A 115343-nucleotide genomic window follows, 5' to 3' on the forward strand; every position below is an offset into this window, starting at 1 on the left:
GCATACGCATTAAAATTAGCGCCGCAAATGAAGACAGACGAAGGGCTCGTCATTTGTTTATCTGGCCGCGGGGATAAAGATGTAGAGAGTATAAAACGTTATATGGAAGAGGTGTAAAAAATGGGAGTAGAAAAAATTAAAGCAGCGTTTGAAAATGGTAAGAAAGCATTTATTCCGTACGTAATGGGCGGAGATGGTGGCTTTGAAAAATTAAAAGAAAGAATTCGTTTTTTAGATGAAGCAGGAGCGAGCATCGTTGAAATCGGCATTCCGTTTTCGGATCCAGTCGCAGACGGTCCAACGATTCAAAGAGCAGGGAAACGAGCGCTAGATAGCGGTGTAACAGTAAAAGGTATTTTTCAAGCATTAATAGAGGTAAGGAAAGAAGTGCAAATTCCGTTTGTACTCATGACATATTTAAATCCAGTACTCGCATTCGGAAAAGAACGATTTGTAGAGAAGTGCTTAGAGGCCGGTGTGGATGGTATTATCGTTCCAGACTTACCGTATGAAGAACAAAATATTATTGCGCCGTTACTTCGAGAGGCAAACATTGCGCTCATTCCACTCGTTACCGTAACGAGCCCTATTGAAAGAATTGAAAAAATCACGAGTGAATCAGAAGGGTTCGTTTATGCTGTTACAGTAGCGGGCGTAACGGGAGTACGTCAAAACTTTAAAGAGGAGATTCATAGTTACTTAGAAAAAGTAAAATTACACGTCAACTTACCAGTAGTCGCTGGATTCGGCATTTCAACAAAAGAACATGTAGAAGAAATGGTTACAATATGCGACGGTGTTGTCGTTGGAAGTAAAGTGATTGAGCTATTAGAAAATGAAAAACGAGAAGAAATATGTGAATTAATACAGGCAACAAAACAAAAAGAAGAGGCGTAGTCTCTTCTTTTTGTTTTGCGTAATAAATGTTAAAATATACAGAAAATACATATAATTTAGAGGGTGAGAAGACATGCTAAGACGGAAATTACTATATCTTCTTTTAACTGTACCACTATACGCTTGGCTCATTAGCATGACGAAAATAGAGTTGATGGCTCTATTTTTAGGATATGTATTTATCTTTTCCAACTTAAATCGCATTCAAGAACAGTCTATTTTAGAAATATGTCTATTTTCGATTAGTATAGAATTATTTAGTATCGTTTCGATTGTATTATTAAACGAATTATTTCTACGGATTCATTCATTTACATTAATGAAATTTTGGAATATTGTATTGCAAGCAATATGTACTTACATTGTGTTTGTTGTGTTAGATAAAATAGTCGGACAGCAGAGCGTTTTTCAGGATAAATAAAAAGGGTACTCTTAAGAAGTGAGTGAACGAATTATGTTTGAAACTTAGAGAGAGATAGCCTTTATATCTTGATTGTCACAAAGCTAAATATTGAAATAAAAAGAACATATACAAAATGAGTCTGATTTTAATATCAGACTCATTTTGTATATTAGGATTATGCAACAGGTTCATTAGCACATCCCCATGATATGATTTTTTTAGAAAGTTTTTCCCAGTCGGCTTTTAAATACCCGGGCAATTCGTCGAATAGTTTTTGTTTTTTTAATATATTTCCCTCCAATTCCTTGATTACATATTCTGGAATCGGGGTGTGTAGAGAGACTCCCTTTTTCTGTGCTAGTTTTTTTTCTAGACCATCGTCAAGTACATCAGTAGAAAATTTATCTAGATTTCCCCCTATTCCTTGCATTATGAGAAATTCATCATCTCTTGAATCTATTTCTTCAAAAGTGCAGGCAATTAGATCTGAAGCATCATAGAAAAAACCTTCAAGATAACTCTTGCGTTCAATATTTGTTTTCAAAGATTTCGCAGTTATTCCATCTTTTAAATCAATATATCTTAATTTTTCTTGATGAATATGAGAATTTTCAATTTTACAGAGCTTAAGTAAAAATTCTTTAGAGTACACATTGTGACAAAGTAAATAAAGGGAAGGAGGGATTAGGTTTTCTTTTTCGCGAACATCTAGCTCTAGTAGTTCAGTGATTTTATTATGCCTGTGTGAGTTATAAGTTCTCCGCAGCATTAATAAAGTGGAACCTATTTTATCAGTAGGATACGTTTTGTCACTATCTGAAATTGCTAGTACAAGGTGACCTTTATTGATTTCATATTGATATGTTTTATAGGAGCCACTCCCCCCGCCACTCCTAAGGTCAAATTTTAGATGAGCATTTACCTTATGATGATTTTCTGTAATGTATTTTTTTGCAATCTTTTCATAGAATTCGCAATCACTCATATCCTCAGATAATAGAATTGTTGGTAAAATTGATACTAAATGTGAAAAATAATCAATGGGAATTTCAAAAACTGTTTTGTTAGTAACTGTATTTGTACGATTGAATATACAGCTGCTGTCTTTTATAAGTATACAATCTTCACAAAATTGTTCATAAGAGGACAGATAAGTAAATTTCGAGAATACGCTAAAATACATGCGTTTCGAATCATGCTCTAATAAATCGAATTTATATAAAAATTCTAATGTATCAAGAGAAGCACTGATTATATGAAATCCTTCTTTTATAGCAGTAGCAATATTATTTAAAGCTTTAACTTCGGGACTTGTAATATTTATTGAATGAAGCTTACTTTTTATTTGCTGGATCACTGTGTCGTCTATTTTGATTAACATTAAAAATCCTCCGAACCAAAGAACCCTATCGGCCAATTTAAAAGTTGTCCATTTTCTGAATATCCAGTAGATTCTACCGTTGAATGATAAGCGTCTAGCTTGTTGAAAATCAATATATTAACTAAATCATGTTGGAAGTCAAATTTCTTTTTTGCAATCAAATACCCAATTCGGTTAAGCATCGTTTCACTATGTGTTTCGATTATTATTTTTAAATTTATATTGATTTCTTGTGCCTTGGTTATTAGTTGAACAAAGGTGTCTATTAATTTAGCTTGTAAGGCTGGATGTAAATGTAATTCAGGTTGCTCAATTACAATAGTGAACATGGATTTTTCGAATCCTTCTTTAAATTTAAAGAAGGTGCTTTTCCATACAGATTTTTGAGAAATGGTTTGGACTTTTGTAGCTTGCCACATAACAAGAATTATAGGAAGAATTTGAGAGTAACCAAATCCAGTATCTGCTAAATTTATTTCATCGGAATATTCGTCGTATTTGATTTTTAATGATGTGTGTCCACCTTCAAATGAAGTTGTTACACCAAATCCAAAATTATCTTTAACCCATTTATTAAAATGTGTTTTATCACGTGAATTCATGTTATGTATCATCATTGGAATATTAGTACCTTGTGAATCAATTTCGTCAACTGATAAGCCTTGTATTCTATAGTATCTTTCAGCGCTAGCTCTTAAAGGTGCTATATATTTAACTGATGAAAAACTTAATTCAAGATATCTGTTACATAAAGCAATTATTTGATTAAGATATAGTCCCAAGAGATTATCTATTAGCGTTTTTTGTAAATCAGGATCAATCATTGCAATTTTTGGGTTTTTTAGAAAGTAGTCCATAATTATATCTTGTGTCATTAAATTTTCAAAAATTTCTTTAGAACTTCCTAGAGGAATTGTCTCGATTACTTGTTTTATTTTGTTTCTAACAATTTCATCGTCATCATCATCGATATCAATATGACCAAATTCTACTATATTATTAAATAACTTTTGTATAAAATGTCTTTCTGTATAAAATGTACTATAATTACCGTCTTCTTTATAAGAAATTTGGGGAAGAATATTAGATGGTTCCAGAGAGTATGCTGCTTTAAAGAATTGTCCTCTGCTATATTCATTATCGTTAATGGTTAAACTTTTTAAGGTTTCTTTACTGCTCATTTCTATCTTAATTTGATGATCTTCAAAGTTTATTTGGATTTTATTAACAAACTTTTCGCTACATTCTATATGTATTTTAAAGTTAAATGGCTTATTTAAATCTGAATCCTCAATGTTGTTAAAAAAATTATTTCTACGAATGGAAAAAGTAGCGGATTCATACATAAAGTAACCTTTAGGTACAGTAAATTCAAATTCAAAGCAGATTTTTTCTTTTTTGTGTTTATAATTAATACTTTCTTCAAAACTCCCAAAATCTACAAATCTACTACTATACCAAAGAATAGGTTCATTGGTTCTAGTTTCTAGGGTTTGCTTCATTAATGGGAAAAATCTAAGGAATGTACTTTTACCAGAACTGTTTTTTCCAACTAACACTGTTAGTGGTTTTACATTTATTTCTCCAGTATCTTGTAGTGATCTTAAATTTTTAATTCTTATTTTATCCAATATAAATCCCTCCAGAATGGTCTAAATATATTATAAAACATTTTTCAAATATAAGGAGGAGAAATATTCCATAAAACTATATAATTTTAGGAGGAACATCGAGAATTTTAATTGAAATAAATATATTCAAATGTAACACGAAAAGCATGCTGAGATAAGGAAATCAACTTCAACAAAATACTGAAGTCGTTGTAAAATTTAGAACAAAAAATCCTTTTAAAACCAAGGTAAGAACGAGTCATGTGAAGAGAACTTTATAAATTTTTAAATCCTGAAATCCTGTTGGGAGTAAGCATTCACTTTTTATTGAATAAAAGCTTGTATAAACATGTATTTTCATTGTATGACATTTAAGATAGCATGACATAGGTATTTAGATTTTCTAGTCTGTTTTTGAAAGCAAAAAGAGATTCCTTATTTAAAGGGGACTCTTTTTTGTTTGACTTTAAAATAACTTCCTAATTTTAGAATGCGTTTATCTGTTTTTTAGATAAAATAAAAAACTGTTATAAATTAAATAAAAACAATGCAATCTGTTATATAATAGTTAAAAATTGTATTTTAAACGAAATGAGATGATAATATGGCCATATTGTTGGCACTTATCCCAATTATGATGATTTTCATTTGTTTATTTTTATTTAAACAAACGTCATTAAGGTCTTCGTTAATTTCTTATGCTGTGTCTGTTGGAATCGTTTTACTCTCGCCAACGTTTCAATTAGGGATAAGTGAAACTGTACACGCAACGATTAAAGGATGGTTAATTTGTTTTATTGTCGGGTACGTTTTATTTTTCGGTATTTTTTTATTTCACCTCATGAACAAAATGGGGTACATCGATCAAGTGGCACGTTTTCTAGAAGCAGTTACTCAGGATCGCTTATTACAAATGCTGCTTATGTGTTTTGGCATTTGCCCGCTTATTGAATCAGTAAGTGGATTCGGTATCGGCTTCATGGTTGCAGCACCTATTTTTCTTTCACTAGGATATAAACCATTTCAAGCTGTACTACTCTCATTCATCGGCTTACTAGCTAGTTCATGGGGCGCAATGGCAACTGGTACGATTATCGGTTCGCAGCTAATAAATATGCCTCTTACAACACTTGGCACAAATACAGCGCTATTAAGTATTCCGATGTTTGCTTACTTCGTTATTCTTTCTTTACACGTTGTTGGCGGCTGGCAAGCGGTTATAGAAAAGTGGAAAGAAGGAGTAGGATTCTTTCTATTATTTTCTCTCGGAATCTATCTTTCTAATGCATACGTAAGTGTTGAACTAGCCGGGATATTAAGTTCTATCGTTACGATTACCTTTGGCTTTCTTATCATTAAACTAAAAGGAAAAAGTGGGCAAAATCTTATAACAGAGCATGCGGCTGCAACGGAGAGAGAAGTATCCATTATAAAAATTATTAGCCCTTATATATTTCTAACAGTTTGTATTTTACTTTCTCGCCTCGTTCCAGCATTACATGATTTGTTCAGATCATATGCGGTTCTTGATTTGAAATCATACTCTTACAAACTAGAGTTACTATATTCACCAGGATTTTGGCTCGGTATGACTTGCTTATTTACTATTATTTTCTTCCGCATCCCGTCTAATATTATTAAACAATCACTCTCACAAACGATCAAACAATGGATTCCTTTTGCGATTACGACGACAATGTTTATCGCCATTTCAGAACTAATGGGTGCATCAGGCATGCATTCATTACTCGCAAAGACAGCTGGTGAAACATTTGGAACCTTTTTCGTTTTCGTTGCTCCGTTTATTGGTGCTATTGGTGGATTTTTAACAGGTAGTAACGCAGGATCAAATGCAATGTTTATAAAACTACAAATGCAAACCGCACAAAACGTAGCACTCCCGTGGCAATACGTCACAACACTGCAAAACACCGCATCATCAGTAGCGACAATCGCTTGCCCGTCACGGATTACACTAGGTGCTTACTTATGTAATATCCCTTACCGTGAAAATGAACTGTTAAAGAAGACGACGTTAATGATCTTTGGTGCGGTTTTGCTTGTAATGGTAGAAGTTATCGTTTGGTATATGTTGAGAAATTAAAAATCCTCCTAACATAGGAGGATTTTTTTTATGAATGGATAATGTTTTAAATATGAAAAGCTTCTACTAAGTCAACAACCCGCCACTTAACACCCTTACGGGTCGTTTGAAGTGGGGGCTTGCGTCTGTCGGAGTTCGACAGTGCTTCTACCCTCATAGAGAGCAACTACGCTTATTCCTACCCAGTAGTACGAACGAGCAATGCTCTCCTACCTTAGTATGGTGGAGCATAAGGACGGTTGACTTCGCCCCTACCACAAGAGCTATACTCCTGTGGTAACTACACTGATATGCTTAATTCCCTTACGGTGTAGATTCATCGCACCAATACGGTCATCATTTGATTGGTATTGGCAATTTTTACACTTAAAAGTGTGTAGCTTTTTATTACGATTCGCTTTTTCAATGTTTCCGCACTTAGGGCAAGTTTGGGAAGTATATTTGGGGTCTACCACAATTACCTTTTGTCCATTCAATTCAGCTTTATACTCAAGCATTTGACGGAACTGATAGAAAGCCCAAGATACAGAAACATAGCGGTTTTTCACTCGTACTTTCTCTGTCGCAGAACGAACCCCTGTTAAGTCTTCTAAAACAAACATAGTACCTCTAGGGTATGCCTCAACGAGTGCCTTTGTAATTTGATGGTTTACATCAGTTACATAACGGTTTTCTCTTGATCCAATTTGTTTTATTTTCTTACGAGAAGATGGTGTTTGTCGTGTTTGTAATTGCTTACGAGTAGCTTTAAATTTACCACGCTTATGTTTAACAATATTTCCGTTGTAGAAGGTTGTTTTGCCCTGACTATCATAAGTGGTTGCAAGGAAGTTGATTCCTAAATCAACACCAACGATGTTGTTTACATCTGCGAAATCTAATGTTTGGTACTCTTTTGTCATCGGGATATGTAAGAACCACTTTTTGTACTTATGCACTAATTTAGCAGTACCAAATTTCCAAGTGCTGTTGAAGTATTTCTTCATAGCCTTACGCTCATAATTTAGTTTTAGGCGACCTTCAAGCGTGTTTACACTAAATTGGTTTTTGGTTAGTGAATAATCTCGATTCCAGACTAAATCATATTCTGCAAGTTTGAAGTCAATCAAAGACCATTCATGTCCATTTGATTTAGCCGACTTGTAACGAGCAATTACAGTTTTCATCACAGATTGAGCCATTTGACTTTTTAACCTAAATTGATTTCGCAAATCAGAATAATATAAGTTATTGAGATTTACTTGATTAAGGTTCTTTGTTTCAAATATGTGTTTTGATAACCAATTACAAGCCTTGCGGTAAGCGTTCGTTGTTATCTTTAGACTTTCAGCTTGATTATCGGAAACATGGATTTGTATTTTTGCAGTAATTGTAGGCATTATTTTCACCGCCTTTCACTAATTAAATTGTAACAGATTTTTAGTGAAAGCAAACAACTTAAGTAGAGAAAGTAGGAGGCAAGGTGGAAGTTTCAGATACTTGATATGGTACAGAATCTTAGGATTTTTAACGTACCATACCGTATCTGCCGGCAATTCCTCCCCCACTTATCGTTGGGCTATCGCCCTTCACACGATTGAAGTAGGGGGTATCCTTGCCGATTTTAGATGAATAGGAGATGAAATGTATGCCCTTAAAAAATTACGGCGTGTTAAAAGGTACAGTTATACAATCAAAGATGGGAAAAGGGAAAACTCCTCATTATCAAGTTCATTTACAAGATGAAGCAGAAGTAGATTATCGTATTGCAATTAACGTAAAATCACAAAGTTATCCGTCAGAAGTTTTATATTTTGCGAGTAACAATATTAAGTCAGAGGCGATTCATATTTTACCGACATTACCATTCGGTTTTACAGAAATAAAAAACAATGAACCGAAAGTAGCTTTAGATTATGTAAGAGGAAATCTATTTGACTCAAAACAAATGATTCCTTTGCCTCCCGAAAAAGCAGGAGCAGATAATGATTTAAACGAAAAAATAGAACGTTATATAAAGCGAGCGATGGAAGAAAAAGCAATTATTTACGCGTTTGGCGAAAGATGGGGACCAGAAGAAAACACACCAGATTCTTATTTTCATTTCAAACCAGGAAACGGTATACATGATATTCACATGAATCAAGGGAATGTAGAAAAATGGCAAGGAGATAATGGTATATGGCAAGATGGAGGAATACTTATTCACTTTGAAAAGGAAGAAGAATGGATTGGTATCTTTCTTGCATTCCAATCACAGTCATGGTGTACCGATGAAGAGGGGCATGCTCGTGTTCCGGTTGAGCATTGTGATTATAAGAGAAGTAATTAAAGGGAAGAGCTAGTTCGTAATGAACTAGCTCTTCTCATTATGAACAAGATATATGTTGTTTAATGGTGAAATTGTGTTTGCAATATGAAAAACAGTGATAGGGTTATTGTTTTTCATTCGTATTAGAAAGTAGATACCAATTAGCAGTACAAGGAGGTCTACCTTTGAAGATAACGGAAGAAAATGTTGTAAAACAAATTAAAAAACGTAATGAGAAAAGCATTACGTTTATTATTCAAACATATGGAGGATTACTCAGCGCTATTATTAAAAAATATGTACAGAGCAATCAGCAAGATTATGAAGAATGCTTAGATGATGTATTATTAGCGATTTGGTTTCATATCGATTCATTTGATTCAAGTAAAAATACGTTTAAACAATGGATAGCAGCCATTGCAAAATATCGGGCAATTGATTATCAGCGAAAAAATGTGAGAAATCAGCAACAAACTGTCTGTACGGAGATTAATGATCGTCTGTATCAAGAACAAAGAAAACAAAATGACTTCTTAGACGTACAGGAACTGCTTAGTGAGTTGTCAGCAACAGATCGTAACATTTTTGAAAAGTATTATTTAGAAGGTGTACCGTCTCGTGAAATTGCATCCCATCTTAACGTGAAGGAGTCATGGATTCATAACAAACTGTCACGCGGACGAAAAAAGCTCAAACAGATTTTTATTTTTAAAAATGGAGTGTGAGGGCATGTCTATTTATAAAGAGTTAAATGATATTCAGTTGGATATCACAGAGTTTGAGGAGACTCCCTTAACCAAACTAGAGGAAAAGCAGTGGGAAAAACGTGTGAAAAATAAGCTCCGTAAAAACAAACATTCAAAAAAATGGTTCGGAGTCGCAGCAGCTTGCATGCTAATTGTCAGCATTACAGTGCCGCTTGGACAAACATCTTTAGCAAATATGCCATTTATAGCGGGATTAATTGAAAAATATATTGATAAACAGCAACCACTTGACTATTCTCCCTATAAAACGGCTATTGGGAAAACCGCTGAAAATAAATACGGTAAACTGACTTTAAATGAGGTACTAGTGGATGAAAATAAATTATTTATCAGTTCAACATTTGAGCCAGCGAAAGGTGTGAAATTTGATTACCAAACATATTTAATTCCACAGGTACGAATAAATGGGCGTGACTTTTCTAATGCAAAGGATGCACAATCAATTGGAGTAAATGATTCTATGTTTACAATTTACGGTGGTGTTGAGTTAAGTGAAATGCCACAAACTGATGAACTTCAAATCGAAATTACTTATGATACATTCAACAAGGATACTGTAATTGAGCAACCATGGATATTTGATATAGAAGTATCACAAGCTCAGTTGATGAAAGAGAAGCAGACGTTTGATTTAAATGAAACAATTGCTTTATACGATGGCAATAAAGTAATTGTTAAAAAAGTAGTTTCTACGCCGATTTCCACAACAATTTATTATGATGTGCCACAAAGTGCAAATGAAGATATTTATTTTAAAATCGAATCAGAATCTGGAAAAACATATATATTTAAAGAGGCATTTGTATCGAATAAAGGCGGAGACATTTCTTTTAGTAGATTTGATGGAATTAATGTAGCGGCGGGAAAATATTCACTTGTACCGTATTCGGGGAAAGAAAACGAAGTGATTGGACCATCTATTCCCATTCAATAACTTATTAAATCTGATAAATAATTATTTAAAGATAGAAGAGGGCGTTCAAAAAGAACGCCCTCTTCTTATTTTATAAAACGAAAAACTAACGAGTGTTGAAAGACAAGAGAACAGCAATGCCACACTAGAAAACGCAATGAGATACATATTATATTTCATAACCTGTCCAATTAGCTGATTACTGTCGTATTGAAACAGTCCTGCTATTATGTTGAATAAAAATAACACGATAAACATGACGACAACACCGTCTATTGATCCTTTAATGTCTGGTTTACTTAAAGCGATATGTGCGGAAATGCAAATGGCGATAAATAAAAATAACCAAAAGGAAGGATTCAATAAATTGCCGATTGTAAATAAGCTTTTCAATAATACAAACGTCGACAAGAGCATGTTTTGAATCATTTCTACATTAATAGAAGTAGAAGCAATCGTTTTTTCGAGAGTTGTATTAAATAAAAAATATGATTCTGGTACGAAATAGCGCATTAAAAGGATTAATGCAGTAATACCAGAAATAATAGGCCCAATGCCGATAAAGAAATTCCCAATTCGTTGATACACACTTTTTTGATTGTATTGATGTTGTATATAACCTAAAGCCCCTTGACTTGTATCTGTTGGGAAGAACTGAGTCGCCACAATTTTATGACGGAACAGTACGCACATAATGGCATGTCCAAGTTCGTGAATCGGAACACCGATCCAAGCCGTTAATAGGAATCCTTTTCTTCCAAAAGCTCTCGACCAATACATGCGTGTGAGAGATTCTAAATAGCCTAATAGAAATCCAATTACAATGATAACGCCAATTAAAGATAATAATTGGATTACGCTTGTAAGGAGTATTTGAAAAATTGAGTTTACCAATTCCATTTTCTTTCATCCAATCTGTTAAAAATATTATTTATTCTGTTTCATAATAGCATTTTTTTTCAAGATTGCTAGCACATATATTTTCTTTCGGAAGAAGGATTTCAGAATCTTTTTCTTGTAGTCATGTTTTATGTACAAATTCATATATTGAACTTGTAACACCCTATAAGGTATATGCTTAAGGAGGGATAAGAGAATGAAATGTCCGTCATGTCATACAGAAAATGCAGTAGAGGCAAAGTTTTGCGGGAATTGTGGACATTCGTTAACGGAAGAAGTAGTGGCAAGTAGTGGCCAAGAAGAAGGGCCGGAACAAGCACGTGCGGCACAAGCAAAGGAAGCTCGGCCAAATGAAACGGTAGAGCAAGCGAAGCGGTTTGCGAGCGGCTATTTTCAATTTTTTAAACATGCATTACAAGCACCGACAGCGATTATGAAAAGCGGCGCTATTGAAGTGCGAAATGGAATTGTAAGTCTTGTTCTTATTTGTTTTTTAGGAGCATGTATTTTTTATAGAATGATGAGTGCAGCATCAGCAGTTACGAGAACATTTGCACCAGATATATCTACTCCCACGTTTTTGGGAGAATCTATAACGGTCTTTTTCTTTTTATTAATTTTAACTTTATTTGTCGGATTTATTATTTTTGTAAGTGGTAAGATGATGAAATCATCTTTTTCATTTCTTGAAGTATTTGGTATATGGGGAACGATAGCGACGCCGGCTATTGTCATATTAGTCCTTTCTTTTCTTTTTAGTTTCTTATTAATCTTTTTCTTACCGATATTATTATCGGTAGTTGCAACTTATATAGGCATTAGTATAACTGTAGCCGTATTAAAGCTAGACAATGGCGGATTAGATCTCGTTTACACACTTATTATTGCAAATGTTTTAATTGGAATTGCAACATTCATTGTACTTTGGTCTTACATTAGCACGATAATTCAAGCCTTAACACAGGGAATAACTGGCTTCTAATGAAAAGGTGGTTGACTGAATGAATGTATGTACAAAGTGCGGAGTTCAGTTTGAAGATGGTGTGCAATTTTGTCAAAACTGCGGGATGAAGAGGGGAAGTCCTGTAGTAAAGAAGAACATGAGCAGTGGTACAAAAGTTGGCATTACACTGTTAGCACTATTTGTTATAGCGATTATTGGATTATATTTGTACGGATCATCGTATTATACGCAGGTGGCACAAGTAGACCGGATGATTACGATTTTACAAGAGCGGGACGGAGAGAAATTAGCTGAGATCGTTACGGCAGATGATCCATCGGTTATGATAACGAGAGAGAGTGTAACGCCTCTATTTTCATATATAAAAGAAAATCCATCTTACGTAAATGAATTAAAAGAATATTTGAGACAAGGTGAAAAACAACGGGACGGAATAGAAAGAGCTGATTTTTCATTAACGAAAGACGGGAAGTATTTCTTTATATTTGATCGGTATAAATTGAAAGCGAAGACGTACTATACAACTTTGCTTACAAATGAAAAAGGCGTAGCGTTAAAAATGAACGGAAAAGAAATTGATAAGACAGATGACAAAAAGTTTGAGAAGCAATATGGGCCGTTTCTTCCAGGGAATCAAGTGTTTCAATCAGAATATAAAAATGATTATGTAAAACTATCGCGTGAGGAAAAGGTTGTACTTATGAAACAAAGCCAAAATAACGTAACGATAGATTTAACGTTGCAAGGTCAATATATTACAGTTCAAACGAACGCGCCTGGTGCAACATTGTACGTAAATCAAAAACCGGTTACAGCGCTGATAGGAGAAGAAATTACATGGGGGCCAGTAGCGACTGATGGAAGTGCGACGATTTATTTAGAACGAAATGGAGAAAGCGGACGAGAAACGACACAAGTAGAGACGGTAACGGCACTTTCGTCTTATAATCTTCCATTCCAAACGAAAAGTGCAGAAAAAACAGTTGTTTATAATGTTACCCCGCCACCTACGACTGGGTATGTATATAATGGTTTCATCTTTCCTGATAGTGATATTCGAAAATTAATGAGCGCAGATTTAACATATTTATCGAAAGAGCAGTTAAAAATTGCTAGAAATGAAATATATGCAAGGCATGGACATATTTTTCAAACGAAAGATATGCAAGTGTATTTTGCAAAACAGTCTTGGTATAGAGAAAATCTTTATTTTAAAGGAACGTTAACAGATATTGAAACTTATAATATTGAACTAATCAAATCAAGAGAATAGAGCACTTGAAAAAGGTACAGTGTATATTGCTGTACCTTTTCTATCGTTATTTAGCTGGACCAGGATCCCTTGAGAAAAAGATATGAAAGAGAAATGTGACTTTACTTGATCCTCCTGATGTACTAGCTTGTATATGTGATAAAGGACCAGACGTTAGAGCAGCCTCGGAATGGGGTGGTACGACTATTTTGAGCGCATGATCTGATTCTGGTGAAGCAGTAACAGTAATTGTATCATCAGAGAAGTTTATAATTTTAACAGAACCGACTGGAAAGATGGACTTGCCAGCATGTGATGCTGAAGCGAATTGGGTAGCTTTCCAAATATCTTGCGCAAACGTATCATCGTTAGATAACCAAGCACGAGCGCTATATATTGTTGCATTAATGGAAAATTCTTGGTCAAGTGAGACGGCGGGTTTCGGTTCTTTTGGTTCTTGCGGTTCATCTGGAAGCTGGGCGAGAAGGCCGGCGCACATACATTTCACCTACTTTCAATAGTAACTGTTATAGCATATTAAACATGTTGTTTATAAGACACGACAGTTACCTATTCGCGTATAAGTTTGTGCAACAAATTTGAAGATAAAATTCTCTTTCTTTACAATGGAGTTAGGTGTTATTTCTATAAAATATGGAAAACGTAAAGAGTATGTAAAAAAGAAGGAGTGGTAAAGTGAACTATGTCATTATTGGCGGAGATGCAGCTGGTATGAGTGCAGCTATGCAAATTGTTAGAAACGATGAAAATGCAAATGTTGTAACTTTAGAAAAAGGTGAAATTTATTCATACGCTCAGTGTGGATTACCGTATGTCATTAGTGGTGTTATCGCTTCAACTGAAAAGTTAATCGCGCGCAATGTAAAGACGTTTCGTGAGAAATATGGAATTGATGCGAAAGTGCGTCATGAAGTAACGAAAGTAGATACGGAAAAGAAAATGGTGTACGCAGAGCATACGAAGACGAAGGATGTCTTTGAATTTCCATATGATCGATTATTAATTGCGACTGGAGTACGTCCTGTTATGCCAGAATGGGAAGGACGGGAATTACAAGGCGTTCATCTTTTAAAAACAATTCCGGATGCTGAGCGCATATTAAAAACGTTAGAAACGAATAAAGTTGAAGATGTAACCATTATTGGTGGTGGTGCAATCGGACTAGAGATGGCAGAAACATTCGTCGAACTTGGTAAGAAAGTAAGAATGATTGAGCGAAATGATCATATCGGTACGATTTATGATGCAGATATGGCAGAGTACATACATAAAGAAGCAGATAAGCATCATATTGAAATTTTAACGAATGAAAATGTAAAAGCATTTAAAGGAAATGAACGAGTAGAAGCAATCGAAACGGATAAAGGTACGTATAAAGCAGATCTTGTTTTAGTGTCGGTTGGAGTGAAGCCAAATACTGATTTTCTTGAAGGGACAAATATACGTAAGAATCATAAAGGAGCAATCGAAGTAAATGCATATATGCAAACAAATGTGCAAGACGTATATGCAGCCGGTGATTGCGCAACACATTACCACGTTATAAAGGAAATTCATGATCATATCCCGCTCGGAACGACTGCCAATAAGCAAGGGCGACTTGCTGGACTGAATATGCTGGATAAACGAAGAGCCTTTAAAGGTACGTTAGGTACAGGTATTATTAAATTTATGGATTTGACGCTTGCAAGAACAGGATTAAATGAAAAAGAAGCGAAAGGGCTACACATCCCGTATAAAACAGTCAAAGTAGATTCGACTAATATGGCGGGCTATTATCCAAATGCGAAACCACTTTACTTGAAATTACTATACCGTTCTGACACGAAACAATTATTAGGCGGACAAGTAATTGGAGAAGAAGGCGTAGATAAACGTATTGATGTAATCGCAATGGCACTCTTCAATAAAATGAGCATTCACGATTTAGAAGATGTCGACTTAAGTTATGCCCCACCATATAACAGCGTTTGGGATCCAATTCAGCAAGCGGCAAGGAGAGCGGAATAGCACTTTTTAAAGTGCTATTTTTTTCGTTAAAGGGGAATAATTATTTTTGGCGAATAAAAAAGGGGGAAATAGTTATAGATAGGGAAGGGGATTTTTTTAATGGTTGTAGCACTTCAAAAAGTTCAAGAATTAGAAAAAGAAATATTACGCAATTTGTACGCATTATATCTTCATGATCTTTCTAAGTTCACTATGAATATAACTATCGGAGCGAACGGATTTTTTGAATACGAAGATTTGCATATGTTTTGGAAAAATGACGGAATCACGCCGTATTTTATAAAAGTTGATCATAGTATTGTAGGATTCTTATTACTACTGGAACGTCCGTTTTTGAAGAAGGAAAATGATTTTGGTATTAATGATATTTTCATATTGAATCAATATAAAGGAAAAGGAATCGGTAAACAAGCTGTTGAGAATTTACTAGAAGAGAAAAGAGGACAATATTTCGTTATCGAACTTCTAAAAAATGTACCAGCAGTGTCGTTTTGGAAGAAAGTATATAAAGAACTAAACATTGAATTTGATGAGAGAGCGCAGCTAATTGATGATGAAGAATGTCTCGTTCAAACGTTTAAATTTTAATGGAATTGGTGTTCCTTTTATATTAATTTGAAATTTAACTTTATCCCGCTATTTGCGGGCAGTAAGACCCCCATCTCAAAATCCAGCGAAAGCAAAGAAGTTAGGTGGGTGATCAACTGCCCGTAAAAGCCCGATTGGTTCAACTAATAATCAGTGGGGATGAAGACCCCTATTGATTAAAGTTTCACTTTATTTTGAATATACCGTTCCCCCTTGAAAACATATTACTAATCGCTTATATTTTCATATAGTATTTATTTTTTTAACGAAGCAATGAACGAACCAGGGGGCGCAGTATGGCAATTAATATGAAAACAATCGAAGAATGGATTGTTGAATCAAATACAAGACATGAAGAAGACTTTGGACACGTTGTGGAAGAAATGAAAGAAGTATGTGTCGGACTTGATAACGCGACATTAATTTATACGAAAAATGTATTTTGTTTCGGTAAAAAAGTAGAAGTATTTTTCTTCTTCCAAGACCATGTCGTGATCGGACAAGAAAAAGACGAATATATTGAGATTGAAAAATTAAAGTATGATGCCATTACAAATAGTAATTTAAAAACAAATGACAAAAATACAACGTTAGAATTAAAGTTTGCTAACGGACAATCTATTAATTTAGATAGTTTAAATGATAACTACGGTACGAAAAATTGGTTATTTGCTAGACAAATTAAGAGTATTTTTAAGTTAATCTAGTAAAAAGCAGACCTCAAAGGGTCTGCTTTTTACTTAATTCCTATTACACAAAGGCAACCTCTTTCTTCATAGCATTTCACACTTGTAAATCCTGTTTTATAAAATAGGTTTATTAATTCTTCATTCGTTTTCCATTTCTCCATATGATATTGAATTTTGAAAGTTTCAGCTACTAATAAAAAAGATCCATTCGGTTGTAAGACGCGAAATATTTCTTTTATATCTTGTTCCACATCGGGCCAAAAGTAGTGTGTTTGAAAAGCGGTTATGAGATCGAAGAAGTTTGTATTGTAAGGAATAGAGGAGACACTTGCCTGATGAATGATTACTTTTCCTTTTTTTACGTCCTGTATATTGGCTTTCTTTGAGTTTTCAACAGCTTGATCTGAATAATCAATTCCATATATTTTCCCAAATGGAATTCGTTTTGAAAGAGTATGTATTGTTTTGCCGCCGCCACAACCAATATCTAAAGTAATTGCATCTTTACGTATATGTATTTTTTGTAATCCCCAATTTGTTAGTCTCATATGTGCAGCGTTCATAATACAAAGCATGGAAGAACCAATGGTCCCGCGAGGGTTTTTTGCTTGCTGAATTAATCGTTGTAAAATGTTCAAGTTACATTCTCCTTTTATGTAAGAATATATACTCATTTCGCTTTTTATAAATTAAGTCCTTTAAAAAAAGCACGCCGTCTACCGGCGTGCTTCTAATTATGCAAAGCCCCTTTTAACCAATTCCGCGCCCGATACGCCCCAACTGGAACTTGAATAAGAGACGTTTCATTCCCAGCATCAATTCCGTACAATTGATCACATGAATTTGTATCAAAACTTAGTAAAGGATGCCCGCCCATCCCCATAGCAGTTGCAGCAAAAACGAGTTTATGAACGAGGATACCAGCTTCCATTTGGTGAATACGGTATCCTCTATAGCCTAATGCATGTGTATAGTAACCTTTCTTTCCGACTACATGTAAGCAAAGCGGTACTTGAAAAAGGTTTACGTTATCCATCGTCATACTAGACTGAAGTGGGTAGCGAAGGTCTCCATACCGAATTGGTTGTATGGAATGTGTTTTACTGTTATAAGCGTAAGCCCCGTTTTTAATATTTTTCACGTTATAAAAACATCCATATAAGGAGACGCGCGCATTTTCATTTAAATACTTACCATCAAGGTCGCTGTAATAAGGGAAGGAGAGGCTCGCTTCTTGTAGTAAAGTAGCGAGCTCAGATGCATCCCATTTCCTTAAAATAAAGTCCGCATCAGGAGAATATCGTTTTTTACAAAGTTGTAGGAAATCATACGATAACCGTTCTACTTTCGGTAGCTGTACAGCGTACGTATTATGTTGATAGTGCTCTTCATGATGTAGTGTTTGGAAGTGTTCTGTCGATTCAATCATAGAAGCTTCATTTATTTTTGTTATCATCGGATGTTCATTTACATGTTTTGAGCGAACGAAATGTTCATGTGCTAACGGCGGAATTTGTTGCAACAACTCATGAGAAGTAACTGTTTTATTTTCACGGTAATCATTGTGAAACCAATTAGTTTCTGGCTCTGTACTTAAAGGAATAACGGCATACACACTTTCTTCACCTTCTGACAATCCGAGTAAATGGTTCAGTGCACGGTCTAGAAATTGAAAGTATACGCCGTTCGTATAACCGAACTGTTTTGCACATTCTAGTAATTGTCCAATGAGAACCCCGCTATCTAATCCTTGAAGGCGATATGAAAAGTTATTGTATTTAAAGAAGTTTTTCCAAAACATAGTGGATACGAATGCGGCACCGAAACAATCATGTATATTACAGCGATTACCGAGTGCGTCTGCTAAATAAGAATCGAAATTTCCTTCGCGAAGTAAAATAAGTCGGTGATGCGCGGCGTCATAATGGTAAATGCCATCTGGATAATCGTCAATCTTTAAATAGATATACAATTCATTCGGATATAAAGCACCGCCTGAAGGAATGGATCTGCGTAATACATTTCTCTCGCTATTTAGCTGACATAATTGTGTTACACCAAATGAATACCAAAGGTAGTGACCAATCTCATTTAGAGTAGGTGTAGTAGAAGAGTTCGATAAAGATAACGGGATTTCTAAGGAGAGCGGGATGGTAGGTACATTTCGATATAATTTATAAGGAAGCGGTGCGTCTTTCCAGTCCACCTCATGATTCGGCATAATTTCATCAATAGAGAAATGGAGATGATGTAAAAAAGTATCTAGCTGCATGAAATCCCTCCTTTACTATGGAAACGGGTGCGGATGTGGATTTAATTGTTCATTTGTTAACGGTTCAGTGCTATATCCAAGTGTCATCGGTACGGTATAGACTCTATCTAATCCTGTAACACGAGTAAGGTGATGGCCGAATGTCATCGGTAACATGCCTGGAATAATGACTTTTACACAGTGTAGTCCGTTCTTTTCTATAAGGGGAACGGTTTGATCTACAACGATTATTTCAAGATTAGATTGATGCAAACGATTTAAAAGTTGGTGGAGATCGGATGTTAAATCCATATCAAATGACTGTGATACATTCATTTCTTGGAACGTTTGCACTGGTGCATCTTCTCGTAAAAGGAAGTGAAGACGTTCTTCCGTTTCTTTCAATCCGTACAGCATACTGTGGTCTTCCATTTTATTAACGAAATAAGGATCTTGTAAGCATTTTTCATAGTATTCTCTTTTGTGCTCGAGTTCATCGTCTGTTATAAGTAACATGCCTGCGATTTCTTGAATGGCACTTTTTAAAGCTCGAATAGGATCTAAATGAGCGCCTCCCGCACAAACAACGTTCATTCCATTTTCACGTGTATTTTTTGCAATTACCCATAAGCTCGGGATGCCGTGTTCCATCGTCGCATTAAAAGCGTGTAATTCATATCCGGTAATCGTACGTAACCGCTGAATCATTAATTGTAATTCTGTATCATTTGCTGAACTCAGATCAAGGCGGGGAAGAGGTAATTCGGCATACCAAGTGAGTAAGAAGGCATCACGCTCTACAATTTCTAAAATGCCGTGAAAAATCGCTTCTTCTAAACTACCGCCAATTGCACATCCATTTGATGTTTCATACACGAAAGCATCTCGATGACCGAGGCTATAATAAGCAATTGATTCAGGAACTAAAAGCGGTCTGTTTTGTGATAAAGAATATCCCCATACCCAGTTTTGCTCATAATCAGGATCAAACGGCTTAAATGGAAATTTATCACGATTGTAATGTTCATTTGTATGTACACCGAGTGTGAGGGGATTTAGTGCATGTTCCTCTAAATCATGAAAACTACCATGCACATTTGTCTTTTTCCCGCGAGGTGACATACCGCAATATCGTTCTAAACCTTCTAAAATAGCAGTTGCTTCACTCACTGCAAATGAATGAGTTCGGCCTGCAACACCTTCATTTCCAAACATTAATGGCATGTTTATAATGACGTCAGCGAATGGCAATAAAGAATGCTGCATTTTGCCGTTCAACATACCGACCCGATAATCTAAATAGTCTCGCGTTAAAAATGTGTTTAATTCATGAATGGAACGGCAGCGATACGTTTCGGTGCTTACTTTTAAACTCGGTTGTAAAGAAAGTTCCGCCGCATCCGCAGTATCATCAGGTAAATTACTACATATAGGACAGAGAGGATCTGGAAGAAAAGAATGCCGCGTACATTGTAATGTTTGTAAGTTGAGTAAAATAAGTTCATTTTCTAAAGAAGAATGGTTATGAGTTAATATTTTCTCTGTTTCTACGCGAATAAGATGGCACATTTGTAACATTCCATTTTGGGTGGCGCGTACATCACGCCTCGTTACATTGTCGGCTTTAAAGGCGTATTTCCGCTGTAGTTCCCACATTTCTTGTTGATCGAAGCCAGCGATAAATCGGCGTCCATCAGAACAATGAGAACAGCCAGATGAAAGAGGATGAATGTAAGGACCGATAATACCTTCGCCAAATGAAGTGAAACCGCGAAGCCACGGAATATGATTTGAGCGAAAAATAAGTTCAGCATCATGATGAATAGTAGAAGGAGATCCGTCATGTAATACGAGAGCGAGGTGAATATTTTCAGGGAGTTCTTCTGTAATGGTATGTTGGCGAATGATGGAATATTGTTCGCATAATTGATCATGTACATAGTCTGCAAGTAGGCCATCTCCTATAAGCAATATATTTCGAGTCATAGACCATCCTCCTTTGCAATTAATACCCCATACACACCGTCTAAGTTTTCTTTCAAAAATGGTTCGATTGCTAAATCAAACACGAAAGGATAAAAATTATGTTCTTCTAAATGCTGTAAGGCAAGCTGTAAAGATTGCACATTTGGAATTTCTTCTTCTGGTTGTATTTCCACTCTAAAAGAATCAGTGTCATATAAAATAATAGATGAGTCATACAAAATATTAGCTCTGTAAGGAATCTCTTCATTTTGAATGTGAAAGAGTGCCAGTTGTAGTGCGTTTCGTAACGCTAACGTCATATTTATATTAGATGCACCGTACCATCTATCATTTATACCAATCCAAACGACAGGAAAACTAAGAATCTCTTCACTCATTGCTATTGTAGGTGTTTCATGGATTGTAGAGAGAGCATCGTAATAAAATCTACAATGCTTATCGTGAATGTCAGTTAAATCAATTGTTGTAAGTTCTTCTAGCGTATGTGACTGCCGTTCATACAGTTTATTGTTTAAATGTTGTTGTAGTGCGCGGTAAAAACCTTCTGTCATCGTTTCTCCAGCACCGATACCGATATCGTTATGTTCAGGAATAAGGCGGTGAATGATTTCTGCTACATATGTTTCAATTCCTGTTAAACCAGCTTCTCGGCGTGCCTCATTATGGGTCAATCCACTGCAAGTCATAAGAGGCAGGAGGGGAGCTGGGCCATCTGATAGTGGATTGGCTACTTGAATATAGCATTGTGATAACGGTAATTGATATGAATCTTGTTCATCCCATACATGGAATATACCGGCTTCTTTAGAAGTTAATGAATCGAAAAATTGGAATACATCAGTTGAAGTATGTTGGTTAGACCGATGCTCAAGTTTTTCAGAAAGATTCTCTATCGTATCAATTGTAAAACTTTCATCAGTTGCAAGAGGGTGTTTTATAAAAGGATGCCACGTTCCTTCGAGTGTTTCATAGTTTAATAAAAAGAATTGTGATCCTTTTTCCCGATGTGAATCATCCGCGACATGCTTAAATAATTCAAAAACGATTACATTTGCTAACATTGCAGATGTAATGGGTGAGAAGGAATCAGATGAATTTTCATTTTGCAAAGTCGTTTCATGTAGACGATGCCATGCAGATTCCCAGCATTCATCACGATTTTCCGTTACGACAGGTCCAGCTATACCGAGTGTTGATAAACAAATAGCTGGTATGAAATTCTTTTTCGCTTCTCTACAAATAGTGTGAACTGTCTTTAAACCGTCAATGTCTCCATTTTGAGAAACATATAAAATCCAATCAAAAGGTTCGAATACTTCATGCAAAGGACGGTCAATTGTAGTATCGATTTCTTGAAGGAGTACAGTGTTATCAACTTCATATGCACGTTCTATTAGCTCATGTATTCTGTCATAGTTTGTTTCATCCCGATCTGTAACGAGGTAATGAAATGTAGGTAAACCAGATTCTAATAAAGAAGAAACTAAGGAAGTAAGCATATCCCCAGAACCAAGTACAAGGACATTTGCCCCACGGTACGTTTCGAATTTTAAAGCACCCGAATGAGAATCAGCTTCTAAAAATTCAATTTGTGAAGCATATCTGTCGAGTAATGTACTGTTTAATTCATGAGGTTCATCTTGATTTGTATCGCGAACGAAACCATTTTCATATAAAATCTCTCCAATTTCAAATACGCGATTTTGATAGGGGAGAGGGAGACCATCGGTTATTTCTGCTAAAGAATAATTCCCGTTAAACATTGGCATTAGTTTTTCAATCCAGTCATAAATTCCAGCACCGTCCATGCGAAATGAACTGGCGTTATTTCGAAAATAGACACCCCCGTTTGAGTCGGGGAGGAAGAAAGTATCCTTATTTACTTTAAGTTTTGCATGAATTGGAAGGTTATTCATTTTAATCCTCCTTACGTTTAGGCATACATTATTACTTTATGTCATGAAATTTGTCCCGTATGAACAAAATAAAAAAAGGCTGTAGAATGATTCATTCTACAGCCTTTAATAGGTTAAAAATCTATCAACCTTCTAATAATAATGATTTTGGATCTTCAAGCATATCTTTAACAGCAACAAGGAAGCTAACTGCTTCTTTACCATCAACAATACGGTGATCGTAAGATAGTGCAAGGTACATCATCGGACGGTTTTCCATACGTTCTGCATCAATTGCAACTGGGCGTACTTGAATTTTATGCATTCCTAAAATACCTACTTGTGGGCTATTTAGGATTGGTGTTGACATTAGAGAACCGAATACACCACCGTTTGTAATTGTAAATGTACCACCTTGTAGTTCTTTTAATGAAAGTTTGTTATCGCGTGCTTTCATACCTAAATTACGAATTTCACTTTCGATTTCAGCGAAGTTTAATTGGTTAGCATCGCGTACAACTGGAACAACTAATCCATCTGGAGCTGCTACTGCAATACCGATATCATAGAATTTTTTGATGATAAGCTCGTCACCTTGAATTTCAGCATTTAATAATGGGAATTGTTTTAATGCTGCAACAACTGCTTTTGTGAAGAATGACATGAAGCCAAGACGTACATCATGTTTTTTCTCGAAAGCATCTTTGCGTTCTTTACGTAATTCCATGATCGCACTCATATCAACTTCGTTAAATGTTGTTAACATTGCAGATGTTTGTTGAACTTCTACAAGACGTTTTGCAATTGTTTGACGGCGGCGGGACATTTTCACACGCTCAACTGGTTTTTCGAATTCAGTTTTTGCAACTGGAGCAGGAGCTGGACTCTTTGGAGCAGCTGGTGCTTCTTTTGGTGCTGCAGCATGAGCTTGTACATCATGTGGTCTCACGCGTCCAAGTGGATCTGTGCTACGTACGTCGTTTAAGTCGATTCCTAATTCACGAGCCATTTTTCTAGCAGCTGGTGATGCAATAGGACGGTTCGTATTTGGTAAGCCTTGTAGACCCGTAGTTTGTTCAGCATTTGGAGCTGCAGCTTTCGGTGCTTCAGCTGTTTCTTGTTTTGGTTGCTCAGCAGCTGGAGCAGGTGTACTTACTGCAACTGGTGCTCCATTAGCATCTAAAATTGCGATAGTTGCGCCAACTTCAACTGTATCCCCAGGTTCGCCTAGTAACTTCGATACAATACCTGAATCTTCTGCAATGATTTCTACATTGACTTTATCAGTTTCAAGCTCAACAACGCTGCCACCTTTCTCAACTTTGTCGCCTACGTTGATAAGCCATTGTGAAATAGTTCCTTCGGTAATAGATTCTGCAAGCTCAGGTACTTTAATTTCGATCATTTTAAATGTCCTCCCCTTATTTGCCTAACGGTGTGTTTTTTCTTCTTTTGTCTTCGGTAATCTCCATTTGTTAGCCTGGCCTTGGGCAGATATTCTGCCCAAGGAACAAGCTAGAAATCTTCATTATTACTTTTTAGTTGCTGTAAACTTCAATTTCTAGTTTATCTTGACGGAAGTTATACTTCACATCTAAAGCGTGTGCAACAATTAGTTCTTGCTCAGCTTTGTGAGCGAATGGATCGCCGCCAGATGGGCTAGAGCGATCTGGGCGTCCAATGTAACCCGTTTTCACTTTATCTCCAGCTAGTTCGAACAGAATTGGAGCCATGTAATGCCATGCGCCCATATTACGAGGTTCTTCTTGAACCCAAATAATTTCTTCTAAGTTTTTAAAGCGTTTAATAATAGATTGAACTTTCTCAGCAGGGAATGGGTACAACTGCTCAATGCGAACGACATGAACCTCATCTAAGTTGTACTCATGTTTACCAGACTCAATTTCTGCTGCTAAGTCAATCGCCATTTTACCTGTACTTAAAACAAGACGTTTTACTTTGTTTGGTTTTGTGCCAAGGTTTTCTTGTTCTAAAGCAGGTTGGAAACGTCCTTCGCTTAACTGACTAGCAGTTGAAAGCGTAAGTGGGTGACGTAATAAACTCTTTGGCGTCATCAGTACTAATGGTCGAACAGCTTCGGTTCCTAAGATAGATGCTTGACGACGTAAAATATGGAAGTATTGTGCCGCGCTCGTTAAGTTTGCAACTGTCCAGTTGTTCTCAGCAGCTAACTGTAAGAAACGTTCAGGACGTGCACTAGAGTGCTCTGGTCCTTGACCTTCATAACCGTGTGGTAATAGAAGAACTAAACCAGATTTTTGACCCCATTTTGCTCTTCCAGCTGAAACATATTGATCAAATAATGCTTGCGCAGTATTTGAGAAGTCACCATATTGCGCTTCCCACATAACAAGAGTTTCTGGAGCGAATACGTTATAACCATACTCGTAACCAACAACAGCAGCCTCTGATAACGGACTGTTATGAACAGAGAATGAAGCATTAATGTTTGGTAAACGGTGTAACGGTGAATATGTTTCATTTGTTTCTGTATCGTGCAGTACGATATGACGGTGTGCGAATGTACCACGCTGTGAATCTTGACCAGTTAAACGAATTGGCGTACCTTCTTGTAAAATAGAAGCGAATGCTAACGATTCAGCAAGTGCCCATTCAATTTTACCGTTCTCTTCAAGAGCATCTTTACGGCGCTCAAGAATTTTCTTCACTTTCGGATATACGTTAAAGCCTTCTGGCCAAGATAATAGACCTTCATTAATTGCACGAAGTGAGTCAAGCTCAACACCAGTATCAATTGGCTGAATACCTTTTGCAACAACATCTGGCACTTTAACGTGAATTGTTGCATCGCTCGTATCAGCTAGTGGTACTTGTGCATAGTCGGATTTTAATTGCTCTTGTATAAACTGTGTAATTGTTTCAATTTCATCTGCATTTAGAACACCAGCAGCTTGTAATTGCTCTGCGTAAATTGCTCTTACAGTAGGGTGGTTTTTAATTTTTTTGTACACTTGTGGTTGCGTAACCGCTGGGTCATCCATTTCGTTATGACCGTAGCGACGGTAACCAATTAAATCGATTAAGAAGTCTTTTTTGAACAACATGCGATATTGAATCGCAAGGTTAGCAGCTGCAAGACAAGCTTCTGGATCATCAGCGTTCACGTGAACAATCGGAATATCGAAACCTTTTGCAAGGTCACTTGAATATTTCGTAGAACGAGAATCATAGCTATCAGTCGTAAAACCAACTGCATTGTTTGCGATAACATGAATCGTTCCGCCTGTTTGATACGCGTTCAATCTGCTTAAGTTGAGTGTCTCAGATACAATACCTTGACCAGGGAATGCAGCATCACCATGAACTAAAATTACGAATGATTTTGAAGTATCTTGATCTGGAAGACCAGATTTTTTACGATTCTCTTGAGCAGCACGTGCGAAACCTTCTACTACGGGATTCACGAACTCAAGATGACTCGGGTTATTTGCTAATGTCACGCGAGTGCTAACTTCTTCGTTACTCACGACTTGTTCTCTACCTAGGTGGTATTTTACGTCGCCAGTCCAGCCAGAATTGGCTACTGCGCCTTCTATTTTTGCATGTTTGAACTCAGCAAACATGTGACTATATGGTTTTTCTAATACGTGAGCAAGTACGCTTAGACGACCGCGGTGAGCCATACCAATCATGACATCCTCTACGCCGTTCTTAGCACCTTCTAGAACAATTTCATCTAAAACAGGTACAAGCATATCAACGCCCTCGATAGAGAAACGTTTTTGCCCAACGAATGTTTTATGCAAGAATTGCTCGAAACCTTCAACAGCTGTTAAACGTTTTAAAAGAGCAGTTCGTTTTTTATTTGATAGTGGTTGACGCAATGAATTTGATTCCACCATTTGATGCAACCACGCGCGTTCTTCACTATCTTGTATATGAGAAAATTCATAAGCTAAAGATTTTGTATAAACGTCTTTTAATCTATGAATTACATCAAGTGCAGTGTGAATACCTTCTGGTGCATCTTGCCATACTGTTTTCGCTGGAATCGCTTTCAAGTCAGCGTCGCTCAGTTCACTCATTGCTTTTTCAAGAAGTGATTGTCCATTTGCAGCATCTTCCATCGGGTTGATGTGAGCCAACGTGTGCCCGAAAGAACGAATCTGCTCAACAAGTTGAACGACTTTAAGAATTTTTTCAATGTTACCTGTGTTTTGAGGAGAAAAATGTGTTGCTGTGTTGTCCCCTGTTACGACATCATCTTGAAACGAAGGAGCTCCAAAAATTTCAAAAAGCTCTTGTAATTCCGGATCAACAGAACCTGCTCCAGTTACGTAAAGATCATACTGCTCAATAACATAACCAAGGTTCGGACCGTGGAACTTGGCCCAAGGGTTTGTCGTTGTATTCTTCCTCGTCATTTGTTTAAACCTCCCAATGCATATAATCCTTTTCCATACAAAGGTGCATTTTGCTCTTTTTCAATTAAGTAATGAATCAATAATCAATGTAAATGTTTTCTTTACTCTTATGTTATTACAATAATTTACATAATACCAAACACTATTACTTATCTGTTTTGTAAAAAAACATTCACAATAACTTATCACCCAAGTTAATCTTTCATGTTATAAAGTAATTTTACAGAAAAATGGGGTGGATATATTTGGTATACCTACATTAAAAACTAGAATTGTTACATGTAAATATAAGTATAATCGTTGGAATGTTTTGATAAAAGTTGATTAGAATTATGTATATTGAAATAATAAGCGCTTTCATAGATATTATACAACAATATAACGGAATATAGTATAAAAAATAAAAAATTATGAATTTAGCGTAAACTTTATTTCGATAGTGTTAACTATCGAAAGGAAAATGAAGGATTTCCACAAAAAAAGTGGCTAAACATAAAAATTGCTTCATAACCCGTTAGTTTCTATAAATATGCCAAAAAACACCGTAAAACCAATAACGCATTTCATCTAATAAAGAAGAGAATGAAATATTTTAAAAGGATAAAACAAATATGAAGATATTAAATTTTAAAAAAGGTGAGGAGGAAATATAGTAACGATTACATACAGTGTTCCAGGTTTTATTACAAAATAGACGTGTTGAAATCGAACAAGTTTCTTCTATATAAATAGAGTGAAAAATGATTAAAAGGAATGTAAAGGAAACTTGACGTAAAGTTTACTTTACATATATACTCGATATATGGGAGGAGGGAGAAATTTCCTTGGAAAATAAAATGGTCGAATACCGAAAAAAATTTGGACTATCTCAAGAAAAATTAGCTGAGAAACTTGGCGTTTCAAGACAAACCATTATCTCAATTGAAAAAGGAAAATACGATCCGTCACTTCCGTTAGCATTTGAAATAGCAAAAACATTTCAAACAACGATAGAACATGTATTTATTTATGAAGGAAAAGAAGAGGGGGAATAGGGATGAATTATTCACAAAAGTACTTTGTAATTATGGGTGTTATTTTTCTATTTATGAGTGGATTTATGATATTAACAGGTATAATGACGCATTCTGCACCACCAGCTATAACGTATCCATTGCTTGGGATGATGATTATGAGTTTCTGCCTAAGCTACTTGCATCCGCAATTTAAAGAAAAAGACGAGCGAATGAAACTTATTCGTTATAAAGGAATGTTTGTAACCTTTTTTGCATTAACAGCATATTATCTTCTTTTCTCTATCGGCTTAAACTTAAAAATACTTACACTATCTGCTACTGAATTATTGAATATACTTATGGCACTTACAATGAGTACCGTCTTTATCTCATTTGTTGTTTTGGCAAAAAGATATTAAGATGGAAGAGAGAAAGGAAGATTAATATATGCAAATGATGTATGCTTTTGGCATTGGGCTTGTATTATTTTTAGCTGTATTCTTATTTATTCGTAAAGACGTTCAAGGCGGGACGTTAACGAAACGAGGATTTTATAAAATGATCGGCTGTTTAGTTGTTATGTTTATTGCGATTATTGTAATGATTGTTTTAATAAGTCGGTCACTATAGAATGTAAAAAAGGAACCTTACTTCGGTAAGGTTTTTCTTTATTGTTCAACCTGAAAATTACCGCTAAATCCATTTATTATAAATAACTTATATTATATAATCCAATGAAATGATAGATAAGGAGTGTAGTATATGAATAAAAAACTATCTTCTATTTATTAACTTGTCTACTACTTGTAGCTAGTACTGCTTATTATAATATGTAACAAACGAGAACAAGTGCCACCTATATTAGTATGTGAGGATCAGGAGTACCACGTAACGAATGAACCTGCCAAAGTAGAAGAAGTTGGGCAAAAACTTGGTGAAGTAACAAAAAAAATTAAAACAAGTAAAAAACCTATTAAAAATAGAGAATCTAATACATTACAAGAGAAAACAGAAGTATTCACAATGATTGAGGAAGAAAAAGATCCTCAATCACCTTTAATCATAAAGGAAACTTATAGTGATGAATATAGGGTAGTGAGGCCGATGTTGAAGCAGGTATTGTGATGAAAAGGAGAATCTTTTGTAGACAGTAATTTCGTATCCGTGGGTGTTAAGAAAAACTTTTTTCCTTTGTTTTATTTTGTCCCCTATCGGTGCCGCTTGCATTTTGATGAATAGAGGAGCAATACAAAAGAGAGATTTCATTTTATATTTATTATTTGCTGCTATGAATATATCACTTTGGTTATTGCTTATGATTTTTGATTGGAGTATGTGGATGGTAGTAGGGCATTATTTGTTTGGAGCAGTTGTTATTGTTTTTTCGAATATGAATAAGAGCTAAGCCAGCAACCTTAAAGTTGCTGGTTTTTATTTTGCTATTTATAATGAAGAAACAAATAAATCAATATGTAAAGAAGGAATGGTATAGATAAAAGTAACGCCTGAACGGTTAGAACAGACTGCAAAGACAGTAAATAACATCAGGCACTTCTTAGAATACTTACATAATGACTTATACAATCAAATTAAGAATATCGCTATACAATGGAATGGAGCGAGTAGAGAACAATTTTAACAGAGATTTAACGAAGTAAAACCAAAAATGTTTAATGTTTTAATAGAAGTTAAAAACTACAATGTTTATTAATGAAATCTAGTGGTAGACTTTCATTAATAAACATTGTAGTAAAACAGTTGGAAGATAGATTGAAATATTTGCCCGAAGGTTCACATCAGACTGTCGTGATAGATGTGAGAGGACCAGATGGAACGAGAGAAACATTGAAGTAAATAAGAGAAGAAATAAATCAAAGAACATTTGGACAGGCAGAAATTATCATTAAAAAGATACAAAAAAGTAGGTTATATTACAGAGTTAGCACAAATGCATAAGTTATAATTTCAAGTGCCATAAGGATAACCCTGAGGAGAAAAAAGACTTCTGATTTTTAAGATTATATAAAATATTCATAGTTGCAAAAACTCTATTGTGGTAAAATATTCTATATAAATATTTAAAAGGGGAATGGCTATGGGGGATATAAAAGTTACTCCTGAACAGTTGCGAAAAGTGGCAGGGACTATTAGATCAACTATCACGAATGCAACTGCAACACAGGAGCGACTAAAACGAGATATTGATATGATTTCTAGTAATTGGTTGGGCTCAACCTATATGAAATTTAATACGGATTTCCGTGATTCATCCTTTAAGATGGCACAATTTATAATCATATTGGAGCCACTTGAGAAGTTTCTTCTTGATTCTGCTAATAAATTTGAACAAGTAGATAACATGGATGTTGCTATTGCGTTGGCTTCCAGTATTTTAACTGGGAAACCTTTTAAAGGGGATTACGAAACTTTAACAGGTGATTTTAAATTAGCAGAAGGAAATCGAGTGGGAATGAAAGCAGAAGGTTCATTGATAAAAGGTGAATATGAGATTTCGAAAGGAACAAAGCTTACTTTTAAAGGGGGAAATGGCTCCTTAGAGACCAGTGTTCCAATGGATGAAAAGACATTTATTAGTGATGTTGCAGGAGGGGGGTTAGTAGGCTTTAAAGTTGGTGCTTCTCTTTTTGAGGACTCAATAGAAAAAGAAATAAATAGCGGTTTTGCAGAAAAAGCAACAGTTACACAAAAGTTTGCAGATGCATCTGCTGTTGTTGGAATAGATGAGTATACTTTTCAGTTAGGAGCGGAAGTTACAGCACAGAAATATGAAGTTTTATTTGAAAAAATTGATATTCCAGACTTTATCCCATTTTTTAAGGATCATGATTTAACAGTTCGTTTAGAATATGGGTTTGGTACTGGAGGGGCTAAAATACACCTCGGTCAAGAGATGGGTGCATACTTTGGTAAAGCTCATGGCGGAGGTTTTTTTGCTAAATTTGAGAAGAATACAAAGGAGTAGTATGATGATAAAAATTGCGAGAATCGTAATGATGATAGCAATTGTAATTGTAATCATTGCAGGGCTAATAGCTCCATTTTCATTAAAAGAAAAGATGGTACATACATTCGGCATGCTTGTTTATGGTGCAATCGGGTTAGGTGGACTTACTTTAATAGACTACATTATTAAAAAGAAAAGAAAAGGAGAATAACTATGAAACTTTTACCAATCGGAACAGTAGTTAAGCTAGAAGATATAGAACAAATTGTAATGATTATTGGAAGAATGGTTGTATCAGCAGATAAACGTGATTTTGATTACGTAGGTGTTCCTTACCCAGTTGGCTATCTTGGGGATGAAAAAGTATTATGTTTTAATCACGATAAGATTGTAGAGGAAATGCATAGAGGGTATATGACTGAGAGTGAATTGATTCTACGTGAGAAATTAGTAGAATTATAGGTTAGTTGGAAAATACATATAGATTTTAAAAATACGATAGGGGAAACAAAATGGGAAAGATAATGAGAGCTATTGTAATCATTGGCATACTTGTTCCTCCAGTGCTGCTGTGGAGTGCACCTGATATTCCGCTAAATGATAAGTTGCTATTTACAAGCATACAACTAACTGTTGGATTCATCACAGTAGTAGCGTTAGAGATTATATTTAGAAATCGGAAAAAGAAGAGGGCGAAATAGATATAAATTGTATAGAATGGCAGATAAGAATATTGGTGGCTAATCTTCTCAATAAAAGCAATTAACAGAAGCAGGGAGAAATCCCTGCTTGATTTTTGTATAGAAGTACTAATTAGGGTATCATTAAATTAGGATGTTCGAGTCGGCCCGGCAGGTATTATCTATTAAACGTATCGTTGTTTACCTCCTCAGTTAATTCGTCTAGATTAAAACTAAGAGTTTCAGAGATTTTTCCAGCTCGTATGCTAACTACAATTGTACGAGGGGGACAGATTAGCGAACTCTTTTTCCTCCTTGAAATTCTTCATAGCAAACTTAAGTAGCATTTTCTTTTCAGTCCTTTCTCAGTTTTATGGAAACAAAAAGAGGACTACCCCTGAGTCAGCTGGTTTGCTGACTAGAAGTAGTCCTCTTTTAACTTGTGGTGTCTGATGGAGACCTCCACAGTTTTAGCTTTTGAGAATACTCTCTCAAGCCTTGATACTATTAGGTTTTATGACCCCGGAGAGGCTCGAACTCACGACCTCCACCCTGTCAAGGTGGCGCTCTCCCTGCTGAGCTACGGGATCCCAACTATAAATATTACGATCAGCAATGTGTTTTCATTTCATTCATGTAATCGAAGGATTTGTATAATTTATTGAATATTTTAACATTTAATGTATTCCTATAATAACAACAAACTTTAATGGTGTAAAGATGTAATTTTCTGAATATTATCATTCCAATTTTTATATAAAAAAATAAGCCCCGAAGAGCTTATTTTAATAATAATATCACCGCAATTATCAATGATATTATCAAAAATATAAGCATAAATAATGGAGTTTGTTTATGAACTATCTTCCTGTAACTGTCATTCCTGCTGTGTAAATTGTATCTACAGAACCGTCAGTACTTACAACTTCAACTTTATAGCGATATGTTCCATTGTCTGAAATGTTTTCGCCATATCCTGTGAAAGTAGAAATTTCATCATTACTTCCAGCTGGAACCCATTGATTTTGCCAATGGAAGAAAGTATCATATTCTCCCCAGTTATCGCCATATTTTTTCTCGATGCTGACATTGTAATGAATATCTTCAGCTCGTTCATTTGTAATTCTTGCAATTACGTTTTGACCAAAGCTATATTCTGTAGCGTGTACTTGAACTGTAACACCGTTCAACGTTTCGCTAGGACCACAAATATAACGACAGAACTCGCTTGCTCCGTCAGCATTTGCCTTTGGTGTATCAATGTTCATAGCTGTTAAACCGCCTAAAGCTAAAGCTCCTGTTAATAATACTTTACTAAATGCTTTCACTTAAAATTCCCCCTAAGTATATTCTCAATTCGTTCGATAGATATCACATCAAGTAGTTTTATAACATTAATCTAATCGACCGCTTTTTTCCTCGAGTGTATTCGCTATGAATCTTTCATCTTGTAGTAATCTAACCTCTACATAAAATTTCATAGTTTTGATTCCATATATGTATCATGATTTACATAGAACAAATCTGTTAATACGTTTTGGTTAATTGCTTATCCCACTATTTTTTATTACCTTTTATTGGTAAAACGTTGATTTTATTATATACCATTATTATCTATTTACAAGAGAAAATAATACTGTATGCAAAAATGCATAATAAAAAACACTGCTTGTATTCTGAATTACAGAATACAAGCAGTGTTGAGTTTCAATTAATATTTGATTGGAACCTAATGCTTATTTTTTATGTTTAACAGTATACATATATCATCGTTTATTAAAGTCATAATTGATAAACCTTGTCCAGGGGACGCCCTTCCTGCTGAGCTACGGGATCTTCAAAAGGGAAAGTATAAGCGATTATGAGAGTAATGTATAAAGGGATAATGATGAGAAGCGAATTTAGTAGAAAGTAGTCTTTGGATGTAGAGGTTATATTATTTCCGATACCAATCCAAAGGACCTTCATCACTCAAATCAACAAGAAAAGGGAACAAGAAGTGTAAAGGTAAGCTTATAAGTTCTGGCATAGCATTCACTGTTTTCTTTGATAGATATTGCCTCCCAAAACAATACGGACAATCTTTTTCAAATGCCAAGAGTATCGACCATACGTCTTTTACTTTCCATTTCGTTTTACAATACGTACAACGCGCCATTGAGTTCCTCCTCAGTTTAAGGTTTTTTCTAATATATTCTACTTTATTGTACGAAAGTCATTTGAATTTGATGTGGTAAAATGCAAAACAAGCCTAACCCCATTCTACATTCAGGAAGGGGCTAGGCTTGTTTTAATTTCGATCAAAGTCCCTTTGTATCAGGCTGTTTATACATTGCCTAGATAACTTCGCGTTAAATTCGGGAGGATAATTTTTCTATTTTTACTGTGTTTTTCAAATAGCTCTGATAGGAGAAAAATAAAATTTTTATACTGTTCATCATTTTCTTTCGGAGCATAAGATGCTGATAAATTCCTTCCCAAAAACCCTTCATAATCAAAAAGTAAATCATTTTGATATTCTTTAAACTCATACTTTCCATCCTTAAAAAAGCTATTAAATATTTCTGGAGTTTCATCTATTCCACCGCTAAATCCTTTAAAGTTTGGACAGGTTTTCTGGCAAATTTCTGCGTTCTCTTTAATAAGTGGACTAGTTAAATCTCTACTATTCCAAACAAGAGCAACGTTTGCTTTTTGTTTTAAAATTCGTTGGCATTCGATTTTGAAAGCCTCTTTATCAAACCAATGAAATGCTTGAGCAACCGTTACTAAATCCACACTATTTTCTTTTAAAGTGGTATTTTCGGCAGTTGCTTTTATGGATTGAAAACGAGAATATAGTTTTAACGATTGCTCAGCGATCTTCCTCATATCATCATTTGGTTCAACTCCAACAACATGTAAACCACTTTCAAGCAGCTGGCGACTAAATATCCCCGTACCTGAACCAATATCAGCCACAATCCGATTCCCTTTCAGTTGGTTAGCTGAAAGCAAGTAATCAATATATTCATTAGGATAACTAGGGCGATATTTTGCATATATATCGGCCCTGTCAGTAAAATTTTCTGTTGTTTTCACAGTACTACCTTCTTTCTTACGATATGATGTACAGAAATAGAAATTAAATATGAATTCCGGCATCAGTCTCTAAGTCTACAATTTAAGAGTCCAGCTAGATAGAAAGCCTCAGTTTCTTTATTCAAATATCCTTTATCCGTTTAGTATACTATTTTAGATAATATCTTCCAAAAGACTAGAATGGCTTACTCAATTATGTTTTAAAGTGTATATTTTTATGGATTTATTTAATAATTTATGAGCGATTGTATGTCGTATTACGTTTACGTAGGTAAGAGATTTTCATTTTTGCTATTTAAATTGGCCAATATATCCTTTTTACAATTTACTGAAAATCATGTATAACAGAGATACATGATTATTTTATCTCGCTATTTGCGGGCAGTAAGATCCCTTACCTCGAAATTTAGCAAAAGTAAAGAAGTTAGGTTGGGGTCGGGATGGCCGTAAAAGTCCGATTGGTGAGGGTTGATTAAAGTTTCACTTTATAAATATTCAGAAGTAGAGGGAGAAAAGTTGTAATGGTAAGAAAAACGTTCAAGATGCGCGTGTCTAAAAATAGAACGATTTCGATTAATGGCTCGATTCTTGATGTGGATGTTACACATGATGAATTTTTACAAGAGTTTGTTGAGTGGGTCGATTCTAAAGGTTGGTCGTTTATGGGGATAACGGATGAGATTACGCCCGAGGAAGCTAGTCAAAAGTTAATAGATTCGTTGATTGATGAGAAGGATAAGAAAGAGTAATTCCTTCTTATTTTTATTGTATATTTATGTTCTTTATCGTAAAAATATGATATAGTAAAAAATAGTGAAAATTCTTCCAGTTTAATACAAATTACATATGATTGGTAGATTTATTATTTTGTTAGAGGAGTAAATGGAAAAGGGAGAGTCATATGGTAAATTTTAAGAAAATTTTGGTTTTTATTACAGTTATTTGTTTGTTTTTGTTGACACCTATGACATTGCGTGCTGAGACGAATATTGGAGTAAATCCAGAACAAGTTGCACCACCACCTGCAGAAGGACCGAATGTTTTTAGTCAGTTTGCAACGACAATTGATGCGAAAACAGGAGATGTTTTGTATGACAAAAATGCATATCACCGTGCATATCCTGCTAGTACGACGAAGGTGTTAACAGCGATTTTACTCATGGAGCATACAAAGCCAGAGGATCAATTTACATTTTCACAATTAGCATTAGATCAAGAGAAGAGTAATTATCAAATTGAGTTTCAACCTGGAGAGACAATTAATAGAAATACTGCGCTTATGATTTTAATGGTGCTGAGTGCGAATGATGTGTCGTATGCGATTGCGGAGCGGATTGGCGGGAGTGTTGAGAATTTCGCTAATATGATGAATGAGAAAGCGAAGCAATTAGGGGCGAAAGATAGCCACTTTGTAACACCGAATGGACTGCATGATCCGAACCATTATACGACGCCGTATGATATGGCTATGATTACGAAGGGTGTGCAAAAGTATCCTGAAATTTTACAAGCGATGAATACGAAAAGAACGACAGTTACGACGTCTAGGCAGACGGTGTCTATTTTTAATAAATCTAATTTTTTTGAAAATCCATATAGCATTGGCGGTAAGACAGGGTTTACGAATGAAGCGCGTAATACACTTGTTTTATTAAATGAGAAAGATGGAAATCGTATTATAAGTGTAGTAATGGCTTCTCAAAGACCTGAAATTTATGAAGATTTGAAGCAGATGGCGGACTATTCTTTCGGTCAATTTACGAAGCAAACAGTGCTCGATAAACATAATTGGCATCAAAAAACAACATATTTAAATAAAGATGTTAGTTCTGAGTTGGAAAAAAGTGCAGAACTGATGCTTAAGAAAGATGAAGGGAAAAATGTGAAAACTATTTTCCGGGCAGCTTCATTAGATAAAGAATCTTTGTATCATAAAGGAATACATCGTGGTGAGGTAGTTGGTGCAGTTGATATTACGAAAAATAATCAAACAATTGCGACGGTAAATGTTCTTTCAACAGAAGATGTCACTTTTGCGATGCCTAAGAAAGATACAGTTGCATCTGAGGAAAAAGAGTCAAATGTGAAAGTAATAAGTGTTGGGATAGGCGCAATTGTATTATTTGGAGCCATTTTATATGTAGTGTTACGCCGTAATACAAAAGGGATGAAAACAGAAGAAAAATAACGTAGTAGTAAAAAGACTGTGGAGAGATTTTGTCACAGTCTTTTTTATATGCTAAAAAGATATTTAACTAATAATTGTAAATTTTCTTATTGCAATAACTTAAAGTTCGTTATATCATTTACTTGTGTTCTTGTTAAAGAACGTAATGGATATTGCATACTTCAAATAATATAAAACAACGGAGAGGGAGAGAGACGATGAAATTAATTTGGAAGGTAATTAGCAACGCGATCTCATTTGTTTTATTTGCATTGATGGTTTTTTTAGCTTTTGTAGTTATTTCTTCAAAAGCGAGCGGTGGTGATCCGACAGTGATGGGATATCAATTTAAGAGCGTTCTTTCAGGATCAATGGAGCCGACGTTTTTAACAGGATCAATCATTGCAATAGAACCAAACAAAGATGGTTCTAAATATCAAAAAGGTGATGTTATTACCTTTAAAGAGAAAGATCAAAAAATTATCACTCACCGTATTATCGGTGTGAAAGATACAAATGGAAAAGTAATGTATGAAACAAAAGGGGATAACAACAACGGACCAGATTTAGAGCCAGTACTTGCAGAAAATGTAGTTGGAAAGTATGCAGATATTACAGTTCCGTACGTTGGTTATTTACTGAATTATGCGAATTCAAAAGCGGGAGCAGCATTACTTCTTATTATTCCAGGAGTCTTTTTACTTGGTTATTCCGCGATTTCTATTTTTGGTGCTATTCGTAGCATTGACGGAGAAAAGAAAGATAAAAAAGTAGAACAATCCGTCTAGTTTGTTTGGTTATACTTTCCGTTTAGGAAGTTAACAAATATATATTAAGGGGATATGGACATGACTTTAAAGAAAAAATTAGGAATGGGTATTACATCAGCAGTATTAGGAGCAGCTTTAGTTGGTGGAGGAACATTTGCATTTTTCAGTGATAAAGAAGTGTCAAACAATACATTTGCGGCTGGAACACTGGATTTAGCATTAAATCCATCAACAGTTGTTAACGTATCGAATTTAAAACCTGGGGATACAATTGAAAAAGAATTTAAACTAGAAAATAAAGGCTCTTTAGATATTAAAAAGGTTCTACTGAAAACAGATTATAATGTAGAAGATGTAAAGAAAGATAATAAAGATGATTTTGGTAAACATATTAAAGTAACATTCTTAAAAAATGTAGATAAGCATGAGACAATTGTGAAACAAACTACTTTAGATAAATTAAAAGGTGACACACTTACAGCTGTAGATAATGATTTATCGGCTTGGTTCTGGGATGAAAAAGGTATTTCAGCAGGTAAATCTGATAAATTCAAAGTGAAATTTGAGTTCGTTGATAATGGAAAAGATCAAAATCAATTCCAAGGCGATAAGTTACAATTAAATTGGACGTTTGATGCACAACAAACAGCAGGTGAAGAAAAATAGAAAAAGGGCTATCACATGGATAGCCCTTTTTCTATTTTTCTAGTATTTGTCTATCAATTTTAATAGTTCTTTACTATAATATAGATAATGTTCTGTATAAAGAACGTAATGTTCGATGGGAGAGATTAAGATGCTGAAAAGACCGCGTAATTTTAAAAAGATGCTTATATTGCCGTGTATGTGTTCTATTACGTTTTATTTAGGATCTCAAATTATGACGCATACAGAAGCGGCGTTCATTCATGAAACGAAAGTAGAAGCGACGTTTTCTACAGCAATTATATTTCCGAAAACAGTTAATACGTTAAAAGAGCAATCTGAGAAACATAAACAGTTTATTGAGCGTGAGTATGGAACGATGAAGGGAAAATCGAAAGCAACTTCTATTGAAGAAATAAAACAGGCGATTTCTGTATGGCAACAAGGGCGTGAGAAAATTGTTGCTGAGAAGGAAGCTCTGCAAAATGTATATACTGAAATAGAAGTTCCTTACAATCAAATACAAGAAGAATTAAAGGTAAATAAAGATGAGTCGATGCAGCAAGTGTCCGTATATGTAAATGAAGGCTTTCGCAGTATCAAAGAGAAACGTGACTATATTGAGAAAGAAATTAGCTTGAAAGCTATTGATGAGCAAATTCAGGCTCTTCAGCAACAATTAAACGTTGCAATTGAAGCGGAAGGACAAAAGAAAGTAGAAGAACAGAAGAAAGCAGAAGAACAGAAGAAAGCAGAAGAACAAAAGAAAGTAGAAGAACAGAAGAAAGCAGAAGAACAGAAGAAAGCAGAAGAACAAAAGAAAGTAGAAGAGCAGAAGAAAGCGGAGTAACTGCTTTAGTGAAACAGCCGGAAAACAAGAATGTGGTGTAAGAGAGTGTGAACGAATAAGCAAGACTAGTAATATTTATACGAGTGTGAGGGAAAGTTAGCCCTCACCTCTTTGTTTTGCTTTTTCTTATAGTATTAAATGATTTGAGTGTGAAAAAAGATATAAATTATCATTCGTTTTTCTGAAAAGTCTAAATAATATTGAGAAATAAAAATAACTGAAAATATTAATAAATATGTGTTGTGTTTATATAGGTTTGTTCGTTATAATGAACATAAGGTTTTTAAAAAAGAACACATATTAGCTAAGCTAATATAGTTTTCTTTACATCTCTTATTGAAAAATAAGTGATAAAAATATAAAAAAAAGCTAGGGGGAATTGATTGTGAGTCTGAAAAAGAAATTAGGTATGGGAGTTGCATCAGCAGCATTGGGGTTAGCTTTAATTGGTGGAGGAACATTTGCATTCTTTAGCGATAAAGAAGTATCAAACAATACATTTGCAGCTGGGACGTTAGACCTTACATTAAACCCTAAGACGCTTGTAGATATTAAAGATTTAAAACCAGGGGATTCTGTTAAGAAAGAGTTCTTATTACAAAACAGCGGTTCGTTAACTATTAAAGACGTTAAATTAGCAACAAAGTATACTGTTAAAGATGCAAAAGGTGATAATGCTGGTGAAGACTTTGGTAAGCACGTTAAAGTAAAATTCCTTTGGAACTGGGATAAACAAAGTGAGCCTGTATACGAAACAACTTTAGCAGACTTACAAAATGTGGATCCAGATCTTTTAGCTAAAGACATCTTTGCTCCTGAGTGGGGAGAAAAGGGTGGATTAGCAGCTGGTACAGAGGATTATCTATGGGTGCAATTTGAATTTGTAGATGATGGAAAAGACCAAAATATCTTCCAAGGTGATACATTGAATTTAGAATGGACATTCAATGCTAACCAAGAAGCTGGGGAAGAAAAATAATAAAAAAGCGGGTATTCCCGCTTTTTTTTATAAAGAAAAAGAAGTGCTGGTTGTAAGCACTTCTTTCTATTATTATTTTTGATTTTGCTTCCACTTTGTAAATTCAAGAAATTCACGAAATTGTTCTTTGGAGACACCAGAGTTCATTGCATCTTTAACGAGTTGTGTCCATTCGGAGTCTAGGTTAGTTTCCTTTGTTGTTTCATCATGAAGTAAAGTATCAACTGGAATTTGTAGAACTGCTGCGATTTTTTCAAGAAACTGAATGGAAGGGTTTTTTTGTAAATTTCGTTCTATAGAACTAATGTAAGATTTAGCAACGCCAGCTTTTTCGGCAAGTTCAGTTAATGAAATCCCTTTTTGTAAACGAAGGCGTTTTATACGTTCTCCAATCATATTTGCGCACCTTTCTATCAATATGTAGTTGTCTTATGATGTCATTATTATAACATAAACTTCGTTAAAAAGAACAAACCTATTGAGCCTGACTGGATGGCTTCATACGTTGGAAAAATTGCTCAATGTCTTGCATGGCGATACCGGCATCTAGAGCTTCAAGTATTAAATCAATCCATTCTTGATCCAGTGCGTCTGTCTTATCTTTGTACAAATGTAATTCCTCCCTAATTATCGGTCATAATTGCTGCTACAGAATACATGATAATGCAATCGGATTTTGTGTTTTATATAGTGAATTATCAAATATTTTGTAGATGAAACAAAGATAAAATCCCCATTAAACTCCCTCTATGGAAATTATAAATTGTTCGATAAAAACTTTCAATATTTTCAGAAAACATTGTTGAATTGTGATATATTCGTATGCTAACTATGAAATTTTTACAAATATATTAAAAACATTACATAATATGACTAAATATTGAAAAAATATTGAATTTTTAATAAAATTCAATTTGTAATACATATTATTTATTAGGGGAGGAAATATGGGATGAACAAGAAACCGTTCAAAGTTTTGTCATCAATCGCTTTAACAGCTGTATTAGGCCTTTCATTCGGAGCTGGCACTCAATCTGCATATGCTGAAACACCTGTGAATAAGACAGCTACGAGCCCAGTCGATGATCATTTAATTCCAGAAGAACGTTTAGCAGATGCACTGAAAAAACGTGGGGTAATTGATTCTTCAGCTTCAGAGAAAGAAACAAAGAAAGCTGTTGAAAAGTATGTAGAGAACAAAAAGGGTGAAAATCCTGGGAAAGAAGCAACAAATGGGGATCAACTTACGAAAGAAGCATCTGACTTTTTAAAGAAAGTGAAAGATGCGAAAGCAGACACGAAAGAAAAACTAAATCAGCCAGCAACAGGGACACCTGCAGCGACAGGCCCAGTTAAGGGTGGTCTAAATGGTAAAGTACCAACTTCTCCAGCAAAGGGAAAAGAATATAACGGTGAAGTTCGTAAAGATAAAGTACTCGTTTTACTTGTAGAGTACGCTGACTTTAAACATAACAATATTGATAAAGAACCTGGTTATATGTATACTGACGATTTTAACAAAGAACATTATGAAAAAATGTTATTTGGTAATGAGCCATTCGCATTAGAGGATGGTAGCAAAATCGAAACGTTTAAACAATATTACGAAGAGCAATCCGGTGGTAGTTACACAGTGGATGGAACAGTTACAAAATGGTTAACAGTTCCTGGTAAAGCTGCTGATTACGGTGCAGATGCTGCTACAGGTCATGATAATAAAGGACCAAAAGGACCACGTGATCTAGTAAAAGATGCATTAAAGGCAGCTGTAGATAGCGGTCTTGATTTATCACAGTTTGATCAGTTCGATCAATACGATGTAAATGGTGATGGAAATCAAAATCAACCTGACGGTTTAATCGATCATTTAATGATTATTCATGCGGGTGTTGGACAAGAAGCTGGCGGTGGTAAATTAGGCGATGATGCAATTTGGTCACATCGCTGGACAGTTGGACCAAAACCATTCGCAATTGAAGGTACACAAGCGAAAGTTCCATATTGGGGCGGAAAGATGGCGGCATTCGACTACACAATTGAACCAGAAGATGGCGCAGTTGGTGTATTCGCGCATGAATATGGTCATGATTTAGGTCTTCCAGATGAGTATGATACAGACTATACGGGTCATGGTGAGCCAATTCAAGCTTGGTCTGTTATGAGTGGCGGCAGCTGGGCGGGTAAAATCGCTGGAACAACACCGACGAGTTTCTCACCACAAAATAAAGAGTTTTTCCAAAAAACAATCGGTGGTAACTGGGCAAATATCGTAGAAGTAGATTACGAGAAATTAAATAAAGGTATCGGTCTAGCAACATATTTAGACCAAAGTGTTACGAAATCTAACCGTCCAGGTATGATTCGTGTTAACTTACCAGATAAAGATGTAAAAACAATTGCACCAGCATTTGGTAAACAGTATTACTACAGTACAAAAGGTGACAATCTTCATACAACGTTAGAAACACCACTGTTCGATTTAACGAATGCAACGAATGCGAAATTTGATTTCAAATCGTTATATGAAATCGAAGCAGAGTATGATTTCCTTGAAGTACATGCTGTAACAGAAGATGGTCAAAAAACGTTAATTGAAAGACTTGGCGAGAAAGCAAATAATGGAAATGCAGATTCGACAAATGGAAAATGGATTGACAAATCATATGATTTAAGTCAATTCAAAGGTAAAAAAGTAAAATTAACGTTTGAGTACATTACGGATGGTGGTTTAGCATTAAATGGTTTCTTACTTGATAATGCTTCATTAACAGTGGATGGTAAAGTAGTATTCTCTGATGATGCAGAAGGTACACCACAATTAAAATTAGATGGTTTCGTTGTATCTAGCGGAACAGAGAAGAAAAAACATAATTACTACGTAGAGTGGAGAAACCATACTGGATCAGATAGCGCATTGAAATTTGCTCGCGGTCCAGAATATAACTCAGGTATGGTTGTATGGTATGCAGACTCAGCTTACGCAGATAACTGGGTTGGTTTACATCCAGGACATGGTTTCCTTGGTGTAGTTGATTCTCATCCAGAAGCAATTGTAGGAACTTTAAATGGTAAACCGACAATTGATAGTAGTACACGATTCCAAATCGCTGATGCGGCATTCTCATTCGATAAAACGCCAGCTTGGAAAGTTGTATCTCCAACGCGTGGAACGTATACGTATGATGGCTTAGCTGGTGTACCAAAATTTGATGATTCGAAAACGTATATTAATCAACAGATTCCAGATGCAGGACGTATTTTACCGAAGCTTGGTCTGAAGTTTGAAGTAGTAGGACAAGCTGATGATAATTCTGCAGGTGCTGTTCGTTTATATCGTTAATACAGTAAAACTACCGAGAGATTTTCTTTCGGTAGTTTTTTTTGTGAGCAATGAATTTTATATAGCTGAAAAAGTCATATATAATGTAACTTTAAGAATAGAAATTTGTTATATATGAAGTCTATATAAATAATGAAAGAATTGGATAAAAATAGTGGGAGAAGGTGAGTGAATGAGTATTTCCTCTATTGTAAGTAGGCAAAAGGAATATTTTTTAAAAGGGCATACGAGAAGCATCGAAATGAGAAAGAATAATTTGAAGAAGCTTTATGAAGGCATTCAGCGTTTTGAAGAAGAAATATTTCAGGCATTGAAATTAGATTTAAATAAGTCAGTTCACGAGTCGTTTACAACGGAAGTTGGATATGTATTAAAAGAAATTTCCTTTCAATTGAAACATATGTCATCGTGGAGTAAACCGAAGCGAGTTCGAACAGCACTCACTCATTTTGGATCAAAAGGAAAAGTAGTGCCAGAGCCGTATGGTGTGACGCTTATTATTGCACCGTGGAACTATCCTTTTCAATTAGCAATTGCACCACTTGTAGGAGCACTTGCAGCTGGAAATACAATCGTTTTAAAGCCGTCAGAGTTAACGCCAAGCGTTTCAAAAGTGCTTAAGAGAATGTTAGGTGAATTATTCCCAGAAGAGCTTGTAGCGGTAGTAGAAGGTGGCGTTGAAGAGAGTACATCTTTGCTGAGGGAACCAATTGATTATATTTTCTTTACTGGTAGTGTTGGCGTTGGAAAAGTTGTAATGGAAGCAGCAGCGAAACAGTTGACGCCGCTTACGTTAGAACTTGGCGGAAAAAGTCCTTGTATTGTACATAAAGATGCAAAGATAGAGATGACAGCAAGAAGAATTGTTTGGGGTAAGTTTTTAAATGCAGGGCAGACATGTGTAGCGCCTGATTATATGTACGTGCATTCTTCCGTGAAAGAACAGCTAGTTGAGGCACTGCGACATGAAATCACAGAGCAGTATAGTAAAGAACCTTTGCAAAATGAAAATTACGTGCGTATTGTAAGTGAGCGTCATTTTGAACGATTATGTGGATTTTTACAAGATGGTCAAGTCGTAATTGGTGGAAACTATAAGAAAGATACATTACATATTGAACCGACAGTGCTAACGGATATTACATGGCAAGATGCTGTTATGGAAGATGAAATTTTTGGTCCGATTTTACCAATCATAGAGTACGACAATATAGAAGATGTAATTGGCACAATCCAGCAACATCCGAAGCCGTTAGCGTTATATGTATTTTCGGAAGATAAAGAAGTACAAAAGAAAGTGACGAGTAATATTTCATATGGTGGAGGCTGTATTAATGATGTTGTCTACCATCTTGCCACGCCATATTTACCTTTTGGGGGTGTTGGAAGTAGTGGATTAGGGGGTTATCATGGGGAAGAAAGTTTTCGGACTTTTTCACATTATAAAAGCATTTTAGCCCAATCTACAGCATTCGACATGAAAATTCGTTACTCTTCTACAAAAAGTGCTTTAAAATTCATACGAAAGTTGTTAAAATGATGATGGTGTTTATCAGTAGGCGTAGCCGTATGATAATAGCCCCTTCGCAATGGAAGGGGTTTTTCTGTTCGACGTTATGTATCATGCGAAAATGAATCAAACATACTACATAAAGGATAGAAACGAACGCTTGCTAAATAACCATTTTTGTTTGGATCGAAACAAAAAAATAGTCTATAGAACATAAATATTTATTCATGAATATAAAAATTTAAAATTTAAGGTAGATAGGACGGGAAAATGAAAAAGATTATTAAAGTTGAAGCAGTTGAAAAACATTTTGGAAATCAAGTGATTATCCCACCTCTTTCTTTAGATATTAAAGAGGGAGAGTTTTTAACAATTTTAGGGCCGAGTGGCTGCGGGAAAACGACTTTACTTCGTATGATCGCAGGATTTGAAACTCCAACTAAAGGGAATCTTTTATTAGATGATGAAAGAATTAACGATTTGCCGCCATATAAGCGTCATATGAACCTAGTGTTCCAACATTACGCACTATTCCCACATATGACAGTAGAGAAGAATATTTGTTTTGGTATGAAAATGCAGAAAGTATCAGTAGCAGAGCAGAAAGAGCGTGCTGAAGAGGCAATGCGTTTAACGCAGTTACTTGAGTTCCGTAATCGTAAACCTGCTAAGCTTTCTGGTGGACAACAGCAGCGTGTTGCAATTGCAAGAGCGATTGTAAATAATCCGCGTGTATTACTATTAGATGAGCCACTTGGAGCGCTTGACTTTAAGTTACGAAAAGACTTGCAACGTGAATTGAAAAACTTACAACGTAATTTAGGAATTACGTTTATATACGTAACGCACGATCAAGAAGAAGCAATGAGCATGAGCGATCGTATCGTCGTTATGAATAAAGGACATATCGAACAAATTGGAACGCCGAAAGAAATTTATAATAAGCCGAAAACATTGTTCGTTGCGACATTCATCGGTGAAAATAATATTGTGAAAAATGGGGAAGGCTATGTAGCAATTCGCCCTGAAAATGTGAAAGTACGTTCGGTTGAAGAACCAATTTTAAAAGAATACCATCTTGGACATATTGAAGATATCGAGTTTGTCGGAAATATGGAGAAGCTTTATGTACGTGATGAGAAAACATCAGAATTACTAATGGCATATCAAACTGCTGAAGAGGCAGTGCAGTGGAGCATTGGAGATAATGTATATGTAGGCTGGGAGCAAGAGGACGAGGTGACCTTAAATTGAAAAAAGGGAAATTACTCGCACTACCTACAGTCGCGTGGCTGTTAATTTTCTTCCTAATCCCGCTCGTATTCGTATTAGGATTCGCCTTCATGCAGCGCGGAGCTTACGGGACAGTAGAAATGCAATTTACGCTGGAGAATATATCCCGTGTGTTTGATCCATTGTACTTAGGAACGTTATGGGAAACTGTTAAGATTGCAGTTATTACTACAGTAATATGTTTATTAATTGGTTATCCATTTGCGTATACAATTACAATTGTTGACCGCAAATATCGTTCTATTCTTTTATTATTGGCAACGATCCCGTTTTGGATTAACTTTCTTGTTCGTTCATACGCATGGATTGTTATTTTACGTTCACAAGGTCTTGTGAATACGTTGTTATTAAAACTCGGCATTATTAGTGAACCGTTAAATTTATTATATAATACGCCTTCTGTAATACTCGGAATGGTCTATTCTTTATTACCATTTATGATTTTACCAGTGTATGCAGCAATTGAGCAGCTGGATAAGCGTAAGCTAGAAGCGGCTTATGATTTAGGAGCAACACCAATAAAGGCATTTTGGAATATAACAGTGCCGATGACAATGTCAGGAATTGCGACTGGTTCTATTTTAGTATTCGTTTCTTCTATCGGAATGTTTGTTGTATCAGACGTGATGGGCGGATCGAAAGTAGCATTAATCGGAAACGTTATTCAAAACCAATTCTTAGGTGCACGTGACTGGCCGTTTGGATCTGCGTTATCGATTATCGTTGTTCTATTCTCTGTTCTGTTAATTTACTTATATTATCGTGCAACGAAAGTATATAAATATAATGAGAACGGAGGGGAATAGGCAAAGATGAAGAAGTTTTTAGTTTCTTATTCTTGGTTAATTTTGTTATTCTTGTATTTTCCAATGATGGTTTTAATGGTCTATTCTTTCAACGACTCTCGCATTAATGCGGAGTGGGAAGGTTTTACATTCCATTGGTATACAGATTTATTTCAAAAACAAGATGTTATTGATGCATTTGTAAATAGTATTACGATTGCAGTTATAACAACGATTGTGACAACGGTACTTGGTGTATTCTTTGCGATTGCTTTACATCGTTATAAATATCGTTTCGAAGGGGCTATTAATGGCCTTGTATATTTACCAATTTTAATTCCTGATATTTTAATGGGATTATCTTTACTAATTCTTTTCAGTCAGCTAGGAATGGAACTTGGACAAACAACGATTATTATTGCACATATTACATTTAGTATTTCGTTTGTTGTTGTTATTTTAGCTGCGCGTCTTTCAAGTATGGGACGTGACTTAGAAGAAGCTGCAAATGATTTAGGAGCAACGCCTTGGCAAACGTTTCGTTTTGTAACGTTCCCAGCAATTGCACCGGGAGTTATTTCAGCAGCATTATTAACATTCACATTATCAATTGATGATTTTGTAATTAGTTTCTTCGTATCAGGACCAGGATCAACAACATTGCCATTATACATTTACAGTATGGTTAAGCGCGGAGTATCACCAGAAATTAATGCTCTTTCTACAATTTTAATTGTTGCTATCGTAGGATTAATGGTTCTATCTGAAATCTTCCGTAACAAAGGTGCAGATGGTGAAGAAAACTCTGGAGGACACCTTCCTTTATAATACGAACGATATAGAAAGTACGAGGGGGTAATAAACCGATGAAATTAATGAAAAGAATAGCTGGCGCAGCAATTAGCTTTAGCCTTGTTGCTGGTGTGCTTGCTGGTTGTGGTGAAAAGAAAGAAGAATTAAATATTTATAGCTGGGCTGACAATTTTGATGAGCAAGTGCTAAGAGATTTTGAAAAGAAGTATAATGTGAAAATTAACTATGATAAGTACGCAAGTAACGAAGAAATGCTTGCGAAATTACAAGCTGGTGGCGCAAAGTATGATTTAATTCAACCATCTGATTACATGGTTAAAACAATGGCAAAAATGGATTTATTAGCGCCGTTAGATAAAAAGAATATCCCAAATATCGAAAACATGGTTTCTAATTTCAAAACACCTGCGTTTGATCCAGAGAATAAATATTCTTTAGTGTACACTTGGGGTGTAACAGGGATTGCATACAATAAAAAGTATGTGAAAGAAGCACCTACAAGCTGGGCTGACTTATGGAATGAGAAATATAAAGGACATGTAACGTTATTAAACGATTCTCGTGAAGTATTAGGAGTGGGTCTTAAGAAGCACGGGTTCTCAAACAGTACAAAAGAAGATGCAGAGTTAAAGACAGCAGCAGATGATTTAAAGAAGCTGCTTCCAAACTTATTAGCATTTGATACAGATAACATTAAACAAAAATTCATTACAGAAGATGCTTGGATCGGAACAGTTTGGTCTGGAGATGCAGCATTTATCGCAAAAGATAATAAAGATGTAGAATACGTTGTACCAAAAGAAGGCGGCACAATTTGGGCTGATACGTTAGCAATTCCAAAGGGTGCAAAACATAAAGAGCTTGCTGAGAAGTTTATGAACTACTTACTTGATGAAAAAGTAAGTGTGAAAAACTACGAGTCAATTGGTTACAGTAATCCAAATGAAAAAGCTCATCCTCTTCATAGTAAAGAATACCGTGATAATCACAAGATTTTCTTAACGAAAGAAGAGTTAGATCGTACAGAATGGCTTGTTGATGTAGACGATAAGTTAAAAGACTATGATCGTTACTGGACAGAGCTAAAAACAAAAGGTAAATAAGTAAGAAAATGCGGTTTCTAAAGTAGAAATCGCATTTTTTCATAGTAGGAGGAAATCGTTTGAAGAAGAAGTTACATCAGTATGAGGTAATATGTATCGGTTTATTATTTGCTGTATTTAGTATTGTTGCTTGGCGCGTACATGCAGGTGGCGTTACAGTAATGGATACATATGTCCGCGGATTAGTAAAAGGGCTACAAACGGAAAGTTCCCTTACATTTTTCTCGTACTTTACAAAATTGGGGTCAGCAATTGGGATAGCTGCTACGCTCGTTATAAGTTTGCTTGTTTTTTGGAAGAAGCGTTATTATGCTGCGATGATTGTGTATCCAATGGGAATTTTAATAACACATCTTGTGAATAAAGGGATAAAAGAGATTGTAAAGAGAGAACGTCCGTCATTAAATGAAGCGTTAGATGCACTTGGATATAGTTTTCCTAGTGGACATGCAATGCTATCGATTATGACATTTGGATTTCTTGCTTATATCATTGCTGCTAATTTGAAAAGCATAGCTGGGAAATGTGTCATAACGATTTTGATGGGTACAGTAATCCTATCGATTGGATTAAGTAGAGTCATTTTAGATGTACATTACCCAACTGATATTTTAGCTGGTTACTGCGTAGGTGGTATTTTGTTAGTTATCGCTATTTACTATCATCGTTTACTTACTGAGAGATTGGGGCTTAATAAAGAGAGATAGAAAAAACGCCTGGAAAAACTATCATTATAGTGTTCCTAGGCGTTTTTTGTTTGTATAAAGATATGATACAGTATAAGTGACAATTGAATTATTTAAAGTAGGTGAAAATGTGTGAAGACAAATGTTCATAAAGTTGATAAGTGGGGGAAGTTAGGAGCTTTTTTGTATCAATTTCGTTATACAGTAATTGTAGCGTTACTGTTGCTTGCAATCGCACTTGGGATTTTTGCTCCAAAGCTACCGGGAGTATTAGGTGGTGACGGTTTCCAAACGGAAGGCGACTATCAAAAAACAAAAGAAATTTTAGATAAAGATTTTAAGAAGTCTCAAGATACGCTTCTGCTCGTTTTTGAGAAAAATAAAGATGCTTCGCATGAGGATTTTAAAAAGCGAATAGATGAAATTGTAAAGAATGTTCAAGAGAAAGAGAACTATGAATCTTTCCATCACCCAATCCAAAATAAAGAAATGCTACAAGATGACATCGGTTATGCGACAATTTTATTTTCCGGGAAAACAAATAAAGAAAGAATGGAAAAGACATTACAATTTGCTAATGAGATTGAGAAAGAAAGTAATGTAGCATTAAAAGTAACACCTACAGGATTTCCGAAAATTAATCAAGAGATTAATGAAAGAACGCAAAATGATTTAAAAGTAGCAGAAATGATTGGATTACCAATTGCGTTTCTTGTATTACTATTTTCGTTTGGTAGCCTTTTGGCATCAATTTTACCGATTTTGAATGGAGCGCTTAGTGTTATTAGCACGATGGGTATATTGTATTTCATCGGTGTGGATAAAGAACTATCTATTTTCGTGTTAAACGTTGCACCGATGATTGGACTTGCACTATCTATTGATTTTGCGCTATTATTTGTGAACCGTTTTCGAGAGGAAGTTGCTAAACGAACGGTAAAAGAAGCGATAGCAATTACATATCAGACGGCAGGACGTGCAATTGTATTTTCAGGATTATGCGTATTTGTTGGGTTATCCGGTTTGTTTTTCTTTAAGATAGATTATATTCAATCTGTCGCAATTAGCGGAATGATTGTTGTGATTATGAGCATTTTATTCTCACTCACACTTCTTCCAGCGTTATTATCGTTAATCGGTAAAAAAATATTAAAAAAGAATCAAGTAGCACATACGCCGGCAAAAGCATGGCGTAAATTTGCGCAATTTGTGATGAAACATCCAATTGCAATGATTGTTGTTGTTACAACATTTATTGTTATTTGTTTATTACCGTTACGTACAGCTAATTTGCAGTTCCCTAGTGTTGAAGCTTTACCTGAAAAGAGTGATACAAGGATTGCATATGAAAAGTATGAAGAAGCATTTAATAAAACTGTCAAAACACACGCTGATGTTACGTTAGTTGTAGAGACGAAAAAAGATATGAAAGAAAAAGAAAGTCTACAAAAGATAGAAGAAGTCGTTCAAACGTTAAAAGATGATAAAAAAGTACATGAAGTAAGAAGTTTATACGACGGGTTAACTGGAATGAAAGCAGATCAAGTTGCTGGAATATTGCAGTCGCCAGAAGCAGCAAAACTAACTCCTGTATTTGAAGCATACACAAAAGGGAATAAGACGACGATAGAAGTTTTTTTGAAAACAAAACCACGTACAGAGACTGCAAAACAGTGGGTGCGTGACTTTAAAAAGAACTATAAAGAAACGAATGTTACGTATTATCTAGGCGGAATGACGACGTTTCAACAAGAATTAGAAGATGAAATTAAAGATAAAGTTGTAATTGGTATGTCTGTTATATTTGGATCGACCTTTGTTATATTATTATTTGCATTCCGATCTATACTCATTCCAATTAAGGCAATTATTATGAATATACTTAGTTTGAGTGCAACCATTGGAATTGTTGTTTGGTTATTTGAAGGTGGTCATTTCGGTTTAGAAGCGAGTCCGGTTCTGTTTGTCTTACCAATCTTCATTTTTGGCCTCGTATTTGGGCTTAGTATGGATTATGAAGTATTTCTTATTTCACGTATTCACGAGCTCTATGAAGAAACAGGAGATAACGATCAAGCAACGTTAGAAGGGCTCGTTTCAACAAGTAGAATCATTACATCAGCTGCATTAATTATGATTGTTGTAACGGGTGCATTCGCATTTACTGATATTTTACCAGTAAAGCAGATGGGGCTTGGCGTGGCATTAGCAATATTTCTTGATGCAACAATTATTCGTCTTATGCTCGTTCCAAGCTTAATGAAGTTATTTGGAGACTGGAATTGGTGGTTACCATTTCGAAAAAAACGAGAAAAATCATCGTAAAAAAATGCTCATCATATTGATGAGCATTTTTTTATGAATAGCAAGACCTACATTTTGCAAATAGTATGTGATAAGAACATTACATACAAGTAGGTGAAGGCAATGTTTCGTTATTTTAAGTTTAAGTTAAATGATACAGTACAGTTTGCAGAAAACGATGGGCATATGTATCGCATTGTCGGTTATCGGTTAGAAAAGGGATTTTATCCAAAAGATGAATGGACTCATATCATTTATGAACTACTTAGAGAATTTGACGGGTATACGATGGATGCAGAGGAGGAAGAACTTGTAAAGGTCGTTCAAGTAGAGGATGAGTATTACAAAATACAAGAAGTATCAGGTTATCGTTATCCAGTAAAAATGAAACAAAAACAACAAGTGATGAAAATAGAAAGGATGGACGATTTATTAGATGCTTACAATGACTATAAAAGGTTGGCGGATTTCTTTAAAGATTTATCGTATGAACAAAAAGCTGAAGAAGTATTGTTAGAAATGAAAAGACTTAGAGCTTGAGGGGCAGTCTATTATAAGACTGTCCTCTATTTTTGACGGTGCACCAAAGTGTGTTTTCCGTTACAATGAGAGAATCAATAGAAATAAGGTGATAAACAGTATGGAAACAAAGAAAAAGGGCGAATGGTGTGAAATTACCGTTCCAGCTAAATGGAATGGTATAAGTATTGAATCGGTATTAAAAGTAGAATGGGAAATACCGAAAAAGCTATTACATCAGCTTCGTATGGAAAAAGGTGTTACGGTTAACGGAGAACAAAGAAGATGGAATGAGCTTTTAAAAGAGAACGATAAGTTACAAGTTCATATGTTTGCGGAGGAAGAGTACGGTGTGGATCCAGAATATGGTGAATTGCATGTAGTATACGAAGATGATCACGTACTCATCGTAAATAAACCAGAGAAAATGGACACACATCCTGCTGAAAAAGGTGGAACCGGGACGCTTGCAAATCTTGTTGCTTTTCATTTTCAAATGCAAGGTTTAGAGGCGAAGGTGCGTCATATTCATCGTTTAGATAAAGATACGACAGGTGGTGTCGTATTTGCTAAGCATAGAATTGCTGGTGCAATTATGGATCGTTTATTAATGGAACGAAAAATTAAAAGGACGTACGCAGCGCTCGTTGAAGGGAAAGTAAAGGGGAAACAAGGAACGATTGATGCTGCTATTGGAAGGGATCGCCATCATGCTACAAGGCGTCGTATTTCTCCAAAAGGTGACCAAGCTATCACATATTATAAAGTAGAAAAGTATTTTGAGAAGCAAAACACGACTTTCGTAACGTTACAATTAGAAACGGGTAGAACGCATCAAATTCGTGTTCATATGAGCCATAATGGTAATCCACTAGTTGGGGATGTATTATATGGTGGACAAACAAAATATATGTCCAGTCAAGCATTGCATGCGATGAAGATAAATTTCTTGCATCCAATTACGAAAGAAGCGATTGAAGTTGATGTGCCGTTTCCTACAAAGTTAGATAATAAAATAAGAGAATTTCAAAAAGAAAATGCGTAAAGTATAAGTTTTAATTTGAAAAAAGTAGATTTTTGCAGGGATTTCTCTAAAAGGAGCGAAGCCGTTAAGAGAAAAGAGAGGTGAGAATCACTTGATCAAATATAAGTATGTACTTGGAATATTTTTCGCTTGTCTTTTAGTTACTCTATGTCTCTATCCCTATTTACCAACTCGTATGGCAGTACATTGGAATGTAAATGGTGAGCCAAACGAGTTTATGAGTAAACAAGTTGTTGTAGCATTTATTCCTTGTTTTATTATTTTTTCATATGGATTTTTGTATATTATTTCACATAATATATTTAAGTTTAATGAAAGAGAGCATGGTATTATAGACGGATTTATAAAGAAAATTACGTTATTTATGTTGTTTATTCATATGCTTATCCTCTTTATTAATTTTGAGGATTTGATATCCTTTCAAACAGGATTAACGATTGGGATTAGTATGTTTCTTTTTATGCTGAGTAAAGAATTTAAGAAAATAAAAGGCAAAGAAAAAGACCCAATTAAATTACAAAAAATTCGTTTAGTAAGTAGACGGATTTTTCAAGTGATGGCATGTGGCATATTGTTTTCATTGTTTTTGAACTTAGAGTGGGGATTTTATGTATTGCTTAGTGTAATAAGCTGTGGATCTATGCTATTTATGTTATATATTTTCTATTCATACATAATAGAAAGTTATGAAACTTAAAAAAGAGTCTTCTCATTATGAGAAGACTCTTTTAATCTATTTACTTTGTAATAAATTGTTGTGTCCAGTAGTTGCCGCTTTCTACATAACCAACACCGATGTGAGTGAAGCCGTTATTTAAGATGTTTGCACGGTGTCCAGCGCTGTTCATCCAAGCTTGTACCACTTCTTCAGGTGTACGTTGGCCTTGAGCGATGTTTTCACCTGCAGATGTATAAGAAATACCAAATTTCTTCATCATGTCAAACGGAGACCCGTATGTAGGGCTGTTATGATCAAAGTAGTTGTTTTTTTGCATGTCTTCAGACTTAATACGTGCTACTTTGCTTAATTCAGTATCGATTTTTAGTGCTGGTAAACCTTGTTTTGCACGCTCAGCGTTTGTTAATTCAACAACACGTTGTTCGAACTCGCTTAAAGATTTTGCTTCTTCAGCAGGCTTTTGCTCAGCTGGTTTTTGTTCAGCAGGTTTTTGCGTATTGTTGTTTTCAGCAGGCTTTTGAGCTTCTGGTTTTTGAACTTCTTCAGCAGGCTTTTGCTCGGCAGGTTTTTGCTCAGCAGGCTTTTGAGTTTCTGGCTTAGCTGTTGGTTGCTCAGTTACAACATTTTCAGTAGGTTGTTGACCAGGAATGAAGCAGTTTGGTTGGAAGTTTCCTTGTTGCCATTGTGCTAATGATTCAACTCCCATAGATTGTAAGAATGCTTGTAGTTCTTGTTGGCTCATTTGCTTCATCATCACTTTTGAATGCTGAATATTTTGAACCTTTATGTTAGATGGTTGTACTGTTGCAGCTTGTGCATCTAGAGAAGATACTCCTAAAGTAAGAGCTGTTGCAGCAGCTACAGATAATAAAACACGCTTTTTCATGATGTGTGTCCCCCTATATAAAGTTTTAATTTGTTTTCACACGATTTGTTTTTGACAGCCTGTCTGACTGACAAATTCATCGTAGCATATAATTTGCGAGAAAAAAGATGGAAAAAAATTCATAGACTTTAAAATTACCTAATTTATCCTAAGAGAAGAAGGGAGCAAAAATAAGAGAAATATAGAGTATAAAAGGAATTTATAGTGTTTTTATACTTGGTTTTAAGAGGGGGTTTTTGGATAAAGTTACCTAAATAGAAAATGAAGAATCCTATTGTATCAATGGTTTGAGCGATTTTTTGAGGAATATAATGGATTGATTTTTACAAAACTGTAATGTTTCTGTTGTTCTTTTTTATAATAAAGTAACATATTTTTAATGTTGTAGCAGACAAAAAAGCGGCTATCTCTTTACATAGACGAAGGAGATAGCCGTTTTCCTATTATTACGTATGTTACGAGTTATTACGAGTTAGTTTCAATTGCTTCTAATAATAAATCCACAATGTGAATTCCTCTCATTTTATGAGAAAGCCCTTCTCGCTCAATGCCCAATTTCATTTGTAATAAACAACCTGGATTTGCAGTAACAATGGTTGCTGCGTCTGTTTCATGCACACGGTCCATTTTGTAATCTAGAAATTCCATTGATAACTCTGAATGAACAATATTGTAAATACCAGCAGAGCCACAGCAGCGGTCCGCATCTTTCATTTCTCGATATGTTGCACCTTGGATAGCCTCTAGTAACATACGAGGTTCAGAAGATGTGCGCATAACATTGCGTAAATGACAAGAGTCTTGATACGTAATAACCTGCGGCGTGAGTCGTAAGTCAGTTCGCTTATGGAAGTCTAGTTCTACTAGTATAGCAGTAATATCTTTAATCTTAGAAACAAACTGCTTAGCACGTTCAGCCCAATCCGGATCATCCTTTAAAAGATAATCATAGTCTACTAGGTAAGCTCCGCAACCTCCTGCATTCGTAATAATATAGTCGATGTTTAAATCTTCGAATGCTTTTATATTTCGCTTTGCTAATTCTTTTGCTCCACTCTTTTCACCAGCATGTCCATGCAATGCACCGCAACAACTTTGTGTTTTCGGAATAACAATATCACAACCAGCTAATTGAAGAAGTTTCATCGTTGCGTTATTTGTTTCTAAAAACATCGTATCCATTAAACAGCCTGCGAAGAATGCAACTTGTTTTTTCTTTGTACTTTCTGCAGGTAAAAATGAAGGACGATCTTTCATTGCTTTCATTTTAGGGACTTTTGGTAAAACGAGATCCATCGTTGCAAGTGTTTCAGGGAATAACTTTATAATACCTGTTTTATGTGTTAGCGTTTGTAAACCAGAACGTTGATAAAATCCGATTAGTCCGGTTAATGTTCGCATTCGATTTTGATGGGGGAATAATCCTTCAAAAACGACTTTTCGAACAGCTTTCACTGGCATTGAGAATTTTTTATTTTGATTAATAATATCTCGAGCCTCTTCTAATAAATGTCCATAATTTACACCAGATGGACAAACGGGCTCACAAGCACGGCAACCAAGACAAACGTTTAATGTATTTTCAACATCTTCATCTGGTTCGATTAAACCATCAACGACTGCTTTCATTAATGCGATACGTCCGCGTGGTGAATGTGACTCTTTATATCCGGATTGAATGTAGGTAGGACAAGTAGGTAAACAAAAACCGCATCGCATACAGTTTAGTAATTCATCTTCATTTAATCGTTCTTTAAATTCTTTTTGAATATTTTCTTTATTTAATGTGGTCATCGCTCAACCACCACTCTTTTTCGAGTGTCTTTCGCGAACATTTTTCCAGGATTCATAATGTTATTTGGATCGAAAGCTTGCTTTATTCCTTGCATAGCTGCAATACCTTCTTTACCTAATTTCATTTCTAAATATGGAGCTTTCATTGCACCAACACCATGTTCACCAGTAATTGTGCCACCAAGTTCAATTGCTTTCGCAAATATTTCAGCAAAAGCTTGTTCAGCTCGGTGCATTTCTTCTGCATTACGAGCATCTGTCATACAAGTTGGATGTAAGTTACCATCACCAGCGTGTCCAAACGTACAAATAGGAATATTATATTTTTTTGCAATGGCATTAATAGCTTCAACCATTGGAGCGATTTGTGAACGTGGTACAGTCGCATCTTCTAATATTGTAGTAGGTTTTAATCGTGCGAGCGCTGATAGAGCACTACGGCGAGCAGTACGAAGCGCATCTGCTTCTGTTTCATCTTTTGCAATGCGAACATCAACTGCATTCATAGAGCGGCAAACGTTAGCCATGTTTTCAATATCTCGATTGACTACTTCGGGCGGGCCGTCTTGTTCGATTAATAAAATTGCTTTTACGTCAGTTGGTAAACCGATTTGTGCAAACTCTTCTACAACTTCAATTGTCGGTTGGTCTAAAAACTCAAGGGTTGCTGGAATAATTTTATTTGCAATAATAGAAGAAACAGCACGTGCAGCTTCATTAATATCTTCATATAATGCAAGCATTGTTTTCTTTGTTTCAGGCATAGGAACAAGTTTTAATATAGCTTCTGTTACCACGCCAAGTGTTCCTTCAGAACCGATAAATAAACGAGTTAAATCGTAACCAGCTACATCTTTTGCTAATTTACCACCAGTGCGAATAATATCGCCATTTGGTAAGACAAGTTCAAGCCCCATTACATAATCACGTGTTACGCCGTATTTCAAACCGCGTAATCCACCTGAGTTTTCATTAATATTACCGCCGATTGTAGAAATTTTCATCGAGCTTGGATCTGGTGGATAAAATAAACCTTTTTCTTCTACCGCTTTAATAATATCAAGTGTAATGACACCAGCTTGTACAGTAATTGTTAAGTTTTCTTCATCAATTTCTAAAATATTGTTCATATGGCGGAAAATAAGGACGATACCGCCTTCAAGTGGACATGTTCCTGCGCAAAGATTTGTTCCAGACCCGCGCACATACACAGGAATTTTGTGAGTGTTACATACTTTTAACACTTCAGCTACTTCATTTGTATTACGAGGAGCAATGACTGCATCAGGCATTGCTTGGAAGTTTGGAGTGGCATCATAACTATAAGTTAAACGCCCCATATTGGATGTATCTACATTATCTTCGCCAACAATAGATACGAATGAATGAATAATTTGTTTTTCTAACATTGGAAATCCCCCTCAAACTGTTAACGTGTTTAGTTATAATAAACAACGTGGTAACAGTGCTTTCATTATAATGATAAAAAAGTCGAGGGATTCTTTCTATGTGTAATCATCTGAAGATTAATCTGTTTTATCGTTCTTTTTTGTATGATCATCTAATAGGAGGAGTGCGAAGTATAAAACGTTTAAGTCTTTGAATTGTTTTGGATCAAGTCCTGTATGTTCTTCAATCTTTTTTAGCCTGTAATGTAATGTGTTAATGTGTATATGTAATTGTTTAGCCGTCTGTTTATAAGATTGGTTATAATCGATAAATAAGCGCAAAGTATGCATAAGCTCAGGAAATGATAATAAGTTTTCGATGGTACGCTCTAGAAATTGTTCACGCGTTTCGGCAGAAATATCTTGTAAACACATTTCTAAACGTAAATCTTCATTAAATACAATTTTTTTCGTTTCCAATGATACAGAAAGAGCGCGTAATGCTTGTTCGTAACATATGTTCATATTGTTTGAGGTAACTGTTTGTCCAATCCCGATATATAAAGGAATAGAAAATAAAGTTTCGCAGTCTTGTTTTAACCGTTTTAAAAATTGATAAGTTTGCTCTTTGGAGCTCGTTGCTGTAAATAAAATAAAACGATCATTTCCCCAACGAACAAATAGATGCTCTTTTGTTAAAATATTACGTATGTGTTGCCATATTTTACGCTGGAGCATCGTGTCATTTTTGCCAATAGAAAACAAAATAAGTTGTTTTTTCTTATATAAATCAATGCCAAGTGTTTTGGCGCGATCAAGAAAACTCGGGGACCACTCTGTATTTTGAAGCCAATCAAAGACAAAAGCTTCATAAGAACGGTGCTCAAGTTCTAGTTGCTCTAAAAAGTAGTTTTCATGAATTAATAATTCGGTCATCTTACGCAATATTTCGCCGTAGCGTGAAATATTTTCAGGTTCTCCTGTAATTCCAATGACACCAATTACTTCATCATGAAATAATAAAGGAAGATTCATCCCAGCCTTTACACCTTGCAATCGCCTTTCATCTTCTTTTGTAATGATGACGGTTTTCTTTTGTTTGGCGCAGCGGAGTGCACCTTCATGAAATTGACCAATTCTTTCTGTATCTGTACTTGCGATAATAACGCCTTCTATATTAATGATAATAATATTTTCTGTAATTAGTCTGCGTACTTCTCGTACAATTTTATTCGCTAAATCAGGAAATAGCATAATTGACACACCTCAAATTCTATTTGTTGTACATTATATATGTAAATTGAGTAAGAAAGGAAAATTTCACACTTTCCACACATTTATTTGTTATTTTACAATTATAACGAAATCATCCGAAGATGGAGGGAATCTTTTGAGAAAGTATGTTTTTCTTCTCTGTTTTTTATTTCTATTAGTAGGGTGTCAAGGAAGTTCGTATACACCAATTGCTAAAGATAAAAATGTTATTATAACAACGAATATAAAAGAAGGCAGTATTAGTTTTATTGATAAAAAAGATAAAAAGTTAATCACGACATGGGAACTAAATGAGCCAATGGCCGGAATCACACTGCTTCCAAATGGTGAGGAAATACTTGTATACGGTAAGCAATTAGAATATATGTATGTATATTCACTAACGGAAGGAAGGCAAGTGGGAAAATATAAAACTGGAAAGGGCATTGTAAATGTGGTCGTATCAGAAGATAAAAAACAATTATTTGCTGCCGATCAAAATGTTCAAAAGGTAAGGTTCTTTACGATAAATGGGAAAGAGACAGGAAATGTTTCAACAGGCAAAGGACCTATAACGATGGTAGAGTATCATAATCGGTTATCTGTATTAAACTTTTATGATACGAAACTAACGACAATTGATACGAAGAAAAAAGAAGTTGTTCAATCCTTTATGATTCCACCAGCATCAACAGGAGCAACGATTAGTCCTGATGGGAAAGAAATATGGATTGGCGGACATGGTGATGGAAATCAAGTAAATGAGAAAGTGTTAGTATATTCTTTGCAGGATGGAGAAATGGTACGTTCTTTACATGCTCCATTTATGCCTGTGAATATAACGAAGGATAGTAAGTACGTATATGCATTAAGTCATGGGTCGAATACACTTAGAAAGTTTGATATTAGCACATATAAAGAAATAGCTTCTGTAGAAGTAGGATCAAATCCATTTGCATTTTTGGAGAGCGGAGCAGAAGGATATGTAGCCAGTTATGATAGTGATGAAGTGTGCGTTATGGATATGAAGAATTTGAAAATAAAACAAACAATTAAAGTCGGAAAAGGACCGTTTCAACTCATAGAGAGGGAAGGGAAGGACAATGAATAAATATAGAGTACTAGTTGTAGATGATGAAAGTGATATGAGGCAGCTTGTTGGAATGTATTTGGATAACTTTGGATATGAGTGGGGAGAAGCTGAGAATGGAAAAGAGGCTCTTAAAAAACTAGAAACGGATCATTATGATTTCGTTGTATTAGATATTATGATGCCAGAAATGGATGGACTTTCAGTTTGTAAAGAAATTAGAAAAACGTCAGATGTACCGATTATATTTTTAACCGCAAAAGGTGAAGAGTGGAATAGGGTGAACGGTTTACGTATGGGAGCAGATGACTATATTGTAAAACCGTTTAGTCCTGGTGAATTAGTTGCCCGTATGGAAGCTGTGTTAAGAAGATATACAAAACAAGAACAGCAAGAAGAGATTCAATTTGGACCAATTCTTATCAATGAAAAAAGTAGAAGAATCGAGGCGGATGGTGAGTCGATTTCTCTTACTGTAAAAGAGTTTGATTTACTATATTTTCTTTGCCAGCATACAGGACAAGTATTTAGCCGGGAGCAATTACTTGAAAAGGTATGGGGATATGATTATGCCGGAAGTACAAGAACAGTAGATACGCACGTGAAAACGATGCGCTTGAAGCTTGGAGAAAGTGGAAACTACATTCAAACTGTTTGGGGTGTAGGCTATAAATTCGAGGTGTAACGTATGTTTACAATGGTACAAAAACTTTGGCTTACAGTAGTATGTGCAGTATGTGTAACAGTGTCCTTTCTTTATTTCGTATCTTTATACTCGTATGAAAAACTATACGTTGATAATTTAAAAGGTTCATTAGTAATGGAAGGAAAAAATCTTGCTGCCCAATATGATAAGCACGAAGGAATATCAACTTTTGAAGAGAAAGTAAGATCGTTTGATCAAATATCTAGTTCAGACGTTATTTTCGTGTCTAATCCGCGTGATTTAAGTGCATGTTTGCCTTTTGATGTGCATCATCATTCCCTTATAAGTGAAGGAGATAGGCAAACGCTATTAGATGGGAAAACTGTGACAAAAATAGGATATGAAGAACATTTTGACCGTAATATTATGGGGGTTGTCATCCCTGTATTGGAAAATAAAAAATTAGTCGGAATTGTCTATTCGTATATTCCTTTAAAAAGTATAAAAGATTTAATCTATGATATGGGTCTTATTTTAGCACCGTTAGCAATTGCTATGATTTTAATTACTATATGGGTTGGAAGAAAAATTATAATTGCAATTACGAAGCCACTTTCGCAAATGGAACGGGTTGCAAATCATTTGGCTACGGGAGATTTCTCGGAGCGGATTACAGTTTCTTCAGAGGATGAGATTGGACGACTAGGAAAAGCATTTAATAAAATGGCCAATTCATTAGAAACAGAAGATGTAAAGCGTAAGGAATTTTTAGCAAATGTTTCGCATGAACTTAGAACACCACTTAGTTATATAAAAGGGTATAGCGAGGCTATTTTAGATGGCGTTGCCAAGGGACCGCAGCAGGAAAAAGTAACGCAGCTAATTCATAAAGAAGCAGGTCGTATGCAGCGTCTCGTTCATGACTTGTTAGACTTAGCACAATTAGAAGGTGAGCACTTTCCGTTAAAGAAGCAACCTATCGTTTTTTCACAGCTGATTGAAGACGTATTAGATACGTATGAGATTAAGTTTATAGAAAAGGAACTTCATATTTCAACCAATTTAAATCCAGAGATCATTGTCATGATTGATGAGGATCGTATGCAACAAGTGCTTCATAATGTGTTAGATAATGCGATACGGTATACAAATCAAAACGGAAATATCGTTATAACTTTAGAGCAAATCGATGATTACTGTGAATTGAAAATAAAAGATACAGGAATTGGCATTGATATAGAGCATTTGGAGAATCTTGGGGAACGCTTTTACCGAGTTGATAAAGCGAGAAGTCGTCAACACGGTGGAACAGGTTTAGGCCTTGCTATTGTGAAACAAATTGTTCATATACATGGTGGACATTGGAAAATTGAAAGTGAAAAAGATAAGGGAACAACGGTTATTATTAAACTGAATGTACAGGATGAGGGGGGCATGTTCTAATTTTTAGGACATGTTCTTTATATTGAAGAAAATATTTATCCCGCTATTTGCCGGACAGTAAGACCCTCACCTCAAAATTCAACGGAAGCAAAGAAGTTAGGTGGAGGCCCTGCTGTCCGTAAAAGCCCGATTGGTGAGGGCTAATAATCAGTGGGGGATGAACAAAACCCCTACTGATTAAAGTTTCACTTTATACGTAAAAATATAAATTAATATGTAATAAATATCGAAAATTTGACTATTTTATGAACAAAACATTTGTACTTCTTATCAATTCGGTCTAAAATAGTTATGATGCAAAGTTCTTATAAATCGTTTCAATTGTTGTTTGGAAGATACTGAGGTGATTTAACTGGAGTACAAATCTATTAAACCGAAAAAAATTTACGAAGAAGTATCTGAAGCTATTTTAACAATGATTAAAAATGGTACGTTAAAACCTGGTGACAAACTACTCCCTGTGCATCAATTAGCTGAGCAGTTTCAAGTTGGTAGATCTGCTGTTCGTGAAGCGCTAAGTGCGCTAAGAGCGATGGGCTTAATTGAGATGAAACAAGGAGAAGGTACATATGTGAAGAACTTCGATTCTTCTTCATTAACGAAATCATTAAACAATAGATTATTAATGAAGAAAGAAGATATTTTGAATTTATTAGAAGTACGAAAGGTGCTTGAAGTGGGGGCAGTTCGAGTAGCGGCGGCAAAACGTACGGAAGATAATTTACAAAATATGAAACATTGGTTAGATGAAATGGCAAAGAGCATTGGAGATGAAAAGGCTGGCGAAAAAGCCGATTTTCAATTCCATATGGGAATTGCAGAGTCTTCGCATAATAACATTTTGCTTGAACTCATGAATCATGTTTCAGAGATGATTGCTGAAACGATTGGTGAATCAAGACGCATTATTTTATATGGTGAACAAACGACATCAGAACGACTTATAGAAGAGCATCAAGTTATATATGATGCGGTGTTAAAACAAGATGTAGAATTAGCGCAGCAAGCAATGCTAGATCATTTAACAAATGTAGAACATATTGTCACAGGTAAAAACGATATAAATTCGTAATTTAATCTTTTAAAAATTTAATTTTCTGATAAAATAGAGAAATATTAAGTAAGCGTTTTCTTTAGAAGAGGGAGAGGATAGGCCATGGTTGAGCCTATTTCTTCTCTACTCAGTCATCTGATGACCATATGTTTGTTGGCGAAGTTGTAAAAAGGGGGAGTAATAGTTATGAAAGTTACTTTATTTGTTACTTGTTTAGTCGATATGTTCGAAACAAATGTCGGCAAAGCAACAGTTGAAGTGTTGGAGCGTTTAGGTTGTGAAATTGAATTTCCAGAAGCACAAGTTTGTTGTGGCCAGCCTGCTTATAATAGTGGCCATGTAGAAGCAGCAAAAGAAGCGATGAAACATATGATTGAAACTTTCGAAGATGCAGAATATATCGTTACGCCATCTGGTTCGTGTGCGACAATGTTTCATGAGTATCCGCATGTTTTCAAAGATGATCCAAAGTGGGCTAAACGTGCACAAAAAGTTGCTGATAAAACCTATGAATTTACACAGTTTATTGTAGATGTTTTAAAAGTTACAGATGTTGGTGCAAGTTTACCAGGGATAGCTACTATTCATAAATCATGTCATATGACACGTATGCTCGGAATAAAAGAAGCACCAGGAATTTTATTATCAAATGTAAAAGGATTAACTGTGAGAGATTTACCAAACGTGCAAAATTGTTGCGGGTTTGGGGGAACGTTTTCAGTTAAGATGACTCCAATTTCTGAGCAAATGGTAGACGAAAAAGTAGATAGTGTAATGGAAACAGGTGCAGATTATTTAATCGGTGCAGATTGTGGGTGTTTGTTAAACATTGGCGGACGTATTGAGCGTTTAGGAAAAGAAGTAAAAGTAATGCATATTGCTGAGGTACTGAATAGTCGCTCATGAAGGGGGAACATAAGCTATGTCTATGAAAATCAGTGAGAAAAAATTTAATGATCGCGTTGGTGATGGAATTCAAGATTCGTTTATGCGCGGAGCAGTTTCTTCTGCACAAACGCGTTTATATACGAATCGCTTAAAAGCCGCAGATGAATTAGGAAACTGGGAAGAGTGGCGAGAACTAGGTGAACAAATTCGTCAACATACGTTAGAAAATCTTGATTATTATTTAATGCAGTTAAGTGAAAATGTATCAAAAAGAGGCGGACACGTGTACTTTGCGAAGACGAAAGAGGAAGCAGCAAAGTATATTCAAGACGTTGCCAAAAAGAAACAAGCGAAAAAAGTAGTAAAATCAAAGTCGATGGTAACAGAAGAAATCAGTATGAATCATGCGCTTGAAGAGATTGGCTGTGAAGTGTTAGAGAGTGACTTAGGAGAGTATATCTTGCAAGTAGATAACGATCCACCTTCACATATTATTGCACCTGCACTTCATAAAAATAGAACGCAAATTCGCGATGTATTTAAAGAAAAGCTAGGCTATGAAAATTCTGATGACCCGTATGAAATGACAAAGTTTGTTCGTAAACAACTTCGTGAGAAATTTATGGATGCAGAAATTGGTGTAACTGGTTGTAATTTTGCTGTTGCAAATACTGGCTCTCTTTGTTTAGTAACGAATGAAGGTAATGCAGATCTTGTTATGTCAATTCCGAAAACACAAATTGCGGTAATGGGTATGGAACGTATGGTTCCGACAATGGAAGAATTAGATGTTTTAGTTGGTTTACTATGTCGTAGTGCAGTAGGTCAAAAATTAACAAGTTATGTAACAGTAGCAGGACCAATTCAAGAAGAGGAAGTTGATGGACCTGAAGAATTCCATTTAGTTGTTGTTGATAATGGTCGCTCTCAAATTCTGGGATCTGAATTCCGTTCAGTATTACAATGTATTCGTTGCGCTGCTTGTGTTAATGTATGTCCTGTATATCGTCACGTTGGTGGACATTCATATGGATCGATTTACTCAGGACCAATCGGTGCGGTATTAACACCGCTTCTAGGTGGATATGATGATTACAAAGAGCTTCCTTATGCATCTAGTTTATGCGGAGCATGTACAGAAGCTTGTCCAGTAAAAATTCCATTGCATGATTTATTATTAAAACATCGTCAAGTTATTGTTGAGCAAGAAGGTCGTGCACCACTTGCAGAAAAACTAGCGATGAAAATGTTTAGTATGGGTGCTTCTTCAGCTGCTTTATATAAAATGGGATCAAAAATGGCACCAGCGGCAATGAGTCCATTTACATCTGGTAATCGTGTATCAAAAGGTGTTGGACCACTTAAAAACTGGACGGATATTCGGGAATTCCCAGCTCCAAGTAAAGAGCGATTCCGTGATTGGTATAAAGATCATAAGAAAGGCGGGGATAAATAATGACAGGATTAATTCAAAACCGTGATGCCTTTCTAGATAACATTGCAAAAGAACTTGGGCGCGCGCGTAAAACAGAAGGTGTAGAGCGACCAGTATGGAAAAGTAATGTGAATATAGAAACGTTAAAAGATTGTTCACAAGAAGAATTACTAGAAGTGTTTAAAAAGCAATGTACAAACATTCATACAACTGTAGTAGAAACGACAAATGACCGATTAGGTGAAGACCTTCAAAAAGTAATCATGGAAAACGGCGGTGGACCTATTTTATTATCAGCAGATGAGCGTTTTGATGCATATGGTTTAACATCTTTATTTAAAGAAGAACTTCCAAAGCGAGACGTTGAAGTAAACGTATGGGATCCAGAGAGAAAAGACGAAAATATGCGTTTAGCTGAAAAAGCGAATATTGGTATTGCATTTAGTGATTATACATTAGCTGAATCTGGTACAATTGTTGTACAAAGTCATAAAGGGCAAGGACGTTCTTTACACTTTTTACCGACTGTATATTTTGCTATTATTCCACGTGAAACACTTGTGCCTCGTATTACACAAGCAGTTCAGGATATGAACTTACGCGTAGAAAATGGGGAGACAGCGGCATCTTGTATTAACTTTATTACAGGGCCAAGTAACTCGGCTGACATTGAGATGAATCTTGTTGTCGGAGTACATGGACCATTAAAAGCAGTATATTTTATCGTATAAAAGAGGGGAAAGCAGGCCAGAAAATGGCCTGCTTTTTAGTAGAATAAAGGATAATATGAAGTAGAAGTTCTCTCCTTTTTTTGCTATGTTTTTTGGGAAAGGAGAGGAAGGGATGTTCACTTATTTATATGCACTGTTAGCAGGGATGGTGTTTGGTTCTTTTTTTATGCTAGTTGCGATGAGGGTTCCATTAGGTGCGTCTATTATTACCCCGCGTTCACATTGTTATTATTGCAAATATGTGCTAAGGCCAAAAGAACTAATCCCCATCATTTCATTTTATATACAAAGAGGCTGTTGTACGAATTGTAAGAGGAAAATTCCAATTATGTATGTAGCATTTGAATGTATAACAGGAAGTATATTTCTTCTTACCGTGTATATGATTGGAATAGAACGAGAGCTTATTATCATTTTATCCCTTTTTTCGCTACTTCTTATTATTTCAGTTACAGATTACTTATATATGTTAATTCCTGATTGTATTTTAATTTCGTTTGCCGTTTTACTCATTCTTGAAAGTGTTTTTGTACAATTAGTTACTTGGACAGATAGTATAGTTGGTAGTGGTGTTATATTCATTTTGTTATATTGCATGCAAAAGATATATCCAGAAGGGCTTGGCGGAGGTGATATAAAACTACTTTCATTACTTGGGTTTATAGTAGGAGTGAAAGGCGTTTTTATCATTTTATTTTTAGCATCTTGTTTCAGTCTTTGTTTCTTTGGGGTGGGTATCGTATTAAAACGTATAGAAGTACGAAAACCAATTCCATTTGGTCCTTTTATTAGTCTTGGGGCAATATGTTATGTATTGGCCGCATATTCAAATTAGAGAGGGAATAGAAAATGAACGTATATATGGATGATCAAAGAAGTTGCCCGTTCGGGTATGTGCCCGCAACTACAGTAGAATGTGCTTTGCAAATGGTTCGGGATTATGATGTGAATATTCTTTCCCTTGATTTTAATATGGGGTGGGGAGCAAAAAATGGACTGGATTTTGTAGAAGCTTTTTGTACAGATGGGTTATATGTAAATGAAATTCACCTTCATACGAATGATGTCATCGGTATGCACAAGATGAAACAGAGAATGGATAAGGGAAAGGAAGAAGGAGAAATTAATCCTCACCTTGTTGTTAAATACGTGGGAAGCTAAAAACTCCAAAGTAAAACTTTGGAGTTTTTAATGTTTCATATGTGCTTGTAAAGGAATAATCTCTTCTTGTTGAGCTGCTGCGATTTCAGTTTCTTCCTGTTGAACTTCAGGTGTTTTTTTTGTTAAGTAGTGGTATACCATACCGACAAATACTGATCCGCCAATAATGTTACCGATTGTAACAGGAATTAAGTTATGAATAGCACCTGAAAAAGAAATTGTCTCAGGATGTGGTGAAACTAAAGATAAAGCAAAGAGTGACAAGTTTGCAATACTATGTTCGTAACCAGATAAGAAGAATGTGAAAACAAGTAGCATCATGACCATTATTTTTGCCGTGTCGCCTTTAACCTGAGATGGTAAGAAGCAAGCAAGACATACGAGCCAGTTACATAAAATGGCTTTAAAGAATAACTGCATTGTAGGTGTGTTCATCTTTCCTTCAACGACTTTATTCATTAGGTGACCGTGATCAATTGCTTCAAAAATTCCAGTTGCGTAAAATAGTAAGGCAAAGAATAACGCGCCGGCTAAGTTACCTGCATAACAAGCAACCCAGTTACGAAGTGTATCAGAAATCGTTGTTTCTTTTCTTAAAGTTGCTACAGTAAAGTACATTGTGTTTCCAGTAAACAATTCAGCACCGCCATATATAATAAGTACGAGAGCAATCCCGAAAAACATAGAAGCAGCTAAATAAGTTGCTGGTGAATCTGCAATGTGAAAAAAGTTACCTAATTTAAAACATAGTACAATAATAAAACCGATATAAATACCCGCAAGTGCAGCACGAATGAAATATTGCATTGGGTTTGTATCTAGCATTTTCTTTTTGCTTTTAGCCAGTTTGACAACATAATCTAGTCCTTGTTCTAGCATGAGTAATACGCTCCTTTAGTAAATCTTCTATAAATACTCCTTATATGAATAAAGTACATGGAATTGTTCTCACTTTCAATAAGTTTGTGCAATGTTTCACAAAAAGGACATACATACGTTAAGAAAACGTTTACAAAAGGTAGTATAATGGAATTTTTTCTGGACATTGAGAGGAAGAAAGGAAAAAGAAAAAGCGCTGTAATTACAGCGCTTTTTCGTCTAAATTCTTTTCTACTTTTACTTCTACTTCTTTTGAGAAGAACCAACCACCAACTGCGATTCCGACTAATACAATCCAGAATGTAAGCTTCCACAGAGTGGATTCTGGGAATGAATGTGGAATTACATTTAATGCAGGGTGTGCTAATGTATAAACTGCTAGCTTCACACCAACCCAACCTACAATTAAGAATGCTGCAGTTTCAAGTCCTGGTTTACGTTTTAAGATTTGCACGAATGCAGTTGCTGCAAATCGCATAATGATTAATCCGATAAGTCCACCTACAAAGATAACAACGAATTGCCCAGTATCTAGACTACCAATTGTACCTAATCCTGTTTTTGGTAAAGTCATTGCTAGTGCAACCGCAGCTAAAATTGAATCAACTGCGAAGGCGATATCAGCAACTTCAACTTTAAATACAGTCCACCAGAAGTTCTCTTGTTTTTTCTTTGCTTCTTTTTCTTCTGTTTCTTCATCTGTATTCTTTTTAACATATGTTTTAAATAAGTGATTACCAGCGATAAACATAAGGTAGATGGCACCGATTGCTTGCACTTGCCATACATCGACTAAGAACGAAATCATAAATAACGATCCAAATCGGAAAACAAATGCCCCCGCTAATCCGTAAAATAGTGCTTTCTTTCGTTTTTCTTCTGGTAAATGTTTTACCATAATTGCAAGAACAAGAGCGTTATCAGCCGCTAAAATCCCTTCAAGTGCAATTAGGATGAGTAATACCCAACCATACTCCAATAATAATGATACATCCATGTACATTCTCCTCTCATCTCTATAAGTTCTAAATAAGTGAAGAATTTCCCCACTATTTAGTTTCCCCATACTCCTGCCTATTAACTTTGGGAGAATTTGGAAATGAATACAAAAAAGACCTCTGCCGTTAATAGGCAAAGGTCTTGCTAGACATATGTAATAAAAATGCCAACAAAGCCGGAAGAACTAAGTTCTACGTAATGACGACTTTGTTTCCAAGAAATATTCTTGGACGCTACTCCCCTTTGGAGATATGTTATTGTATTCTCATTATATGGATAATTGATACGGTTGTCAACCTGTTAAAATATCTTCATTAGGATATTTTATTTTCCGGTTCTTTTTACGAGCAAATGAAAAAGCCAATGTTAAAGGCCCCATTTTCCCAAAAAACATCATAAAGATAATAATAGCTTTTCCGATTATAGTTAAGTGGGGCGTTAAGTTCATACTGAGGCCAACAGTCCCGAATGCTGAAAATACTTCGAAAGCACTCATCAATAGAGGAACTCGCTCAGTAATACTCAAAATTAAAATAGCAAAAAAGATAAATGAAATGGAAATAATAGTAATGGTTAATGATTTGACAATGAGAGTATCTTTAATGGATTTTTTAAATACGACAATATCCTCTTGTTCTTGTAAAAATTTAAATACGCCAAAAAATATGATTAAAAATGTTGTTAACTTAATCCCACCACCCGTTGAAGCACTACCAGCACCAATAAACATAAGGAGCATCATTAATAGGAGGGAAGGTTTTGACAATGTAGAAATATCAACAGTATTAAACCCGGCAGTTCGTGTTGAAATTGCTTGAAAATAAGAGGCCATTCCTTCTTCAAATGGGGTAAAACCTCTCATAGAAAGGGAGTTATGGAACTCGAATATAAAAATAAAAAGGGTAGCAATAATGTTGACGATTAGAGTAGAAGTGAGCATAAGTTTTGAATGTAGTGTAAGGTTTTTAAAGTTTTTCTTTCTTTTTATGTCTACAATTACTGTAAAACCAATTCCACCTAAAATGATGAGAGAGGAAATGACGAAATTGACAAGAATGCTATGAGAATGGGACATTAAATTATCGCTCCACACAGAAAAACCAGCATTGTTAAAGGCTGAGATTGAATGGAAAAAACTATAATAGATCCCTTTGGCAACCCCATATTTGGGTACCCATTCAAAAGAAAGAATTAAAGTAGCGATACATTCGACTGTAAAAGAGAATAAAAATAATGCTTTGGCAAGACGGATAACGCCGCCGATATTCGTTTGATTTAATGCTTGTTGTAATAAAATACGGTTTTGAAGACCGATTTTTCTTCCGAGCATAATAGCAATTAAGACCGCAAAGCTCATAATGCCAAGCCCGCCAACTTGTATAAGCGTTAAAATGACACATTGTCCAAATAAAGTAAACACTTTTCCAGTATCCACAACACCAAGCCCAGTAACAGTACAAGCGGAAACGGTTGTAAATAAGGCATCGAGCCATGAAATGGACGTTGTCGTAGCAATTGGCAGTTTTAATAAGCATGTGCCGACAACTGATAATACAATAAAAGATAAAGTAAGAACGCGGGGAGGGCTCATGCTAATATTAATCCGTTTCATGTCACATATTGCTCCTTTCGTTTTGCTTTGATTAGTATGTGAAAAAGCACTATTATGTATGTTGAAAATAGAAAGAGGCAGATAATATCTGCCTCTAAGCCATATGTTATATAATTATCCACGTAATTGTTGTTGAGCTAAAGCAACAAGACGTTTTGTTACTTCACCGCCAACTGAACCGTTAGAACGAGATGCTGTATTAGAACCTAAGCTTACACCAAATTCTTGTGCAATTTCATATTTAAATTGTTCAAGCGCTTGTTCTGCACCTGGAACTAATAATTTGTTTGTTTTTACCATGTTGATACACATCCTTATGAGTAGTCCAGTTCAGCTAAGTTCTTATCTAAACTGGTAACGTTATTTTATGTGGAAATGACATACTCATACGCGGAAGTAATCGGTGCGATTAGAAGTTCTTGGATAGAAAAAAAGAGTAGCAACTTTGCTACTCTTTTTTTAGTATTGTCGCTGTTCCTTCCACGACAATATCATCTGATTGATTATATATGTTTGTTTGCAACGTAATGATTTTTTTATCGTCACGCTTCTTAATAACCTCTGCCACAACGCGAAGTGTATCACCGATTTTGACAGGGGCACGGAATGAAACATTTTGGGATAAATAAATCGTATTTTTGCCTGGGAGTTTCGTTCCAAGGATAGTAGAAATAAAACTCGAAACGAGCATACCGTGAGCAATACGTTCTTTAAACATTGTCGTTTTTGCAAAAGAATCTAAAATGTGAATAGGATTCACATCTCCAGTCAATTTTGCAAAATTAATAACATCTTCATCTGTAATTGTTTTTGTAAGGGATGCTTGATCACCGACTTGAATCTCATCATAACGAAGCTCCGGAACAGTTTGTGCTTCTTGAAATGGATTCATTTTGTCCTCCTTCTTTTCCATATCGAAAAATGTTAGCCATCTTGATGTAGTAGGAGGAAGAAAGAGTTTTGTTTGTGCTGCAGTTAGCTCCCACATTTTTCTTACTTGATGGAAGTAAATAGATTTTTTGAGTTTTCCTCGAACTTTTTTGCGAGTTCCAACTGTTTTGACTTGAACTCTTCCAAAAAACCCTCTAACTGTTTTTGAGCCTCTTCACGTTGTAATTGTTGTTGCTCAATAAATTGTTTTGTTGTTTCTTCAAATTGACCGCTTGTTTGTGTAAGAATTGACAAAGATGTTTTTGTAGGAGAAACAGTCAGCTGCTGCATATGAGCAGAAAGTTCTTTCCACTTGTCTTGCCACTCGTTAATTTGATCATTTAAGGAGTTACCAGTTAATTGTTTCACGTAATCTGTATATTGGTTATTGAACTGAGCAGTGATTTGTTGTAGTTCTTTTTCTAGTTCATCTACTCCTGATGTTAATTTATGCAAAGCGTCTTGTTGTTGTTTTAATGTTTCTAAAGTAAGTTGCTCTAATTGTTTCCCAGCTGAAGAAAAAAGGGAAAGTGATTGAGACCAGTTTTTCCAAAATGCATCGACTAATTCGTATGGTTTAGTTTCCATTGTTTGACCCCCAAATGTTTTTTTGCATATTGTGAACGCAGATTACTCTGCTGTACCACCAGGTGAAGATGAAGAATCCTTTTCATCCTTTTCTGGAGAAGTAGAAAATGGAAAGAATGCATTGGTGTATAACGTGAAAAACGTCCGCAACATATTTTGATAATGTTCAAAAGAAGTCGCACATGTTGTTAAATATTGCTCTCCATATTCAGTTAAAGAATAAATTCTTTTTGCCGGCCCTCCATCGCTTGTATCCCAAGTAGAAGAAATAAGGTTTTCTTTTTCTAATTTGCGTAGTGTTCTATAAACATTACCTTGGTCAACAGAAGAAAAGCCGATATCCATTAGCATTTGAATAAGTTTGTAACCATGAAGACTCCAGTCTTTTAGACAGAGAAGTAAGAAGGGAACTAAGAAGTTTTTTGGCATGGAGTTTGGTTGTTTCGCTTGGTTGTTCTCCAAACTTTCGCGTTGTTCTGGTTCATTTTGTAGCATGATTGTGCATCACCTCATGAATCAGTTAGATGGAATTTTTTGCTTATAAGTGCAATTTACACCTATCTGTTTTTAAAGTCAACACATTTGTTAGAAAATAGAAAAAAATAAAATATAGACTTGAAGTTTTATTCAGAATATTAGAAAATAGTGAATAGGTTGAATTGTTTCAAAAAAGAAAAAGGGAGTGTAGGTAAAGTGATTGATCAAAAATTCGATCCACTACAAGCATGGAAAAATGCTTATGAACAAACCGAAACATTTTGGGGAAAAGCGCTCAATGAAACAATTAAAACAGAAGAATATTCTGCTTGGATGGGCAGCGTTCTAGATTTGAATTTGTTTTATCAAAAAGCATTAAATGATACGACAAAAAACTATTTAGAACAAGTAAATGTGCCGACGAAAGAGGATATCGCAAGAGTGGCTACGCTTGTTATTAACTTAGAAAATAAAGTAGATAACATTGAGGAGTTTCTAGAGGAGAAAGTAGATTCTTTAGGACAAGCTCCTACATTAAAGCGTGATGTGACAAAAGTGAAACAAGATATTCGTACGCTTGAAACAAAAGTAGATCAAATTTTAGAATTGCTAGAAAAGCAAAATGCAGTACTAGCTAAACTACAAGTACCTGTAAAAGAAGAGATAAAGCCTGCGAATAAGCCGGAAAATAAAAAATGATAAAAGCGCTTGTTTATAACAGGAAAAAGAGAGAGGGAGAATCTCTTTTCACATGTAAACGGCGAAACATAATTATATAGGGACTCTACAGTATGAGTACCAAAATGATTCATAACAATCGTTCACAAATTCATTTAAGGGGGAAAAGAAATGGTTCAATTAAATGGCAAAGTAGCAATCGTAACAGGTGGAGCAAAAGGGATTGGAAAAGCAATTACAGTAGCTTTAGCACAAGAGGGCGCTAAAGTTGTTATTAACTATAATAGCAGTAAAGAAGCAGCTGAAAACTTAGTAAATGAACTAGGAAAAGACGGACATGACGTTTATGCAGTGCAAGCGGATGTTTCAAAAGTAGAAGATGCAAACCGACTTGTAGAAGAAGCTGTGAATCATTTTGGTAAAGTTGATATTCTTGTTAATAATGCTGGTATTACAAGAGATCGTACATTCAAAAAGTTAAATCGTGAAGATTGGGAGCGCGTAATTGACGTGAATTTAAGTAGCGTATTTAATACGACAAGCGCGGTTCTTCCATACATAACGGAAGCGGAAGAAGGAAGAATTATTAGCATTTCTTCTATTATTGGTCAAGCAGGTGGATTTGGCCAAACAAACTACTCAGCAGCAAAAGCGGGTATGTTAGGATTTACAAAATCATTAGCGTTAGAACTTGCAAAAACAAATGTCACTGTAAATGCAATTTGCCCAGGATTTATTGATACTGAAATGGTAGCAGAAGTGCCAGAAGAAGTACGTCAAAAAATCGTTGCAAAAATCCCGAAAAAACGTTTTGGTCAAGCTGATGAAATTGCAAAAGGTGTAGTATACCTATGCCGTGACGGTGCGTATATCACAGGTCAGCAATTAAACATTAACGGCGGATTATATATGTAATGAAGTAAGAAAAAAGTGCATATCCATAGCAGGAATGCACTTCTTTTTTTTAGAAGGAAATCGACCAAAAAGGAGATAAAAAAATGACTACATTCGCAACAGAATGGGAAAAGCAATTAGAGCTATACCCAGAAGAGTACCGAAAAGCATACCGCCGAGTGAAAAGGGCGAGTGAAATTTTATTACGTGAACCAGAGCCGCAAGTAGGATTAACGCCGAAAGAGGTTATTTGGACGAAGAATAAGACGAAGCTTTATCGCTACATTCCAAAACAAGAAAAAACACAAAGAGTTCCAATTCTGTTAATATATGCTCTTATTAATAAACCATATATTATGGATTTAACTCCTGGAAATAGTTTAGTGGAATATCTAGTGGATCGTGGTTTTGATGTGTATATGCTTGATTGGGGCACATTTGGTTTAGAAGATAGTCATTTGAAATTTGATGATTTCGTGTTTGATTATATTGCAAAAGCAGTAAAAAAAGTAATGCGAACTGCAAAATCGGACGAGATTTCTTTACTTGGTTATTGCATGGGTGGAACGCTAACTTCTATTTATGCAGCACTTCATCCGCACATGCCAATTCGTAATTTAATTTTCATGACAAGTCCTTTTGATTTCTCTGAAACAGGATTGTATGGTCCTTTGTTAGATGAGAAATACTTCAATTTAGATAAAGCGGTTGATACATTTGGAAATATTCCGCCAGAAATGATTGATTTCGGAAACAAAATGTTAAAACCAATTACGAACTTTGTCGGTCCATATGTTGCTTTAGTAGATCGTTCAGAGAATGAGCGCTTCGTCGAAAGCTGGAGATTGGTTCAAAAGTGGGTTGGTGATGGTATTCCGTTCCCAGGTGAATCATACAGACAGTGGATTCGTGATTTTTATCAAAATAATAAACTGGTTAAGGGTGAACTCGTTATTCGCGGACAAAAGGTAGACCTTGCAAATATTAAGGCGAATGTCTTAAATATTTCCGGGAAACGTGATCATATCGCTTTGCCATGTCAAGTAGAAGCATTACTAGACCATATTTCTAGCACAGATAAACAATATGTATGTTTACCGACAGGGCATATGTCTATCGTTTACGGTGGAACAGCTGTAAAACAAACATATCCGACGATTGGAAATTGGCTTGAAGAGCGTTCTAATTAAAAATAAAAAATCCAACTAGCCTATGTTAGTTGGATTTTTTTATGGAAAATAACAAAACATAGAAAGGAGAAACTTATATTTTAGGAGTATAATTATGAAACTTATGAACGGTAAGTTGTTTTGGAATACAGGAGTTTCTGTACCTTGTTATCCACTGTTAGAAAATGATATGATATGTGATGTGCTCGTAGTCGGAAGCGGCGAAGCTGGTGCTCATATAGCGCATTCGTTAGCGAAAATTGGCATGAGTGTTACGCTTATTGAAAAAAGAGCAATTGGGTGTGGTAGCACAGCTGCTAATACAGGTTTACTACAATTCCTTCATGATAAATCGTTAACCTCCCTTATCCATACATTTGGTAAAGAAAAAGGGGTACGAGCATATAAGCTTTGTTATGAAGCGCTAAGAACAATGGAAGAGGTTATACCGACTCTTGATATTGATCCCCATTTTATTCCGCGAAATAGTTTATATTATGCAAGTAAAAGTGAGGATGTCTCATTTTTACAAGAGGAATATAATACGTTACAGAATTATGGATTTCCAGTTGAATATTTTACAGAAGCTGATATTAAGAAACGTTATTCTTTTGCAAAACAAGCAGCGTTATATACGCAAGGTGATGCTGAGGTGAATCCGTATTTATTAGCGCATAGTTTTTTGCATAAAGCAAACCAAATAGGAGCTAATATATATGAACATACAGAGGCAATACATATAAAAAAACGCCAAAATGATTTAATTTGTTACACGAAAACAGGAAATCAAATTGTAGCAAAGAATATTATTATGGCGACAGGTTATGAAGCGCTTTTTGGAAAGAAAGAAAAAAATACAACAGTAGAAACTTCTTATGCAATTGTAACAAATGAAATAGATCAGTTTGAAGGCTGGCATGAGCGATCGTTAATTTGGGAAACGGAACGGCCTTACTTATATTTTCGAACGTATCGAAACCGCATTATTGTAGGCGGATTAGATGAAGCGATGCAAATTCAAACAATCGGTGATACGAAATTATTGCATAAGCGTGATATCCTTATTAATATTGTAAAAGAGATGTTCCCGCAGTATAAAAATATACAGGCAGACTACTATTGGGCAGCCGCATTTGGTGGTACTCATGATGGTCTCCCCATTTTAAAAGAAGACGAAAAGATACATAATTTATTTTACGCATTGCCGTATGGAGGTAATGGAACTGTATATGGAATGGTCTTTGCCAAATTATTTGAACAGTTATTTACAAATAAAGAAAGGGAAGATTTTTCTTTATTTAATCGATAGAAAAAAGGTAGCGAAGTGATGGAATGAGAGATATAAAAAAGTTTTTACAAAAATTACGTCCAGTACAACTCATTGTTTTATTTTATTTATTAGCAGTAGTTGTATCGGTAATCTTGCTTAGTTTACCGTTTGTTACGAAACCTGGTGTGAAATGGACATTTATAGATGCCCTTTTTACATCGGTTAGTGCGGTAAGTGTTACGGGGCTGTCTGTTATTACGATTTCAGATACGTTTACTACAGCAGGAATTATTGTTTTAGCCCTTATTTTACAATTAGGCGGCTTAGGAATTATGGCGCTTGGTACATTTGTTTGGATCATTACGGGGAAAAAGATTGGTTTGCAAAGAAGAAGATTAATTATGGCAGACCATAATCAAGGAAATTTATCGGGTCTTGTAGAATTGATGCGTTCTATTTTAATTGTAATTATTTCGATAGAACTTATTGGAGCAATCCTATTAGGTACAAGATTTTTACTTTACTTTCCGACTTGGCAAGAAGCTTATTTTCACGGTTTCTTTGCAGCAGTTAGTGCGACTACGAACGGTGGATTTGATTTAACAGGACAATCGTTAATTCCGTATAAAAAAGATTATATTGTTCAAATGATTCATATGTTACTAATTATTTTAGGAGCGATTGGTTTCCCTGTGCTAATGGAAGTGAAACAATTCCTTAGTAAAAGAGGACAACAATTATTTCGTTTTTCATTATTTACAAAATTGACGACAACAACATTTTTTGCACTCGTTGTTGTTGGTACAATTATGATTTTTTTACTGGAGAGAAATCACTTTTTAGTAGGAAAGTCATGGCATGAAACGGTATTTTATACATTATTCCAATCTGTGACGACGCGAAGTGGTGGACTTGCTACGATGGATATACGTGAATTGTCACAACCGACGCTTTTATTTATGAGTATATTAATGTTTATAGGGGCATCTCCCAGTTCGGTTGGGGGCGGAATACGTACAACTACATTTGCTGTTAGTATATTGTCACTATACACCTTTGCAAGGGGCGGTAGAACAGTTAGAGTCTTCAAACGTCAGCTACATGAAGAGGATGTACTAAAAGCATCTGTCGTTATGACGATGGGGATTTTGTTATGTGCTACTGCGCTATTCATTTTATCTATTACGGAAAATGTACCGCTTATGAGCTTAATTGTTGAAGTTTGTTCTGCTTTCGGAACGACGGGACTATCAACAGGTGTTACGCCTGATTTAACAACTGTTGGGAAACTTGTACTCATTGTGCTTATGTTTATCGGACGCGTTGGTATTTTAACATTTATTTTAGCTAGTGGTGGAAGGGAACAACCACCTCGCTATAAATACCCGAAAGAGCGGATTATTATTGGATAGTATGAAACCATTCTACCTACGTTAGGTAGAATGGTTTTTTAGTCGTTAATGCCAAATTGTGGATGCATAAAAGCTTCATTTTTATTATCCACTTCGTTTTTTAGTAACTCTTGATTTTCTTCTGAAATCCACCCAATATCATTTGTCGGATGGATCCACTCATCGCCAGCCATAATGGCAGGATCTACTTCATCACTCCAATTGTTAAGCGGACTGTTCTCGGAATTATATTTACTGTCTCCAATTACAACATTATATTGATTCACAAAAGGTTGTTGCATCGTTTTTCCTGTTCCTTTAAAAGATGGAAAATTCATTTGATGCGGGAGCGTTTCGTCTAAAATTGGTGATTGAATCTTTTCTTTTTTCTTCAAAATTATCGCTCCTTTTTATAATGATTTCTTCATATGTAGTATTTCCATCTAACGCCCCTTATGTACTTGTTAACACTTGCCAGTAATAATTATTTTAAGTTGTTTCAAACTAGAGTAGAAAGTGATTTCTTGAGAGCAGGTGAATGTATTGGTAAAAAGAAAAGTGAAACAAAATGCGGCAATCAATAATAATAAAACTCCGAAAGAAAGCTTACCAGATGCAGAATTTGCATTAGAGTATGAAGGAGAAAATAGCGCAAAGTATGCTAATCGTAATTCAAAAAAAGGGAAACAAAAATGAGGCGTTTTTTACAAACGCCTCATTTTTTTGTGGGATTATAAAGGTTTTTTTAATTATTTGTAAATTTAGTGTTTTCTATTAGCAGAAAAATGCGAAAAAACATAGAAGTAGCAACGTATTACACAAAAACAAACAACAAACAAAAGATTAATGTTGGTTTAATACTGCTTTTACACTAGTTGTTTATATTTGAGTTGTACATAAGATTTGTAAAAGGAGAGAGAAACAGTGAAAAAAACAATCTTTAAAGCTGTAGCGACTGGAATGGTATTTTCGTTATTAATGGGGTGTGGTGCAAAGAAGGAAGAAAGTGCTGGAGCGAAAGTGAAAGATGACAAATTATCTGGATCATTAACTGTTTACACAGCAATTGAAGAAGAGCTTGTACCAATTTATCTTGATTCCTTTAAAAAGAAATATCCTGATGTGAAATTGAACATTGTACGTGATTCAACAGGAGTTATTACTGCGAAATTGCTAGCTGAAGGGAAAAATACACAAGCAGATGTTGTATGGGGAACTGCGGCATCAAGTCTATTAGCTTTAGATAAAAAAGATATGTTAAAAGGATACTCTCCAAAAGGAGCAGATCGTGTTCTTCCACAATTTAAAGATGATAAGCAACCTGAAAAATGGGTAGGAAATACTGCATTTATGACGGGGATTGCTGTAAATAAAGAAGAGTTAAAGAAGAAAAATTTACCGATGCCAGAATCATATGAAGATTTAACGAAACCAGAGTATAAAGGAACACTTGTTATGCCACATCCAGCATCATCTGGAACAGGATTTTTAACAGTTTCTGCATGGCTACAAATCATGGGTGAAGATAAAGGCTGGGATTACATGAAGAAACTTCATGATAATATGGCAAGTTATACGCATTCAGGATCAAAACCAGCGAAATTAGCAGGAGCAGGTGAATATCCAGTCGGTGTATCAATGGTTTATAGTGCTTTAAAAGAGAAACAAAAAGGTGCACCAGTTGAAGTTGTACTGCCGAAAGAAGGATTAGGGTGGGAAGTAGAAGCGAACGCACTTATTAAGAAAGATAATGCGAAAAATGATAAATTAGCACAAGCATTTTTAGATTGGGCAATTACTGATGATGTAATGAAGTTATACTTTGAGAAAAATGGATTTGCGACAATTAAAAATGATTATAAACTTCCAGAGGGATTCCCGAAAGATGTTACTGAAAAATTATATAAAAAGAATGACTTTAAATGGGCAGCAGAAAATCGTGACAAAATTTTAGAAAAATGGGAAAAAGAGTTTGGCCAAAAAGCAGAACCGAAAAAGTAAGTGAGTGGGAGAGAGAAAAATGAGCGAATATTTATCAATTCAACACATTCAAAAACAGTTTGATGCATTTACAGCGTTAAAAGATATTTCTTTTACTGTGAACAAAAATGAGTTTGTTTGTTTATTAGGCCCGAGTGGCTGTGGGAAAACGACGTTGCTTCGCATTTTAGCGGGACTAGAGGAACCAACGACTGGCAGTATAGCTGTGAATGGAAAAGATATTACAGCATTGCCTCCTGGGAAGAGAAACTTCGGAATGGTTTTCCAATCGTATGCTTTATTTCCGAATTTAACAGCACTTGAAAATATTGAATACGGCTTAAAGACAAAAAAATATGGGAAAGCAGAAGTGAAAGAGAAAGCGCTAGATGCGTTAAAACTTGTAGATTTGCTGAATGTAAAAGATAAATATCCTGCTCAAATGTCTGGTGGACAACAGCAGCGAGTAGCACTTGCACGTGCGCTCGCTCTGTCTCCAGATATTTTGTTACTCGATGAGCCGTTATCAGCTTTAGATGCAAAAGTGCGTGAAAAATTACGTAGGGAAATGCGTGATTTGCAAGAGAAAATAGGAATAACGACGATTATGGTAACGCATGATCAAGAAGAGGCATTAACGATGGCTGATAAAATTGTTGTAATGAATCATGCGGAAATTATGCAGATTGGAACACCAGAGGAGATTTATCAAAGACCAGCCAATCCGTTTGTGGCAGATTTTATTGGTTCTATTAATTTCTTTTCGAAAAATAACGAAGAACATGCAATTCGTCCTGAACATGTAACAATTGTACAAAAGGACGGTATTAAAACAGTTGTGGAAAGTATGGAATTTCGCGGATCTGTATATCGGACGGAAGTGCGAGTCGTAGAAGAAAACACACACCTTTATAATGAGAAAATTGTAGTGGATATATTAGCATCAGAAGTAGAAGCAACGGCTATTAGAAAAGGAAAGCCGATTCAAATCTCTTTCTCAGAAAATCATATGTTGTCATATGGAAAGAAGGTCATTGTATAGATGGAGATGTTAGAAAACTATAAGGTAGAAAGTACGAAAAAAAAGATTAAGAGAAGTATAGGGAAAGAGGAATGGATCCAAAGGCTCGTAATTATCGGTATGATTCTTTCCTTCCTTATCATACTTGTATTACCGCTATTACAACTATTTACACAAGCTTTTTATAATAAAGATGGAGTTTTCATTGGTTTAGCGAATTTCAGTAAATATTTCACAACACCAACTTTAGTGCAGTCTTTACAAAATACAGTATGGATTTCGGGCGCAACAACAATTATTTCAGTTGCAATCGCATTCGTTTACGCATATGCAATTGCCCGTACGAATGTTTTTGGAAAGCGCGTATTTCAGTATGTAGCGTTATTACCATTGTTTGCACCAACGATGATGCACGGTATAGCACTTACATATTTATTTGGTAATCAAGGGCTAGTAACGAAAGGAATGTTTGGTTTATTTGAAGGTATACAAATCCCTTTATATGGACCAGTAGGAATTGTAATAGCTGAAGTTATGTATACATTTCCGCAAGCCTTTCTCATATTGCTAATTGCCTTTCAAGGATCTGATTATCGTTTATATGAAGCTTCTAATATGTTAGGAGCCAGTAAAACAAAGCAATTTTTCACGGTTACTTTACCTAGTGTAAAGTACGGATTAATTAGTGCAATGTTTGTTGTGTTTACACTTAGTTTTACTGATTTTGGGGCACCAAAAATTGTTGGTGGGCAATATAATGTGCTTGCTACTGACGTATACAAACAAGTAATTGGACAGCAAAATATGCCGATGGGTGCAACTGTCGGAATGATTTTATTAATCCCAGCTATATTCGCATTTGTAGTTGATCGTATTACGCAAAGAAAGCAGGCGAATTTCTTATCTTCAAAAGCAGTACCATACAGAATAATAGCTAATAAGAAAAGAGATGTAATCTCATTCATATATTGTAGTGTGATTACCCTTATGATCATTCTATTATTTGTTGCAGTTGGTATTGCTGCAAGTGTGAAAGTATGGCCATATAATATGAGTTTTACATTTGAGCATTTTAATTTTTCAAGTTTAACAGGAGATGGACTTGAAGCATTTAAAAATAGCGTAATTGTTTCAGCAGTTACAGCAGTTATTGGGGCGATCTTAACATTTGTATTCGCATATGCAATTGAGAAAATAGACCAGCTACAATTTTTTAGAAAAACAGGTTACTTTTTCTCTATAGTGCCGTTAGCGATACCAGGTTTAGTACTCGGATTAGGATATGTCTTTTTCTTTAGTCAACCAACGATTCAAATTCTTGGACTATCAGTAACGAATCCGTTTCATTCTTTATACGGAACAATCGCTGTATTAGTACTAGTAAATATCATTCATTTTTATTCTGTAACATTTGTCACGGCAACGACTGCCTTAAAGAAATTAGACCGAGAGTTTGAGCTTGTTTCGCAGTCGATGGGTATTCCGTTTTATAAAACATTCTTCCGAGTAACAGTACCAATGTGTTTACCAGCAATTTTAGAAATGGTAATGTACTACTTCGTAAATTCAATGGTAACTGTATCGGCAGTTGTGTTCCTATATGCAGCTGATTTTAAACTAGCTGCCGTATCAATCGTAAATATGGATGATGCAGGAAATGTAGCGCCAGCAGCTGCAATGAGTGTACTTATTGTTGTTACAAATATTGTAGTGAGAGTTGTATATGAATGGGGAACGAAAGCACTTCGTAACCGAACTTCACAATGGCAAAAAAGATAAGTAAGAAGGGTGATGGACAGAATGAAAATTGAAGCAGTTATTTTTGATTGGGCAGGCACGACGGTTGATTACGGATGTTTTGCACCACTAGAAGTATTCATGAAGATTTTTCATAAACGCGGCGTTGAAATTACAGCAGAAGAAGCACGTAAGCCAATGGGATTATTAAAAATAGATCATGTAAGGGCACTAACAGAAATGCCTCGTATTGCGGATGAGTGGAAGCGTGTCTTTGGTCACTTACCAACAGAAGCAGACATTCATGAGATGTATGAAGAGTTTGAAGAAATTCTCTTTTCTATTTTGCCAAGTTATGCTAAGCCGATTGATGGGGTAAAAGAAGTAATCGCTTCTTTACGTGAGAGAGGCATTAAAATCGGTTCAACAACTGGTTATACGAGAGAAATGATGGATATTGTAGCAAAGGAAGCAGCGTTACAAGGATATAAACCTGATTTTCTTGTTACGCCAGATGATGTTCCAGCAGGCCGCCCATACCCATGGATGTGCTATAAAAATGCTATGGAACTTGGTGTGTATCCGATGAACCATATGATAAAAGTAGGGGACACAGTATCAGATATGAAAGAAGGTAGAAATGCTGGAATGTGGACAGTTGGTGTAATTCTTGGAAGTAGTGAGCTCGGTTTAACGGAAGAGGAAGTGGAGAGTATGGATTCGGTAGAGCTTCGTGAAAAAATAGAAATAGTTCGTAATCGGTTTGTTGAAAATGGGGCTCATTTTACGATTGAAACGATGCAGGAGCTCGAAAACGTAATGGAACATATCGAGAAACAAGAACTTATTATTTCATAAAAGGGGTACGGGATCATGAATGAAAATCACTACTTATTATTAACACCAGGACCATTAACGACAACAAAATCAGTAAAAGAAGTTATGCTATACGATTGGTGTACGTGGGATGTTGAATATAATACGATGGTGCAAGAAGTAAGAGCTAAACTTGTATCGTTAGCGACGAAGGAAGAAGAGAAATATACAACAGTGTTAATGCAAGGAAGCGGTACGTTTTCAGTTGAAGCAGTAATTGGCTCTGTTATTCCGGGAAATGGGAAGCTTCTCGTTTGTACAAATGGTGCGTACGGTAAGCGCATTGTACAAATGGCAGAGATGTTACAGATTGATGTAGTGGTCAGCCAAACAGAAGAGTGGGAACCTACTAATATTGTAGAAGTAGAAAAGTTATTGGAAGAAGATAAAGAGATTACGCATATTGCAGTTGTTCATTGTGAAACAACGACAGGCATTATAAATCCAATTGTAGATGTATGTAGATTAGGAAAGCAGTATGGAAAGGTTACAATTGTTGATGCGATGAGTAGTTTCGGCGGGATTGAAATAGACATTGCTGATTTACAAATTGATTTTTTAATTAGTAGTGCGAATAAGTGTATTCAAGGGGTTCCTGGATTCGGATTTGTAATCGCAAAACGTGATGAATTATTGAAGTGTAAAGGGCAAGGACGCTCTTTATCTCTTGATTTATATGATCAATGGGAAACGATGGAAAAACAAAATGGGAAATGGCGTTTTACTTCACCTACACATGTTGTACATGCTTTTTATCAAGCACTACTTGAACTAGAAAAAGAGGGTGGAGTAAGAGCGCGTTACAATCGATATTACAACAATCAAAAACTACTAGTGAATAGAATGGGAGAAATCGGATTTAAGCCACTAGTAGATGAGAAATATCAATCTCCTATTATTACATCTTTCATTTATCCAAAAGGGGAGTTCGAGTTTCAACAGTTATATAACGAATTAAAATGCTATGGATTTGTTATTTACCCTGGGAAAATTTCGAAAGTAGATACGTTCCGGATTGGAAATATAGGTGATGTACATGAAGAAGATATTAATCGCTTAGTTGATAGTATTGCTAAAGGAGCTGTTATTGGGTGAAAGTATTTTGTTTAGGGGGAGCAGGTAAAATTTGTCGTGAAGCTATTTTGGATTTAGTTCAATTTTCATCTTTTGAGACGATTACTGTAGCCGATTTTAACGAGGAAGAAGGCCGTAAAGTAGTAGAATGGCTCAACGATTCTCGTGTTGATTTTGTAAAAGTAGATGTAACGAATCACGAGGATACGGTTGCAAAAATGAAAGGTTATGACATTGTATTGGACGGTACGACGATAAAGCTAAACGGATTGTCGACTCGCTGTATTGCAGAAGCAGGCTGCCACGGTGTGAACTTAAATGGATTTGGTGAAGAAAATGAATCGCATGCTATATTTGTTCAAAATGAAAAAACATGTTTGCCTGGGTTTGGCATGACGCCAGGTGTAACGCAAATGATGGCAATGCATGCAGCAAATCAACTGGATACTGTAGAGTCTGTCCGCGTAAGTCACGGTTCGTATCGTCCGATTGCTTTTTCTGCTTCAATTACAGAGACAACGACATATGAATATGATCCACATTTACCATCGCGTACAGTGTATGAAGATGGTGAATTTAAACAAGTACTTCCGTTTGCGCGTCCGAGAGAAATAGAATTGCCAGCGCCTTATGGTAAGGAAACGCAGTATATCATTCCGCATTCTGAAACGATTACGTTAGCAAAGGCACTAGAAAATAAAGGTGTCAAACTGATAGAGACGAGAGGAACTTGGCCAAAGCAAAATATGCAACTTGTACGTGCTTTATATGATTACGGCATATTGCGTAATGATCAGATTGAAATAAACGGGAAAGAAATAGGCATTATGGATTGTATTTCGCAGTATTTATTGCAATCGAAAGAAGGACAAGAAACAGAGCTTTATGGTTATGCACTTCATGTAGAAGTAATAGGTATGAAAAATAATGAGAAGCAAAGACATGTGTTATATCATACACATCCGTTATCTGATGGTTCTGTTGTAGGATGGGAAAAATTAAGAGCGTATACGAGAAACGTCGGTATTCCATTTGGGATTGCCGCAGAGTTAATTGCAAATGGAAATGTAAATAGGGTGGGTGTTGTTACGCCTGAAGAAGCTTTTGAAAATCCACAATTAATTTTTGATGAGCTAGCAAAGCGCGGTATTCATATTCATGAAGAAGTTTCTACTTACAAAGAAAATTATAACTTTGTATAAGTAAGAAAGTTTATGAGGGAGATATAAATGAGGTGAAGCTATGTCTGTAGTAGGAGAAGAAAGAAAGCGAACCATTCTTGAAAAGGTAGAATTTAAAGGGAAAGTAAAGGTTTCAGAATTAGCGAGAGAATTTGCTGTATCAACAGAAACGATTCGTCGTTATTTAGAAGAATTAGATCGTGAAAAGAAGCTGAAAAAAGTGTATGGTGGAGCTGTTCAACTTCCAGGCGCTGGGGTAGAGGCACCGATGTTAGAAAGAGAAATGTTACATATAGAAGAGAAGAAAAGAATTGGTTATAAAGCAGCGACATTTGTAGAAGATGGTGATGTCATTGCAATTGATGATGGAAGTACACCGCTTCAAATGGTTCCATACCTTGTTCATCGTAAAAACTTAACGATTGTAACAAGTTCATTTCCAGTCGCAACACAATTAATTTCTTCTATTAATAAAAAGATGTTTCACGGTGAAGTTTTATTTATAGGTGGAAAAGTATCTCCAAAGCATTCGCGTGTATCAGGGTCTATTTCTCAGCAAGTAATACAGCAATTCCATTTTCATAAAGCGTTCGTTTCGATTGATGGGTTATTACCTAGTTTTGGAGTTTCCAGCTTTGAATTAGAGAAAGCGAAATTGTCAGAGGCGATGATGAAATTAGCTGAGAAGACATATATTTTATGTGATCATACGAAGGTAGGCGTGAAAGGGAATTATCGTATAGCAGCATTTTCACGTATTCAACATGTAATTTGTGATAAAAAAATGCCATATAGTTTTGAAGAAGAACTTATGAAGCATAATATTCAGTGGACAGTTTGTTAAATAAAGTGAAAGTACCTAAACTCCCGCCTAATTTTTAGGAGGGAGTTTTATTGTCTGCAAATCGTAAAATAAAAGATTTGCATTTATGCAAAAAGTGGACACATTTTCTCATCTCTTTCATATAATTTACCAATACAAAAAAAGTTGGTCGAAGGAAAGAAGGGAGAACATGTCAGAACGAATATATAATAAACTTGTATTGTACGCGAATATTTTGCAAAAAATTGGTGTCATCAATGAGAAGGAAAAAAGTGAAATTCTTCATACGATAGGTAAAAAAGCCCTTTGAATAAAGGGCTTTTTATTTTTTATCTTTAAAAATATAAATTTAATGTAATATTCTCATTGACAATGATAATGAGATTCATTATCATTTATTTGTGGATAATTGATAAGGGTTATCAATTATAAAAATTATATATGATAGGGGATATTATTTTGAAAAAAAATTATATGAAGGCGCTAGTAGTAGCGACAACATTAGTAATTCCATTTGCTACGTATTCTACTCCAGCATTAGCGGCATTAAAAGTTGAAGCAAATCAATCGGTAGCAGCAGCGAGTGATCGCACGTATGATACTGAAATTAAAATATATAAGGACCAAAAAGACGAGCCATCTATGGTTTCTCAATATATAAAAGATCCTAAAGTAACGATTGCAGCTGGCAAAAAAATTGTCACTGTAACAATGCAAGATAGCGATTATTTTCAATATCTTAGAATAGAAGATAGAAACCAGCCTGGTGTATTTCATGATGTGAAGGTTTTATCAGAAGATAAGAGGAAGAACGGAACGAAAGTAGTCCAATTTGAAATTGGCGAGTTTGAGAAGAAGCACAATATGCAAATGCATATACTTATTCCAGCTATTGGATATGATCACAAATATCAAGTTCAATTTGAAATTAAAGATCCAACTGTAGGTAACAAAGAAACAGAGAAACCAGATGATAACTCTAATTCAGGCAATACGGAAACGGATACTCCAGTTGATAATCAAAATATGATAACAGATAACAAATTAAGAGAACTTGTGAATAAAAAAGTATTTAATAGAAAAGATTTAAATACACCAATTACGAAAGAAGAGTTATTACAAGTAAAGGATTTATTTTTAAATACAAATGAGATACTTGATTATAGTGCATTAAAATATATGCCAAATTTAAAATCTTTAACAGTTGCGAATGCGAAGATAAAAGACCCGTCGTTCTTTGCGAACTTAAAGCAATTAAATCATTTAGCTTTGCGTGGTAATGAATTTGCAGATGTAACGCCACTTGTTAAGATGGATAATTTAGAATCTCTTGATTTAAGTAATAATAAAATTACAAACGTTGCACCACTAACTGAAATGAAAAATGTAAAAAGTTTATATCTATCAGGCAACCAAATAGAAGATGTAACAGCATTAGCGAAAATGGAACAACTAGATTACTTGAATTTAGCAAATAATAAAATTACGAACGTTGCTCCATTAAGCGCTTTGAAAAATGTAACATACTTAACTTTAGCAGGTAATCAAATTGAAGATATTAAAGCGTTATATTCATTACCTTTAACAGATTTAGTATTAACACGTAATAAAGTTAAAGATTTATCCGGCATTGAGCAAATGAAGCAATTAGAAGAATTGTGGATCGGGAAAAATGAAATAAAAGATGTTACTCCTCTAAGTAAGATGACACAGTTAAAACAATTACACTTACCTAACAATGAGTTAAAGGATATTACGCCATTAACAAGTCTAGTAAACTTACAAAAGCTTGATTTAGAAGCGAATTATATTTCAGACTTATCACCAGTGAGCAATTTGAAAAAATTAGTATTTCTAAGTTTTGTTGCAAATGAAATCCGTGATGTCCGACCAGTTATAGAACTAAGTAAGACGGCTTATATTAATGTCCAAAATCAAAAAGTATTTTTAGAGGAAACAGAAGTAAATAAAGAAGTAAAAGTACCTATATATGAAAAAGATGGTGAGGTTTCTACGAAAATCCGTCTGAAGAGCGATAACGGTACGTATAGTAATGGTGTAGTGAAATGGAGTACATCAGGTGAGAAAGTATATGAATTTGGTGTGAAAGATCCATTCGCGGATACAGGAATCTTCTTTACAGGATCTGTTATTCAAAATGTAGTAGAAAGTAAAGACGGTAATACATCTAAAGAAGATGAGAAAACAGAAGTGGTAGAATTTAAAGATGTACCAAAAGGACATTGGTCAGAAGAAGCAATTAATTACTTAGCGAAAGAAAAGTTATTTATAGGCTATGGAAATGGTGAATTTGGATTTGGGGATAACATTACTCGTGGACAAGTAGCACTTCTAATACAAAGGTACTTAAAATTAGAAAATAATCTAAAACCAAAAACGACATTTACAGATACGAAAGGAAATATGTATGAAACGGCTATTGATGCAGTAGTTCAAGCTGGGATTATGACAGGGTATGGAAATGATACATTCCGTCCAGATGGAGTATTAACTCGATATGAAATGTCAGTAGTACTACAAAGAGTATTTCAGTTAAAAGAAAATGAAAATAGTGCAGAGAACTTTAAAGATATACCAAATGGCCATTGGGCGAAAGGATATGTGAAAGCTTTAGTAGATAATAAAATATCAAAAGGTGACGGGGAAGGGAACTTTTTAGGAGATAATTTCGTAACACGTGAACAATACGCACAGTTTTTATATAATGCAATAAAGAAATAAAGTGAAACTTTAATCAGTGGGGGTCTTACTGCCCGGTAAATAGCGGGATAAAAAATGAGGAAAATACGCTATTCTTTAATTAAAGAATAGCGTATTTTTTTATGTGCAAAATGAAATAGGAAATAGATAGGAGTATAGACATATGAATAGCCTATTTTAAAGAAGAACCACGAAACTATATTGACAAAAAAGCGTTCTCATGTGATAATTCAATTAAATTTTTAGAATAATCAAAAAATATTCCTTTTACATAGAAAGGATTCGAAACTTATATGAATATTATGCCGGGGGTGACGAAATGTTATTTTTTCTGAAGAAATGGAATGAATTGAAAGATGTGAAATCTGAATTGGCACTTCGTGATTGGTTTTATGGTACCAAAATTAGTTTATCGCTATGTACGTCAAAAGAGCCGTTAACATTCTTAGTAAATGTTGAGGGAAGAGATAAAGGGCTATTTTCGGAAGAAGATTTTATTGTCGTAAATTGCATGTGCGAGTCAGTATTTGAAAATGAAGAAAAACCAGCTGCAGAGTCATTTATGCATGCAGATATTTATAAAAAAAGTAGTGCAGGATGTATTTTACAAGTGCAGACTGTAGATAGTCATTTAATATCAGAGTTATATGGAGAAGAAGGAGAAGTAACGTTCGATAAACGCAGTGTGGAGCGTGTTTTCGGAAAAGAAGGTATAACAGAAATGACAATTCCAATTGTAGAAGATGAAAAAAAATTCGCTGATTTATTAGAAAGTAATGTTCCGAATTTCATTGAAGGTGGAGGAGTAGTTCTTGTTCATAATTACGGCATGATTGTGTGGGGGAAAACGCCAGAAGAATCGAAAAAATGGCTAGAGGGTATAGAATATTTAATGAACTATCATGTAAAGTTATTAATGATTAAGGGCGCAAGGAGCTCTGTTATATAAAAATGTATGTGATATGGATACAAGTTAATAAATAAATGAAAGCGTTTTAAAAATAATTTCACTCATAAAATATAGGTCTCCTTATTATATATAGATTACATGTTGACATGTAAGGAGGAACATATTTTGCGAGTTAAATATCATTTTCTGCCAAAGCAGCAAGTAACATTTTGCAAAATAAATGATTCTGGTGAAGAGGCACTGCAAATGATGAACGAAACGGGATTTCGAGCCATCCCGGTATTAGCAGAAGATGAGAAGAAATTCACGGGGATTATTTATAAAGTAGATTTATTAGAAAAAAAATGCAATAGCGGATTAGATCATGTAAGTGCAGGAGATATGCTTGACAATTCCAATGCATTTATTTTTGAAAAGGATTCCTTCTTCAGAGCCTTTTATGTAATTCGTCGGCTTCCGTTTTTAGCCGTGCTAAATGATTATAATGAATTTGTCGGTATGTTAACGCATTCGAATATATTTGATGTTATTGAAGATTCATTTGGTATGCGAACAGGTGGTTATATATTAACAATTGCAACACAAGATTGTAAGGGGACGATTAAAGAGCTTGGGACATTGTTAAAAGCATATAATATCGGTGGTTTGTTTACACTCGATAACGGTGATCAATATATCCGTCGGGTTATTGTAAATATATCAGATGAGTTAGATGAAACAAGATTAAAGCAATTAATCGGAAAAATAGAGAAAAAAGGATTCAGAGTGAGTCATGTAGATTATATTTAAGTTAAAAAGAAAAGTACCTATCTGTTATATACAGATAGGTACTTTTTTGTCCCGTTATTTTTGGGCGGTAAGATCCCCACCTCAAAATTCAGTGAAAGCAATGGGGGGCTTCCCGTAAAAGCCCGATTGGTTAGGGCTGGTTATATGTGAGTAATGAACTTTATTTTGAAACAGGAGGCGGGGATAATGCTAGATCAGATAAAAAAATAAAGTCTGCATGCTCACGAATTTTAGGGATAGAAGTTTCAATAACGCGTGATGTAATTTCACCTGGGGGGCCCACATGCCCGATAGCTACCATAATAGGCTTTTCTTGAATTTTTTTGATGAGTAATTGGGCTTGTTTTGAAATATGTCCTGCTGTATACACATCATCAAAAAATAGTTGGTTTTCAATAATAGGAACTCCTAATTCTTTTCCGATTTTTGGGACGACACTCTTAGGATTCGTTTTACTATCTAAGTAAAATAAACCGTGTTTTTTACAAGCAGCAAGTATAAGGCGAACAATTCTTTCATCCGCTGTTACTTTTGACCCCATATGATTGTTCATTCCAATTGCATGCGGAACTTCTTGAATAGCTTGTTCAAGTCGGTTGTTTATTTCTTCATCGCTTAAATCGGTTGTAATGGCTTTCGGCCCAAGCCATTCTTTTTTACCTTTAATAGGTTCCATTGGCATATGTATAATAACTTCATGGCCTTTCTTATGGGCAGCTATTGCATCTTCTTTTGTGGAAGGAAGAAAAGGCATAACAGCAACAGTTAGTGGAATTGGAAGTGACAACATTTGATTAGTCCCCTTCATATTATTGCCGAAATCATCAATGACAATAGCAACTTTATTCGTATGAGCAGTTGCTTGAATAGGAAATAAGAAGGACGGTAAAAACAAAACAATGATGAATAATGCAATCGTATATTTTCGCATATAAATATTTCCTTTCTCTTGTTATCCCGCTATTTGTGGGTAGTAAGACTCCCACCTCAACATTGGGCTGGATAGGTGGGAGATTCACTGCCAATAAACGCCCGATTGGTGAATGCTAATAATCAGTGGGGCTGAACAAAAAACACTGATGAAAGTTTCACTTTATCAATCATCATTATGTTTTGCTTTTTTATATAAATTAAACAAAAAATGTCGAAGAAAAGTAGGTGGAAAATTAAGAATCCCCGGTTTACGTAGAATTTGTAAAAAAAGAAGATGAAAAAAATGTCTATTATTGCGAATGTATTTACAAAGATAGAATAATTTGTAATAATTCTCAAAGTGAGGGTAAAGATTTGTAAATTACAGGGAGAAAATGTTAAATTTTCTGATTCTTCAAATTTGCATATGATTAAGTAGTTAAAAAAGTCAATGGAGAAGTGAACTTGAGAGCATGGAAGTATAATAAGGGGGATATGGATGTTTACTGTAAAAAGGAAGTACACATTAGAAAAGCTTTCACGTGATATTCATATGAAACGTGAAGAAATGATTCAACTAGGATTAACAAGTGGGCTAAATAGTAAGGAGACAATTCAAGTTAGTCAAGAATTGGACAAGCTTATTTTACAATATCAGCGTTATAAAGAAAAACAAACACCGAAATGGTTTTCAATTATAAAAATACCTATTTTCCAAATCGGGTATGAAGGAAAATCAAATAATTTTTGGCGAATGCTTGTCGCTGGTTTTATGAAATAAGTATAATTACCCTTATAGGATAAGGATAATTATACTATGTGTAACGGAATTTCGATATGAACTGTCGTTCCTTCGTTTTCTGTACTGTCAATAAAAATATGCCCATTATACATCTCTACAATTCGTTTACATATGACAAGTCCAAGACCTGTTCCAGTATCTTTATTAGTAAAGAACGGATGAAAGAGGTGTTTTTGAATATGTTGTGGAATCCCTTTCCCAGTATCTATAATCTGTAATTGTGCATGTGTTTCATTGTTTTTTACTACAATGGTTAGTGTATCACTAGAAGTCATAGCCTCAATTGCATTTTTTGTAATGTTTAAAACCACTTGTTTCATATGGTCTTTCGAACAACGGATATGAACGGGATGGTCTGGCAAATGTAAATGGAATACAATGTTATGTAAATTCGCCTCAGATTGAATAATTAATGCTACCTCATTTAGAATTGTTCTTACATCATATGTTTGTTCGATGATGGCGGTTGGCTTTCCGAGAATAAGAAATTCACTTACAATTTCATTGATTCGCTCTATTTCTTGTTCAATTACGGAAAAGTAGAACTGATCTTGTTCATCTTTATATTTCTCTTTTAATAGAGCGACGAGTCCTTTAATTCCAGTAAGAGGATTACGGATTTCGTGTGCTGTACTTGCTGCAAAAGTTCCAACTAATTCAATTTTCTGTAGTTCGTTTTGTTGTCTTTCAAGTTTTGTTTGACGTTTTAACAACATATATTGAGCAAGTAAAAATAAAATAGACATTAAAAATAAAGTAGCGATACACTCTATTGCAACCCACTGGTATAAGGTTTTCTGATGAATAGGTAATGGAGAAACAGAGACCTTCCAATTTAATCTTTGGAGTGGGGTAGTAAGCATATTAGAATGCGTATCACTTGTGTCGTTATTATCATCGGTTAGAAAAACTACATCATGTTTATCAGTTACCTCAAAATGGTATTGTGGTTTAATGGCATTTAAAGAAGATGAAATGTAATCAAAGCGTAAACTAGCTAATAATAATCCTGAGAGCTCTTTCTGTTTATTGAATATGGGGGTAGCAATCATAATAGCTTTATGTCCAAGAACGCGATCAGTAATGACTGATGATACAGTGGTTTTTTTAGTTTGTAGCACGTCTTGAATATATTTACGGTCTGAAACATCAATAGGCTTTGATTCATCTTCAGATGCGATTGTAATGACCCCTTCTGGTGTAGCGTAATATAAACCAGAAAAGCGTGCATCGTTCCCATCTGTATCATGTACAATTTGTTTAATGCCGTTTATATTACCAGTCTCGGTGCCTACAACTTTTGCAAGCATGTCTAAAGCAGAAATTGCTTCACCAAGATGATGATCTAAATAATCTCTATATAAAAAGAGAACTGTATGAGCGGATAATTTGTTTTCCTGTTTCATTTTATATGTATGATACGAATAAAATGTAGCACCAATCCCTATTGTCGGTAGGATAACAAGCAATATATATATAATTATGCTTTGGAATTTGACTTTCAAATGTGGTACTCCTTCTTTTTTATTATCATTATATATAAACTATGTTAAAATTGTCATGTTTTTATTCAAGAATGATTCTTAATATATTAGGGGGAGAGGAAATGGATGAGTGAATGCTCATTCGGAATTCACATGAAGTATGAAGTGGCATTTTCTTTTTATTGGTGAGAATTTAAGTGAAGGGTTGAAAGTTGTATGACATCAAATAATGAACGAGAAGATATTTCTCAATCTTTAAAAGTATTTATTGCATTATCTCGTGTACATCGTTCTGTTATGGATACTACAAATAAATCTATACAAAGTAACGGATTAAATCCAACTGAATTTGCTGTATTAGAACTGCTATATCATAAAGGCGGTCAACCACTCCAGCAAATTGGTGAGCGCATTTTAATAGCCAGTGGCAGCATTACATATGTTGTAGATAAGCTGGAGAAAAAGGGATTAGTAAAGAGAATCCCATGTCCGAATGACAGACGTGTTATTTACGCGCAATTAACTGAGTCTGGCGAGAACTTTATTGCTTCTATTTTTCCGGGGCATGAGAAAGTTATACATCAGTCTTTTGAAATGTTAACGAAAGATGAAAAAGATGAATTACTTGATCTATTAAAAAAAATTGGGAAGTATGAAAAATAATAATATGTTCCAAAGGAGCTTTGGATAAATAAATCCAGGGCTTTTTTATTTGCAATGAACTCAGAGTAGTCACTGCCGAATTTTGTTGAAAATTAAGAGGGAATTCGAGAATACGTATTGAATTATAATAAAGGTATGTAATGGAGAGGAGGCTCGTTCATGTCATTTAAAGACTATGAATATAAACGCCCAAATATTGAAGAGTTAAAAGAGAAATTTACTGTTGCTTTAGAGAAGTTTGATAACGCAAAAACTGTAGAAGAACAAAAACAAGTCATTCATTCAATTAATGAAATTCGCAACGATTTTGGTACAATGGGAAACCTTTGTTACATTCGCCATTCTGTTGATACGACGGATACTTTTTATAAGGAGGAGCAGGATTTCTTTGATGAATTCTCTCCAGTTGTACAAGGATATGGTACAAAATATTATAAGGCACTTATTAATTCTCCATTTCGTGAAGAATTAGAGGCGTATTATGGAAAACAATTATTTGCTCTAGCAGAATGTGATTTAAAAACATATTCAGATGAAGTCGTGAAAGATTTACAATTAGAAAATAAATTATCGTCGCAATATACACAGTTATTAGCATCCGCAAAAATTGACTTTGCTGGAGAAGAAAGAACGTTATCGCAATTGATTCCGTTTATGCAAGGAAAAGAAAGAAGCGAACGTAAAGCAGCAAGTGAAGCATACTACGGATTTTTAGCTGGAAATGAGGAAGAACTAGATCGTATTTATGATGAGCTTGTTAAAGTGAGAACGAAAATCGCAAAATCTTTAGGTTTCAAAACCTTTGTTGAACTTGGATATGCAAGAATGTACCGTACAGATTATAATGCGGAGATGGTGGCTAATTACCGTCAGCAAGTGCTGGATTATATCGTTCCCGTTACAACGGAATTAAGAAAGCGACAACAAGCACGTATCGGTGTAGAGAAGTTAGCTTATTACGACGAAAACTTTGAGTTTGCTACAGGTAACCCAACTCCAAAAGGAGATGCGGATTGGATTGTTGATCATGGAAAGACCATGTATAAAGAGTTATCGGCTGAAACAGATGAATTTTTCAATTTCATGCTAGATAACGATTTATTAGATTTAGTTGCGAAAAAAGGAAAAGCTGGTGGCGGATATTGTACATATATTGAGAATTATAAAGCGCCGTTTATTTTCTCAAACTTTAATGGAACATCTGGTGACATTGATGTATTAACACATGAAGCAGGTCATGCTTTCCAAGTATATGAAAGTCGTAAATTTGAAATTCCAGAATATAATTGGCCAACATATGAGGCATGTGAAATCCACTCTATGAGTATGGAATTCTTTACATGGCCATGGATGAAGCTATTCTTTGAAGAAGATGCAGATAAATATTACTTCTCTCACTTAAGTTCAGCACTTCTGTTTTTACCTTATGGTGTATCTGTTGATGAATATCAACATTATGTATATGAAAATCCTGAAGCATCACCTGAAGAGCGTAAGACAGCATGGCGTAACATAGAGAAGAAATATTTACCGCATCGTGATTATGAGGATAATGATTATTTAGAGCGCGGTGGTTTTTGGCAACGTCAAGGGCATATTTATAGCTCACCTTTCTATTATATTGATTACACGCTTGCTCAAATTTGTGCGCTACAATTTTGGAAACGTGCAAGAGATAATAGACAAGAGGCATGGGAAGATTATGTGAATCTGTGCCAACAAGGTGGAAGTAAATCGTTCTTAGAATTAGTAGAAGTTGCAAATTTAACATCACCATTTGCTGAAGGCTGTGTGAAAAGTGTTATTACAGAAATTGAAGCATGGTTACATGCGATTGACGACACAAAATTGTAAAAAACATGCGCTTTTTTTCACATGTTTAACATCGACATAATGGGAAAATGATGAGATAATAAAAGAAAATTCAGAATACTAAAGAGGTGTTTCTAATAAGGAGCACCTCTTTTCACCAACAAAAAGGGGGGAAAGAAGTATGCTTCAATCTAATATGGATGTGAGTTTAGAAAGTTTAGTAAGCTCATTACAGTCTACTCGAAGCACGCTATTATCAGAAATTGAAATGTTAAATGATACAGAAGTGAATGTAAAGCCACGCCGTGATAAATGGAGTATTATTCAAATTTTACACCACTTGCATTTAGTTGAACAATCTGTCACGTCTGCCCTTGTATATGCTTTACAAAAAAATGAAAGAAACATGACTCCATTTAAAGACCTCCAACTTACGCTTGATCGCACACATAAACGAGAAGCTCCTCAGCAAATGCAACCAACAGAAACTTTAATGAAAAAACAGCAAGGAATTCAATTACTAGAACATTCACGACAAGAACTATTACATGCGCTTCATAGTGTTATAGATGAAAAAGATCTATTTGAAAATGGATTAAAGCATCCTGTTTTTAATGATCTGAATTTGTATCAATGGGTTCAATTTCTTGATTTGCATGAACAAAGACATCTTACGCAATTAAAAGAGGCGAAACATGCAATTTTGCAGCGCTAAAGTGGAAGAAGTGGGAAACCACTTCTTTTTTTGATACGTGCATAGTTTTCTTTCTTATTTTGGAATACTACATGGAGAAAGAAAAGAAGGAGTTGAAAAAATATGTCTAAGAAGAAGCGAGAAGAAGAGCGCGCCTGGAAAGCGCGTAAAGAAAATCAACAACCGCACGGAAAAGTGAAAGCTTTTGCTGAATTAGTTGAAGGAACAGAAAAAACGTGATGATTATTTCATCACGTTTTTTGTATGAGTGGAAAAGTTAATAAAAAGGTTGTACCGATTCCTTTTTCACTTATAATATCAATTTTTCCATTCATAGCTTGAACAACACTGAATACGACCATCATTCCAAGTCCAGTGCCTTTTTCTTTCGTTGAATAGAAAGGCGAGCCAAGACGTTTTACTTGTTCTGAATCCATACCGACTCCTGTATCTTTTATATATAACTGAATATGCTTATGATCAGGAACTAATGTGAAATAAAGATCACCGCCTTTTGGCATAGCCTCAATGCAATTTTTTAAAATATTTAATAAACATTGATTTAGTTTTTGCTTTTCTCCAGCGATAAAAAAAGAAGTGCTTTGCTTTATATAATGAGTACGTACATTTGTTAAATTAGCAAGCGGTGTAATTAACGACAATGCATGTAGTAATTCTTCTTCTAACTGTAATGTTTGTTCTTTTTCAATGCTTGGTTTAGCAAAGGTTAAATAATCTGTAAGAACATGATTTGCTTGTTCAATGCCGTTAATGGCAATGTCGATATATAATTTTCGTTCCTGCTCAGTGCATGTATCTGATTGTAACAGTTGTAAAAACCCTTTTGTTGAAGTTAATGGATTGCGAATTTCATGAGAGATAGACGCTGCCATTTCACCAATTAAATGAAATTTTTCAGCATTTATAAGTTCGTTTTGGAGACGAACTTGAGTTTGTAATATGTGTAGTAAATATAAAATTAGAATCGTACCAAGCATTGAACATAACTCATACACAATAATATGCGGTATATAATCAGTCTTATTTGTAACCTTTGAAAGGAAGAAGGGTATCCAACTAAATCCGTATGTGAGACTGTAGATAATAGCAAGTGTTATTTTTATACGATTAGAAGTTCGATTGAAAAATTTATATGTTAATAATAGAACAATAAATAGAAGAACAGAACCGATAAGAGATGGGAAAACACCGATCCCACCTAATAATAAGCGATATATGTTTAATACAACTAAGATAGAACCACCAGCAATAGGCCCTCCCGTTAATGTACCGACAATTAATACAATATGGCGCATATCAAATTGAAAACCATTATTTGTTTTTGCTGCAAATGTAATACAGAGTACGGTAGCGAGGCAACAGAGTACAATGAATATAGCTGAATTTAATTTAGGAGAGCGTTTCCCTTTTTGATTCCAAAATAAATGATATACGAGCATTGTAATCAGGATGAATAATATATTTAAAAAGAGATAAATAATAAAGGATTTCAGTGGGATGCCTCCTCTCTTCTTATATTAAATTAATCATACTATAAAATGAAAGAAATGAAATGATAAATAGCGGAAAAATCAGAAATTTTTACGCTAGTATACAATATGTTACAATAAGCTGTGTCAATGAAAGAAGAAATTCCGTGCACCGCGCGGGAGAGGTTCGCGAACTCCCTCTATAAAAAACTATGGAAACAACAATATCCTTAGGTATTGTTTTGTTTTTTTATTGTGACAGTTCAAGAACGTTCTTTCTTCTTATTTATAGTAGAGAAGGAGAATGAGTGAAATGAAAAAAGAAAAAGCAGTTGTTGTTTTTAGTGGAGGACAAGATAGTACGACATGTTTATTTTGGGCAATAGAGCAGTTTGCAGAGGTAGAAGCTGTAACATTTAATTACAATCAACGTCATAAGCTAGAAATTGATTGTGCAGCGGAAATTGCAAAAGAGCTAGGAATAAAGCATACGGTACTAGATATGAGTCTATTAAATCAACTTGCTCCAAATGCGTTAACGAGAACGGATATGGAGATTACACATGAAGAAGGTGAATTGCCATCGACATTTGTAGATGGACGAAATTTACTCTTCCTATCATTTGCTGCTGTATTAGCAAAACAAGTTGGAGCACGTCATATTGTAACAGGTGTATGTGAAACTGATTTCAGTGGTTATCCAGACTGCCGTGACGTGTTTGTGAAATCGTTAAACGTTACTTTAAATTTATCTATGGATTACCCGTTTGTCATTCACACGCCACTTATGTGGATTGATAAAGCTGAAACATGGAAATTATCAGATGAACTTGGAGCATTTGAGTTTGTTCGGGAAAAAACATTAACATGTTATAACGGAATCATTGGTGATGGTTGCGGTGAATGTCCAGCATGTCAACTTCGTAAAGCAGGATTAGATACGTACCTACAGGAACGCGAAGGAGCGAACAACTAATGGATAACTTTTTTGGATTTCGCATCGTAGAGAATTTGCAAAAAATGGACAAGGATATTCAGCGTAAACAACTCAAATACCATAATAAAAGAGTAATGGTCAGCAAGGAATTTACATTTGATGCAGCACACCATTTACACTGTTATGAAGGGAAATGTAAAAACTTACATGGTCACACATATAAAGTTGTATTTGGAATTAGTGGATATGTAAATGAAATAGGTCTTGCAATTGACTTTGGAGATATAAAAGAAATTTGGAAGAATGAAATCGAAATTTATTTAGATCATCGTTATTTAAACGAAACGTTACCTGCAATGAATACGACTGCTGAAAATATGGTCGTTTGGATTTATGAAAAGATGGCAGAAGCACTAACAAAAGAGAATCGAGTGAACGAATATAAAGGAGCTCGCGTTGAATTTGTTCGTCTATTTGAGACGCCGACTAGTTATGCGGAAGTAAGACGGGAGTGGATGCTTGATGAGTAAAATCCCTGTCTTAGAAATATTCGGTCCGACTATTCAAGGTGAAGGAATGGTTGTAGGGCAAAAGACAATGTTTATCCGTACAGCTGGTTGTGATTATAGCTGTGCTTGGTGTGATTCTGCTTTTACGTGGGATGGATCAGCTAAAGATCAAATTAGACAGATGACACCAGAAGATATTTGGGATGAGCTTGTTGCAATTGGAGGAGAAAATTTTTCTCATGTTACGATTTCAGGTGGAAATCCGGCATTACTGAAAAATATTGAGTTTCTTCTTTCAATATTAAAAGAAAATGGAATGCGAACGGCAATTGAAACGCAAGGGAGTAAATGGCAAGATTGGTTACTTCAAATTGATGAGGTAACAATTTCTCCAAAACCACCAAGTTCGACGATGAAAACAGATTTTCAGAAGTTAGATGCTATTATTCAGAAACTAGCAGGAAAAGATATTAGTTTAAAAGTAGTAGTATTCGATGATCATGATTTTGAATATGCAGTTAAGATGCACGAACGTTATCCAGGTGTACCATTTTTCCTGCAAGTAGGAAACGATGATACAAAAACAGTGGATGATGCGATGCTTATTAAAAAATTATTAGATAAGTATGAGTGGCTGATTGATAAAGCTGTAAATTGTAAAGAGATGAATGATGCAAAAGTATTGCCTCAGCTTCATGCGTTAGTATGGGGAAATAAACGCGGCGTATAACGAGAAGGGATGTTTAAAATGACTGGAAGATTAGATGAAGATTTAAAAGATGTAACATTATTAGGAAATCAAAATACAAAATATTTATTTGAATATAGCCCAGAAATATTAGAGGTATTTGATAATAATCATCCAAACCGTGATTATTTTGTAAAATTCAATTGTCCTGAATTTACAAGTTTATGTCCGAAAACAGGACAACCAGATTTTGCAACAATTTATATTAGCTATATTCCAGAGCAAAAAATGGTAGAGAGTAAATCTTTAAAGTTGTATTTATTTAGTTTCCGCAATCATGGTGATTTCCACGAAGATTGCATGAACGTTATTATGAACGATTTAATTAAATTAATGGATCCACGTTACATTGAGGTATGGGGGAAATTCACACCACGTGGTGGCATTTCAATTGATCCATACTGCAACTACGGTCGCCCAGGGACGAAGTATGAACAAATGGCTGACTACCGCATGATGAACCACGATCTATATCCGGAAACAATTGATAATCGTTAATAGAAAGAAAGGGCCTGTATACTATACAGGCCCTTTCTTTCTATTATATTATGCATTTTGATTAATGACAGTATAGTTTTTATGACTTACAACTGTAAGAGGTTCCATATCTAGTTCTCTAAAATTCTTCATAATTGTTATATCAACAATAACAGAGTTTTGATTTACTTTTTGAACACGGCCTTGCATTCCACCTTTAAATTCGATGATATCTCCAGTTTCTGCGATCTGCATAAGCAACTCTCCTTGTTACAGTTTTCCCAAAAAAAGAATAAATTTGGGTTTTTTTATTTCCTCCTATTTTGAACCATATTTCCTACTTTGTAAATGTTTCCAAAGTAAAAATTCGAAAAATATTCACTTTTTGTAAGAAAATATGTAGAAAATCCATGTTATTTGAAAAAAATAGCAAAAATGCGGGAATCTTTATATCGAGGTATAATGAAAAAGTAGAATAACCTGCTGAAGTGGGAGAAATTAGAGGCGGTAAAATGATGTTTGAATTTGTGGGGAGTGTTATAGCTTTAATTTTATTTTTATTTTCTTATATGCATTTAAAAAAGATTCGTCAGTATGATACGAGTACATATTTTGATGGGATGGATGGTATCCATGCTTCGATAACGCATGATAGTGGTGGGGAGATGTAAAGGTATATGACTTTCTTTTCTTGCGTGGTATGATGTTTAGAACTAGTGCATAATAGAGTTCGTAAGTGATGAATGGAGAGTGAAAAGAATGAAGATTTCTTTTATTCGTCATGGTTGTTTAGGTCGTATAAGAGAACCGATGACAATTAATTCATTTCACGAATGGATGAAACAGTATGATTCCGAGTCAATGATACAAAAAGCTAAAATGCCGATAGAAACAATAGAGGCAATTGAAGCAGCGAAATTTGTCTTAACAAGTGATCAAAGGCGTGCTGTACAATCAGCAGCTGAATTAACGGATTCTTTATCTTTTATGCAAAACTCTCTTTTTAGAGAAGCTGAAGTTCCTTCATACTTTTTTGCTCCGAAGTGGTTGAAATGCACAATTAAGGTATGGATGTTCATTGGGCGCACATTATGGATACTTGGCTACCATAAAGATGTTGAGTCTTATAAGGAAGTAAGAGAGAGGGCAAGGCAAGCGGCTTACCTGTTACATCGTTATGCTCTCGTACATGGAAGTATTGCTCTTGTAGGTCATAATTATTTTAATTCGATGATTGGAACGGAGCTGAGGGCAATGGGATGGTCTGGTTCTCCTATTTTGCATAGAAAGCCATGGGGATGTACAACATATACGTTTCACGAGGCGATGGATGGAAATATATTAAATACGAATTTAACATAAAAGCACACGATTTATATAAATCGTGTGCTTTCTTTTTAAGATATAGAAATTTTGACGTTTAATGGTTTTACGAGATGAGCATAAGGTTCGCCTACTAGCATAACAATTTCATCTTTTTTATAACCTAACTTTTCGTATAGTGAATAGGCGCGTGTGTTTTCTAAATTAACAAGTAAAGCGATTTTTTCATGCCCTTTTTCAGTTGCATAGATTTCGGCAGCTTCAATTAATTTAGAACCAATACCTTTTCCACCGTGTGCACTTGAAACTGATAATGTATCAATGTAATACTCATCAAGCTCAGCTTCTTTTTCTAACGTAATCGATTCATCTTTATGTAATTCTCTTAAGTGATGTACAATTGGTGCGTCAAGCTGTGTTGCTTCACTACCGTGATAAGCGACAATAATTCCAACTGCACTCTCGTCTTGTTCATAAATAAAACAGTTTTCGTAGCTCAGACGGTTATTTTCTTTTGAGAACCATGTCTCAAGTCCTAGTAATACTTCTGCTTCAACTGTGCTACCTGTGATTTTTTCAGCAATTTCATGCAGAGCATTATACAATAAAGGAGCTATTGCCATTGCATCTGTCTTTTTTGCTTTCCGAATCATAGTATCCCTCCTAGTTCTATTTGTATATTGTAGCATAGTGGTATGGAACTTTGCATAATTGAATGCCGAAATGTTTGATATAGAGAAGTAGCTATGTTAGTATATGATATTTAGTGGACATATAGTAAAACGATATTGTTTGCGAAATAACGAAAATAAAATCATGGCATAACAACAAGATAAAGTGAAATGTTAATCAGTAAGATTTTTTGTTCATTCCACGACTGATTAGTAGTCAACACCAATCGGACTACCCGCAAATAGCGGGATAATTTTACAGTTGTTGACCTATAGAATATACGATAGAATAAAATATTGCAGAGAGGTGAAATACATGGATAAAGAATTAGCAAATACAATTTTAGATCAGCTGAAAAATGGTGAAATAACGGAGTATGTTGTTACGAAAGATGTATTTTATACGTTCAGAGAAGTTGTTGTAAATAGAGAAGACTTTAAGCATTTCATTGGTAACGCACAGCGAGGCGGGCAAGTGATTTATACATATTCAGAAACGCCACGTTCATAAAGGGGAATTTTGATCAGCAGGGCATCCCTCACTGATTAGTAACCTTCACCAACTGGACGTTTAATGTGGGATAAATAAAAGATAAAGGAGAGGGGAATTATGGGCGATTTTAAACAAGGCATTTTACCACATTGGGATTATATGTGGAAAGATAGAGCCGGCAATAGATTTATGGGAATGGTTATGTATCCAGAGAAACGAAAATGTTCAGCAAAAATGCTTCAGAAAATAAAAAGAGCATATGAAGAAGCGATAGAAATTAAAGTAACTGTACAAGTTCAACATACATATCAGTATGTAGAAGGAATGATTGTATACTTTGATGAAGAGGCTCCTGTATGTACAATGCTTGATAAAGATGAAAATCCACATCACATATTTGTAAAAGATATTTTGCGTATTGAGCACTCTGAATAAACTTTTCATAAATAAATTGAAGTTCCATAATAATAATCTTTTTCTATAATAGTTATCTTTTAGTATGTAACGAGAGACGAAAGTATATGTATAATATATTTAATAAGGTAAATTTGATAAATGTAATCGTTTTTTAGAGCAGATTATCGTTTTATATCTGTTCTTTTTTGCGTGATGCTGGAGAAATATATTTCTTCAGCATCTACCGTTTTATGACAAAATATATTGTTAACTTTTTTAAAAATAAGGTTAAATTCGTTGACAACTTTTTTGAAAAGCACTTTATTGACATGAGTTTTAGAATGTTGTTTCATAGTCATTGTATTGAAAAAAAACGGCTATCATGTCGAAAAGTAAAAGTTAAAAAAAGAAAGAATTTATACATATATCTTGTGTCTTATTTTGAAACGTAATACAATATATAGAGAAATCAAGAACAACATATAGAGAATATAGATTTGAGAGGGAGGGTCGGAAATGTTAGTTGCATATGATTCTATGACAGGAAACGTGAAGCGTTTCATTCACAAATTAAATATGCCGGCCGTTCAAATTGATGAAGATCTAGTAATAGATGAAGACTTTATTCTTATTACGTATACAACAGGTTTTGGCAATGTACCAGAACGTGTTTTAGACTTTTTAGAGCGCAATAATGAAAAATTAAAAGGCGTATCTGCAAGCGGCAATCGTAACTGGGGAGACATGTTCGGTGCAAGTGCTGACAAGATTTCTACTAAATATGAAGTGCCTATTGTATCAAAATTTGAGTTATCTGGAACAAATAACGATGTAGAATATTTTAAGGAAAGGGTGCGGGAGATTGCGACACATTGAACTGAATAATGAAATCACGCAAATGCAGGACGGTTTTTATCAGCTTCATAAAGATAAAGAGGCATTAGAAGTCTTTATGGAAGAAGCTAGAGAGAATACCGTTCCTTTTAATAGCGTGGCAGAGCGAATGGAGTATATGAAAGAACATGATTACTATTACAACGTTCTGGACGAGTATAGCTTGGAGGAAGTAGAGGAAGTATATAACATCGCTTATGGTGAAAACTTCGAGTTCCAATCTTATATGGCAGCATCTAAGTTCTACAAAGATTATGCGTTAAAAACGAATGATCAAAAACAATACTTAGAAAGCTATGAAGATCGTGTAGCAATTGTTTCATTATACTTAGGACGCGGTGATGTTTCGAAGGCAAGACAATTCGCAAGCATGATTGTAAAACAAAACTACCAACCAGCGACACCAACCTTTTTAAATGCGGGAAGAAGCAGAAGAGGAGAAATGGTGTCTTGTTTCTTGTTAGAGATGGACGATAGCTTAAATTCAATCGGCTTTAACATTAATACTGCGATGCAATTATCGAAAATCGGCGGGGGAGTAGCTTTAAACTTATCTAAGCTACGCGCACGCGGTGAGCAAATTAAAGGTATTGACAACGCTGCAAGTGGCGTAGTACCTGTTATGAAGTTGCTTGAAGATTCGTTTTCATATGCGAATCAGCTTGGTCAACGAAAAGGTGCCGGTGCAGTATATTTAAACATTTTCCATTGGGATATTATTGAATTCCTTGATACAAAAAAAATAAATGCCGATGAGAAGAGCCGTATTCAGTCTCTATCAATCGGAATTATCGTTCCAAGTAAGTTCTTTGAGCTTGCTGAGAAAAACGAACCTTTCCATGTTTTCGCGCCTTATACGGTTTATAAAGAATATGGCAAGCATTTAGATGATATTGACATTGATGAAATGTACGATGAATTAATGAGCAATCCGAAAGTGAAGAAGAAGCCACTAGATATTAGTGCACGTGATATGCTTATTAAAATCGCTATGATTCAGCTTGAGTCTGGTTACCCATACTTAATGTTTAAATCAAATGCAAATAATCAACATCCATTGAAGGATATTGGAACTGTGAAGATGTCGAACTTATGTACAGAAATCTTCCAGCTTCAAGAAACTTCAGAAATAAATGATTACGGTACAGATGACATTATCCGTCGTGATATTAACTGTAACTTAGGATCGTTAAATATCGTAAACGTAATGGAAAATAAAGAAATTCGTGAAGCAGTTCATGCGGGAATGGAAGCTTTAACAGCTGTTTCTGATATGACGATTATTCCGAATGCACCAACTGTGAAAAAAGCAAATGACGAGCTTCATTCAGTTGGACTTGGAGCAATGAACTTACACGGATATTTAGCAAAAAATAAAATCGCTTATGAAAGTGCAGAAGCGAAAGAATTCGCTCGTACATTCTTTATGATGTTAAATTACTATTCTATTGAGAAAAGTATGGAAATCGCTACAGAAAAAGGCGAGACATTTAAAGACTTCGATAAATCTGATTATGCGAATGGCACATACTTCGAAAAGTATGAAACAACAGATTACAGCCCAGTAACTGAAAAAGTTCAGCAACTATTTGAAGGAATTCATATTCCAACAAAAGAAGATTGGACAAGTTTAAAAGAGCAAGTGCAGAAGAATGGTTTATACAACTCATATCGTCTTGCTATCGCTCCAACACAATCAATCAGTTACGTTCAAAATGCAACTTCAAGCGTAATGCCGATCGTAAGTCAAATCGAATCAAGAACATATGCGAACGCGACAACATATTATCCAATGCCGTATTTATCAAAAGATACGTTCTGGTACTATAAATCTTCTTACGATATAAATCAGTTTAAATTAATTGATTTAATCGCAGAAATTCAAGAACATATTGACCAAGGAATTAGTACAATTCTTTACGTTAATAGTGATATTTCAACACGTGAATTAGCACGTTACTACATCTATGCACATAAAAAAGGCTTAAAGAGTCTGTATTATACGAGAACACGTAAATTAAGCGTAGAAGAGTGTGTGGCTTGTACCGTTTAATATAAAAAGTGAGACATGATGAGCAGGGTTTTCTGAACCCTGCTCATGCTTAGTTATCATATTTAGAGAAGGGGCGATTTAATGCGTGCGGTAAACTGGAACAAAAAAGAAGATGATTTTAGTTTAATGTTTTGGAAGCAAAATATCGCTCAGTTTTGGACAGAAGAAGAAATCGCGGTATCTTCTGACAAAAATACTTGGGCACAATTATCAAAAGAAGAGCAGGTTGCTTATAAGCGTGTATTAGGTGGTTTAACACTGTTAGATACGAAACAAGGCGGCGAAGGGATGCCACTTGTACTTGTTCATCTTGAAAATTTACAAGCAAAAAGTGTATTAGCTTTCATGGGAGCTATGGAAGAAGTACATGCGAAGAGTTACAGTCATATCTTTACGACGTTAGCTACTGAAGAAGAAATTGATGATATTTTTGAATGGGTAGATACTCATCCATTACTTGAGAAAAAGGCTGGTATTATTACTGGTTACTATCGTCGTTTGTTAAAGCCTGAAGTAACGAAAAAAGAGTTATACATGGCAATGGTAGCAAGTGTGTTCTTAGAAAGTTATTTATTCTATAGTGGATTCTTCTATCCGCTTTACTTAGCTGGTCAAGGAAAACTAACAGCAAGTGGTGAGATTATTAACTTGATAATTCGTGATGAGTCAATTCACGGCGTATTCGTCGGTATTTTAGCACAACAAATCTTCGCAGAACTTTCTGCAGAAGAGCAACAAGAAGTGCAAAAAGAAACACAAGAGTTATTAATGGAACTATATGAAATTGAAATGGCCTATACAGAAGAAATTTACACTTCTATCGGTCTTGTAGAAGATGTAAATCGTTTCGTTCGTTACAATGCGAATAAAGGGCTTATGAACTTAGGACTTGAGCCGAAGTTTGAAGAAGAAGAAATTAACCCAATCGTTTTAAATGGTTTACGTACAGATACGAAAAACCATGATTTCTTCTCTGTAAAAGGAAATGGTTACGTAAAAGCAACGAACGTTGAAAAGTTAGCTGACGATGACTTCGTGTTTAACTTTTAATATAGGATTATAAAGAAAAGCTGTCTTATTCATTGATAAGACAGCTTTTCTTTATAATTTTGTTTACATAACACTATTATTTCTATATAGCGATTTATGTTTGGAAAGTTCTATTCGGTTAACGGATAGAATTTTTTGTAATTAAATGGGTATTTACAAACTTTTTGTATCAGTGTATTATTTAACTAGTACACCGATACAAAAGGAGGGAAGAAATGAAAATAGAGTTTTCTCCAAATATACCAATTTACATTCAGGTAATGGAATACATAAAAAAAGAGATCGTAACAGGACATTTATTGCCTGGTGATAAAATTCCCTCTGTCCGTGAATTAGCGAGTGAATTACAAGTGAATCCAAATACGATTCAGCGTACATTTCAAGAGCTAGAACGGGATGGAGTTGTTGTAACACGTAGAGGAATGGGACGGTATGTAACGAATGAAGGGGAGAAAATTATGGAGCTGCGAAAAGAGATGGCGAAAGAATTACTTCATTCTTTTATAGATGGAATGGACAATTTAGGTTTTTCAGAAGAAGAAATTCTTACAATTCTTCGTTCTTCATTACATGATAAGAGGGAGGAGAGCCAATGACAGAGCTATTAAAAATAGAAAACTTATGGAAGAGATACGGATTAAAAGCAGTGATCCGTGAATTAAACATAGAGATTACGGAAGGGAAAATCGTTGGGCTTGTTGGAGATAACGGGAGCGGGAAAACGACGTTATTGAAAATGATTGCAGGCTTGCAACACCCTTCTGAAGGTAGTATCACAATAGACGGTAAAAAGGTAGGATTACAGACGAAAGAAATCGTTTCATTCATGTCCGATAAGCCAGTCTTTGATGATTGGATGACTGTAAAAGACGCTTTATTTTTCTACCGGGATTTTTATAAAGACTTCGATATTCAAAAAGCGGTAGATACGATTGCAGAATTTAAAATACCGTTAGAAGAAAAAATTACAGCATTGTCAAAAGGTATGATAGAGAAGCTGCAAATCATTTTAACATTTTCTCGAAAAGCGAAGCTATACGTACTGGATGAGCCATTGGGCGGGATAGATCCTCTTTCTAGAGAACATGTATTGGATCTAATTCTACAGTTCTATAGAGAAGATTGTACGATATTAATTTCCACTCACTTAATAAATGAAATTGAAAATATTTTTGATGAAGTGATCTTTTTAAAAGATGGAGAAATGGTTCTATATGAAAATGTAGAAGAAATTCGTTTTCAGAGAGGAAAAGCAGTTCATGAATTGTTTAAGGAGGTGTTTAGTAAGTGAAGTCAGTACTTTCCTATTTATGGAATGTAAATAAGAAAAGATATATTGTTACTTTTTTATTCTTTGTGCTAATTGAAGCTGTGTTATTTTCACAAATGATTGTAAGAAAAAGTGATGCAGCTATCAGTAGACAAGAGGGTATATTTGGAATCATTATGATTATATTTTTCTTTTATATTGTTTATATGTTTATACAAACAATGAAATCATATTCACGCTTACTAACTAATCCAATGTTACGACTTACAGCAATATCTGGGAAACAATATGTAATTTCTATGCTTATTTTCTCATTTATCGCAATGGCTATATGGTATGGGATATGTGGAATTCTTTTCTACGTAAGTTATATATTAGCTTTTCCTACGACTTCTGTATATGTAGAGGCAAAAGAGATTATGCAAGTAGGCATAATTAATAATTTAATATATACGATAAGCGATTTATTTGAGTTTTTGTTTAGTGTGTTACAAATCATATTAGTAATTACTCTAGTTAAGTTACTTACGAAAAAGAAAAAGGCGCAAAATATACTAATCGTTATTATTTTTCTAGTAATAAATATAGCGATTACTTTAGCGACAACCTTGCTAGGAAAATTAGCTCCAGCTTTCCAAGTATTGCGAAGAGTAGAATATCATAGTGAAAGCAAGAGTCTGTTTATTAATATGTTTCAAGAAAATGGATTTAACATTTTTAATATAAGTTTCATGGTAATGGTTAGTGCTCTAATAATATATGTAATTGCTTATATTATCGATAAAAAACTAGAAGTCTAAAGGAGGAATCAGCATTGGGAAACGTAGTAGTAAAGTTAGAGAATGTTCGAAAAAGGATTGGTGGAACGGAAATTATTCGTGGTTTATCATTTGAGGTTCGTGAAGGAGAAGTATACGGATTCCTTGGGCCGAACGGTAGCGGTAAGACGACGACGATCCGTATGATGACAGGTCTTATTTCAATGACAGAGGGCGATATTACAATTTGTGGACATAGTATTCGCTCGGAGCGTGAAAAGGCACTAGAGCAAATTGGAGCGATTGTAGAAAATCCTGAACTATATGATTATATGACAGGAATGCAAAACTTAAAGCATTTTGCGAACATGGCCATTACTCCAATTAGTAAAGAGCGCATTGCTGAGATTGTAAAGCTTGTTGAATTAGAGCATGCGATTCATAAAAAGGTGAAAACATATTCACTTGGTATGAAACAACGTTTAGGAATTGCACAAGCATTACTTCATCAGCCGAAAATCTTAATTTTAGATGAGCCGACAAATGGATTAGATCCAGCTGGTATTCGCCAAATTCGTGATTATTTACAACGTTTAGCGAAAGAAGAGAATATTGCTGTAATCGTATCAAGTCACTTATTGAGTGAAATTGAATTAATGTGTGATCGCGTTGTTATTATTAAACAAGGTGAGTTTGTACAAGAGTACAACTTACATGAAAAAGTGAAACATGATGAGGCAGTCGTTGTAGCGTTTGAAGTAGATGAAGTTCAGAAAGCAAATGAAATCATTAAAGGTAAAGCAAAAGGGAATGTAATTGTAGCATCTGTAACAAAAGACAACATTCCGCAACTTGTAAAAAAACTTGTTCATGCTGATGTGCTTGTATACGGAGTTACTGTTCAAAATAAAACGTTAGAGGATGAGTTCTTAGCGATTACTGGGGGAGTGAAAGCGTAATGTTTAAATTAATTCAAAATGAATTTTTAAAGTTGCATGCGAAAAAAGGTATGTATATTTTAATTGGTGTCATTGCGGCACTCGAAATTTTAGGTACTTTAGCAATGTTGAAGTGGGGAAAAGGTGATGAGTTTAAGGGATCATATTTAGATTATGCAAACTCAGAGATTGGCTTAATTGTTTTATTTACAACGATTTTTGGGATTACACTTGCTGCCCGTACTCTTACTGATGAGTTCCAAAAAGGTACAATTAAACAATTGTTAATCCGTCCAAGAAAAAGACTTGCAGTTTTATTTTCTAAATATATTACAGTGTTATTAGCAATGTTATTTATCGTATTAGCTGGTATGCTAATTGCAATGATTATTGGCGGTATTGTAATGGATGGTAGTAAAACAGAATTAACGTTAGGAATCGTAATGAAGTCCACTTTATATCAACTACTTTCACCATTCTTTTTTGCAACACTTGCATTTTTCCTAGCAAATGTCTTTAGAAAGTCTGTATTACCATTAATTATTACGATGTTCCTATTCTTCTTACAAGGTGCAATTAACATGGTATTAATAATGTTTGCAAAAGGTGTAGCGAAGTTTGTAGTATTCAACCATTTGGATTTAAGAGCTTACGATAGTAATAAATTAATCAATGGTGGAATGGAACCAACATTTACAGAATTTACGTTTACAACTTCATTATTACTTGTAGCTGCATACTTTGTTGTGTTACTTGTAGCATCAAGTGCATTATTCCAAAAACGTGACGTATTATAATAAAAGAAATCCCCGCTTGTAAAAACGGGGATTTTTATTACATAAATTTCACTTGGATTGCAACTTGAAGAACAGCGATATGGTATTTTAAGAGCTATGCTGTTTGAAATGATTTGAGAAAAATAGGAAGGATTTCAACTATATTCATATTATAATTTAGTTATCCTGCTATTTATAGGGAAAGGATTGCCTATAAAGTACTGATTAAAGTTTTATTTTATTTTTACTATCTTTGGGGGTGTTCTATATGCACTATGCATTTTCACGTATAAGGCTACGTAGCTTTTTTGGATGGATGATTATAGGGGTGTTCCTTATAATGATACCATTAGGTCTAGCAAATGTTTCTGAGAATACGATGGAGGTTATTTCACAAATAACTGTATTTTTTGTATTTCCGTTACTTTGGCTATACGTAAAAACAAATAAAAATAATATTGTATTTAACAGTTTTTTTGATAAGCCAGGGCGTTTATCTTGGGGATTAATTGTATTAGCAACGATAATGGGGATGATTTTTTCAGTTGGCATATCTCAGATTCAATTTTACATATTAGCACATACGTTACCGAATTTCTTAGTTACTATGCTAGAAGACGGAAATGTTATTAATACGAGTAACGTATATATGACGATATTTACTTTCATTTCAGCATGTGTGTTAGCACCTATTATGGAAGAGGTTATTTTTAGGGGATTTTTCTTACAGCGGATGGCTCATAAATGGGGAATTAAAAAAGCTGTAATTATATCTTCAATTATTTTTGGCCTAGGACATTTTGATGTTATTGGTGCGTTCATGTTTGGTGTCGTTATGTGTCTTTTATACATAAAGACAAAAAATATATGGACGAATATAGCTGTGCACGCTCTAAATAATTTGATTGCAACAAGTATGCAATTTTTCGGTGGAGAAGAAAGTGGTACAATCTCAATTACTGAATTACAAGCGCAAAGTAATTTATGGATTGGTATCGGTCTTACAGTTGTTGGATTACTATGGTTAATTCCGTATGTTTGGAAACAATGGCGTACAGTAAAAGAAGTTGGCGTGCCACCAGTACGTTTTATAAATGAGCAAAAAGTAGTGAATTCATCACAAGAAAATGAAGTGTATAGTCAAGTGATTGTAACCGATAGATTGATGGCCATAGAGTTACCAGATGAGGCTGTAAATAAGCTTCGGTTAGAAGAAAATGATTATGTAACAGTAGCTGTAGAAGAAGATAAAATCGTTATAAAGAAAGCACATAATAGATAATTAAAAAGTAGCTCTTAGGAGCTACTTTTTAATTTGTAATAATTTCTACACGAAAATTATTACCATTCTTTACATATTTAATATCTGTAACAGTGCGGACTGTCTTTAAAATCTCCACTTTTTCACCAATTCGCGGGATGGTCGGAACATTGTCCCAAATACCAAGCAAGTCATCTAATTGTGCCGTTTTTTCATAAAACCAGATTTTCAATGTAAAGCCCCTTTCTCGAATTTTATGTATTTTAATACATAATATATTATTTTTATTCTTATTGTAAGGGGTTTTTTTATAATTTATGAATAAAAATAAATTAATCTTCTGGGAAGATATGTTCTATATCAGGAGTAAGAGATACTTCTGATAATACGATATGAGAAACTGTCGTTGCATATGAAGAAACATCATTGATAAATTCTTCAAGTTCAACGAGTGAAGGAACAGAAATTTTTACAATGTAGCATAAGCTTCCTGTCACTCGGTAACAAAAACTTGCAGATGGATAAGACTGAATAAACTGTTGCATACGTGTTGTATCACCATTTTTTAAAGTGATTTCTAAAATACAATCTAAAACTAGTCCTGCTTTTTTATAGTCGATATCGATT

General features: G+C 35.0%; 120 protein-coding genes, 1 tRNA gene, 1 pseudogene and 2 riboswitches (2 of these 124 cut by a window edge). Of the genes and pseudogenes, 86 read left to right on the plus strand and 36 right to left on the minus strand.

Translation table 11 applies throughout. The annotated features are described in order from the left end of the window. The 3 genes from trpB to ACS2FK_RS07255 all read left to right on the plus strand — a co-directional run. Nucleotides 1-117: the 3' end of a tryptophan synthase subunit beta gene (trpB, locus tag ACS2FK_RS07245; RefSeq protein ID WP_001105036.1), read on the plus strand. The gene continues 1077 nt to the left of window position 1, outside the view; 117 of the gene's 1194 nt are visible here — the last part of the coding sequence; the start codon falls outside the window, past its left edge; the stop codon is at nt 115-117. A gap of 3 nt (nt 118-120) precedes the next feature. After that, nucleotides 121-897: a tryptophan synthase subunit alpha gene (gene trpA, locus ACS2FK_RS07250; protein WP_063546850.1), complete on the plus strand. Its 777-nt coding sequence runs from the start codon at nt 121-123 to the stop codon at nt 895-897. A 73-nt stretch (nt 898-970) separates the two neighbouring features. Further along, nucleotides 971-1318, plus strand: a complete 348-nt coding sequence (locus ACS2FK_RS07255) for a DUF4029 domain-containing protein (protein WP_063546852.1) — start codon at nt 971-973, stop codon at nt 1316-1318. A 157-nt stretch (nt 1319-1475) separates the two neighbouring features. On the opposite strand, the gene ACS2FK_RS07260 is transcribed toward ACS2FK_RS07255, so the two are convergent. Continuing rightward, on the minus strand, nt 1476-2681 hold the full coding sequence (locus ACS2FK_RS07260; RefSeq protein ID WP_063546854.1) for a hypothetical protein: 1206 nt from the start codon (nt 2679-2681) through the stop codon (nt 1476-1478). Then, nucleotides 2681-4312 carry an AAA family ATPase gene (locus ACS2FK_RS07265; RefSeq protein WP_063546856.1) on the minus strand — a complete coding sequence of 544 codons (1632 nt, stop codon included), beginning with the start codon at nt 4310-4312 and terminating at the stop codon, nt 2681-2683. The genes ACS2FK_RS07260 and ACS2FK_RS07265 overlap by 1 nt, the downstream gene beginning before the upstream one ends. Before the next feature lie 583 nt (nt 4313-4895). Between ACS2FK_RS07265 and ACS2FK_RS07270 the strand changes: the two genes are divergently transcribed. Continuing rightward, the gene (locus ACS2FK_RS07270; RefSeq protein WP_063546858.1) at nt 4896-6395 is read left to right on the plus strand and encodes an L-lactate permease; all 1500 of its coding nucleotides are present in this window, start codon (nt 4896-4898) and stop codon (nt 6393-6395) included. A gap of 263 nt (nt 6396-6658) precedes the next feature. On the opposite strand, the gene ACS2FK_RS07275 is transcribed toward ACS2FK_RS07270, so the two are convergent. Beyond that, nucleotides 6659-7774, minus strand: coding sequence for an RNA-guided endonuclease InsQ/TnpB family protein (locus tag ACS2FK_RS07275; RefSeq protein ID WP_001142359.1), 1116 nt, complete (start codon nt 7772-7774; stop codon nt 6659-6661). Nucleotides 7775-8022: 248 nt separating this feature from the next. Here ACS2FK_RS07275 and ACS2FK_RS07280 point away from each other — a divergent pair, with 248 nt between their 5' ends. The 3 genes from ACS2FK_RS07280 (at nt 8023) to ACS2FK_RS07290 (ending at nt 10386) form a co-directional block, all read left to right on the plus strand. After that, the gene (locus ACS2FK_RS07280) at nt 8023-8706 is read left to right on the plus strand and encodes a DUF2278 family protein (RefSeq protein ID WP_063546861.1); all 684 of its coding nucleotides are present in this window, start codon (nt 8023-8025) and stop codon (nt 8704-8706) included. 164 nt (nt 8707-8870) lie between these two features. Further along, the gene (locus ACS2FK_RS07285) at nt 8871-9410 is read left to right on the plus strand and encodes a sigma-70 family RNA polymerase sigma factor (RefSeq protein ID WP_063546863.1); all 540 of its coding nucleotides are present in this window, start codon (nt 8871-8873) and stop codon (nt 9408-9410) included. A gap of 4 nt (nt 9411-9414) precedes the next feature. Beyond that, complete coding sequence (locus ACS2FK_RS07290; protein WP_063546865.1) at nt 9415-10386, plus strand: DUF4179 domain-containing protein; 972 nt, start codon at nt 9415-9417, stop codon at nt 10384-10386. A gap of 45 nt (nt 10387-10431) precedes the next feature. On the opposite strand, the gene ACS2FK_RS07295 is transcribed toward ACS2FK_RS07290, so the two are convergent. Then, complete coding sequence (locus tag ACS2FK_RS07295) at nt 10432-11265, minus strand: hypothetical protein (protein WP_000424522.1); 834 nt, start codon at nt 11263-11265, stop codon at nt 10432-10434. A gap of 196 nt (nt 11266-11461) precedes the next feature. Here ACS2FK_RS07295 and ACS2FK_RS07300 point away from each other — a divergent pair, with 196 nt between their 5' ends. Then, nucleotides 11462-12247: a zinc ribbon domain-containing protein gene (locus tag ACS2FK_RS07300; RefSeq protein WP_063546867.1), complete on the plus strand. Its 786-nt coding sequence runs from the start codon at nt 11462-11464 to the stop codon at nt 12245-12247. 19 nt (nt 12248-12266) lie between these two features. Next, a complete protein-coding gene (locus tag ACS2FK_RS07305) occupies nt 12267-13502 on the plus strand; it encodes a TcaA 3rd/4th domain-containing protein (protein WP_063546869.1) in 1236 nt (411 codons plus the stop codon). Nucleotides 13503-13548: 46 nt separating this feature from the next. On the opposite strand, the gene ACS2FK_RS07310 is transcribed toward ACS2FK_RS07305, so the two are convergent. Further along, nucleotides 13549-13980 carry a hypothetical protein gene (locus tag ACS2FK_RS07310; RefSeq protein WP_000332407.1) on the minus strand — a complete coding sequence of 144 codons (432 nt, stop codon included), beginning with the start codon at nt 13978-13980 and terminating at the stop codon, nt 13549-13551. A gap of 197 nt (nt 13981-14177) precedes the next feature. Between ACS2FK_RS07310 and ACS2FK_RS07315 the strand changes: the two genes are divergently transcribed. From ACS2FK_RS07315 to ACS2FK_RS07325, 3 genes are all read left to right on the plus strand, one after another. Continuing rightward, nucleotides 14178-15512: a CoA-disulfide reductase gene (locus ACS2FK_RS07315; protein WP_063546871.1), complete on the plus strand. Its 1335-nt coding sequence runs from the start codon at nt 14178-14180 to the stop codon at nt 15510-15512. Nucleotides 15513-15611: 99 nt separating this feature from the next. Next, nucleotides 15612-16100, plus strand: a complete 489-nt coding sequence (locus ACS2FK_RS07320) for a GNAT family N-acetyltransferase (RefSeq protein WP_063546873.1) — start codon at nt 15612-15614, stop codon at nt 16098-16100. A 296-nt stretch (nt 16101-16396) separates the two neighbouring features. After that, entirely contained in the window at nt 16397-16807 is a 411-nt protein-coding gene (locus tag ACS2FK_RS07325; protein ID WP_000996806.1) for a DUF3908 family protein, read from the plus strand. Between the two features lie 29 nt (nt 16808-16836). Here the strand turns inward: ACS2FK_RS07325 and ACS2FK_RS07330 are convergent, their stop codons facing one another. The 6 genes from ACS2FK_RS07330 to odhA form a co-directional block, all read right to left on the minus strand. Next, complete coding sequence (locus ACS2FK_RS07330) at nt 16837-17427, minus strand: class I SAM-dependent methyltransferase (protein ID WP_063546875.1); 591 nt, start codon at nt 17425-17427, stop codon at nt 16837-16839. A gap of 92 nt (nt 17428-17519) precedes the next feature. Then, nucleotides 17520-19061, minus strand: coding sequence for a SagB family peptide dehydrogenase (locus ACS2FK_RS07335; protein WP_063546877.1), 1542 nt, complete (start codon nt 19059-19061; stop codon nt 17520-17522). Between the two features lie 15 nt (nt 19062-19076). Next, entirely contained in the window at nt 19077-21026 is a 1950-nt protein-coding gene (locus tag ACS2FK_RS07340; RefSeq protein ID WP_063546879.1) for a TOMM precursor leader peptide-binding protein, read from the minus strand. Then, nucleotides 21023-22942 carry a putative thiazole-containing bacteriocin maturation protein gene (locus ACS2FK_RS07345; protein ID WP_001061546.1) on the minus strand — a complete coding sequence of 640 codons (1920 nt, stop codon included), beginning with the start codon at nt 22940-22942 and terminating at the stop codon, nt 21023-21025. The genes ACS2FK_RS07340 and ACS2FK_RS07345 overlap by 4 nt, the downstream gene beginning before the upstream one ends. A 124-nt stretch (nt 22943-23066) precedes the next feature. Continuing rightward, nucleotides 23067-24326 (minus strand): 2-oxoglutarate dehydrogenase complex dihydrolipoyllysine-residue succinyltransferase, encoded by a 1260-nt coding sequence (gene odhB / locus ACS2FK_RS07350; protein ID WP_000569892.1) that lies wholly within the window; start codon nt 24324-24326, stop codon nt 23067-23069. Between the two features lie 133 nt (nt 24327-24459). Continuing rightward, nucleotides 24460-27327, minus strand: coding sequence for a 2-oxoglutarate dehydrogenase E1 component (gene odhA / locus ACS2FK_RS07355; RefSeq protein WP_063546881.1), 2868 nt, complete (start codon nt 27325-27327; stop codon nt 24460-24462). An 824-nt stretch (nt 27328-28151) separates the two neighbouring features. Here odhA and ACS2FK_RS07360 point away from each other — a divergent pair. The 10 genes and pseudogenes from ACS2FK_RS07360 (at nt 28152) to ACS2FK_RS07405 (ending at nt 31988) form a co-directional block, all read left to right on the plus strand. Beyond that, on the plus strand, nt 28152-28361 hold the full coding sequence (locus tag ACS2FK_RS07360) for a helix-turn-helix transcriptional regulator (protein ID WP_000428506.1): 210 nt from the start codon (nt 28152-28154) through the stop codon (nt 28359-28361). A 2-nt stretch (nt 28362-28363) separates the two neighbouring features. Next, nucleotides 28364-28741 (plus strand): hypothetical protein, encoded by a 378-nt coding sequence (locus ACS2FK_RS07365; protein ID WP_048564894.1) that lies wholly within the window; start codon nt 28364-28366, stop codon nt 28739-28741. A 28-nt stretch (nt 28742-28769) separates the two neighbouring features. After that, entirely contained in the window at nt 28770-28952 is a 183-nt protein-coding gene (locus tag ACS2FK_RS07370) for a DUF3976 domain-containing protein (protein WP_001178303.1), read from the plus strand. A gap of 146 nt (nt 28953-29098) precedes the next feature. Then, nucleotides 29099-29447, plus strand: a pseudogene (locus ACS2FK_RS07375) (hypothetical protein). Between the two features lie 103 nt (nt 29448-29550). After that, nucleotides 29551-29727: a hypothetical protein gene (locus tag ACS2FK_RS07380; RefSeq protein WP_153596402.1), complete on the plus strand. Its 177-nt coding sequence runs from the start codon at nt 29551-29553 to the stop codon at nt 29725-29727. An 87-nt stretch (nt 29728-29814) separates the two neighbouring features. Then, nucleotides 29815-29961 (plus strand): WXG100 family type VII secretion target, encoded by a 147-nt coding sequence (locus tag ACS2FK_RS07385; protein WP_080546092.1) that lies wholly within the window; start codon nt 29815-29817, stop codon nt 29959-29961. Nucleotides 29962-30417: 456 nt separating this feature from the next. After that, entirely contained in the window at nt 30418-31305 is an 888-nt protein-coding gene (locus tag ACS2FK_RS07390; protein ID WP_000502309.1) for a WXG100 family type VII secretion target, read from the plus strand. Nucleotides 31306-31309: 4 nt separating this feature from the next. Beyond that, on the plus strand, nt 31310-31498 hold the full coding sequence (locus tag ACS2FK_RS07395) for a hypothetical protein (protein WP_000589990.1): 189 nt from the start codon (nt 31310-31312) through the stop codon (nt 31496-31498). A gap of 2 nt (nt 31499-31500) precedes the next feature. Next, complete coding sequence (locus ACS2FK_RS07400) at nt 31501-31749, plus strand: DUF4176 domain-containing protein (RefSeq protein ID WP_000771619.1); 249 nt, start codon at nt 31501-31503, stop codon at nt 31747-31749. Between the two features lie 50 nt (nt 31750-31799). Then, a complete protein-coding gene (locus ACS2FK_RS07405) occupies nt 31800-31988 on the plus strand; it encodes a hypothetical protein (RefSeq protein ID WP_000516409.1) in 189 nt (62 codons plus the stop codon). 496 nt (nt 31989-32484) lie between these two features. Here the strand turns inward: ACS2FK_RS07405 and ACS2FK_RS07410 are convergent. From ACS2FK_RS07410 to ACS2FK_RS07425, 4 genes are all read right to left on the minus strand, one after another. Then, a tRNA-Val gene (locus tag ACS2FK_RS07410) sits at nt 32485-32557 on the minus strand. Between the two features lie 270 nt (nt 32558-32827). Continuing rightward, a complete protein-coding gene (locus tag ACS2FK_RS07415; protein WP_023521451.1) occupies nt 32828-33295 on the minus strand; it encodes a hypothetical protein in 468 nt (155 codons plus the stop codon). A 608-nt stretch (nt 33296-33903) separates the two neighbouring features. Continuing rightward, nucleotides 33904-34125 (minus strand): hypothetical protein, encoded by a 222-nt coding sequence (locus ACS2FK_RS07420; protein WP_000090211.1) that lies wholly within the window; start codon nt 34123-34125, stop codon nt 33904-33906. Between the two features lie 167 nt (nt 34126-34292). Then, entirely contained in the window at nt 34293-35048 is a 756-nt protein-coding gene (locus ACS2FK_RS07425) for a class I SAM-dependent methyltransferase (RefSeq protein ID WP_063546887.1), read from the minus strand. Nucleotides 35049-35569: 521 nt separating this feature from the next. Here ACS2FK_RS07425 and ACS2FK_RS07430 point away from each other — a divergent pair. The 6 genes from ACS2FK_RS07430 (at nt 35570) to calY (ending at nt 40459) form a co-directional block, all read left to right on the plus strand. Further along, nucleotides 35570-35797, plus strand: a complete 228-nt coding sequence (locus ACS2FK_RS07430; RefSeq protein ID WP_000251856.1) for a hypothetical protein — start codon at nt 35570-35572, stop codon at nt 35795-35797. A gap of 152 nt (nt 35798-35949) precedes the next feature. Continuing rightward, nucleotides 35950-37236 carry a D-alanyl-D-alanine carboxypeptidase family protein gene (locus ACS2FK_RS07435; protein WP_063546889.1) on the plus strand — a complete coding sequence of 429 codons (1287 nt, stop codon included), beginning with the start codon at nt 35950-35952 and terminating at the stop codon, nt 37234-37236. A gap of 197 nt (nt 37237-37433) precedes the next feature. Then, nucleotides 37434-38003 (plus strand): signal peptidase I SipW, encoded by a 570-nt coding sequence (gene sipW / locus ACS2FK_RS07440; protein ID WP_000767802.1) that lies wholly within the window; start codon nt 37434-37436, stop codon nt 38001-38003. Between the two features lie 60 nt (nt 38004-38063). Then, a complete protein-coding gene (locus ACS2FK_RS07445) occupies nt 38064-38651 on the plus strand; it encodes a CalY family protein (RefSeq protein ID WP_063546891.1) in 588 nt (195 codons plus the stop codon). Nucleotides 38652-38766: 115 nt separating this feature from the next. Beyond that, complete coding sequence (locus ACS2FK_RS07450; protein ID WP_438875508.1) at nt 38767-39480, plus strand: DUF4047 domain-containing protein; 714 nt, start codon at nt 38767-38769, stop codon at nt 39478-39480. Between the two features lie 385 nt (nt 39481-39865). After that, a complete protein-coding gene (gene calY, locus ACS2FK_RS07455) occupies nt 39866-40459 on the plus strand; it encodes a biofilm matrix protein CalY (protein ID WP_000053715.1) in 594 nt (197 codons plus the stop codon). Nucleotides 40460-40531: 72 nt separating this feature from the next. Here the strand turns inward: calY and ACS2FK_RS07460 are convergent, their stop codons facing one another. Next, nucleotides 40532-40855, minus strand: coding sequence for a helix-turn-helix domain-containing protein (locus tag ACS2FK_RS07460; RefSeq protein ID WP_000578885.1), 324 nt, complete (start codon nt 40853-40855; stop codon nt 40532-40534). Nucleotides 40856-40934: 79 nt separating this feature from the next. Beyond that, nucleotides 40935-41069, minus strand: coding sequence for an anti-repressor SinI family protein (locus ACS2FK_RS07465; RefSeq protein WP_000276219.1), 135 nt, complete (start codon nt 41067-41069; stop codon nt 40935-40937). 342 nt (nt 41070-41411) lie between these two features. Here ACS2FK_RS07465 and inhA1 point away from each other — a divergent pair, with 342 nt between their 5' ends. The 11 genes from inhA1 (at nt 41412) to ACS2FK_RS07520 (ending at nt 54554) form a co-directional block, all read left to right on the plus strand. Then, the gene (gene inhA1, locus ACS2FK_RS07470; protein WP_063546895.1) at nt 41412-43799 is read left to right on the plus strand and encodes a M6 family metalloprotease immune inhibitor InhA1; all 2388 of its coding nucleotides are present in this window, start codon (nt 41412-41414) and stop codon (nt 43797-43799) included. 172 nt (nt 43800-43971) lie between these two features. Then, nucleotides 43972-45339 carry an aldehyde dehydrogenase gene (locus tag ACS2FK_RS07475; RefSeq protein WP_063546897.1) on the plus strand — a complete coding sequence of 456 codons (1368 nt, stop codon included), beginning with the start codon at nt 43972-43974 and terminating at the stop codon, nt 45337-45339. Nucleotides 45340-45579: 240 nt separating this feature from the next. Then, nucleotides 45580-46563, plus strand: coding sequence for a spermidine/putrescine ABC transporter ATP-binding protein PotA (gene potA / locus ACS2FK_RS07480; RefSeq protein WP_063546899.1), 984 nt, complete (start codon nt 45580-45582; stop codon nt 46561-46563). Continuing rightward, nucleotides 46560-47408 carry a spermidine/putrescine ABC transporter permease PotB gene (gene potB / locus ACS2FK_RS07485; protein WP_000715500.1) on the plus strand — a complete coding sequence of 283 codons (849 nt, stop codon included), beginning with the start codon at nt 46560-46562 and terminating at the stop codon, nt 47406-47408. The genes potA and potB overlap by 4 nt, the downstream gene beginning before the upstream one ends. A 6-nt stretch (nt 47409-47414) precedes the next feature. Beyond that, nucleotides 47415-48215: a spermidine/putrescine ABC transporter permease PotC gene (potC, locus tag ACS2FK_RS07490; protein ID WP_000714190.1), complete on the plus strand. Its 801-nt coding sequence runs from the start codon at nt 47415-47417 to the stop codon at nt 48213-48215. Nucleotides 48216-48253: 38 nt separating this feature from the next. Further along, nucleotides 48254-49303, plus strand: coding sequence for a spermidine/putrescine ABC transporter substrate-binding protein PotD (potD, locus tag ACS2FK_RS07495; RefSeq protein ID WP_063546901.1), 1050 nt, complete (start codon nt 48254-48256; stop codon nt 49301-49303). A 59-nt stretch (nt 49304-49362) separates the two neighbouring features. Continuing rightward, nucleotides 49363-50010, plus strand: a complete 648-nt coding sequence (locus tag ACS2FK_RS07500; RefSeq protein WP_063546903.1) for a phosphatase PAP2 family protein — start codon at nt 49363-49365, stop codon at nt 50008-50010. 111 nt (nt 50011-50121) lie between these two features. Further along, nucleotides 50122-52314, plus strand: a complete 2193-nt coding sequence (locus tag ACS2FK_RS07505; RefSeq protein WP_063546905.1) for an MMPL family transporter — start codon at nt 50122-50124, stop codon at nt 52312-52314. Between the two features lie 102 nt (nt 52315-52416). Then, nucleotides 52417-52833 carry a hypothetical protein gene (locus ACS2FK_RS07510; RefSeq protein WP_000490302.1) on the plus strand — a complete coding sequence of 139 codons (417 nt, stop codon included), beginning with the start codon at nt 52417-52419 and terminating at the stop codon, nt 52831-52833. A 100-nt stretch (nt 52834-52933) separates the two neighbouring features. Beyond that, the gene (locus ACS2FK_RS07515) at nt 52934-53857 is read left to right on the plus strand and encodes an RluA family pseudouridine synthase (protein ID WP_063546906.1); all 924 of its coding nucleotides are present in this window, start codon (nt 52934-52936) and stop codon (nt 53855-53857) included. 91 nt (nt 53858-53948) lie between these two features. Then, a complete protein-coding gene (locus tag ACS2FK_RS07520; RefSeq protein ID WP_000599010.1) occupies nt 53949-54554 on the plus strand; it encodes a DUF1648 domain-containing protein in 606 nt (201 codons plus the stop codon). 40 nt (nt 54555-54594) lie between these two features. On the opposite strand, the gene ACS2FK_RS07525 is transcribed toward ACS2FK_RS07520, so the two are convergent. The 4 genes from ACS2FK_RS07525 to ACS2FK_RS07540 all read right to left on the minus strand — a co-directional run bounded on the left by ACS2FK_RS07525 (nt 54595) and on the right by ACS2FK_RS07540 (nt 59858). Then, entirely contained in the window at nt 54595-55422 is an 828-nt protein-coding gene (locus ACS2FK_RS07525; RefSeq protein ID WP_016513122.1) for a CAP domain-containing protein, read from the minus strand. Between the two features lie 465 nt (nt 55423-55887). Beyond that, complete coding sequence (locus ACS2FK_RS07530; protein ID WP_063546907.1) at nt 55888-57216, minus strand: (Fe-S)-binding protein; 1329 nt, start codon at nt 57214-57216, stop codon at nt 55888-55890. Further along, nucleotides 57213-58625, minus strand: a complete 1413-nt coding sequence (gene glcD / locus ACS2FK_RS07535) for a glycolate oxidase subunit GlcD (protein ID WP_000890756.1) — start codon at nt 58623-58625, stop codon at nt 57213-57215. Before glcD ends, ACS2FK_RS07530 begins: the two co-directional genes overlap by 4 nt. 117 nt (nt 58626-58742) lie before the next feature. Then, nucleotides 58743-59858 carry a CdaR family transcriptional regulator gene (locus tag ACS2FK_RS07540; protein WP_000898640.1) on the minus strand — a complete coding sequence of 372 codons (1116 nt, stop codon included), beginning with the start codon at nt 59856-59858 and terminating at the stop codon, nt 58743-58745. Between the two features lie 136 nt (nt 59859-59994). On the opposite strand from ACS2FK_RS07540, the gene ACS2FK_RS07545 reads away from it, so the two are divergent. The 9 genes from ACS2FK_RS07545 to ACS2FK_RS07585 all read left to right on the plus strand — a co-directional run bounded on the left by ACS2FK_RS07545 (nt 59995) and on the right by ACS2FK_RS07585 (nt 68306). Next, a complete protein-coding gene (locus ACS2FK_RS07545) occupies nt 59995-60969 on the plus strand; it encodes a YncE family protein (protein ID WP_001234156.1) in 975 nt (324 codons plus the stop codon). Continuing rightward, entirely contained in the window at nt 60962-61633 is a 672-nt protein-coding gene (locus ACS2FK_RS07550) for a response regulator transcription factor (protein WP_001046397.1), read from the plus strand. The genes ACS2FK_RS07545 and ACS2FK_RS07550 overlap by 8 nt, the downstream gene beginning before the upstream one ends. 3 nt (nt 61634-61636) lie before the next feature. After that, on the plus strand, nt 61637-63037 hold the full coding sequence (locus ACS2FK_RS07555; protein ID WP_000494810.1) for a sensor histidine kinase: 1401 nt from the start codon (nt 61637-61639) through the stop codon (nt 63035-63037). Nucleotides 63038-63419: 382 nt separating this feature from the next. After that, nucleotides 63420-64109, plus strand: a complete 690-nt coding sequence (locus ACS2FK_RS07560) for a FadR/GntR family transcriptional regulator (protein WP_254904515.1) — start codon at nt 63420-63422, stop codon at nt 64107-64109. Nucleotides 64110-64277: 168 nt separating this feature from the next. Further along, the gene (locus tag ACS2FK_RS07565) at nt 64278-64997 is read left to right on the plus strand and encodes a (Fe-S)-binding protein (protein ID WP_000869147.1); all 720 of its coding nucleotides are present in this window, start codon (nt 64278-64280) and stop codon (nt 64995-64997) included. A 16-nt stretch (nt 64998-65013) separates the two neighbouring features. Beyond that, the gene (locus ACS2FK_RS07570) at nt 65014-66435 is read left to right on the plus strand and encodes a LutB/LldF family L-lactate oxidation iron-sulfur protein (RefSeq protein ID WP_000061930.1); all 1422 of its coding nucleotides are present in this window, start codon (nt 65014-65016) and stop codon (nt 66433-66435) included. After that, nucleotides 66435-67145 carry a LutC/YkgG family protein gene (locus tag ACS2FK_RS07575; RefSeq protein WP_000147182.1) on the plus strand — a complete coding sequence of 237 codons (711 nt, stop codon included), beginning with the start codon at nt 66435-66437 and terminating at the stop codon, nt 67143-67145. Before ACS2FK_RS07570 ends, ACS2FK_RS07575 begins: the two co-directional genes overlap by 1 nt. A 112-nt stretch (nt 67146-67257) precedes the next feature. After that, on the plus strand, nt 67258-67980 hold the full coding sequence (locus tag ACS2FK_RS07580; RefSeq protein WP_000495719.1) for a prepilin peptidase: 723 nt from the start codon (nt 67258-67260) through the stop codon (nt 67978-67980). A gap of 14 nt (nt 67981-67994) precedes the next feature. Further along, nucleotides 67995-68306 (plus strand): cyclic-phosphate processing receiver domain-containing protein, encoded by a 312-nt coding sequence (locus ACS2FK_RS07585; protein ID WP_023521462.1) that lies wholly within the window; start codon nt 67995-67997, stop codon nt 68304-68306. A 27-nt stretch (nt 68307-68333) separates the two neighbouring features. Here the strand turns inward: ACS2FK_RS07585 and ACS2FK_RS07590 are convergent, their stop codons facing one another. The 7 genes from ACS2FK_RS07590 to phaQ all read right to left on the minus strand — a co-directional run bounded on the left by ACS2FK_RS07590 (nt 68334) and on the right by phaQ (nt 73809). After that, nucleotides 68334-69185: a formate/nitrite transporter family protein gene (locus ACS2FK_RS07590; RefSeq protein ID WP_000893034.1), complete on the minus strand. Its 852-nt coding sequence runs from the start codon at nt 69183-69185 to the stop codon at nt 68334-68336. Nucleotides 69186-69387: 202 nt separating this feature from the next. Further along, nucleotides 69388-70182, minus strand: coding sequence for a TerC family protein (locus ACS2FK_RS07595; RefSeq protein WP_000383317.1), 795 nt, complete (start codon nt 70180-70182; stop codon nt 69388-69390). A gap of 90 nt (nt 70183-70272) precedes the next feature. Continuing rightward, nucleotides 70273-70438: riboswitch (yybP-ykoY riboswitch) on the minus strand. A 38-nt stretch (nt 70439-70476) separates the two neighbouring features. Continuing rightward, on the minus strand, nt 70477-71796 hold the full coding sequence (locus ACS2FK_RS07600; RefSeq protein WP_000822356.1) for a TrkH family potassium uptake protein: 1320 nt from the start codon (nt 71794-71796) through the stop codon (nt 70477-70479). 114 nt (nt 71797-71910) lie between these two features. Continuing rightward, nucleotides 71911-72096, minus strand: a complete 186-nt coding sequence (locus ACS2FK_RS07605; protein ID WP_000241212.1) for an alpha/beta-type small acid-soluble spore protein — start codon at nt 72094-72096, stop codon at nt 71911-71913. A gap of 148 nt (nt 72097-72244) precedes the next feature. After that, nucleotides 72245-72688, minus strand: a complete 444-nt coding sequence (locus tag ACS2FK_RS07610) for a MaoC family dehydratase (protein WP_001067916.1) — start codon at nt 72686-72688, stop codon at nt 72245-72247. A 101-nt stretch (nt 72689-72789) separates the two neighbouring features. Further along, a complete protein-coding gene (gene phaP, locus ACS2FK_RS07615) occupies nt 72790-73314 on the minus strand; it encodes a polyhydroxyalkanoic acid inclusion protein PhaP (RefSeq protein ID WP_000448592.1) in 525 nt (174 codons plus the stop codon). Nucleotides 73315-73356: 42 nt separating this feature from the next. Next, nucleotides 73357-73809, minus strand: a complete 453-nt coding sequence (gene phaQ / locus ACS2FK_RS07620; protein ID WP_000939954.1) for a poly-beta-hydroxybutyrate-responsive repressor — start codon at nt 73807-73809, stop codon at nt 73357-73359. A gap of 198 nt (nt 73810-74007) precedes the next feature. Between phaQ and phaR the strand changes: the two genes are divergently transcribed. The 5 genes from phaR to ACS2FK_RS07645 all read left to right on the plus strand — a co-directional run bounded on the left by phaR (nt 74008) and on the right by ACS2FK_RS07645 (nt 79214). Further along, nucleotides 74008-74490 (plus strand): polyhydroxyalkanoic acid synthase subunit PhaR, encoded by a 483-nt coding sequence (phaR, locus tag ACS2FK_RS07625; protein ID WP_000566941.1) that lies wholly within the window; start codon nt 74008-74010, stop codon nt 74488-74490. A 150-nt stretch (nt 74491-74640) separates the two neighbouring features. Beyond that, entirely contained in the window at nt 74641-75384 is a 744-nt protein-coding gene (locus tag ACS2FK_RS07630) for an acetoacetyl-CoA reductase (protein ID WP_000250407.1), read from the plus strand. An 83-nt stretch (nt 75385-75467) separates the two neighbouring features. Further along, entirely contained in the window at nt 75468-76553 is a 1086-nt protein-coding gene (phaC, locus tag ACS2FK_RS07635) for a class III poly(R)-hydroxyalkanoic acid synthase subunit PhaC (protein ID WP_000206336.1), read from the plus strand. Nucleotides 76554-76647: 94 nt separating this feature from the next. Further along, a complete protein-coding gene (locus tag ACS2FK_RS07640) occupies nt 76648-77841 on the plus strand; it encodes an NAD(P)/FAD-dependent oxidoreductase (RefSeq protein WP_000772526.1) in 1194 nt (397 codons plus the stop codon). Between the two features lie 23 nt (nt 77842-77864). Beyond that, nucleotides 77865-79214 (plus strand): TrkH family potassium uptake protein, encoded by a 1350-nt coding sequence (locus ACS2FK_RS07645; protein ID WP_001204706.1) that lies wholly within the window; start codon nt 77865-77867, stop codon nt 79212-79214. 38 nt (nt 79215-79252) lie between these two features. Here ACS2FK_RS07645 and ACS2FK_RS07650 read toward each other — a convergent pair whose 3' ends face one another. Beyond that, complete coding sequence (locus ACS2FK_RS07650) at nt 79253-79588, minus strand: DUF3905 domain-containing protein (protein ID WP_000726028.1); 336 nt, start codon at nt 79586-79588, stop codon at nt 79253-79255. 148 nt (nt 79589-79736) lie between these two features. Between ACS2FK_RS07650 and ACS2FK_RS07655 the strand changes: the two genes are divergently transcribed. The 11 genes from ACS2FK_RS07655 to cbpA all read left to right on the plus strand — a co-directional run bounded on the left by ACS2FK_RS07655 (nt 79737) and on the right by cbpA (nt 92305). Then, entirely contained in the window at nt 79737-79889 is a 153-nt protein-coding gene (locus ACS2FK_RS07655; RefSeq protein WP_000240799.1) for a hypothetical protein, read from the plus strand. A 228-nt stretch (nt 79890-80117) separates the two neighbouring features. Beyond that, nucleotides 80118-81194, plus strand: coding sequence for a putative 2-aminoethylphosphonate ABC transporter substrate-binding protein (locus ACS2FK_RS07660; protein ID WP_000750893.1), 1077 nt, complete (start codon nt 80118-80120; stop codon nt 81192-81194). A gap of 19 nt (nt 81195-81213) precedes the next feature. After that, the gene (locus tag ACS2FK_RS07665) at nt 81214-82215 is read left to right on the plus strand and encodes a putative 2-aminoethylphosphonate ABC transporter ATP-binding protein (protein ID WP_000006196.1); all 1002 of its coding nucleotides are present in this window, start codon (nt 81214-81216) and stop codon (nt 82213-82215) included. Next, a complete protein-coding gene (locus ACS2FK_RS07670; RefSeq protein ID WP_000425530.1) occupies nt 82216-83973 on the plus strand; it encodes a putative 2-aminoethylphosphonate ABC transporter permease subunit in 1758 nt (585 codons plus the stop codon). A gap of 21 nt (nt 83974-83994) precedes the next feature. Next, the gene (phnX, locus tag ACS2FK_RS07675) at nt 83995-84789 is read left to right on the plus strand and encodes a phosphonoacetaldehyde hydrolase (protein ID WP_063546908.1); all 795 of its coding nucleotides are present in this window, start codon (nt 83995-83997) and stop codon (nt 84787-84789) included. 15 nt (nt 84790-84804) lie between these two features. Then, a complete protein-coding gene (phnW, locus tag ACS2FK_RS07680; RefSeq protein WP_063546909.1) occupies nt 84805-85902 on the plus strand; it encodes a 2-aminoethylphosphonate--pyruvate transaminase in 1098 nt (365 codons plus the stop codon). Next, the gene (locus tag ACS2FK_RS07685; protein WP_000862169.1) at nt 85899-87083 is read left to right on the plus strand and encodes a saccharopine dehydrogenase family protein; all 1185 of its coding nucleotides are present in this window, start codon (nt 85899-85901) and stop codon (nt 87081-87083) included. The genes phnW and ACS2FK_RS07685 overlap by 4 nt, the downstream gene beginning before the upstream one ends. Nucleotides 87084-87123: 40 nt before the next feature. Next, complete coding sequence (locus ACS2FK_RS07690) at nt 87124-87906, plus strand: DeoR/GlpR family DNA-binding transcription regulator (protein ID WP_000117666.1); 783 nt, start codon at nt 87124-87126, stop codon at nt 87904-87906. Nucleotides 87907-88326: 420 nt separating this feature from the next. Beyond that, nucleotides 88327-90627 carry an NEAT domain-containing leucine-rich repeat protein gene (locus tag ACS2FK_RS07695; protein ID WP_063546910.1) on the plus strand — a complete coding sequence of 767 codons (2301 nt, stop codon included), beginning with the start codon at nt 88327-88329 and terminating at the stop codon, nt 90625-90627. 298 nt (nt 90628-90925) lie between these two features. Further along, nucleotides 90926-91555, plus strand: coding sequence for a class II aldolase/adducin family protein (locus ACS2FK_RS07700; RefSeq protein WP_053564937.1), 630 nt, complete (start codon nt 90926-90928; stop codon nt 91553-91555). A gap of 126 nt (nt 91556-91681) precedes the next feature. Continuing rightward, on the plus strand, nt 91682-92305 hold the full coding sequence (cbpA, locus tag ACS2FK_RS07705) for a cyclic di-AMP binding protein CbpA (RefSeq protein WP_053564936.1): 624 nt from the start codon (nt 91682-91684) through the stop codon (nt 92303-92305). Between the two features lie 160 nt (nt 92306-92465). On the opposite strand, the gene ACS2FK_RS07710 is transcribed toward cbpA, so the two are convergent. Then, the gene (locus ACS2FK_RS07710; RefSeq protein WP_001234111.1) at nt 92466-93236 is read right to left on the minus strand and encodes a divergent polysaccharide deacetylase family protein; all 771 of its coding nucleotides are present in this window, start codon (nt 93234-93236) and stop codon (nt 92466-92468) included. Nucleotides 93237-93716: 480 nt separating this feature from the next. Between ACS2FK_RS07710 and ACS2FK_RS07715 the strand changes: the two genes are divergently transcribed. Continuing rightward, the gene (locus tag ACS2FK_RS07715) at nt 93717-93998 is read left to right on the plus strand and encodes an aspartyl-phosphate phosphatase Spo0E family protein (protein WP_063546911.1); all 282 of its coding nucleotides are present in this window, start codon (nt 93717-93719) and stop codon (nt 93996-93998) included. Between the two features lie 29 nt (nt 93999-94027). Here the strand turns inward: ACS2FK_RS07715 and ACS2FK_RS07720 are convergent, their stop codons facing one another. Further along, nucleotides 94028-95524, minus strand: a complete 1497-nt coding sequence (locus ACS2FK_RS07720) for a DUF3149 domain-containing protein (protein ID WP_053564935.1) — start codon at nt 95522-95524, stop codon at nt 94028-94030. Between the two features lie 195 nt (nt 95525-95719). On the opposite strand from ACS2FK_RS07720, the gene ACS2FK_RS07725 reads away from it, so the two are divergent. From ACS2FK_RS07725 to ACS2FK_RS07740, 4 genes are all read left to right on the plus strand, one after another. Beyond that, the gene (locus ACS2FK_RS07725) at nt 95720-96166 is read left to right on the plus strand and encodes a MarR family winged helix-turn-helix transcriptional regulator (protein WP_000203336.1); all 447 of its coding nucleotides are present in this window, start codon (nt 95720-95722) and stop codon (nt 96164-96166) included. Nucleotides 96167-96325: 159 nt separating this feature from the next. Then, nucleotides 96326-98020, plus strand: coding sequence for a M3 family oligoendopeptidase (locus ACS2FK_RS07730; RefSeq protein WP_063546912.1), 1695 nt, complete (start codon nt 96326-96328; stop codon nt 98018-98020). 139 nt (nt 98021-98159) lie between these two features. Continuing rightward, a complete protein-coding gene (locus tag ACS2FK_RS07735; RefSeq protein ID WP_000941977.1) occupies nt 98160-98693 on the plus strand; it encodes a DinB family protein in 534 nt (177 codons plus the stop codon). A gap of 102 nt (nt 98694-98795) precedes the next feature. Next, complete coding sequence (locus tag ACS2FK_RS07740) at nt 98796-98912, plus strand: DUF6254 family protein (RefSeq protein WP_000038355.1); 117 nt, start codon at nt 98796-98798, stop codon at nt 98910-98912. A gap of 11 nt (nt 98913-98923) precedes the next feature. Here the strand turns inward: ACS2FK_RS07740 and kinB are convergent, their stop codons facing one another. Next, the gene (gene kinB / locus ACS2FK_RS07745; RefSeq protein WP_000964151.1) at nt 98924-100132 is read right to left on the minus strand and encodes a sporulation sensor histidine kinase KinB; all 1209 of its coding nucleotides are present in this window, start codon (nt 100130-100132) and stop codon (nt 98924-98926) included. 206 nt (nt 100133-100338) lie between these two features. Beyond that, a riboswitch (PreQ1 riboswitch) is annotated at nt 100339-100382 on the plus strand. Between the two features lie 93 nt (nt 100383-100475). Between kinB and queC the strand changes: the two genes are divergently transcribed. The 4 genes from queC to queF are packed head-to-tail and all read left to right on the plus strand — an operon-like array spanning nt 100476 to nt 102854. After that, nucleotides 100476-101138, plus strand: coding sequence for a 7-cyano-7-deazaguanine synthase QueC (queC, locus tag ACS2FK_RS07750; RefSeq protein WP_000711595.1), 663 nt, complete (start codon nt 100476-100478; stop codon nt 101136-101138). Beyond that, nucleotides 101138-101629 carry a 6-carboxytetrahydropterin synthase QueD gene (queD, locus tag ACS2FK_RS07755; protein ID WP_000368414.1) on the plus strand — a complete coding sequence of 164 codons (492 nt, stop codon included), beginning with the start codon at nt 101138-101140 and terminating at the stop codon, nt 101627-101629. The genes queC and queD overlap by 1 nt, the downstream gene beginning before the upstream one ends. Beyond that, on the plus strand, nt 101622-102338 hold the full coding sequence (gene queE / locus ACS2FK_RS07760) for a 7-carboxy-7-deazaguanine synthase QueE (protein ID WP_000036299.1): 717 nt from the start codon (nt 101622-101624) through the stop codon (nt 102336-102338). The genes queD and queE overlap by 8 nt, the downstream gene beginning before the upstream one ends. An 18-nt stretch (nt 102339-102356) precedes the next feature. Continuing rightward, nucleotides 102357-102854: a preQ(1) synthase gene (gene queF, locus ACS2FK_RS07765; protein WP_001986050.1), complete on the plus strand. Its 498-nt coding sequence runs from the start codon at nt 102357-102359 to the stop codon at nt 102852-102854. A 48-nt stretch (nt 102855-102902) separates the two neighbouring features. On the opposite strand, the gene ACS2FK_RS07770 is transcribed toward queF, so the two are convergent. Continuing rightward, nucleotides 102903-103088 carry a YkvS family protein gene (locus tag ACS2FK_RS07770; protein WP_001165082.1) on the minus strand — a complete coding sequence of 62 codons (186 nt, stop codon included), beginning with the start codon at nt 103086-103088 and terminating at the stop codon, nt 102903-102905. Between the two features lie 260 nt (nt 103089-103348). Between ACS2FK_RS07770 and ACS2FK_RS07775 the strand changes: the two genes are divergently transcribed. Together ACS2FK_RS07775 and ACS2FK_RS07780 are read left to right on the plus strand one after the other, a co-directional pair. Beyond that, nucleotides 103349-103504 carry a hypothetical protein gene (locus ACS2FK_RS07775; protein WP_000461432.1) on the plus strand — a complete coding sequence of 52 codons (156 nt, stop codon included), beginning with the start codon at nt 103349-103351 and terminating at the stop codon, nt 103502-103504. An 88-nt stretch (nt 103505-103592) separates the two neighbouring features. Beyond that, on the plus strand, nt 103593-104195 hold the full coding sequence (locus ACS2FK_RS07780) for a hypothetical protein (protein WP_000703093.1): 603 nt from the start codon (nt 103593-103595) through the stop codon (nt 104193-104195). 35 nt (nt 104196-104230) lie between these two features. Here ACS2FK_RS07780 and ACS2FK_RS07785 read toward each other — a convergent pair whose 3' ends face one another. Continuing rightward, complete coding sequence (locus ACS2FK_RS07785; RefSeq protein WP_000619547.1) at nt 104231-104809, minus strand: GNAT family N-acetyltransferase; 579 nt, start codon at nt 104807-104809, stop codon at nt 104231-104233. A 334-nt stretch (nt 104810-105143) separates the two neighbouring features. Between ACS2FK_RS07785 and ACS2FK_RS07790 the strand changes: the two genes are divergently transcribed. The 11 genes from ACS2FK_RS07790 (at nt 105144) to ACS2FK_RS07840 (ending at nt 114737) form a co-directional block, all read left to right on the plus strand. Next, a complete protein-coding gene (locus ACS2FK_RS07790) occupies nt 105144-105338 on the plus strand; it encodes a hypothetical protein (RefSeq protein ID WP_000356686.1) in 195 nt (64 codons plus the stop codon). Nucleotides 105339-105437: 99 nt separating this feature from the next. After that, on the plus strand, nt 105438-105755 hold the full coding sequence (locus ACS2FK_RS07795) for a hypothetical protein (protein WP_000502199.1): 318 nt from the start codon (nt 105438-105440) through the stop codon (nt 105753-105755). A 477-nt stretch (nt 105756-106232) separates the two neighbouring features. Beyond that, nucleotides 106233-106592, plus strand: a complete 360-nt coding sequence (gene nrdI / locus ACS2FK_RS07800) for a class Ib ribonucleoside-diphosphate reductase assembly flavoprotein NrdI (RefSeq protein ID WP_000959447.1) — start codon at nt 106233-106235, stop codon at nt 106590-106592. Next, on the plus strand, nt 106579-108663 hold the full coding sequence (gene nrdE, locus ACS2FK_RS07805) for a class 1b ribonucleoside-diphosphate reductase subunit alpha (RefSeq protein ID WP_001215838.1): 2085 nt from the start codon (nt 106579-106581) through the stop codon (nt 108661-108663). The genes nrdI and nrdE overlap by 14 nt, the downstream gene beginning before the upstream one ends. 81 nt (nt 108664-108744) lie before the next feature. After that, complete coding sequence (gene nrdF / locus ACS2FK_RS07810) at nt 108745-109713, plus strand: class 1b ribonucleoside-diphosphate reductase subunit beta (protein ID WP_001203020.1); 969 nt, start codon at nt 108745-108747, stop codon at nt 109711-109713. A 215-nt stretch (nt 109714-109928) separates the two neighbouring features. Next, nucleotides 109929-110309 (plus strand): GntR family transcriptional regulator, encoded by a 381-nt coding sequence (locus tag ACS2FK_RS07815; protein ID WP_000687503.1) that lies wholly within the window; start codon nt 109929-109931, stop codon nt 110307-110309. Then, entirely contained in the window at nt 110306-111004 is a 699-nt protein-coding gene (locus ACS2FK_RS07820) for an ABC transporter ATP-binding protein (protein ID WP_000137747.1), read from the plus strand. Before ACS2FK_RS07815 ends, ACS2FK_RS07820 begins: the two co-directional genes overlap by 4 nt. After that, nucleotides 111001-111783 (plus strand): hypothetical protein, encoded by a 783-nt coding sequence (locus tag ACS2FK_RS07825; protein ID WP_000843919.1) that lies wholly within the window; start codon nt 111001-111003, stop codon nt 111781-111783. The genes ACS2FK_RS07820 and ACS2FK_RS07825 overlap by 4 nt, the downstream gene beginning before the upstream one ends. Before the next feature lie 14 nt (nt 111784-111797). Next, nucleotides 111798-112700, plus strand: coding sequence for an ABC transporter ATP-binding protein (locus tag ACS2FK_RS07830; RefSeq protein WP_000528820.1), 903 nt, complete (start codon nt 111798-111800; stop codon nt 112698-112700). Next, nucleotides 112700-113476, plus strand: a complete 777-nt coding sequence (locus ACS2FK_RS07835; RefSeq protein WP_000475427.1) for an ABC transporter permease — start codon at nt 112700-112702, stop codon at nt 113474-113476. The genes ACS2FK_RS07830 and ACS2FK_RS07835 overlap by 1 nt, the downstream gene beginning before the upstream one ends. A 247-nt stretch (nt 113477-113723) precedes the next feature. Further along, nucleotides 113724-114737: a CPBP family intramembrane glutamic endopeptidase gene (locus ACS2FK_RS07840; RefSeq protein ID WP_000558808.1), complete on the plus strand. Its 1014-nt coding sequence runs from the start codon at nt 113724-113726 to the stop codon at nt 114735-114737. Nucleotides 114738-114765: 28 nt separating this feature from the next. Here ACS2FK_RS07840 and ACS2FK_RS07845 read toward each other — a convergent pair whose 3' ends face one another. Next, entirely contained in the window at nt 114766-114948 is a 183-nt protein-coding gene (locus tag ACS2FK_RS07845) for a DUF3913 family protein (protein WP_000707107.1), read from the minus strand. Between the two features lie 100 nt (nt 114949-115048). After that, nucleotides 115049-115343, minus strand: the 3' portion of a protein-coding gene (locus ACS2FK_RS07850) for an Lrp/AsnC family transcriptional regulator (RefSeq protein ID WP_001175498.1). It continues 158 nt past the right edge of the window; the window shows 295 of its 453 coding nt (coding positions 159-453); the start codon falls outside the window, past its right edge; the stop codon is at nt 115049-115051.

The organism is Bacillus cereus group sp. BceL220, assembly GCF_051776965.1.
Lineage (GTDB): Bacteria > Bacillota > Bacilli > Bacillales > Bacillaceae_G > Bacillus_A > Bacillus_A cereus.

What these genes read in the sequence shown, in the direction of transcription:
- trpA (WP_063546850.1), top strand. Translation starts at nt 121, where the DNA reads ATGGGAGTAGAAAAAATTAAAGCAGCGTTTGAAAATGGTAAGAAAGCA.
- ACS2FK_RS07255 (WP_063546852.1), top strand. Translation starts at nt 971, where the DNA reads ATGCTAAGACGGAAATTACTATATCTTCTTTTAACTGTACCACTATAC.
- ACS2FK_RS07260 (WP_063546854.1), bottom strand. Translation starts at nt 2,681, where the DNA reads ATGTTAATCAAAATAGACGACACAGTGATCCAGCAAATAAAAAGTAAG.
- ACS2FK_RS07270 (WP_063546858.1), top strand. Translation starts at nt 4,896, where the DNA reads ATGGCCATATTGTTGGCACTTATCCCAATTATGATGATTTTCATTTGT.
- ACS2FK_RS07275 (WP_001142359.1), bottom strand. Translation starts at nt 7,774, where the DNA reads ATGCCTACAATTACTGCAAAAATACAAATCCATGTTTCCGATAATCAA.
- ACS2FK_RS07280 (WP_063546861.1), top strand. Translation starts at nt 8,023, where the DNA reads ATGCCCTTAAAAAATTACGGCGTGTTAAAAGGTACAGTTATACAATCA.
- ACS2FK_RS07290 (WP_063546865.1), top strand. Translation starts at nt 9,415, where the DNA reads ATGTCTATTTATAAAGAGTTAAATGATATTCAGTTGGATATCACAGAG.
- ACS2FK_RS07295 (WP_000424522.1), bottom strand. Translation starts at nt 11,265, where the DNA reads ATGGAATTGGTAAACTCAATTTTTCAAATACTCCTTACAAGCGTAATC.
- ACS2FK_RS07300 (WP_063546867.1), top strand. Translation starts at nt 11,462, where the DNA reads ATGAAATGTCCGTCATGTCATACAGAAAATGCAGTAGAGGCAAAGTTT.
- ACS2FK_RS07305 (WP_063546869.1), top strand. Translation starts at nt 12,267, where the DNA reads ATGAATGTATGTACAAAGTGCGGAGTTCAGTTTGAAGATGGTGTGCAA.
- ACS2FK_RS07310 (WP_000332407.1), bottom strand. Translation starts at nt 13,980, where the DNA reads ATGTGCGCCGGCCTTCTCGCCCAGCTTCCAGATGAACCGCAAGAACCA.
- ACS2FK_RS07320 (WP_063546873.1), top strand. Translation starts at nt 15,612, where the DNA reads ATGGTTGTAGCACTTCAAAAAGTTCAAGAATTAGAAAAAGAAATATTA.
- ACS2FK_RS07325 (WP_000996806.1), top strand. Translation starts at nt 16,397, where the DNA reads ATGGCAATTAATATGAAAACAATCGAAGAATGGATTGTTGAATCAAAT.
- ACS2FK_RS07335 (WP_063546877.1), bottom strand. Translation starts at nt 19,061, where the DNA reads ATGCAGCTAGATACTTTTTTACATCATCTCCATTTCTCTATTGATGAA.
- ACS2FK_RS07340 (WP_063546879.1), bottom strand. Translation starts at nt 21,026, where the DNA reads ATGACTCGAAATATATTGCTTATAGGAGATGGCCTACTTGCAGACTAT.
- ACS2FK_RS07345 (WP_001061546.1), bottom strand. Translation starts at nt 22,942, where the DNA reads ATGAATAACCTTCCAATTCATGCAAAACTTAAAGTAAATAAGGATACT.
- odhB (WP_000569892.1), bottom strand. Translation starts at nt 24,326, where the DNA reads ATGATCGAAATTAAAGTACCTGAGCTTGCAGAATCTATTACCGAAGGA.
- odhA (WP_063546881.1), bottom strand. Translation starts at nt 27,327, where the DNA reads ATGACGAGGAAGAATACAACGACAAACCCTTGGGCCAAGTTCCACGGT.
- ACS2FK_RS07365 (WP_048564894.1), top strand. Translation starts at nt 28,364, where the DNA reads ATGAATTATTCACAAAAGTACTTTGTAATTATGGGTGTTATTTTTCTA.
- ACS2FK_RS07370 (WP_001178303.1), top strand. Translation starts at nt 28,770, where the DNA reads ATGCAAATGATGTATGCTTTTGGCATTGGGCTTGTATTATTTTTAGCT.
- ACS2FK_RS07390 (WP_000502309.1), top strand. Translation starts at nt 30,418, where the DNA reads ATGGGGGATATAAAAGTTACTCCTGAACAGTTGCGAAAAGTGGCAGGG.
- ACS2FK_RS07395 (WP_000589990.1), top strand. Translation starts at nt 31,310, where the DNA reads ATGATAAAAATTGCGAGAATCGTAATGATGATAGCAATTGTAATTGTA.
- ACS2FK_RS07400 (WP_000771619.1), top strand. Translation starts at nt 31,501, where the DNA reads ATGAAACTTTTACCAATCGGAACAGTAGTTAAGCTAGAAGATATAGAA.
- ACS2FK_RS07405 (WP_000516409.1), top strand. Translation starts at nt 31,800, where the DNA reads ATGGGAAAGATAATGAGAGCTATTGTAATCATTGGCATACTTGTTCCT.
- ACS2FK_RS07420 (WP_000090211.1), bottom strand. Translation starts at nt 34,125, where the DNA reads ATGGCGCGTTGTACGTATTGTAAAACGAAATGGAAAGTAAAAGACGTA.
- ACS2FK_RS07430 (WP_000251856.1), top strand. Translation starts at nt 35,570, where the DNA reads ATGGTAAGAAAAACGTTCAAGATGCGCGTGTCTAAAAATAGAACGATT.
- ACS2FK_RS07435 (WP_063546889.1), top strand. Translation starts at nt 35,950, where the DNA reads ATGGTAAATTTTAAGAAAATTTTGGTTTTTATTACAGTTATTTGTTTG.
- sipW (WP_000767802.1), top strand. Translation starts at nt 37,434, where the DNA reads ATGAAATTAATTTGGAAGGTAATTAGCAACGCGATCTCATTTGTTTTA.
- ACS2FK_RS07445 (WP_063546891.1), top strand. Translation starts at nt 38,064, where the DNA reads ATGACTTTAAAGAAAAAATTAGGAATGGGTATTACATCAGCAGTATTA.
- ACS2FK_RS07450 (WP_438875508.1), top strand. Translation starts at nt 38,767, where the DNA reads ATGGGAGAGATTAAGATGCTGAAAAGACCGCGTAATTTTAAAAAGATG.
- ACS2FK_RS07460 (WP_000578885.1), bottom strand. Translation starts at nt 40,855, where the DNA reads ATGATTGGAGAACGTATAAAACGCCTTCGTTTACAAAAAGGGATTTCA.
- inhA1 (WP_063546895.1), top strand. Translation starts at nt 41,412, where the DNA reads ATGAACAAGAAACCGTTCAAAGTTTTGTCATCAATCGCTTTAACAGCT.
- ACS2FK_RS07475 (WP_063546897.1), top strand. Translation starts at nt 43,972, where the DNA reads ATGAGTATTTCCTCTATTGTAAGTAGGCAAAAGGAATATTTTTTAAAA.
- potA (WP_063546899.1), top strand. Translation starts at nt 45,580, where the DNA reads ATGAAAAAGATTATTAAAGTTGAAGCAGTTGAAAAACATTTTGGAAAT.
- potC (WP_000714190.1), top strand. Translation starts at nt 47,415, where the DNA reads ATGAAGAAGTTTTTAGTTTCTTATTCTTGGTTAATTTTGTTATTCTTG.
- potD (WP_063546901.1), top strand. Translation starts at nt 48,254, where the DNA reads ATGAAATTAATGAAAAGAATAGCTGGCGCAGCAATTAGCTTTAGCCTT.
- ACS2FK_RS07510 (WP_000490302.1), top strand. Translation starts at nt 52,417, where the DNA reads ATGTTTCGTTATTTTAAGTTTAAGTTAAATGATACAGTACAGTTTGCA.
- ACS2FK_RS07515 (WP_063546906.1), top strand. Translation starts at nt 52,934, where the DNA reads ATGGAAACAAAGAAAAAGGGCGAATGGTGTGAAATTACCGTTCCAGCT.
- ACS2FK_RS07525 (WP_016513122.1), bottom strand. Translation starts at nt 55,422, where the DNA reads ATGAAAAAGCGTGTTTTATTATCTGTAGCTGCTGCAACAGCTCTTACT.
- ACS2FK_RS07530 (WP_063546907.1), bottom strand. Translation starts at nt 57,216, where the DNA reads ATGACCACATTAAATAAAGAAAATATTCAAAAAGAATTTAAAGAACGA.
- glcD (WP_000890756.1), bottom strand. Translation starts at nt 58,625, where the DNA reads ATGTTAGAAAAACAAATTATTCATTCATTCGTATCTATTGTTGGCGAA.
- ACS2FK_RS07540 (WP_000898640.1), bottom strand. Translation starts at nt 59,858, where the DNA reads ATGCTATTTCCTGATTTAGCGAATAAAATTGTACGAGAAGTACGCAGA.
- ACS2FK_RS07550 (WP_001046397.1), top strand. Translation starts at nt 60,962, where the DNA reads ATGAATAAATATAGAGTACTAGTTGTAGATGATGAAAGTGATATGAGG.
- ACS2FK_RS07555 (WP_000494810.1), top strand. Translation starts at nt 61,637, where the DNA reads ATGTTTACAATGGTACAAAAACTTTGGCTTACAGTAGTATGTGCAGTA.
- ACS2FK_RS07565 (WP_000869147.1), top strand. Translation starts at nt 64,278, where the DNA reads ATGAAAGTTACTTTATTTGTTACTTGTTTAGTCGATATGTTCGAAACA.
- ACS2FK_RS07570 (WP_000061930.1), top strand. Translation starts at nt 65,014, where the DNA reads ATGTCTATGAAAATCAGTGAGAAAAAATTTAATGATCGCGTTGGTGAT.
- ACS2FK_RS07575 (WP_000147182.1), top strand. Translation starts at nt 66,435, where the DNA reads ATGACAGGATTAATTCAAAACCGTGATGCCTTTCTAGATAACATTGCA.
- ACS2FK_RS07580 (WP_000495719.1), top strand. Translation starts at nt 67,258, where the DNA reads ATGTTCACTTATTTATATGCACTGTTAGCAGGGATGGTGTTTGGTTCT.
- ACS2FK_RS07585 (WP_023521462.1), top strand. Translation starts at nt 67,995, where the DNA reads ATGAACGTATATATGGATGATCAAAGAAGTTGCCCGTTCGGGTATGTG.
- ACS2FK_RS07590 (WP_000893034.1), bottom strand. Translation starts at nt 69,185, where the DNA reads ATGCTAGAACAAGGACTAGATTATGTTGTCAAACTGGCTAAAAGCAAA.
- ACS2FK_RS07595 (WP_000383317.1), bottom strand. Translation starts at nt 70,182, where the DNA reads ATGGATGTATCATTATTATTGGAGTATGGTTGGGTATTACTCATCCTA.
- ACS2FK_RS07600 (WP_000822356.1), bottom strand. Translation starts at nt 71,796, where the DNA reads ATGAAACGGATTAATATTAGCATGAGCCCTCCCCGCGTTCTTACTTTA.
- ACS2FK_RS07605 (WP_000241212.1), bottom strand. Translation starts at nt 72,096, where the DNA reads ATGGTAAAAACAAACAAATTATTAGTTCCAGGTGCAGAACAAGCGCTT.
- ACS2FK_RS07610 (WP_001067916.1), bottom strand. Translation starts at nt 72,688, where the DNA reads ATGAATCCATTTCAAGAAGCACAAACTGTTCCGGAGCTTCGTTATGAT.
- phaP (WP_000448592.1), bottom strand. Translation starts at nt 73,314, where the DNA reads ATGGAAACTAAACCATACGAATTAGTCGATGCATTTTGGAAAAACTGG.
- phaQ (WP_000939954.1), bottom strand. Translation starts at nt 73,809, where the DNA reads ATGCTACAAAATGAACCAGAACAACGCGAAAGTTTGGAGAACAACCAA.
- ACS2FK_RS07630 (WP_000250407.1), top strand. Translation starts at nt 74,641, where the DNA reads ATGGTTCAATTAAATGGCAAAGTAGCAATCGTAACAGGTGGAGCAAAA.
- phaC (WP_000206336.1), top strand. Translation starts at nt 75,468, where the DNA reads ATGACTACATTCGCAACAGAATGGGAAAAGCAATTAGAGCTATACCCA.
- ACS2FK_RS07640 (WP_000772526.1), top strand. Translation starts at nt 76,648, where the DNA reads ATGAAACTTATGAACGGTAAGTTGTTTTGGAATACAGGAGTTTCTGTA.
- ACS2FK_RS07645 (WP_001204706.1), top strand. Translation starts at nt 77,865, where the DNA reads ATGAGAGATATAAAAAAGTTTTTACAAAAATTACGTCCAGTACAACTC.
- ACS2FK_RS07665 (WP_000006196.1), top strand. Translation starts at nt 81,214, where the DNA reads ATGAGCGAATATTTATCAATTCAACACATTCAAAAACAGTTTGATGCA.
- ACS2FK_RS07670 (WP_000425530.1), top strand. Translation starts at nt 82,216, where the DNA reads ATGGAGATGTTAGAAAACTATAAGGTAGAAAGTACGAAAAAAAAGATT.
- phnX (WP_063546908.1), top strand. Translation starts at nt 83,995, where the DNA reads ATGAAAATTGAAGCAGTTATTTTTGATTGGGCAGGCACGACGGTTGAT.
- phnW (WP_063546909.1), top strand. Translation starts at nt 84,805, where the DNA reads ATGAATGAAAATCACTACTTATTATTAACACCAGGACCATTAACGACA.
- ACS2FK_RS07690 (WP_000117666.1), top strand. Translation starts at nt 87,124, where the DNA reads ATGTCTGTAGTAGGAGAAGAAAGAAAGCGAACCATTCTTGAAAAGGTA.
- ACS2FK_RS07695 (WP_063546910.1), top strand. Translation starts at nt 88,327, where the DNA reads ATGATAGGGGATATTATTTTGAAAAAAAATTATATGAAGGCGCTAGTA.
- ACS2FK_RS07700 (WP_053564937.1), top strand. Translation starts at nt 90,926, where the DNA reads ATGTTATTTTTTCTGAAGAAATGGAATGAATTGAAAGATGTGAAATCT.
- ACS2FK_RS07710 (WP_001234111.1), bottom strand. Translation starts at nt 93,236, where the DNA reads ATGCGAAAATATACGATTGCATTATTCATCATTGTTTTGTTTTTACCG.
- ACS2FK_RS07715 (WP_063546911.1), top strand. Translation starts at nt 93,717, where the DNA reads ATGTTTACTGTAAAAAGGAAGTACACATTAGAAAAGCTTTCACGTGAT.
- ACS2FK_RS07725 (WP_000203336.1), top strand. Translation starts at nt 95,720, where the DNA reads ATGACATCAAATAATGAACGAGAAGATATTTCTCAATCTTTAAAAGTA.
- ACS2FK_RS07730 (WP_063546912.1), top strand. Translation starts at nt 96,326, where the DNA reads ATGTCATTTAAAGACTATGAATATAAACGCCCAAATATTGAAGAGTTA.
- ACS2FK_RS07735 (WP_000941977.1), top strand. Translation starts at nt 98,160, where the DNA reads ATGCTTCAATCTAATATGGATGTGAGTTTAGAAAGTTTAGTAAGCTCA.
- ACS2FK_RS07740 (WP_000038355.1), top strand. Translation starts at nt 98,796, where the DNA reads ATGTCTAAGAAGAAGCGAGAAGAAGAGCGCGCCTGGAAAGCGCGTAAA.
- kinB (WP_000964151.1), bottom strand. Translation starts at nt 100,132, where the DNA reads ATGCTCGTATATCATTTATTTTGGAATCAAAAAGGGAAACGCTCTCCT.
- queC (WP_000711595.1), top strand. Translation starts at nt 100,476, where the DNA reads ATGAAAAAAGAAAAAGCAGTTGTTGTTTTTAGTGGAGGACAAGATAGT.
- queD (WP_000368414.1), top strand. Translation starts at nt 101,138, where the DNA reads ATGGATAACTTTTTTGGATTTCGCATCGTAGAGAATTTGCAAAAAATG.
- queE (WP_000036299.1), top strand. Translation starts at nt 101,622, where the DNA reads ATGAGTAAAATCCCTGTCTTAGAAATATTCGGTCCGACTATTCAAGGT.
- queF (WP_001986050.1), top strand. Translation starts at nt 102,357, where the DNA reads ATGACTGGAAGATTAGATGAAGATTTAAAAGATGTAACATTATTAGGA.
- ACS2FK_RS07770 (WP_001165082.1), bottom strand. Translation starts at nt 103,088, where the DNA reads ATGCAGATCGCAGAAACTGGAGATATCATCGAATTTAAAGGTGGAATG.
- ACS2FK_RS07775 (WP_000461432.1), top strand. Translation starts at nt 103,349, where the DNA reads ATGTTTGAATTTGTGGGGAGTGTTATAGCTTTAATTTTATTTTTATTT.
- ACS2FK_RS07780 (WP_000703093.1), top strand. Translation starts at nt 103,593, where the DNA reads ATGAAGATTTCTTTTATTCGTCATGGTTGTTTAGGTCGTATAAGAGAA.
- ACS2FK_RS07785 (WP_000619547.1), bottom strand. Translation starts at nt 104,809, where the DNA reads ATGATTCGGAAAGCAAAAAAGACAGATGCAATGGCAATAGCTCCTTTA.
- ACS2FK_RS07790 (WP_000356686.1), top strand. Translation starts at nt 105,144, where the DNA reads ATGGATAAAGAATTAGCAAATACAATTTTAGATCAGCTGAAAAATGGT.
- ACS2FK_RS07795 (WP_000502199.1), top strand. Translation starts at nt 105,438, where the DNA reads ATGGGCGATTTTAAACAAGGCATTTTACCACATTGGGATTATATGTGG.
- nrdI (WP_000959447.1), top strand. Translation starts at nt 106,233, where the DNA reads ATGTTAGTTGCATATGATTCTATGACAGGAAACGTGAAGCGTTTCATT.
- nrdF (WP_001203020.1), top strand. Translation starts at nt 108,745, where the DNA reads ATGCGTGCGGTAAACTGGAACAAAAAAGAAGATGATTTTAGTTTAATG.
- ACS2FK_RS07815 (WP_000687503.1), top strand. Translation starts at nt 109,929, where the DNA reads ATGAAAATAGAGTTTTCTCCAAATATACCAATTTACATTCAGGTAATG.
- ACS2FK_RS07820 (WP_000137747.1), top strand. Translation starts at nt 110,306, where the DNA reads ATGACAGAGCTATTAAAAATAGAAAACTTATGGAAGAGATACGGATTA.
- ACS2FK_RS07835 (WP_000475427.1), top strand. Translation starts at nt 112,700, where the DNA reads ATGTTTAAATTAATTCAAAATGAATTTTTAAAGTTGCATGCGAAAAAA.
- ACS2FK_RS07840 (WP_000558808.1), top strand. Translation starts at nt 113,724, where the DNA reads ATGCACTATGCATTTTCACGTATAAGGCTACGTAGCTTTTTTGGATGG.